The organism is Candidatus Nomurabacteria bacterium, assembly GCA_023898665.1.
Classification (GTDB): Bacteria; Patescibacteriota; Saccharimonadia; order Saccharimonadales; family HK-STAS-PATE-42; genus HK-STAS-PATE-42.
Genome location: CP060233.1, coordinates 114,411 through 229,753, shown reverse-complemented (window position 1 = coordinate 229,753; position 115,343 = coordinate 114,411). Strand labels below are relative to the sequence as shown.

Sequence of the window (115,343 nt, the reverse complement as noted above, 5' to 3'; positions counted from 1 at the left end):
TTCTTCGATGCTTTTCTGTAAAATCAAACTTATCGTAGTATTTACCGAGTAGTAATCTAGTTTGAGAATAAAAGCCTGTCGTCGCCCCATAGAATAGTCCAGTCAGAGGAGTTAAAACCCACTGAATCCATATAAATATTGACCTACTCTTCTTATACCTTTCTGGTCTTGGAGGTAGAATTTTATACGCAACATAAATACTGGTTAGGACTCCTAGCATTGTAAAAGTCTGGATCCATCTAGCTACAGCAGGAAGTTGGTGAGCTACAATACTCGCATCCGAGTCTCTAGCGAACATTATTGGAAGCCATGCTCCTACTGCTAGAATTACAGGGGCAGCTGCCCACGAAACATCGTTCTCAAAGTGCCTTAAAAATCTTGATAAAGTTGGCCAGAAGGGTACTCCATCAATCTTTTCTTTGCCAAACAAACCTCTTGTCCAAATATAAGGTATATCACTAACCCCATAGGCCCATCTTCTAAGTTGTACAAATTGGGATCTAAGAGTATCTTTATAGTTCACTCCGATAACTGCATCTTGATAATTTGGAACAAACATTGACTCTACCCTATACCTACCCTTAAAAGCCATGTAACTTCGCCAATACTGATGACCATCCTCTACAATCGTTCTTTTACTCCAAAAATTAGTCACCAAAAGTGAAGCTAAACTTTGAGAGTGAGAAGAAAAGTTTCTTTGCAAGTGTGGCCTAGATGCTTGCAACAGAGTATAAAAACTATTACCCACCGCTAAAATCCTCATCGGTGCCGGCGCATCCCAAATATTATTAGTATAAATAGCTAACGGCTGATAGCTGGCCTGATCGCGGTTAAAGTTAATTAAGTAGACATAAGAAAGATGACCTAAGTATTCTTTATGCATTATGCAATCACCATCCATCCCTGTTATCATAACTCTCTCAGGCACAATCTTCATTTTTTCTAATTCTAAAAGAAGTTTTCTAGCTCCCCAATCTATATTTCCTCCCTTACCTATTAACTCACCTGGCAAACCAGCCGGATGCTCAGTAACAATAATCCTTAAGAACCTATTCTTAAACTCTTCTACTATTTTAGCCACAGTTTCAGCATTTTTAGCTCTGGCTCTAGCTTCTGGGCAAATTTGTAAAATAACTTTACCCTTAACATCATAATTTTGAGAAGCAGCCGCTTCAATTGTATCCCTAACCACCTCATATGGTTCACTTACCAAGGGCACCATTACTACATGGATTAAGTCCTCCGGAGTCAGTACTTCATCAGTTGATACTATAAACTTACTCAACCACTGCTTTCTAAGCTGATCTAATCGAGTTATCTTTCTTCTTACCTCTAGCGAGTTTAAATTTTCTCGCGCATTATAATAATCGTCAACTAATAGCTTGCACCACTCTACTCCTTCAATCTGGTCAGTGGTTTTTAAAGTGCCAAGTGCTTTTATAGCCATAGCCACAGTCCTAAAAAACCAAACCATCATAAAAAGTAGAATTAAGAAACCAGCGATATCAGCCCTCCACATCCCAACTAGTATTGGCAAAATGATTACGAAATAACTTGTTAAGCCAGGTAGAATTTCAAAAAAACGATAATTTTTAGACTTTTTACCAAGCGGGATCTCTAGCTTTCTTAGATCTTCTTCGCTCAATCTTAAGTTATGACCGGCCATATTTTTAAATTCCCTTTAAATTAAGCTGCTTAACCCAGCAACTCTAAATAGAACTGCAAAAGCCAGAATCTGGAAACATATCCCTAAGATTAAAACTCCATTTCTATAAAGAGGATCTAGCTTTCTTAGCCTAGCAGAGTAAACAAACGCCATAACTAATAAGCCTAGAGTTATGAGTAATAATAAATAAGAATTCCACCATCTACCCTGTACTACTTCATTACCCGCAATTAATCTAATCGGAACTTTTACCTCAGATGTTTTAGTCCTAAAAAATACTATTACAGCGCTTAATAAGAAAACAAATACATTAGCGATACTTAAGCTATAAAACCACAGGTCAGAGTTTGTTCTTCTTACAGTCTTTTTTTCTTGTGGAGCCATTAGCAAAACCTCTTAACTTTAAGAGTCTATAAATATAAGCTTAATTATAGCAGTTTAATACAGCTTTTTTAGTTAAAATATCTTACTTTTTTGAAGAAGTCTTCTTAGCAGAAGATTTTGAGTTAGACTTTTTATCTAATTTCTTAGTCAAATCAGAAGTCTCTAAAGATTTACCACTGTATTTAGACTTGATTTGGAATAGCAACCAGAATCCGAAAGCTGATCCTACTAAGCCAAACAAGAAACTACCGAACCCTCTCCCAGTAATAAATAGACTAACAACTGAGTACCCAACATTAATTAATGCTGCCAAAAAGAGCATGTCCCACCCTCTTTTCTCTCTATCTTTCAAGCCACTATAAGCCATTAGCAAAACTAGTGCCTCAACTAACAGGACTAGTGCCCCGACATAGATCAAAAACTTATCTGTGCTAGAAAGACCATATACTCCACCTGTTAAAACTGAATAAGATTTAATAAATTGATCAACTTGTTCTGCAACGTGAGCTAACTTATATACCCAATACGCCGCTGCCAATTGAAATAAACCACCAATTAAAGCCAATAGGGGCATGACCTTTGCCACTGATTCTCTTGCTGATTCAGAGATATTTGGTAACCCACTTAGCATTTTCCCAACACTTACTTCTGCTTTTTGTAATTCTTTCATAAAAATCCTATAAATTTATCCTTAATATAGCCAAAAGTATACATTTATAAGATAAGAAAGGGCAAGTAAATAAAAGATGACTACCATTCAGATAATTTTGGCCAAGCTCCTATATTGTAGAGTAAATTAACCATTTTTCTATAAAACTCTAGTCTCAACTCTCTGTCCACAAAAGTAAACGGGCAACCTAAGGTAACGTCCACTTGCCCAGATAATCTTTCTTTAATTAACTGAGGTGACCAATCCGCATTCATAACCCATTCTGCGAAACCGGCATTAAGTACCACTCTCTTGAGTACAGGGTTATAACTTACGTATTTTGATAAGCTAAATTCATCTAATGTTGACTCACACACCCTTTCAATCATACTAGAAACTACAGGCAAATCTTTGAGGTGTGTAGATTGTCTGGCGATATAGAGCCCAGGAGACCTCAGTACCGTCTCTAATTGTTCTTCCTTCGTCATTAACCGACCTTCATCACTCTTTTGCAGTATTTTTAGTGCTACCCAAGCGGAGGTACATGCACTACTAACAGCATTCATTGATGCCGCCCTCAAGTTACCTGAGAAAGGGCAGACCATCGCTTTATACCTTTTCTCATACGCTGGTATAAATAAAGACCTTTTTTCAGATATCTCTTCCATAACTCCTAACCTCACAGGGTCAATGTTTATAAAAATAGCAGCATACAAATCCTCACCAACTACTGATCTAATTTGCTCAGCTAAGCCAGGGTTGTCCATAAGATCGGAGATTCCATCCCATTGTGAAAATAATACACTCTGAATACCCTTCTCTATAGGATCTACCAAAAGAGCATACTCAGCAATTTTCAAAGCAGCTAGATAGTTAGGATCAGACCTATAGCCAGGCTCTCTGCTAGCTCGATCTAGAAAATCTCCAGTCGCCAGTATCACATCGTCTGAGCCAACCAACTCCCTTACTAATTCTCTCCCCTCTCTAGTTTCCATATTCTTTGATTATTTTATTAAAGCCGCTTTAATACTAGAAGATACTAATAACATATTGACAGAGCATCCCAAAACTCACTCGGCAATTCAATACTCTTAATTGAACCATCTCCAAACCTTACAACAGATAAGCTGAAGCCATTTTTTGGGCTTTCTATCCCATCCGGTAGAGGCCAGATAGAAGAAGTTATTTCAATATCATCGCCCTCATTAAAAGCAGGGATTGCAAGATCATAAAGAACCAAGTCTTCATTACCAGTATTAATATAGGAGTAAGCATCTCCTGGCCTGATCTCTACTCGGTCTGTATCAAAGTCTATTTCTTCAACAACACCATTAGCTCGAGCAACTACCGCCTTGCCACTCCCACTAACAGAATCAACTTCAAATACCGCTACTTCATCGGGCTTAGTCACAACCACAGGCTCAGTCATACCACCGGGAGCAATTCTAAAGATAGCAGTATTACAGCCTTCCGGATAAGCTCTTCCCCCGCTATCTAACAAGTATCCAATAGTATATCCCCAAATCTGATATTTAGGTGAAACATCTTCATCTTGAATAAACGTTCCTTCAGCCTCCATAGGTTGCCCAGGAACATACACCTCAGAAGCAGGTTTCAGATCTTTCATATAAACAAATAATACCACAAAAGTGGTATGTAAGTCTATAGTGGCGGACCGTAACGTTGGAAGTCTGGAACTATTTTGTTAATAGCTCTATCCTACCCTTGGGTCCTGAGGCAAGGCTTCAAGTTCGCGGGTAACAGTTGGAGGATAGTGAAGTCTAACCCTTCCTTTACCATCCTTGCGCATCTCTCCAGGACCAACAGAACCTAAACGGTTATTTACCCATAACTTCGACTTCCCCATCTTTATAGCTATTTTAGAGGGAGTCAAGTAGTCACCAGCATCTGGGTATTCTTCAATAGAGTCTCGTTCTGCTTTTAGAGCCTCTACTACACTTTGTGGATAATGGACTCTATCTACACCTTGTGCATCTTGTCTCACCTTTGTCAGCTTAGCATAAGGTCCAAGGCGAGCCTTACACCAGTTATAGGACCGCCCGACCTGCCCAGGAATTGATTCTGCGGTAGACCAGCCAGCTTCAGCTTCAGGAGCCCTCTCGGCCTTAGCGATATCAATTAATCCATATGCCTCAGTTGGCCAGTGTTCGAGTAGTTTGCCTGTTAAAGCAGACCTTCTAATCTCTGGAGCAATACCTGCCTCAACAAGTCTTCTCACAACCCATTCTCTATCCTCACCAGAGACAGCAACAAGCTGATCAGTGTTAGGTAGCCCATCATCTAGAGCGAACTGCATAGATACCTCTCTGAGCCTCTTTAGGACACCTTTTCTGTACATCTTTGACTCTCGGCTTGATCTCATTTCAGTGGTAGTATGCTTAATCTCAAGTTCCCCTAATGTCTTATTAGTCCACCCCCAAGATCGCCCTATACCTTCGGCAAGCTGCCTTATAGTAAGTAAACTAGGCAAAGATTGCCACTCCCTCCTCCACTCGAGCTCATCTCTCAAAAGAGGTAGAGTAAAAGAGGGGTAGCAGGATATGGTCATGCCACCAATAACCTGTGGCTCAGGTGCTATCCCAAATTCCTTAACAGCCCGGTAGACCCATCTAACATTAGTTCCTATCTCCTCAGCAAGCATAGATGGCGGCAAAGGCCCTGCAGTCTCTTCGTGATAATCACCTAGATAGGTTAGCCTCCGAGCAATATCACCCATGGCACCGCATACATCTTCAGTAGTGCGTGAAAAGTGAATTTCTGGACTGTCTGTTCGAGTTTCATCAGTCATTATACCGAGGTATTATCCATTCCAACGGCAACGAAGCGCAAGCATAAGCTTCTCGCTACTGCAAATTAATAAATCTAGAAATCGCAAGTTTTTCTACAAAATATTTATCGTGACTAGCCAATATTATAGCCCCTCCAAAATCCTTAAGAGCATTTTCAATGGCCTCTTTTGTCTGCATATCTAGGTGGTTAGTTGGTTCATCTATAACCAGAACATCAGGCTGTGTGAGCATCAGTTTCACAAAACCAAGTTTAGCCTGCTGGCCCCTTGATAGCTCAGAAATTTTTTTATCGGCAGACTGCTTAGATAGACCAGCTTTTATGCAAAGCAGATAACATCTAGCCTTATCTTTTTCCAGGTTATTCAGCTCTTCCAAGGGTGTTTTAAATTGGTCTAATCCGTACACATCCTGACTAAAATATCCAAAAGTTAAGCCCTCACCTAACTCAACATCACCCGAGTCAGCACTTAGCTTACCAACTATAATACTCAGCAAAGTAGACTTACCCGATCCGTTCTGACCACTTACCAACAGCCTTTCCGGACCCCTCACTTCGAGACTAAAATCGGCAATTACACCCTTCTGAGCAAAACTTTTATTCAAGTCATTTAACCTCAAGACGATCTTTGATCGAGGTATAACTGCGTCCAGCCTCACATCCAATACCGGAACCTTATTTGGCTCTGCTACTTCATCTAGTTGATCCAGCTTAGAATGAGCCGCTTTAATCTTACGGCCCAACCCAGCCTCGGACCATGACCTCTTCGTATTAAAGCCCATCTTACCTTCATGCTTCGTTTTATCAAACTTTTCTGAAGATACCTTATTAACCCTTTGCTTGTTGGTTCCTATATAACTTTCCAGCTTTTTCTTCTCACTTAGGCTAGTTAAATACTCGTCCTCCTGAGCTTTCTGCTTAGCCTCAAGTTGCTCTCTGTAAGAAGAGTACCCTCCACCGTAGCTAGCCAGCTTCTTATCTTCAATAGCCACTATACTCTCAACCACATCATCCAAAAAGACTCTCTCATGGGAGGCAATTAAGACTCCACCTCTGTAATCTTCTAAAACCCTTTTTAACCATTCAAGCCCTTCAGAGTCTAAGTTATTGGTTGGCTCATCCAATAACAAACATTCTGGAATGTCTTCGCCCGCCAATATTAAACCTAGCCCCAGTCTAGTCTTCTGACCTCCACTCAAAGACTTCAGTTCAGAATCTATATTTAGGGCTGTTAGACCACTTATGTCCAAGGCTAGTTCACCACGCCACTCATCAGCACCGAATCTCGCTTCAAACAAATCTTTTAGGCTCTTATTTAAATTCCCTAAATCCACTTCTTGAGGAAGATAACCAGGAGTTTTTAGCCTAATCTGGCCAGCATTCGGACTAAGCTCACCAATAATGAGCTTCATTAGAGTACTTTTGCCGCTACCATTAGGACCTACCAACCCTACAATCTCACCACTGTTTAGGTTGAGATCGAGTTCCTCAAACAATTTATCTTCGCTGGATTCAAAAGAGAAATCCAGATTATCTATATCAATAACAAACATATTTAAAAGCAATGCTCCAAAACATTAAATTTACTTAAATTTTGGTTGCTAAAATATTCCCTTACTTACGAAGGGATTATCTCAGACTTTTATTGCTTTTGTCTCATGGTTTATTATTTAGATCCTCTGGATTTGGTTAACTTAAACTTAATTATACAATGTTAAACAAATTATAACAAGCTCCAAGAAGACACCGAGAGAGGTAACCTATTCGAGACTACCGATCTCAGTTATCGAGCTTAATCCACTACAATCTATTTACACTAGGTATCTTTTTTGATAACATTATAGTCATGAACCAAACATTCAAGGTAGAGGTCCACCACTGCACAAGCTCAAGTAAGGCCCCCTTCACGGAGGCTTTAGCTCAGTTCGAGGGGGTCTCAGTTGAGCTGAGGGATAAGGTTCTCAAAGGTTTAGAGAAACTCCAGTACAGGTTCAACTGGGGGAAATCTGGCTTTACAGAATACATAGCCAAGGGGGTCTATTGTATGAGAATAATACACAAGAATACTATAGCTAGAGTATTCTTCACGATGATAAAGGGCAAAATATATCTATTAAACGGATTTGTAAAAAAAACTCAACAAATGCCCAAACGGGAAATTGAAAAAGCCATATATCACATGAAGGAGGTACACTATGCTTAGCAAAGAAATACGCGACATAATAAAAGAGGTAGACAAACGTGACCCGGAATCAAAAAAGAGACGGGCTAGTTACGAAATCTTCTTCAATCTATCCTTAGATATAGCAAAACTCAGGCGCAGTAAGGGTCTGTCTCAAAGACAATTGGCAAAAATCCTAAAAACAAGTCACCCATCGATTGCCAGGTGGGAGAGCCCTGGATATGAGAGTTACAACCTCAAAAAGCTCGTCGAACTCGCAGACGTACTCGACCATAGCATCGAGATAAGGTTCTTTCCATCTCAAAGCTTTGCTACATCTACAGTAAACGCATTGCATACTTGGGCTAACAGCACCTTTAAATCAATAAAGGCAGAGTTAGTGCCCACTACACTCATGTCCACGAACATAGAATTAAAAGGAGGAACACAGTAATGATTGAACACATTTGGACTATTATATGCAAAGAGAGCAAGATAGATTCTGACACAAACTCTATCACTATTATTGACGCCCTTGAAAACTTAAACTTCGACATACCGGAAGCAGAAGTAAACTTTCAAAAAGGCAAAACTAACCTATTTAATGTACCCTTTGAAATAGTCTCGATGTTTTACAGAGATAAAAAAGGAAGAATAGAGACTCACGATTATTATGTAGATATAATTGACCCATCCAGCAAACAAATAGGGAAAGTTGAAGCAAAAATCAGATTCGAACCTCAGCACAATCGTATGAGGTCCAGGATTAAGTTTGACACCATAGGAGTGACTACAGAAGGAGTCTACAAGTTTAAGTTGTACTTAAAGAAAAAGGGCGAGAAGGACAAGCTACTAACGAGTATTCCTCTAGAGATTAATATAAACTTCAAATAGGCTTGTTGAGTTTAGCACTGTTCCAAAAACACTAACTTAAGAGAAGAAAAAAAAGGGGGGGTCCCTATGTACCCTTTCCCCGTTAAACGCCAAGCGCGGTGAGTGGGACTATTTTCGCGTATGGAAAAAAAGTAAAATAAGTAGATACTAATTGAGCTGAATTAACCCGTATGCCAATGGTATAATCCAAGGAGTCTAAATCTGCAACAGAAAAGAACGCTTTTAAAGCGAAGTTGAACCTGCTAATGGGCAGCTACGTAAAAAAGCAATTGGGTTCAACCCTGTTGTGGGTTTAGACAACTAGCGTGGCTGTCCTTTTTGTTATCTAAGAATAGCCTCCTAGAATTAACCAACAATTAATAACCAAGGAGGTTATATGAAAAAGAGAGATAAAGGGCTAAAACAGCCAGATGGCAGGAAAGAACATCCTGTACTAGGGTTTATCGTTATAGCTATCATCATATTCATAGTAGCAAGCGCTATCAGTGGGGGCAAGAAAGACTCCGACGATAAGTCTTCCAAAACTTCATCCAGCCAAGCAAGCACACAAGATAATTCCACTACTCCGGCTAAAGTAGAGAATACAGTATCTCAAGATGCTGCTGAGAAATACTGCCAAGATGCAGCACTTCTAGGGAAGTACATTGATCTAAATAAGATTAGCATTATCAAAGTCACTGCCTATGATCCTCAATTCAATGATAGTGGCACTAAAGCCTCCAATGGAGATACCATCTATGACTTCCAGTGGATTGGTCAGAATAAAGAAACTAAAGAAAACGTTCTATTTGTCTGCTCAGTAAGTGGTACTGATGACAACATCACTCTCCATAACCTAGCCATTAGTGGCCAGGTAGTCTACGGTCCTGTTGATCAGCAATAAAAAGATTGACAGTAAAGGCTGTGCTTTGCATAATGAAAAGTATTAACACCGAATGAAGTGTTAGAGTGTCATTCCCAAAGGGATAGCATGTACCTAATCAATATTAATCATTCGTAATCTTTTATTCTGTGCGGAACAGAACGTACCGCCTTAGCAGAATCGGTTGGAGAATATGGGATTGTAAGTAGAACGAGAGACGGACTCGGTTGTTTTAAAACGGGCTTACATGCGACTTAATTGGAGCTTAAACTCCAGAAGGTCATCCATAATGTCCAACTCAACCAATACTAGAAGGTGTGGCTCCATACCTTCACTAATAAAGAAAAATAACAGCTCAGTAAATAACTTCTCTACCGAAGCCCAGACGCTATTTAAATTTCTGGAGCTTATAGTAGATATAAAATACCGCAAAAAATACGGTCATTCTCTTGGCGAAAATGACACCAGATACGGAAGCCAAGAACAAAACAAGAAAGTCGTAGCAGACCAAATATCCTCCGTTGATAATATCGGTCTGCTACGACAGAATTCAACGGAGGATATTTGGTAATGGAAGAGCATCCTAAATCTAAGTGCTATGTCTACTTTCGTCGATCTCAAGATCGTGAAGACAGGCAGTATAACTCCTTAGAAAAACAAGATCGTAACACTCGCCAAGTAGTTAACGATAACGGTCTATCCCCCACTTTTTTACCACCGGAGGAAAGATCGGCATATAAGCCTGGCCGTCCCATATTCAACGATATGATCCAAGGCATTAGAGACCATAAAGCTCGCTATATAGCAGTTTGGCACCACAGCCGCCTGAGTCGCAATGCATATGACACAGGGCAAATCATTCAGCTGATGGATGACGGTGACTTGCTGGCGATATATACACCTGGACGAGTCTTTAGAAACACCTCCACAGACAAAGCATTCCTATCAATTGAGCTAACATTCGCAAAGAAAAATAATGACGACCTAAGTGACCAAGTAAGAGATAGCTTTGTTGAAAAACGCAATCATGGTGAATATCCTGGACCAGCTCCTCTTGGCTATATAAACTCAATCCTTGGGCCAAAAACACGTAATATTACTCCCGATCCAGAAAGAGGCTGGCGAGTACAAGAATGCTTTGAATTTGCAAGCACAGGTACCAATACACTAACCGATGTATGGAAACACGCCATAGATATAGGTTTGAAGTCTCGGAGAGATAAACAAATAAGTAAACCTACCCTAGCAGACATGCTAAAGCGCCGTGTTTATACGGGAGTGTTTAAGTATGGTGGCGATGAGTGGCATCAAGGGGCCTACAAGCCCCTTATATCTGTAGAAACCTATGACAAGGTACAAATTGCCATGGGATGGAGAAAAAGCTCAGGTAAACACCCCTCTACTACATCAGGTAGGCAATATACCTACAAAGGCTTAATGCTTTGCCAAACGTGCAAGTTCAATATCACGGCTTACACAAAGCCCAAAAAGCTAGCCAATGGCAGTGAAGCCGAATATATATTTTATACATGCACAAAAAAGAACAAGAGAATTAAGTGTAACGAGCCCCAACTAGCAGACCGACTCATAGAAACAGAGGTGCTGGCTCACATGCAAGAATATGAGATCAGTGAGAAGGATAGCAAGGAGTGCTCAAACTGGCTGGACCAACACTATAATGAATTCGTCAAAGAACGAGCGCGCTTTAAGCCGCTCTGGCTCAAAGACATGAGACAGGCTCAGGGAGCATTAGAGATATTGGACGATAAGCTGGAAAGTGGAGTAATGACTGACGAGCGCTATAAGCTTAGGGCTGCCAAGCACGAAGAAACTCTGGCTAGAACCAATAAACTCCTTAAAGAATCAGAAACAGACGCCAGCAGGTGGCTAGAGCTAGCAAAGGAAACTTTTTCAGGAGCAGTTAACCTTGGTGAAGTCTTCAAAGAGGCTAATGACCAAGAAAAACGCCAACTCATGATATTCCTAGGTTCGAACTGGTTTTTAGGCAATAAAAAAGTGACTCTAACAGCTAGGGAGCCACTTAACTTGTTGCATGTCAGCAACCGAAATACGGATTGGCGGGCCCGACCAGGATCGAACTGGCGATCTCCTCCGTGACAGGGAGGCATGTTAACCACTACACCACGAGCCCATAGCAGAAGAAAGTTAACTCTTCTCAACATACAATTATACCATCAACCCCTGAGAATAATAAAGACGCAAATATTTTAGGTTACTCTTGAGGAACCTCGTCTTGCTCTACAAATTTAATATGACGAGTTATCTTACCTTGATTCTGAAGATCTTGCAGATACTCATCTACTGTTTTAAACGGAATACGAATCATCTCAACCTCTTTTTCATCCTCAGAGTATGTCTTAGTATTTCTAAACAAATAGAAAGAGTCATTAGTAATCACCACTTCAGAGTTACTACCTTCTGGCAGATTCTTTAAAGTTTCTAGAATCGTATAGCTAAAGTTTGCATTATTAAGCTTTAAATTGATACGGCCAATCTTACCACCATTAAGCTTACTTGATTCATCTTGAGAAAGCTCTTTAGCAACATCACCAAATACAGCACCAGCAGCTAATTTATCCCGTGCAGCATTAATATTATTTTTGGCGCTCTGATCTAAACTAGCCAAGACCTTCTTTTTTAACAAAACATCTTTATAAAATCTCTCATAATCACTAACTTCCCAACCATAATGAGCTTTTAAAGTAGTCGCAAGCTCATCTCTGTCAGAGTTACCCCTGTAAGTTAGCAGCTCATCAATCGCATCTTCAACTTCTTTATCGCTAACATTAATGCCCAGCTCTTTTGCTTTTGCTCTAATAAAAGTATAGCCTTCTGCTTGAGCTAAGGCTTCGATCTTTTTTTGCTCAATTATCCTATTTCCATCTTCAGTGTTTACATCAATTTTCTCTGCCCCGACTCCATTGAACTCAACTAAATAATGTACATTTTGTTTTAATATAAATAGATACTCTTCATAAGAGACTTTATGTCCATCAACAACACTGGCGTCATAAGGAGCTAATCTCGCAAGACTATAAGCTAAATTACTGTAACTCTGTCTAACCTGTAGTAAGTAAAAACTGTATATAAAAAAAGAAACTACTAACCCAAAGATTACAGCTAGAGATCCCATCATCACATGGAATCTTGCCTTCTTCAGGGGTTTTTTAAGCTTTCTGCCCCGTTTAAGAGCCTCTTCTCGGTGTACCCTTAGGGCTTCTTGCAGCTGTGGATTATCGATTGGTGCCGCCACCTGAGTAGTTTTTGCGTATGACGGAGTACCGTTGCCGCGAGTAGTAGATTTTTTTCTAACTACCCTTTTACCCACCTCACTAATCTTATTCATCAAAACCTCTAAACTTATTATAGTTTGCAGTCACTAGAGTATGCACTTTAGCCGGTCTACTAACCTTCTCTAGTACTATATCCCCAGACTGTGTCTGTATAACAATTGTACCAAATCCTAAGACTGCTTGCACCAGTCCTTTTGTTGCATAATTTGTGTTCATTATACTCTCGTAGGGGATATCAACCACACCCCTTCTAAACAGACCTTTTTGGGAAATGATTTCAAGACCACTGTTACTCAAAATAGTTACACTAAACCACCAACTCACGAATTGGCCAAAAAATAATAGCCCAAATAAAGAGATAATAAGTACCATAATCTCAGACCTAGCTCCTAACTTCCCCCCTCCAAATACTGCGAGTGCTCCTATAATTAAAAAAAGTAAGCCCTTATCTAGCGCAACCCAGTGCCTTCTCAGTACTGCAAGCACTTCTTTAGATCCACGTTTTACATGAGCACCACCCTCAACCTGTTGACTTTCATCATCCATATTAAGCTTAAGTTTAGCACAAAATAAACTCTATAGATCCTTAAGCATGTATATGCAGTGATCTACAATCTCAAGTTTAGATCCATCATCTTGTTGCTCATACCAAATACTGTCAAACTCTCCAATTCCTGCATCTTTGTAGCCAAGCCTTTCATATAATTCTCTAGCCCTTTTATTTGATGTATCAACAGCAAGACCAACCTTTTTATAACCTAAGCTTTTACAAATCATCTCAGCCTCTTCTATTAGTTTTCGACCAATCCCTTTGGAACGCATTTCATCAGGATAAGTACCAATTGCATTCAATTCTGGAAGGAATCCAAGCCTCTCTTTCACATATTCTTCACCTGAACCAACTAATATAAGGTTTAAATGACCAACAGGTATATCATCTAGCCAAGCCACTAAATATTCAGAATCGCCCTTCTCTTGAGATTCAAAACGTTTATCATGGAACTCTGGTCGAGGAATAGTTCTCTTGAGAACATCGATATCCTTCTCTTTGCACTTCCTAATTTCAATATCCATAATTAATTTATTACTCGACAAAAACAACTTCTGCTTGAGGGAAGCTGTTATACCCTACAGTACTGAAGCCATAACAATATGCCCCGGCTTCTTCTACCACAAGATAATCTCCAATTTCTGGATCTTCTAATTCTCGAGGTTCAATCTCTTCTGGGTTGCCGGGTGCCATTGTTAAACAGTCACTACTCTCACAGCAATGACCCGCCACAACAAACTCCTTAATCCCACCGAGCTTTTTATTACCATTCGCCGAGACCGTGATTAATTTATGCTGAGCTCCATACATTGCTGGGCGCAGTATCTCGGTCATGCCAGTATTTACTCGAATAAAGTTATACCCATCACTTCCTGTATCGGTTTTATCAATGATTTTTGAAACTAAAGAGACCGCATGAACTACCATTAGTCTTCCCGGTTCAATCTCGAGTTTAAGTTCTCTATTATAGTCTTGATTAAACTTAACTAATTTATCAGACAAAACCTCAGCAATCTTGATCATATCTGCATCATGTTGACCGTGCATATAAGCTGCCTTGAAACCACCTCCAATAGAAACAAAGGTCACATCAGGTAACTTCTCGGCTAGGTCTAGAGTAGTTTCTAGAGCAGAAACCCACTCCATTGGATCCGTGCCCGTACCTATGTGAGTATGCAAAGTAGTAATTTTTGTACCTGCCTCTTTTGCTTTATTTAAAACTTCAGGAATATACTCATACCAAATACCAAAGCTAGCTGATACTCCACCGGTAGTAAGACGCTTGTTGTAGCCACTTCCTACTCCAGGATTAATTCTTACTCCAACATCTTTGCCTGGGAATAACTCTAAGTATTTATCTAATTGATGTAAGCTAGTCGCATTGAATCTCACACCTTCTTCAATAATTTCTCTAAACTCCTTATCGGATGGTGGGAGCTCCTGAGATGTTAGAGATATGTCTTTGCCATTAACTCCATTTTCAAGTGCAAGCTTTACTTCGTAGTAACTACTCGCATCAATACCAATTCCTTCACTACATAGAGTCTTGATAACCTCTGGGTGAGGATTTGCTTTTAAAGCATACTTAACCTCTCCACCATATGGGAGTCTCTTCGCTGAAGTAAGAAAAGTCTGAGCAGATTCTTTTAGTTTACTTTTAGAAACCACATATATCGGCAAGTAATGATCTGTCATTATTTCACGGACATCAGACTCAGTTAGAAAATTTAAAGTATCAATCATAAAATCTATTATTAATGGTGCCCCGGGTAAGAGTCGAACTTACAACCTCTTCCTTAGGACGGAATTGCTCTATCCATTGAGCTACCGGGGCTAAACTTAAGGAAGATTATACCAAATAATTAAACCTAGAGAATCATCATACGCTGATGAACTGTCTCATACTCATAAATCTCTTCTTCGCTGAACCAAAGGTTAACTTCAAACTCAGCCTCGTCTTTTTCACCAGAAGCATGTACTAGATTTCTAATAGGTCTCTTGCCCTCATTCCCAAGAGCAGAAGAATCAAAAGAGAAATCACCACGAATAGTGCCCGGAGCAGCATTAAGCGGAAGAGTTGAACCTATGAGTTTCCTTACAACTTCTATTGCATGAGGACCTTCAATAACAAACGCAAATACTGGTCCAGAAGTTAAGTTATCAACCAACCAGCCCTGAATCATTAGCCCAATCTCTTTAAGATCTTCTGTTCCAAGATCTTCCATAAGGTCTTTGCCCTGAGCCTTGTAGTTATCAACTGTTTTCTGGGCCATTCCCAAGATAAACTCTTCTCTATCTCTAGGATAATGCTTGTTTGCAAGATCCTCACTAGCCTTGATAAGTTTAGCCCCCACAATCTTTAAGCCCACTCTCTCAAAACGAGAAACAATCTCTCCCATTAGACCTCTCGAAACTGCATCAGGTTTTAAAATAACTAAAGTTCTCTCAATCATAACTTTCTCTCTTTCTTCTCCTCCATAGTTTATAGCGGCGTAGGAGTAATTTAAATTTTTATTTTGGGCTATTTCAGTCTCCAATAAAGATAACTATAGCAAAACAAACACAATAACAGCTAGACCTAGCATGACTCTATAGGCACCAAAAGGCCTCAAGCCTCTCTTTTTAACAACATCCATTAACAAATAAACTGCCCCTAAACCAATCAAAAAGCTCGCTAAGTTACCAGCTACAAACTGACTAAAATGATTGGCTACAAAATCCCGTCCTTCTGAGCTCACACTAAGCTTAAGTGTCGCGCCAAGAATTACAGGAAGCCCAATCAAAAAACTAAACGCAGCCGCGACCTCCACCTTCATGCCCGTCATTATTCCTACAAGGATCGTAATGCCAGATCTTGATGTCCCAGAAATCAAAGCAAAAGGCTGCACTAAACCTACAATTAAAGCTTGCTTAAAACTAACCTCTTGAACAATATTTGTGTTCAAGTTCTCTCTTGTAACATGATTAGACTTAGTAAAAACCATCAACATCCCAACCGTTAAAAGCATTATTGTTACAGTTATTGGCCCATGGAGATTGCGCTCGATAAAATCACCAAATACTATCCCTATAATTACTGCTGGAGCCACTCCAACAAAAAGTTTTAAAAGCACATCCCTCTTCTGATTTAAGCTTAAGGCCTTATCGAAAAGATCCGAGATAATCTTCCAGATCTGCTTTCTAAAAAAGATTAAGATGACCAAAATAGTCCCGAAGTTAAGTAAAGTCTCAGATGTAAAAGTACTCGGAATATTTAAAAAATCGGCCACTAGAACTAAATGCCCAGAACTACTCACAGGCAGGAACTCAGTAGCGCCCTGAACTCCACCCAAAATAATCGCCTGCAAAACTGTTATCGCATTCATTCCCCTAATTTTACCATTCTCTAATTTCATCGCAACAAACCTTAAGCCGCCATCAAAAAAATTGTCTGAGCAGAGGCTAGTTAAGCTTAAGCAACATCTCTGCTCTATCGAGACTCACCACAAAGCAAAACATGAGGACGACGACATAGGTCATGGGTGTATACTGAAACTAATGTCGCAAAATAAATCTCCATATCTTAGTGAACTAATAGTCGACTTTTTAGAGTATTTAGAAATTGAACAAAACCGCTCTCAGTACACTATTAGAAACTATCACTTATACCTAAATCGATTAGTCGAATTTTGGGGAGATGAGCCTATAAATAAACTTACCGCAAATACTGTACGAAAATATCGACTTTGGCTAAACAGACTAGAAACCCCAGATGGTGGCGACTTAAGCGTCGCTACAAGAAATTATCACCTAATTGCTCTGCGACATCTCTTAAAATACTGCGCCAAAGTCGATATCGAAGCTCTTGCTCCAGATAAGATTGAGCTAGCCCATTCCACTAGAAAAGAAGTTACCTTCTTAAGCCAAGATGAACTTGAGAGATTATTTGCCCAACCAGACTTATCCAAACCAGCCGGACTCCGCGACCGCGCTATCTTAGAATTACTCTACTCAACAGGTCTTCGTGTCTCTGAACTTACTAAGCTTAATAAAGAACACGTTAATTTAGAACTCGGCGAATTCACCGTCCGCGGAAAAAGGCAAAAAGATAGACCAGTTTTTGTAACAGATTCCGCCAAACAAACTGTAGAAGAATATTTAGCAACCAGAACCGACAACAGCCCACCTCTCTTTACTAGACTTTCAGGGATCAAAAAAGTCGACACCTCCGGAGATTTATTAAGATTAACTCCCCGCTCAATTCAGCGCATGATCCAAAAATACGCACTCTCTGCAGGAATTACCAAAAAGGTTACCCCACATACCTTAAGGCACAGTTTTGCTACCAGTTTGCTCATGAATGGAGCAGATTTAAGAAGTGTTCAAAGCTTACTTGGTCACAGCAACATCGCTACAACTCAAGTCTACACTCACATCACAGACCCCCACCTAAAATCAGTCCACAAAAAATTCCACTCCGGCAACAAGCACGAGCCGACTAAAGAGACTCATACATCTTCCGATAATTAGGTCGACCTTCCTCCTCCAGCTGATGAATCATAAGCTTAACTATTCTTATCAGATTGTCTACATCATCAACCTCATTAAGCTTAACAAGACAATCTCTTAATGAGCTTATATTATTACCTAAATACTCAATAGTAGCTTTTCTATACCAATAACTATCACCATCGTATGGTGGCTCAATTGATTTCTTAAAACAATATACTGCCCGCTTCTGACTCGTACTATCTTGGAGATAAGCCCAGCACTGTCCTGCGTGGAACCAGAGCCATCTATCCGAAACCCCATTTACCTCCATATATTCTTCGATTAGCTCTGCTGCCTCACGATCTTTACCTAAGTCCTCAGCCAATAGTCGCCAACCAATTCTTTCATCATCTTCATCAAAAGCATCAATACTAAGTTTTAGTAGTCTATTCTTATCAATTTGCATATCTCTATTGCTCCTTCTTAAGCTTAGATACAATCTCATATCCATGATCTTCAGATCTTTTTATCTTTCTAAAGGTAAGCCTGCCAACAAAATAAACTTCAACACCGTAATCAATCATTGCCCTAAAGCCAGAGTCATACAAATCCTTACCACTAGGCCTAATTTCACTTCTACTAGTCCACTCACTCCCTCCTACTCCCTTATCAGGATCAAACGTAAATGATTCTGAAGGTAAGTGATAGATTGCCCCACCATGGTCTCTTCTTTTGAATTTTCTTTTACCCTTAACGATTAAATGCCAGGGTGTGGTAACTCCATTGCTTGTCCATCTGCTAATCTTCGCCCATTTACCATTTGTTTTAACCAAGAATATGGAGGCGAATGCCTTATCTGGCGTAGCAAAGACAACAGGCCCCTCACTCATGTCTCTTACCCCATTAGCACGAGGCTCAAAGACTTCAATGTCCTTATTAGATGAAGCATGATATAAAACATTCGGCTTTTCCATACTCTAGAACCTTACTATCCAAAAGCTTAGCCAGAAGGCCACAATCAGCAAACTCCCAAACGGAACTCTCTTAATCTTAAACTGCCAAGCAACCAGCATACCTACAGCCGATGCTAAGCTTATTGCCGCTAAAAGCTGAACTACGTTTAGAAAAAGCGCCACAACGGTCAGCAGCCTTACATCACCCCCCCCAATATCTCCTTCAAACAGCTGGAACATCCCCCAACCAATAAAGAAGAAGATAACTCCTCTTAAAATTGACACATCAAAATGAGCACCGGCTACTGCCATCCCTATGCCACCAACTAATAATCCAGTTAAACTAAAGTGGCTGACTTTATATTCTTTAATATCATCTCTAAAAATCTCCCAAGAAAAATATGCCGAAATTGCCACGGCAGGGGATAAAAATAAGCCCCCCTTAAATAAAAGGGATACTGCAAGCGCTATCCCTGCTAAATAATAAGATTCTATTGAGAGTAATTTCTTTTTAAATTTCTTAGCTTTAGATTTATTCATTTTTTGAACAGGTTTGTTAAAACGATCAAAGTTTGGTTATAATTCTACTACACATTGAACCAATCTCCGTATTCTCCAACAAATAAATACGGAAAAATTAAAACAAATTACCTAAAAAATGAAAATATTACACGCCCTTTGGTGGTGCGCGACATTGACCCTCTCGGCTCTATTTTTAGCCGGAGCAAGCTCACTATCTATAAACAATCACACATACGCAAGCCCCACCGCTAGTGAGATTAAGCACAATATCAATACCAGTCCAAAATCTACTAAACTTCGTATCCTCGGTGCATCAATGTTTTCATTCTCAATCTTAACCACCATCATAGTACTATCTCGAGAAATAAAAACCTCTCGACCCGACAAAGAACAGATCTTAAGAAAATACTACCGCTCATAATATTCACCTAGATATTCTCCCCGTTGAACCTGTTATAATATGCATATATGTCACTCAAAATTGGAATAGTTGGTCTCCCAAATGTTGGTAAATCTACCCTTTTTAACGCTCTTACAAAAGCTGGGGCTCTCGCCGCTAATTACCCTTTTGCAACCATTGAGCCGAATACTGGTATTGTCGAAGTGCCTGATGATCGCTTAAAAGCACTTGCTGAGCTTTACAATTCTAAAAAGATAATTCCAGCTACAATCAATTTTGTCGATATCGCCGGACTCGTTGAAGGAGCTTCAAAAGGAGAAGGCTTAGGTAATAAATTCTTAAGCCACATTCGTGAATGTGATGCCATTGCCCAAGTTGTAAGAGACTTTAAAAACGATGATATTCTGCACGTTGCAGACAGAATCCACCCCGCTCAAGACATTGAGATTATTAAAACCGAGTTAATCTTAGCCGATTTAGCCACCCTAGAAAAACGCATTCAAAACTTTAAAAAAGAAGTTAAATCAAACCCTAAATTAAAGCCTTTGGATGATTTATACCATTTAGTTCTTGAGAGTCTTCAATCAGGAGAAATACCTGATTTAGATGAAGAACAAAAAGCTGACCTAAAAGATCTTAATCTCTTCTCGACCAAACCAACCATGTATATCTTTAACGTCTCAGAAGAAGACTTACAAAATGATGAAAACAAACAAAAACTCCAAGCTCTTGTGCCGAATAACCCAGCTCTTTTTGTAAACGCCAAACTAGAAGAAGAATTAAGTGAGCTTGATGAAGAAAGCTCTTCAGAATTACTTGCCGAATACGGCCAAACAGAAAGTGGACTTCAAAAAGTAATTTCTAGCGCATATAAACTTTTAGGCCTACAGAGTTATTTAACAGCCGGACCAGAAGAAGTTAGAGCCTGGACCATAAAAACTGGCGCAACCGCCCCGCAGGCTGCAGGCGTCATCCATGGAGACTTCGAACGAGGTTTTATAGCTGCTCAAGTCATTAATTACCAAGACCTCATTGAAGCTGGCTCCGAAAGCGCTGTCAAAGCCGCCGGAAAAATCCACACCGAAGGACGGAACTACATCATGCAACCTGACGACGTCGTCGAATTCCGCTTTAACGTTTAAGCCTATGGACCAAAAGATATTAGATGCCATCAACACTAAGCTTAAATCAGATTTCAAGTTAATAAAACAATTCGATTCAGGTATCGCTAACCTAAACTACCTACTCCAGAATTCCAAAAATGAGAAAATCGTTGCAAGAATACTTAAAGAACAGAAACCTGAGAATATAGCATTCGAAGCTCTAGTGCAGTCTAAGCTTAACAAGGCTAGAATTGGCTCTCCTCTCCTATTAAAGGACGATAATAAGCCAATTTTGCTAAAAGTCGACACTAATAAAATAACTTTTTCTAATTATATAGAAGCCGACCCAAACCCAAAAACATTCCCCAACTCTCTTCTCGAAGACCTAGGAGAGCTTATTGCTAGGTTTCAACTGGCTAACTCAACTATCCCAACCAAAGAAGTTCCAGAAAACTATCTCTCTGCGGGCTATCAAGATAATCTCAAATTTAGAGATAAGGATAAGAAAACTGCTAAAGAGATTAGGGTTCACATAGACAAACTATACACTGAGATCTCTAAACTCAATTTACCTCAATCTATTATTCACGGAGACCTCAATGAAGGCAATATTTTGATAAAAGATAAAAAAATAATTGCTATCTTAGACTTGGAAACAGTTGAATACAAACAAAGAATCCTTGATCTAGGTATTGTTATCTACTATAGACAACCAGAATCTGGTCTAACCTACCCAGAAGTGAGCAGGCTTATCATATCCGGCTTTGAGAAAAGAGAAAAGTTAACTCGAGAAGAGAAAAGCTCCATTCCATTAGCAGTTCGATACACCGCAGCCTGCTTTAGCCTTTGGTCATTAGCAAACGAAGAAACCAATGATAAATATGACTTTCTAGAAAGCTTTCAAGAGCTACAAAAAAGAATAGAAGAAGGATTTAAATAACCCTTAATAAATAAAACCTTTCTACATTACCTTTTGAGCCAGCGAGCCCAGAATCTTGCTTAGCTTCAATCTTAAAACCATTCTTGATTAACCATTGTTCAAATTCTTTAATAATCAAGCGCCTAGCTTTACTATTTTTAATAACTCCGTTGTTCAACTCATGGTCATAAGCTTCAAATTGAGGCTTGAACAACAAAACTACCTCTGATGAACGTCTTAAGATACTTGTTCGTAAATGTAACAAAATATCTTGAGATCCAGTAAAAGAAGCATCCATAACAGCACAGTCAGGAGTCTGAATAACTTTTTTATTCGACCTTAACTTCTCATCAGCATTTTCAGAAACTACGTTTAAAATATCAGTTTTTTCATATAGTTTTACTCGTTGGTCTAAAGCGAGTTCAGGAACCATCTGCCTGCTCCCAATCTCTACAGCGATAACTTTTTTAGCACCCTTTTCTAAAGCAAACTGAGTAAAACCACCCGTACTACTCCCAATATCCAAAACAACTCTACCATTCAAAATAGCGCCTAACTTAACTTGCTGATCAAAAAGGCGTATTTTTGTATACGCCCTTGAAAAATCACCTCCATTGTCATCCTGAGCGTAGTCGAAGGATCCAGGTCTAGAGCTTGGCATACTAAAATACCTTACTTCTTTCTCTCCCTATACTCACCAGTAGTTGTATCAACACTAACCTCATCGCCTGGCTTAATAAACGCCGGAGCCTTTAGCTTAAGACCAGTCTCAAGAACAATATCTTTAAGTAAAGCTCCTGATGTATCACCTTTTACAACTTCCGGAGCCTCAATAACTTTTAAGAAAAGATTTTTAGGAAGCTCTAAGTTAACTGGCTTACCGTCAAACAATTGGAGGCTCACCTCCACTCCCTCGAGCAAGAACTGAAGTTCGTGGGTTAGATCTTCAACTGGGAGCTCAAACTGTTCAAAAGTAGTGTTATCCATTAGGAAGGCGTTGATTCCGTCGTTGTACAGATACTGAACAGTTTTATTTTCAATATCTGCTGCCTCGATCTTATCAGCCCCCTTAAAAGTCTTAGGGATGACCTTGCCATCAAGCATATTCTTAAGCTTGGTGTTCACGATACTCCCACCCCGGCCCATCTGTTTTTGGTTATATTCAATAACCTTCCAAGGCTGACCGTCTAGCTTAATAAGAGTTCCTTTTTTTAAATCTGTAACTCCAAACATCAGTATTTACCTACCCATCTTAAGCATCTCTTCTTTCACGATATTCACCGCGAGGCTTTTGTGGGCGCCCAGAATCAACATACTCAGTAACATACGGGATTAATGCTAAATGCCGAGCACGCTTAATAGCCTTTGATAAAGCCGCTTGCTGCTTTTGGCTTAAGCCAGTTCTACTTCTTGGTTTGATCTTACCAAAGTAATTTAAATATCTTTTTAGTAAATCAGCATCTAAATAATCAAAATATGCTGGGATTACACTTGGTCTTTTTCCACTCATAATAGTCTATTTTCTCCTTAACCTTATTAAAATGGGATTGAATCTAGATCAATCTCCTCATCACTCACATCTTCTACTACTACGTCATTAGATGGAGAAGTTTGTACTCCCTCATCAGATCCACCACCGAAGCTAGAGTCTCCCTGATCGCCAGCTTGCTCAATTAAAGTCATATCGTTAATCACAACTTCCACCTTGCTACGCTTTTGACCATCTTGCTCCCAGCTTCTCTGGCTTAAACGACCGTTAACTAGTAGTCTTTGACCACGCTTAACCATCTTCTCTAGTCTTTCAGCCAAGGGGCCCCATGCGACGCAGTCAATAAAGTCTGTTTGCTCTTGCCACTCACCTGCAGAATCTTTATAACTTCTATTTAGTGCCATCGAGAAACTTGCTACACTAGCCCCATTAGGAGTCTGCCGTAGCTCAGGATCTCTAGTTAATCTACCTAAAAGTGTTACTTGGTTTAAACTTTTTGCCATATAAACTTCCTCGTATTAATTTATTTACTTGGCGTCTTCTTCTTTCTGGTCTTTTTTAGCCTTTGCCTGAATCTCAGTTCTAACAACTGCCATTTGCGCTCTAACTTTTTCAAGCTTTGGAGTCAACGCAATTGTTAAGTATCGAAGAACACCTTCTTCTAAGTTTAGTGCAAATTCTAGTTTTTTAACACCAGATCCATCACCCTCCAAGATTAACTTGTGATAAGCACCAGCTTCTTCTCCGTTAATTTTATAAGCAAGAGTCTTTACTCCAAGCTCTTCTTGCTCTGATATTTTAAATCCAGCCTCAGTGACTAAATCATCAACTTTCTTTTTTAGTTCTTTTTTTTCGGTAGAAAGAACGACTACCATCTCATATTTACTCATATTATCCTTTGGTTACCATCCTTTCATTTTATGGTAGAAGAGCCGTTTCAATAGACCAACTCCTCAAGATAAACTTTACGTAACTATTATTCTACCACACTCACCTCTGTTAGATCAAATGGCGGATAAGAAACAGCAACCACCTTCATACCTGCTACACCAAATCCTTTTGACATATATGGGAATCCTCTGAACGCGAAAAAGGTCTGACCGGGCCTATTTAACTCAACAGTTTTCCTAACACTCCCGTCCTCATTGAATACAGTATAGCTACCACTACCCTCCATAAGCATATATAAAGTGCTACAGCCCAGATCAAGAACCTTATCTGACTCACCTCTTATTTCTACCTGAGCAACAGTTTTAATATCATTCTCAAAGTAAGTCCTGGCCTCGTGAACCCTTTCCATACTTCCTACACTCTACTCCAAATCTGCCCATTCTTATCAAGCACGCAAATCGACCCTTAGTTCCTCGGCATCTAGTTCAATGGTACACCCGTCTCTTAGTAATTCCAGCTGGGGAGCAGATAAATCTAGCACCCTATGGCCAATTGTTTCTGCTTGGAACCGCATCTGCACACAAGGTTCTAATATGGGTGTAACGAATGATAAGGTTTTATATGAGACAGGAACATAGTCATACCAATAATCTTCCAGCTGATCCAGTGCAACAACAAGACTGCCCGGGCCAACATAGTCCCTGACTAATTCTGCTTCAACCCCACGTATAATAACCCCAGATGGAAGGGTAATTTCACCAGTTTCAATTAAAGAATCGTGTGATATCCTTCCTTGATCTCGACCGCACATTAAAAATAAACCACCAATCCTATCAGAACCCTTGTACTTACTCATACATTTGATGATACTCTCTCTTAGAAATGCCAGCAAGCACAAGCACTACACTCTACTCCAAATCTGCCCATTTTCAGTATCCCGAACATCTAGACCACTAAGCTTAAGTTGTTCTCGTAGTCTATCACTCTCTTCAAAATCCCTCTCATCCCGAGCTTTCTGCCTTAAGTTTAGCAGCTCCTTCTGCTCTTCAGAAATATCCGGCTTTAAAAGATCTATGCCTAAGATATCCTTTATGTTATTGACAAGATCCTTCATGTAGCTTTTTAGTTCCTCAGAATAAGCATATTTTTTAAATAGACTTAAAGTGCCGAAATTATCTTCATCTTCAATTTCGTCTCCGTCTATAGCTGATAGTGCCATGGGCGTATCAAGATCATCGCTCATATAACTTAGGAGAATATCTTTGCTATTAGCCAGACTTGAATCAATATGCTTCGGTAGATCGTGACTACCTCTTGAATACTCTTGTAGAAGTATTTCATCTACGATTGATTGCCAGTTCCTCAACCTATTCTTAGCCGCGTCTAAATTCTCCCAGCTAAAATTTATTGGAGACCGATAGTGAGATTGAAGCATGAATAACCGAATTACATTTGGATCGTAACCACGAGCTAAAACATCTCGGATTGTATAAAAGTTTCCCAGGCTCTTAGACATCTTCGCCCCTTCAGCATTCAAAAAACCAGTATGAACCCAGGTGCCCACAAAAGGAACTTTTCCAGAGGCCGCCTCCATCTGAGTAATTTCTGCCTCGTGGTGAGGAAAAATTAAGTCTAGCGCACCACCATGAATATCATACTGTGGGCCAAACTCAGTTTCTGTAATTGCAGTATCCTCAATGTGCCAGCCTGGCCTACCCTTTCCAAATGGAGCCTCCCAAACGGGTTCACCAGGCTTTGAAAACTTCCATAAACAAAAATCATTCCAACCACGCTTATTTTCACTACTATCTATTCTCGTTTGTGCATCATTTTCTTTTATTTCTTTTCTACCAGAAAGCTTACCGTAATCTTTAAATTTAGCAATCTCAAAATAAATTCCATCACCTTCAATTACGTAAGCAAAGTCTTTTCTTATTAGAGTCTCGACCTGTTTAATTATCGCATCAATATAGTCAGTTGCCTCAGCATATTTATCGACAGAATCAACCCCAAGAGTCTTCATATCCTCTAAATTACACTTCAAGAACTCATCCGCAAGATCCTTCCAGTCTCTGCCGGCCTCATTTGCACGGACAATAATCTTGTCATCAATATTTGTAATGTTCTGAAGGTAAAATACCTCTAAACCAGAAGCTCTCAGCATTCTAGCCAGAACATCCATCTGAATATAAGTTTTTGCGTGACCAATATGTGAATAGTCGTAAACAGTAGGTCCACAGACAAACATCTTCACTTTTCCGGGCTCCAAAGTCTTGAGCTCCTCCTTCTTTCTGGTAAGAGTATTGTAGAGCACTATCTTTGGTTCAACTTTATTAATTTTGTTCATATTCTTGTTCAAAATTTATCTTATTTATTCAGCTTTTGTTCAAATTATCACTTTCATTAAGCTTATCCAGCTCTTCCCTCGTATACTTAATAAGTTCAGCCTTAAATTCATCATAAGTATACATCCCTGGCTCAACTTTACAGCCAGCAGAGCCTGGATGCCCACCACAGTTAAATTTCTCAGCAACCGCTCCTGCAACCTCATACCCAGGATTAGTCCTAATCTTAGCCGTCATCTTACCATTTTTATAAGTTTTAACCGCCATCACTACTTGTACACCCTCAGTTAACCTCATATCTTCAAATACTAAAATTGGCGGATTATAAATGCCAGAGTATTTCTCAATCTCCTCCCATGGGATATGCACATACGCTAGTCTCCCATCTAGTAAATACTCCACTCTTTGCAACAGTTCACCTTTATATTGAGTAATGAACTGAGGACGCTTATTTAACTCTCTTCTAGCCTGATCAATTTTAGATACGTTCGCGCCTAAATCAATTAGCTCAGCAATTACCCTAAAATCATCCGCCTTTACAAAATCCAAAGTTAGGCCCATCGTATCACTTAAAATACTAGCCGTAATAAAAGTTGCCGTATCTTCACTAACTTCTAATTTATTTTCTTTAGCCAAATTAAACACAACAGACCCGGTAGATACTGCAGTTTCATCAATAAAATTAACTGTTTCAAAAGGTAGATTAATTACATCGTTATGATGATCGAGGATTAAAACAGGTAACTTCTTAAGCTTTCCTGATTCTGGCTGTTGCAAAGTTTTTGAAAGTAAAACTTCTTCGGCACAATCAACGACAATTGCTAGGTCAAAATCTCTTGGGAAGTCTTGCGATACTCTATCATAACCTTTTAGATATCTCAGGTGCGCCGGAACTGTCATATTACAGAACATTGTCACCTTTTTATTAGGATAATTATCTAAGATTAAACTTTCTAAAGCTAAAGAGGAAGCCACAGAGTCACCATCCGGATTCTCTGCCTGGATCACTAAAATGTGCTCAGACCCTTCAATATAACTTTTAAAACTATTCATACGTCATATATTATACCACCCCCGAATAATTTTGATTTTAGGCCTACCAAAATTAAAATGATCTTTTTGTCTCTTTTTCTATCCAAAGAGAAAAAGAATGATAATATAAAAATTAATGCCCAACACTACCTCTATTGGCCGGCTCGCAGAACAGCATGCCGCAACTTATTTAATAAATACATTTGAGTATAAATTACTTGCACAAAACTGGCGCACCAGAACCTGTGAGATCGACTTAGTTATGTATAAAAATCAAACAGTCTATTTTATAGAGGTAAAATACAGGCACCATTCAGATTCTGGAACTGGTCTTGAGGCTATTAACAAAAAGAAGTTAACCCAAATGAGACGAGCCTCATACGAATGGCTTAAGTTTAATCCAGAATACTCTCACTTTCAAAGAACCCTATCAGCAATCGAACTGGCCGGAAGCCAGTTCGATATTACTAATTTTGTTGAAAGTATAGTGGAGTATTAAGCTCGTTTAGTTCCTCTTAAGATATAAGCGTATACACCAGAACCAATCGCTAGAGCCACAACTGACATTAAGATTAACTCACCACCTCCAGTACTTGGGATTCCTTTTGGAGTCTCCGGAGTAACAGGTGGGACAACCTTACATAGATCACTATCTTTATCTAGATCCTCAAATCCAGGAATCGGACACTTCTCAGGTACTGGTGGAACTTTCACTTCTGCATCGTCACAGTCATCAACCTCTGGGTTATCGCCTTGATCTTTAACATCTGGAGCATCAACACAAGCAGTGTTTACGATCTGACCAGTTACTTGAGCAGTGACCTTAGCTTTGATCTCAAAGTTAACAACTTGACCAACTTTTAAGTTTTCAATTACTGCTTCAAAGTTTCTAGCACCAACTGTAATCTTAGTTCCAGTAACCGCAGGAGCACTAATAAAGTCGATATTTGCAGGAGCTGGGTCAGTTACTTTAACATTCTTTAGATCAACGTTACCAGTGTTAGTCACAGCCAAGAACCATGTAAATTCTTCACCAACTTGTACTTCTGATTTACTCACATCTTTTTCGATGTCAACACCAGGCTTATTAACCTTTGGAATTTCTTTACACTTAACTACTGCAGGGTCAGTCTTCTCAGGAAGAGTTCCTTCTGGATCTGCTTTAGCAACATTATTGTAGTATGTTCCTTCTTTAGCACACTTTTTCTCTACTTCACTCTCGTTAGCTTTAACAACAGCCTTCATAGTAAATGTAACAGACTTACCAAGATCAATTGACTTAATAATCACACCTTTTGATGCATTAAAGAAGTCAGAATCATTAGTTACCAATGTTCCATCTTGTTTAAGAGTATTGTCTACATAAGTTACACCAGTTGGTAGAACGTCCCATACTTTAACATTTGTAAGTTTAGTCTCACCAGTGTTAGTAACAACTACTTTGTATTCAAATTCTTGGTTAGCTTTTACAGATACCGCAGAAGCATTATCATTAGCATCCTTACCATCAACATACTTAATAATCTTAAAGTCAGGAGTCTTTGGCTCCTCTGGTGGTTTTTCGACAGTAACAGTAGCTGCACAAGTTGGACCAGCACCATAAATCTTTTTACCATCAAGCATTGCTACCGAAGCTGCCTGAATCTTATAAGTTCCTGGTTGAGCATAACTATGGCTAAATGTAACCTTATTTGCAGAGTTAACAACGCTTCCGTTATTTCCATCACCGTAACTAATTATATAACCATACTGTCTAGCAGACCCAGTTACACTAGCACTAACACCAAACTTAAATCGAGTTCTATCAAGCTTATCAACTCTTAGAGCGGTACAAAGAGCAGTACCAGTTGGTCTTGGTCTTGGAGGCTCAACCGGAGTACCAACAACAGGGTTGCCACACACTGTTAACACGGCATACATAAACCTTCCATTGGCGTCTAACTTAATCCAGGCTTGAATTGATCCCTGCCTAAAGATCCTACTGACATCTCTTTCGTATATATCCGCATAACCAGGGATCTTTATAGCAGTAGATCCAGAGACCCACTGTCTACCTGTAGATCGAGCACCGGTGGCCACCACCTTACCGTTAAGATAAACTTTGCCGTCACTATTAACAGTACCTAGTGGTAAAGATCCTAGTCTAGTGTCATCGATTCCATAGTGATCAAAAATCTTATCTACATTGCCAGCGTTATGATAAGTCGCTACATTTCTATTAAAGTTTGCCTGAGAGGGACCAGAGCCATTGCTAAATCCGCCACACTTAACAATTGAGTTGTCCGAACAATCACCACTAGCTGCACTGGCACCAATTAAGGTTACAGAGCTACCAGCAATTGCTAAAAGTGCTAAAAATAGAAGTGGTTTCTTTTTAAAGAAACTTACTGTTTTTTTAAATGCAGCAGAAACAACATTAGTTTTCTTTTTAGTAGATTTTTTCTCTGACATACTAAATCCTCTTAGCTTAAATTATTTCTAAATCTCAATTGATAGCTTTTTAGAAATCTGGACTCTCAATCTCTGTTTCTCGCTTATCTTAAATAACTATGCACAAATATACCAAAAGAGATCATAAAAAGTCAAGCCCTAAAATAAATGATTAACAGAGTAAACATAAGCTTAATCAATTCAATTTTAAGCTAAGGTTAAATTTCCTCTTCAATATCCATGTTAGACGTGCTCATCGTATTACTCATTTGAGTTCCAGAGACTAAAACATCTCGAGGTCTTGAGCCATCTGCCGGACCAATCACGCCCTGTTCTTCCATTTCTTCCATTAGCCTGGCCGCGCGAGCATACCCAACTCTTAACCTTCTTTGCAGGAGAGAAGCAGATGCTTTACCAGCTGCCATTACAGCCGCCACTGCATCGTTATACATGTCATCATCGCTATCGCCTCCCCCTCCACCATCGAATACTACACCACCCTTACCATTAAGTTGTACCGGCTGAGCTACAACCTCATCATTATATTCTGGAGGCCGCTGAGTCTTAATCTGGTTAATCACCTTTACCACCTCAGGGTCATCAATCCAAGCTGCTTGCACACGCCTAGGCTTAGGATTCTGCGCTGTAGTTATCAACATGTCACCTTTCCCTAATAGTTTCTCTGCCCCTGCCTGGTCAATAATTGTTCTAGAGTCAATCTGTGAAGCAACAGTAAACGCTATACGAGCCGGGATATTAGCCTTAATTAAACCTGTTATTACATCAACACTCGGCCTTTGAGTCGCTAAAACTAAATGGATACCAACTGCCCGCGCCTTTTGAGCTATTCTAACAATCAATCCTTCAACATCACGAGCTGCGACCATCATCAAATCTGCAAGCTCATCAATCACAATGACTATATAGGGCATACTCTCTTCAATTTTTTTATCACCGTTATAACCTTTAATGTTTCTATGTCCATTTTCTGCTAACAATGAGTACCTTCGTTCCATCTCATTAACTGCCCACTTCAGTGCAGAAAGAGTCTTCTCTGGCTCGACAATTACTGGAGTTAAAAGATGAGGAATACCATTATATGGAGCAAGCTCTACCTGTTTTGGATCAACTAAGATTAATTTGACTTCTGATGGACCATGCCTAAATAATAGTGAAGAAATCAAAGTATTAATCATTACTGACTTACCAGAACCAGTCTGACCAGCCACCAATAGATGAGGCATCCCGCCAAGATCCCCAATAACTGCATGTCCGGCTATATCTTTACCAACCGCAAAAGCTAGTGGATCATTTGCCGACTTCCACTCTTTACTCTCCAGTATGCTACGCATTGTCACCATCGCACTCTTTTTATTAGGCACTTCTACCCCAACTGCTCCTTTACCAGGAATCGGCGCCTCTAAACGTATTGAACTTGCACTCAAATTAAGGGCTAAATTTGTGTCAAGGGAGGTAATCTTATTAAGTTTAACCCCGGCAGCAGGCTTTAGAGTATACTGAGTCACTCTTGGCCCTACATTTGCCTCCTCCATCTCAACATCAATCTTAAAGTCAGACAAAGTGTCTTGAATTATTTTTGCATTTTTAGTGATATCACCTGCATCAGCTTTAAACGTCTTATTATCTAACAAGTCAACTGGTGGGAATTCCCAGCCTTCATCTTCTACGGCTGTTAAAGCAGACTTTGGTTCATCATTAACTTCCGTCTCTGGTCGTAAATTACCTTTAATAGAATTAAGCCTCTCTTTAAAGCTAGCTGCACTTTCGGGCTCCTTAACATCAACTTCCCCGAAGTTCTCTCCACTACCATCTTCTACCTCTACTCCACGATTAAGCTTGAGCTTTGACGGCTTATCAAGAGCAAAGCTAGATTCTTCGTTGTCATTGTGCTGTTTAACTTTTGTATTCTCTCTTGGTCTGAACAACTTCATTATTATCTCGATCAACTTTTTTGGTTGAATCTTAAAAATAAACATCAAGCTAATAATAGTTAAGCTTAAGAAAACAAAAAACGCAGCTACTGGATGCAAAAAGTTTAAAGTACTTTGAGATATAGTTTTTCCTACTTCCCCACCAGAATTTTGCACACGAGTCCCTTCACTTAAAGTTACTGCGACCATTGCACTAGAAGCAACGACGAAACTAACAAATCCAAAATGGACACTCACTGGCAACATATTACTCTCAGCGAACATCTTCTTTAGAGCCAAATAAATTATAATAAAAGGTATAACAAAAGCGATTAAGCCTATAAGGCTTCTAAAGGCTTTAAACATTTCATCTGGAGCTCCACCGCCTGCTCCAACAATCGCCAGTATTAAAACTAAAGCAAATACCAAAGCCATAAAAGCTATAACTTGTTGCCAAAAGCCACCAGGCACTCCGTGCTTAGCTGGCTTTTTACTAACTTTTCCTACAGACTTTTTAACAGATTTTTTCTTTGGCATATATAGCTTAAGTTTACACTATTACATCCCTATTGCTAAACCGTAGACAATGCTCATGTTAAAATATAGGGGTGAATCAAGACTCTAGAGAGAAAAAGTTTAAACTTAACTCCGCTTATAAGCCCACCGGAGATCAGCCAGAAGCAATAAAAAAACTCCTAGCCAGACTTAATAATGGCCAAAAAGAACAAGTCTTATTAGGCGTAACCGGATCAGGTAAGACTTTTACCATGGCTAATCTTATACAAGAAACTGGCAAACCAACACTCGTCATTTGCCACAACAAAACCCTCGCTGCCCAGCTATATTCAGAATTCAGATCTTTCTTCCCTAGCAACGCTGTCCATTATTTTGTTAGTTATTTTGATTACTACCAACCAGAGGCATATATTGCATCTTCAGATACTTTTATCGAAAAAGATTCTAAAATTAACGAAGAAATCGATAGATTAAGACACGCTGCAACTTCATCACTTCTTTCACGTCGTGATGTAATAATTGTTGCATCAGTTTCTTGCATCTATGGCATCGGATCAGTAGAAGATTACGGAGATATGGCCATTCGTCTTAAAGTTGGCGAACAAAGAAAATACGATAAATTCTTGCGTCATCTTACCGATATTCAATATGAAAGAAATGACTACGCCATGGAGCGCGGAACTTTCAGGGCAAAAGGCGACGTCGTTGATGTCATCCCAGCAGGTGAAGAAGTAGCTTATAGAATTGAATTCTTTGGAGACGAGATTGAACAACTTAAAGTCATCAACCCACTCACCGGCGAAGTTCTCGATAGCCCTAAAGAGGTTACAATCTACCCATCCTCACACTACGTAACACCTCGAGATAAGCTTAATGGAGCTCTCGGCAAGATTGAACAAGAATTAGTTTTACAGTCAGAAAAGTTCAAAAAAAATCAGCAATTTATCGAGCACCAACGCATCAAACAGCGCGTCGAACAAGACTTAGAAATGATGCGCGAAACCGGCTTTGTAAAAGGAATAGAGAACTATTCACGTTATCTCACTAACCGCGAACCAGGTGAACAACCAGCTACATTGCTTGATTACTTCCCTGATGATTACTTAATGATTGTCGATGAATCGCACATGACACTTCCCCAAATTAGGGGCATGTATAACGGAGATCGAGCCCGCAAAGAAGTTTTAGTAGAGCACGGTTTTAGACTCCCAAGTGCACTAGATAACAGACCTCTTACCTTTGCCGAGTTCGAAAATCACGTTAATCAAGCTATTTATGTCTCTGCTACACCTGGGCCTTACGAATTAGAAAAAGATCCAGATCCGGCCGAGCAAGTCATCCGCCCTACTGGTTTACTAGATCCAGAAATTGAGATCAGACCAACCGAGCACCAAGTTGATGATCTAATTGATGTCATTAGGGAGACTATCGAAAAGAACCAAAGAGTTCTTGCCACTACTCTAACCAAACGTATGGCCGAAGATCTCTCAGAACATCTCGAAGATTTAGGGATCAAAGCCGCATATCTACATAGCGAAGTCGACACAGTTGAGCGCACAGATATTTTAAGAGATTTAAGATTAGGAGTTTACGACGTATTAATAGGTATCAATCTTTTAAGAGAAGGTCTAGATCTACCAGAGGTAAGCTTAGTCGCGATACTAGACGCTGACAAAGAAGGCTTCTTGCGCTCAGAGCCAGCATTAGTCCAGACCATAGGTCGTGCCGCCAGACATGTCGAAGGAAGAGTCATCATGTACGCCGATAATATTACCGGAAGCATGCAACGTGCCATCGACGAGACTAAGCGGAGAAGAGAAATCCAAATTAAGTTTAATCAAGAACATGGGATTAAACCTACAGGTATAAACAAAAAGATCTCCGAAGGCCTCAGAGAAATTATTACCGCACCAGATAAAAAGAAGAAGCTCACTAAAGAAGAAATTAAAGCTCGAGAGACTGATCCACTCCGTTTAGTAGAAAGCGCCAAGGGCAAAATCGACGAAACCGAAAAAAAGATTTTACTAAAAGACCTACAAAGCCAAATGGAACTAGCCTCGGCCAACCTCCAATTCGAACTCGCTGCCGAACTCCGCGACGCCATCCGCTCTCTCCAAAAGTAATTTTCATTATTTTAATCAAATATTGACTTAATAGCTATACTTATGCTAGAGTTATAGGCAAATTACAGCATAATAATTTTTGCATGAAAAAACTCTTCAAAAAGAACTACCCAACTAAGTCTATTCATCAAGAATACGAAGAAATTAAAGTTCCTTCAAAGCTTAAGAACATAACTGTTGGAAAAAGACTTCTTATTGCCGGGCTAATAATCTTAGCCGGAGCCTTTACGCACACTCAATTTTTTAATAGTAGCGCCACGCCTATAAATGATAGAGATGTAAATAAAATTGTTAGCTGCTCTTACTCCACATTCTTAGGCAGAATCCCTCGTAATGAAACCGAATCTAGATACTGGAGAGAAAGATATGTCAGAACAAATTACAATATTAAAGATCTTGCCCGCGGACTAGCCTACAGTTCAGAAGGACAAAGACAATCAAGAAAAACTGGCTTTGGAGGCTTTACCAATAGAGCATACGAAGCCTGCCTACAAAGACCAATCACTTCTACTGAATATACTAACCTTCTAAACCAATACAGAAATGGCGTCAGTAAAGAAGATTTGTTTTTAGTAATCATTAAGACCGGAGACCGAAACGTTAAATTTCCAACATACACAAGATGTGCCAGGTATACCCAAGGTGGTTCTGTTACTCCGCTGTGTAATGTAGGCTCAGCTGGGACATCAGATAACGTAGTTACTACTACCGTTAGCGGGACAAACATAGTTGTAAACAGAGGAGCAATCACCAACTTTACCGAGTTTGTTAATTACGCCAAAAGCTTTAAATATAATTTAGGAGCTTACACTGACCCAAGTTTAGCTGCAAAAAAAGCAAAGTATTGTGAAAACGGAATCAACCTTCTTAAGTCGCCAGGATCATATCGTTCGTCAGCTGACCAAGCTTGCTTAACCTACCTTGGCTATCCAACTGCAAGAGGAGTAAGTATGCACCGCTGGGGTCTAGCTGTAGACTTAACCTGTAATGGATCACCACTTGCCAGCAGCGGAAACTGCTTAACTTGGGTCAGAAATAACGCTGGCAAATTTGGTATCTACAATAACTCCGGCGAAGCCTGGCACTTCAGCACCAACGGCCACTAAAATATCTCCTAGATATTGACTTAAGCATAATAACTATGCTATATTCTATATAAATAAGCTTGACATTAAACAAAAAATGCAAGATCCAAATGCTAATAACAAACCGCCCAAACAACATCCACTTATAGATGAAGTAGCAGGATGGGTTATTGACCTTACAGATGGAGCCGAAACTCCTCAAAAAAAATTCTTAGAGGACACCTCTTTACGCGGGCATACTTGGTTAGATGATGACGGACAATTACACACCCCAATCGGTTTAAATAAAAAAGAAGCTGATGGGACGACAAAAGTATTAACTGCCAAAAGTGCACCCGAGGGTGGCGAAGCAACCCTAACCTATGTCCCACTTGACCACGTCAAAAAAGCCGCATAAGTATTGACTTTACATAAGCTTAATGATAAGATTAATTTTAAGTAAATCTACGAATAAAACAAAAACATGACAGCACCAAATCAAGCACCACAAGCAGTACAACCTATGCCAGAACTAGGAGGAGAACCTGCTCCAATTCCAAGATTCGAAAGCCCAAAGCCTACAGCAGGCCAGAAAGTTACAATGAAATTAGCAGGGGTAGCGCTAGGCCTTGGGAGACAAGCTTCACCTAAACAAACTTTGGAAGAGCTCGTCGTTAGAACAGGAGGCTATAAGCCAAAGCTAAACGGCAAATATGAAACAACCTACACTCATGACGGCTCTAAACCAAAAATAAATCCAGCTGCTTATGATGAAACAGCCAAAGGAGCTACCGTAGCTCAATACAGAACACATGCAGACTTCGAAGAAGCATCTTCAGGTACTACGCTTTTAGGAGCAGTAAGAAGAACTGTAGATAAATCTCGAACAGCACCAAATAGAAAGCCTAACGCCAGAGAAAAAGTTGCATCAAAACTCGTTGCTAGGGCGACTAAAAGAGGTGCCGAAACACTTATTCGCTCTTAAGCTCAGCCAACTCTTCTTTATAGCTTGCTAATACTTCCCTGCTCTCGTTAACTAGTTTTTCGGGAGCTTTTTCTATATATGCCCTATTATTAAGTCTAGCTTCAATGTTTTTAATCTGAGCCTGCAGCTCATCAACTCTCCTACCAATTTCATTTCTATACCTTACTAAACTCTCATCAGATAAGATTAAACTCCAGCCCTCAAGACCTGGGATATTCAAACTAGAAGATAAATTACTTCCACTTTTTAGCCTGGCCAAATTCTTAGTAAGCTCAGCCAAATCATCATCCTCAGCAGAAACTTCCATCTCTGGCCCAACATAAGTCTTAACTTTACGTGCAAATTCAGTTGCCTTAATCACCAGATTAAACTTACCTGCTAAACTCTCGTTGAACTCTAACCGAGTTGGCCAAGTTTCAGTAACTAACATGCTATCCTCACCTCTAAAGCCAAGGCTTTGCCAAATTGCCTCTGTTACAAAAGGAGCAAACGGATGAGCAAGCTTAAGAGCCGTCTCTAAAGCCGCAGTTAAAACAGATAGATTTAAATCTCTTTTACTCGCTTCAATATACCAATCTGCAAACTTATTCCAGATAACATCATATACAGCATTAATTGCCTCACCAAAATTATCATTTTCTAATGCTCTATCAGCTTTATCTATAGCAATATCGAGCTCCCCTAAAATCCAATGATCGGCCGGAGACTTTGGAGCAGCAATATCCACCTCATTCGCCTTAAGCTTATGCTCGTCAAGCAGGTTCTCAATAAACCTCGCCACATTCCACAACTTATTAGTAAAATTACGCCCTAAAACCACTTTACTTGGGTCATATGCTTTGTCAGCACTTGGAGTCGTATCAATCATTAACATCCCCATCCGCATTGCATCAGAACCATATTCATCTAAGATTTCTTTAGCAGCAACATTATTACCAAGAGACTTACTCATCTTCTTGCCATCTTCTCCCCGAATATTCCCATTAACATACAGCGTTCTAAATGGCACTTCGCCTGTTATATAAAGCGACATCATAATCATCCTCAAACCCCACTGCGTAAAGATCTCTCGACCCAAATGGAGCCAGCTCGTCGGGAAGAACTCTTTAAAATTCTCACCGTCTGGCCAACCCAAAGCTAAGTAGGGGAACTGGGAGCTGCTCATCCAGGTATCAAAGGTATCCGTATCCCGAATATAAGTCTTACCATTCTCAGTTACCTCATCTTCGTTACTATCACTGTAAATCCATTCATCAATCTCCTCATTATAAAAAGCTGGGATCTGAATACCCCATGGACATTGCCTCGAAATATTCCAATCTTTAATATTCTTTAAATAATCCAGACCAATCTCTTTTCTCTTTGCAGGAACAAACTTAACTCTATCCGCTTCAATTCCTTCAATTGCCTTTTCTGCCAAGGGCTTCATACTAACAAACCATTGATCCATCATTAAAGGCTCAATAACAGTGTGGCACTTGTAACAAACTCCAACCCTATTTTGATAAGTCTCGTCAACTTTAATCACTAAACCTTTAGCCTTAAGATCATTAACTACAGCTTCACGTGCCTCTAAAACTGTCATGCCCTGATATTTACCAGCATTCTCATTCATCAAACCATCTTTACCAATCACTTCGATATACGGCAAATTATGCCTTTCAGCAATTTCGCTATCATCAAAGCTATGCGCCGGAGTAACTTTAACTACGCCTGTTCCAAACTCCTTATCAACCAGCTCATCAGCAACTGCTCTAACCTTAAATGATTTTTCAGGACCTTCAATCTCAATTTCTTGCCCCTCAAACTGTATGTATCTCTCATCATTCGGATGAAAAGCTACTCCAGTATCTCCCATAATTGTCTCCGGACGAGTAGTAACTAACTCAAAAGGACCATATTTAAGATGATAAAGAGGAGTATTTTTATCCTCGTGATCTACCTCAATATCACTAAAACTTGTTCCATGGAATGTACAGAAATTAACTAGTCTCTTCCCCCTATAAACCAGTCCTTCTTCCCACATCTTTTTAAAAACAACTTTTACATTTTTAGTAATTTTCTCATCAAGAGTAAACGTAAAGTTATCCCAGCTACAACTAAGTCCCATTTGTCTATACGAGGTTTTAGCAAGATGCATATTATCCTGCACAAAATCCCAGGTCATCTTATAAAGTTCATGATTTGTAAAATCAAATTTAGATTTACCAAGCTTAGCAAGTTCCTTTTCAAACACATACCAAGTTTCAAAACCAGCATGATCAGCTCCTGGCAAATAAAGAGTTCTCTTACCTTTTAATCTCTCGTATCTAACTTTTGCGTCTTGTTTTACAAAAGTTGCCGTACCAATATGTAGCGGTGCATTCGCATTTGGAGGTGGCATTATTAAAGCAAAATGCTCACCATCCCCTTTTGGCTCAAAAGCCCCAGTTCTCTCCCATAGTTCATATATTTCTCCCTCATAAGCTTGAGGTTCATAAGTCTTTGCCAAGTTCATAAATAGTAGATTTAAATTTAAGTTTGTATTTAGTTTAGTATTTTAAGTGATATAAAATTAAGCCCCACATGGGACGACACCACGAACACCGCCAAACATAAACCTAAAAAGTTTCATACTAAACATTATACCATTTACCCTGAGCATATCTAAGTTCTCACCTATTTTTGTATTAGCTCCAATATAATGCTTGACTTTAGCATAACCACTATGCTATGATCCTATTTAAATTAAAAATTTTAAAAAACAAAAATGAGCACTATAGAAAAGACAAAAACACCTGAGTACTCAGATGTTGATTTAGATTTAGCAAAACAAACAGCTGAGACTCTCGCTGGAGCAGTTAAAAGATCCATACACCCTTTAGAAAACGAAACCGTACAATACCCAGAGATCGAAACAACAGCAATACTGCCTTCTGAATCACCTCTAGTAGGTGAGGACGGCTGGAATTTAAAAGACGCACCAAGAAGGTATACGTTATCACGTGCATCAACTGACATAGAAAATCAACTACTAAACAGAAATCCAGCAGAACTCGATGAAAATATTAGAGATAGAGCAGAAGTAAGCGAACGTGAAACACAAAGAGATGCGTTTAGAAAGCGTGAGCTTATTGAACAAGAAGAAAAGAGACGAGAGGCTAAAGGTAAACTATATGAGCACCCAGAGCATATTGATCCTGGCTACGACACTAGATACGACAAGAGAGCCATGAAAATACGACTAGAGGCTGAAGTGCTTGCTAAACTTCCGCCTGAAGAAGCAGCAAACTACTTAAGGGTAGAGCGCATGTATAAAGAGGCCCTTGAAGAGCTAATGCTTGAAAAAACTATTGCTACAGGCGGTGCTTATCACCCCAAAGGTTACTACGATCACGAAGCAGTACCTTCAGACATCCTTGTACCAGAAGACCATGATATAGCGAATGGGGTCTCATCTACAGGAGAATCTTACGCTACCTATAGAACAAATATCCGAAACTCAAGAAAACCAGATGTTACAAGAATTGACTTAAATCCAAAAAATAGACCTGGTCAAGTCTACTACCATACATATAAAGATCCAGAAAAAGCCAGTAAAACTATCCAAGGTATGTCGTTTGCTCAAGAAAGAGCGTACAGAGAAGCAAAAGCTAAACAAAATGTAGACAACGCAAAGAATGCCCTAGAACAACTCAGGGGAACCGATACATTACCAGCTCTCTAAAACTTGAATAAACATTCTACGCTATAATCCATCTATAGATGGAGTCAAAAGAAGAGATTAAACAGCGTCTGCCGATCGAGGTAGTTATTGGCGAATACGTCGAATTAAAACGTGCGGGGAGAAATTATAAAGGTTTAAGCCCTTTTTCTGCTGAAAAGACTCCAAGCTTTATAGTTTCTCCCGAAAAAAACATTTGGCATGACTTTTCCAGCGGTAAAGGAGGAGATGTCTTTAGCTTTGTCATGGAGGTTGAAGGCTTAGAGTTCCCAGAAGCCCTTAAGCATTTAGCCCAAAAGGCTGGAATTGAATTGCAAGAGTATAACTCAAAAGATAGAAAAGAAGGTCAGCTAAAACAAAGAATAGTCAAAATAAACGAGCTAGCCACCAAATATTACCAAACCTCACTCCTAAAAAACCCGACAGCTCTCGAATATTTAAAACAAAGAGGGGTCACCAAACAGGGTATAAAAGATTTTAAGCTTGGATACGCCCCTAACTCACCAAACGGACTAGTAAATTTACTCCAAAAACATGGCTTCACATCTGAAGAAATACTAAAAGCCGGTATTGCTACAAAAAGAGGATCCAGACCCGGACAGCTTTATGACATTTTTAGAGAGCGCATAATGTTCCCGTTCGTCAGCCCAAACGGAGAGCATTTAGGCTTTACCGCTAGATTAATTAAGTCTAACGGCTTTGGACCAAAGTATATGAACACTCCTCAAACCATTGTCTATAATAAGTCCAACTTCTTATACGGGCTAAATATTGCAAAAGAAAGTGTAAGAAAAAAAGACCAGATCGTATTGCTAGAAGGTAATTTAGATGTCATTTCCTCATCTCAAGCTGGAGTAAAAGAGATAGTTGCCGCAAGCGGTACAGCCGTAACTCCACTCCAGCTCAGACAAGTCCAAAGACTCACAGAAAACCTAATCTTTTGTTTAGACACAGATAAAGCCGGCATAGACGCTACCATCAGATCACTCGAGATAGCCGCTAGTACAGATCTAAAAGTTACAGTTGCAAGCATCCCCATAGAGTACAAAGACCCCGATGAATTGATCAAAGCCGAAGGCGTCGAACGCTGGGAGCTCGCCCTTCAGAGCACACAAGACGCCTACATTTGGCTAATAGAAACTTTAAGCAGAGATTTAGATTTAAAATCCCCGACCCAAAAAGGAGCCTACGCCAAATCAGTAATAAAAATACTAAACTTAATAAAAAATCCCGTCTCCCAAGAATCATATAAAAAATACCTGAGCGATAAGTTAGAAGTCTCAATAGACTCTTTAGATAAACTAGCTGAAAACGCACCTCTAAAAAGATATAAAGAGATCAAAACAAACCCAAATATCAAAATCTCACCTACATACAATAGACTTAAGCTTGTCACAGACCGCTTCTTAAGCCTTTTATTAACATGTGAGGACAATTCCTCATTAAACACCTTAAAAAAGCACCTGAAGGCGTCTAGTATGCCCACAGAGCCATCCAAACAAGCCTATCGACTATTAATTGAGCCCTCCAAAGAGAATAAAGTAAACAAAACTGATCCTGAACTCATAGAATACCTTTCAAAATTAGAGCTTATAAACTCACAGCTACTCGAACTATCAGCTGAAGATACAAATCAAATAGATTTACTCGACGAACAGTACAAACAATTCCAACAAGCATCTAAAAACTATCAAATAGAAAAACTAAAACAGGAACTAAAAACAGCGGATCAAACTCAACAAGCAAAGTTACTAAAAAAAATACATCGGATCCAATCTGCCCCAGAGATTCAGCTTAAAAATCTAGAGTATAATTAAACATTCAAACTCCTGTGGATAAAGATTCCACCACTGTTAACATTAAACTCACCTGTGGAAACCGATGTTTTAAAAATATAGCAAAACCATTAAGCTTATGTTCCACGTGCATTTATACCTATGGTATTGAGCCAGTTTAAGCCTGAGGCCTGCCACCTTGTAGACATACAAAGTAAACAGAGGGGAGGCCTTATCAAATCAAAATGATGCTTTGTTCTTTCTAATTCAGAAAAAGATAAATATGAAACAAAATAAGTTAAACAGGTGTAATACTCTTAGTACAAAATAAACACGCCCAGCTATAAAAGGAGGTCAGCTGGGCTTCGCCCGTTGTCATATCTAACAATAACAGCTATACTAAGGAGTCTATGATAGGAAAAAACATCACTAAATCCCAGTCTGAAAAAATAACAGCAAAAATAATAAAAGATCTCAAAAAACATTCTGTTAAAGAAAATACTGTATCCCAAATCGATTTAGATCAAGCAATACTAAAGTTTGACCCAAAGAGCGTTCTAGTCAAAGACGATCTAAAAAAAATAAAAGACTCAATTAAATCAGATGGTATTAAATTTGCTAAGCAAGCAACTACAAAAAAGAAAGTAGTCGTAAAAAAGCAATTATCAAAAAAACCCGCTACCGAAGCAAAGAAGTTAGCTGAAACAGAAGTTAAAACAGCTACCAAAAAAACTGCTAGTAGCAAATCAACAGATAAACCAGTTACAAGAGCAAAAGCAGCGACACCAAAACCAAGAAAAAGCACTCCTACCCCAGAAGGATCAACCTCAATTGCCCAAAAAGAAATTATCATTGATGATGACGAGCCCGATGCAGATGACCTCGAAGACGAAGGATTGGAGATAGAAGAAGACGTAAACGTTTACCTAAAAGAGATCGCCGACGACAGCGTCCGTTTGTACTTACGAGAGATCGGTAACGTCCCTCTTTTAACCGGCCCAGAAGAGATTGAACTAGCCCTAAAAATTAGAGAAGGCGACATGGAAGCTAAAGCCAAAATGGCCGAAAGTAACATGCGTCTAGTCGTCTCTATTGCAAAAAGATACACCGGTCGAGGACTCGATTTCTTAGACTTAATCCAAGAAGGTAATAACGGCTTAATGCGAGCAGTAGAAAAGTTCGATCCAGATAAAGGCTTTAAGTTTAGCACCTACGCTACTTGGTGGATCCGTCAGGCCATCACTCGCGCCATTGCCGACCAATCGCGTGTTATCCGTATCCCAGTACACATGTTTGAAAACATCAATAAGCTTATGCGTACTCAGCGTCGGATGACTCAGGAGCTAAACCGAGAACCAACTATCGAAGAACTCGCTAAAGAATTGGAGATGGAGCCAGAAAAAGTAGAGTACATCTTTAAAATCAAGCAAGATGTCGGAAGTTTGGACTCCACCATCGGAGGAGGCGAAGACGGCGACGACAGCATCCTTGCCGACTTTATCGAAGATGATGAAGGGGAAAGCCCTGCAGAAGCCGCTACAAGAGCCTACATGCGCCAACAGATCGACGAAGTTCTAGGAGAACTTAGTGATAGAGAGGCAAAGATCTTAAAGCTTAGATTCGGTTTAGAGGACGGCAAACAACACACTCTAGAAGAGGTCGGTCACGAGTTCGACGTCACCAGAGAAAGAATCCGTCAAATCGAAGCCAAAGCTCTCAACAAACTCCGTAAAAACCAAAACGCCAAAAAACTAAAATCCTACCTCGAGGAGTAGCCCACTCTTACCCCCACGAACATTAAAAAGACCCCCGAACTGGGGTCTTTTTAATGAGATGTTTTAGCTCTTTGCTTTATCTGTTGTTAGGCAACAGCTAGAACACTAACATCATATCGGAACATTGCATCAGCAGCTGCCTGATTATCACCAGAAATGAACTTAGTGAACTCTGCACCGTGCTCAGTTACGTTAGCGTACTGTCCAGCCATGATCTGATCAGCAATTGAGTTGGCCTTAGCAGTGGACAATCCCGGTTGTAGCTCTTGGATTTTAGTTACCATCCCAGGCTTATTAGCAGCAGTGAATGTTTCAAGAGTAAATGATCCACCACCATTAGATCCAGGTACTGGGGTTGCAGGAGGGACAGTAGCAACTGTAGTACTAGTCCCATTACCACTTGGAGCAGCAGTAGTACTTACTACAGAGCTAGTAGATCCGTTACCCCCAGTGGTTGAAGGAGCTGCAGTAGTAGATGTTACCTGTTGAGTAGTTGAACTACCATTACCACTAGTTGTCGGAACCTTATCCGCATGCTCACTAGCTCCACCCTTGCCACCACCATGCCCGTGGCCACCAATCCATCCCTTATTCCAGGCGTAGGCACCAATCCCTAGAGTAGCTAGGCCAACAGCAGCTAAACCAACCTTGGTTATGACTGGGTGATATAAATTCCAATCACTAACCTTATCCTTGATCTTACCACCGAATACTACACCAGCACTCACTACTCCAGCGCTAAAGAAGGCACCAACATTGTTGAATCCGCCAAATGGCCAGTTAAGAGCGTTAGATGTCTCAGTAACAGCTAGAGTTCCTGCAAAAGCACCAAGCCCAGATACAACTTTCTTGTTTCTTGAGCTCAAGCCATTGAACTCACTCTTTACGGTATTCCAAGCACCAGAAATTTTACCAATTCTAGGAGTACTCGTTCCGCCAGCAGTTCGCCTGTTTTGATACCAGTTACGAGCAGAGAATCCAGTAGCTACAGCCGCAGCAAGAACTCCAGCGCCTATAGACCCCTCTTCAAGGTAGCCACCGGTAAACATATTACCAATAGCATAGCCGGCTACAGCAGCAGAACCAATACCTACGGCAGTAGGAGTAACCTCTCTACCCATTCTGTCACGTTCAACAGCTAGACCAAACATGCCAGCAGTACCCAATATAAGGCCAGAAACGGCTACTTTTGAGTTACTAGCATCACTTAACCCATCCAAAGGGGTAAGCCCAGCGACTGTGTTTATAGCGGTACCCGCCACAGCAATACCTGAGGCAACAATAGCAGTAGCCTTAGCAAAGTTTAAAGAACTTCCTCCCGAAGATGGTGCTGGAGGAGGCGGTAAGGTAGGTCCTCCCCTTAAAGGTCCGTGTGTTGATGTTGCTGTCATATATATTATTTGTAAAATCCTTAAATTATTTAATTTATAAAATCTGAATCAAACTCTCACAAATTTAATTTGATAAAGATTGTAACAAACATACATAAAAAAGTCAACACTTTTAAACTACTTTAGCAAACATAAGCAATAAGATATAATACTTACAGCTTAGAAACTATCCTCGCTAAATCTTCATCATCTAAATAATCAATTACTAAACGACCTCCCTTAGAGCGTGGTTTTAGCTCAACACTCGTGTTAAGTTTAGTCTTAAGCTTAGTTACAGCCTCTTCTCTAAACTTAAAAACATCCTCAGTTTTAGCAGCTTTTTTAAGCTTATCTTGAGATTTAACCACCACACTAAACTGCTCAGCCTGCCGGACACTCCAACCCTCACTTAAGATCTTACCCAGGAGCTCTTGCTGAGCCTCTGGAAAAGCATTCATCCCAGCTAGTACTCGAGCATGACCTTCGCTAATCTTTTTATCATAAAGAGCCTGTTTTGCCTCTGCTGGAAGATTTAATAAACGTATCGCATTAAGTACAGTCGAAAGAGCTTTACCAACTTTTTTAGCCACCTCTTCATAAGATAAACTAAACTGCTGATGAAGCTTAACATAAGCCGTTGCCGTCTCAAGTGGACCCAAATCTTCACGCTGAACATTCTCAACCAGAGCTAGCTCTAACTTCTGCTGATCATTCGGAGTCCTAACTATGGCCGGGATAGTTTTAAGGCCAATAAAATTACTTGCTCGCCAACGACGCTCCCCAGCAATCAAGTTATAACCACCACCCGACTTAGGAGACACAACTACTGGCTGAATCACTCCATGTACTCTGATAGATTCTACTAAATCTGCCATTGGACCTTCTTTAAAATTCATCCTTGGCTGATGCTCATTTGGCTCTATTTCACTAAGCTTAAGTTCTAAGTTCTTCCCACTATCATCACCACTTTTCACAGTGGGGTCAAACTGCTCCTCAATAATAAAATCAGTGGGGATTAAGCTCTCTAAACCTCGACCCAAAGCAGAACTAGACATGTTTTAAAACCTCCTTGGTCAGTGAGTCGTAAGCTTTTGCCCCAGATGAGCCAGGAGAATAAATCCCAATTGGCATGCCATGACTTGGAGCCTCCGCTAACTTAACATTTCTAGGTATAGTCGATCTAAACAAGAAGTTGCTAAAATGAGTTTTTAATTGCTCCTCTACTTGTCTACTCAAACTTGTTCGACCATCATACATCGTAATCAAAATTCCCATCACACCCAATGTTTTGTTTAAACCAGTTCTAACAATCTGCATTGTCTCAAGTAATTGACCCAGCCCCTCAAGAGCATAATATTCAGCCTGTACCGGTAAGATAACAGAATCTGAAGCCACCAGAGCATTAACAGTAAGCAACCCCAGCGATGGGGGTGCATCAATTAAAACCACATCAGCATCAATATTCTCTAAAGTCTTTTTAAGTCTTAAAACTCTATCCCTTTGTGTAGCAGGTAGTTCACTGTCAACAGTTGCCAGTTTGGTGCTCGCTGGTAACAAAAATAAATTAACCCAAGAAGTCTTAATAATAGCTTTGTCTGGTTCTTCATTTGAAACTAAACAATCGTATAAGCTCTTCTCTAAAGTCTTAATAGAAACACCTAGACCCGAAGAAGCATTCCCTTGCGGATCTAAATCTACCAGCAAAACTTTTTTGCCTTTTTTAGCTAAGTTATAAGCAAGATTAACAGTAGTAGTCGTTTTACCAACTCCACCTTTTTGATTAATCACTGACCAAACCTTCGGCTTATTCAAAAAGACATCTCCTCACTTAATTTCTAACCCAAATTTTACCACAATAATCTCTCCCCAATTAACTTGCAATTATCCCTGTTTTATGCTAGTATCAATAGCAAATAGATTATAAAAACAAAAACAGCCAAATAAACAATAATACATAGGATAAGCCATGCAACCCGGACTTCAAGATCACAAACAAGATATTATCAACCGCTTAAATCAAGTCAATAATATCCTTGTGACTGTTAAGTCTAACCCAACAGTAGATGAACTTTCTGCAGCACTAGGCTTAACAATGGCACTTAATAATTACGGTAAGCACGCCACAGCAGTCTTTAGTGGACAGATTCCAAATGCTATGAGCTTTTTAAAGCCCCAAAAGACTTTCGAGAATAATGTCCATAGTCTACGTGACTTCATAATCTCTCTTAATAAAGAAAAAGCGGATAAACTTCGGTTTGCAAAAGACGGCGAAATCGTCAAAATCTATATCACCCCATATAAATCTACAATCACCCCTACGGACTTAGAATACAGCGAAGGGGATTTCAATGTAGAAATGGTCATAGCAGTGGGTATTAACGTCAAAGAAGAACTCGATGCCGTGATCGCAGCTCACGGTAGAATCCTTCACGAAGCAACCGTAGCAACAGTCATGCCAGGACAAACTCCAAGTCAGTTGGGCTCAATCAACTGGTCAGACCCAACCGTCACATCTTCTAGTGCCATGGCAGTACAATTAATACAGAACTTAAATGTGCCTAATCTACTTTCACCAGAAGTAGCAACAGCCCTTCTTACCGGTATAGTCGCTGACACAGATAGATTCTCTAACAGCAAAACAAGCCCTAGAGTTATGGAAATTTCAGCTCAGCTTATGAATGCAGGAGCAAACCACCTTTTAGTGACCTCGAGTATTGCTGCCTCCACACATACTGTTACCCCTAACCAAGCAGCACCAGTTCCTCAAACTCAAACAGAGACAGATCAACAAAATCAAGAATTAATCTTAGATCTTCACTCGAGCAATCCTATTTCAACCTCAACTTCAACACCAACTCCACTAGCCTCTAGCCCACTAGAACCTACTAGTGGATCTACAACAAATCCTCCAGCGACCAATACCTCCCCTATGGTTTCTTCTGCACCTGTTGAAAGCCCTAATACACAAGATTCTCAACCACCTTTAGCTGTGCCTTCTCCAAGCCCTGCTGTTGCTGACCTTCTACCAAAACCAGCTGATGCTAGCCAAACTGTAGTCCCAGCAGATTTACTTCCACCACAACCATCTTCTACTTCAACACCACAAGTAGAACCAACACCAGCCCAACCTCTTCCACCAAGCTCACAAATAAATACTCCACCCCAAAGTAGTAAACATTCAGTACCCGAAGCTCAAGCGCCTCTAGCAGCCCAAGATAATACTAAAGATAAAAGTATAAATAATTCTGGAGCAGATCAGATTCGCTCAGAAATAGACAAAATTTATGGTGCCGAACCATTTGATCCGGCTAATAATCCACGTCAAGATGTTGCCACAAACATAGCTATAACTGACGAGCCAGCGCAAGATCAAGCACTCAAAGATCCACAAATAACTGATTCTTCAAACCTCTTTGTTGATACATCTGTACAAAGCGCACAATCAGCTTCACAACTAAGGCCAATTGAAGCCACAAAAGACGAGAAAGTAGATGTAAATTCAATCCTTGGTGAAAGTCCGACACAAGAAGTATCATCGACTAAACCTGATCAAACTGCCAACTCTACTGGTAATCTACCAGAGATCCCTGGGCTAGAAATGCCACCAGAGATAACACCACCACCTCCCCCACCAAATCCGTTACTTAACACTCCAAAAACCTCATCAATTGATAACGAACCATTTGGCAACACTTTGAACTTCGATCCTACCAAACCAACTGAAAATGCCAAGTAACTCTTCTAATACAAGCTCTAAGCTCCCTCGACCAGTTCTATTTAGCCCTAATTTAAATTCTGCAGATGAGCTACTAGTAGATGGAGTATACCTTTTTGATAAGCCGGCTGGAATGAGCTCATTTGGAGCAGTATACAAATTAAGAGCTAGGCTTAAAGAAGTTCATGGAAAAAAGATAAAAGTAGGTCACTGCGGAACCTTAGATCCGTTAGCTACAGGATTATTAATTCTAGTTAGCGGAAGAATGACCAAAAAAGCAGGGGAGTTAACTAAATTAGATAAAGTCTATATAGCCGAAGCCCAGCTTGGCGCATCTTCTAGCACTTATGACTCAGAGGGAGAGTTAAACCCTGTTTCAACTAGAAAACCCAGCCTATCAGAAATAAAAACTCAACTTAATAAATTTATTGGAGAGATCGAACAAATTCCTCCCATTTATAGCGCAATTAAAATAAACGGTCAAAGAGCCTACAAGCTAGCCAGAGAAGGTAAAGAAGTTAAAATAGATCCTAGAAAAATAAAAATTAATACTATTAGGCTTAACCAATATAATTATCCTATCGTGACTTTTACGGTCCATGTCTCAAGCGGGACATATATCAGAAGCCTAATAGACGACCTTGGTAAAAACCTAGAAGTCGGTGCTCATATGATTGCTCTCCGTCGCACCAAAATCGGCCCTTATAAACTACCGTAGTCTGCCACTCTTGTCTAGCGGAAAATACCGAAGAGAGGCATTGCCAACAATCTCCGAAATAGGTACAAAACCAAGCTGATTACGACTATCCAAACTTTGTCCAGGAGCCCTATTGTCACCACTTACAAACACGTGTCCCTCAGGTATAATCTCTTCATCAAAAGTAGTTTCGTCACTTTTTGGCAGAATGTCCTCATAGCTTGCATCAGGGTTAAAACCACTAGGATACTGCTCATTCTTCACAGTGAACTTACCTTTATTCATACTAATTTTCTCACCAGGCAGACCTATGACACGCTTAATCAAAGACTTACCCTCTAGCTTACTGTTAAAAACAATAATTTGACCTCTTTGTGGCACAAAATTATCCCTTTGTTTTGTTTTGGTAAGCTTATTAACCACTACTCTGTCACCATTCGTAAGAGTTGGCCTCATACTACTCCCATTTACGTTATAGGTCCTAAAAACAAACGTTAACATCACGAACGATAGAGCGAGTGAAGTAGCTAAAATAGTTAGTAGAGATTTAAACTGCTCAAAACCCTCACCTCGCTTTTTGTTGGAATTATTAGAACTTGCTTGATGCTCCAAGCTATCTGGTGAAAATCCCTCATTTTTGTTTATTAAACCTGGTTCACTCATAAAGAAATATTTAAAATTTGCTTTGCATTTAACTACATAAAACTAGTATACTGGTGAGTACTATTTAAAGATTAAAGTCACTCTAAATTTAATGTATCTTAATATAGAGTTTACTTTAGTATTACCGAAGATTACTATAGATTAAGTTCAAAAATACATATTATATCTATAAAAAGTATTTAAAAGATAATTCATTACAACAATAAAGCGAGTTAAAAAGGTGGGCGACAAGCTTTAGAAATACAAAATGAGTAACAAAAATATTCTAGATGGCTTTGTCCCGAGGAGATCTAAGGACAGCTCAAATAGCTATCAGGCGCCACTTACAGGAGCACCCTCAGAACTAAATGACTTTAAATCAAGTCAAAATTCACCCACTACCCGTAAAGAAAAGCATGCAGCCAAAAATTCTAGAGGAGCATCTGACACTAGCTGGCAAGATAGTACATTAAAGAATTCAGTTCTTTCTGGCGCAAGATCTAGCTCATCTCTTAACGATAACTCTCCAGATCTATCAGATAAAAATAGGAAAAGAAACAAAAGAACTGGCGGTCCCAGAACAAAAAAACAAAAAATTAAAAGAGTTATTAAGTTTGCACTTATCCCATTGTTACTAGTCGGTGGGTACTATCTTTACAACTTAATGAATCTCTCTGGTAAAGTCTTTGACGGCAACCCCCTTGGATTCTTAAAGAGCACCAAACTCAGAGGAGAAGACAAGGGAAGAGTGAACGTGTTATTAGTAGGAACCTCAGAAGGAGATCCCGGTCACCCTGGTGAAGACTTAACTGACTCAATTATGGTCATCAGCTACACGGTAGCAACAAAAAAAACAGCTATAATCTCTATCCCTAGAGATTTATGGGTAAAAACACCTTATGCCTCCACAAAAATAAACGCTTTATATCATTATGGAGAAGATGCAGAGTTTGACGAAGAAGGTTACTACCCAGGAGGAATAGGTTTGCTACAAAAAGAGATTCAAAAGATCACAGGCCTCGACATCAACTATTACGCCAAAATTAACTACAATGCCTTTAAAGAGTCAGTTGATGCAGTAGGAGGAATCCAGGTGGACATCCAAGGATCTGACTCGAGAGGAATTTACGATCCAAACTTCGACGGACAATACGGGAAAAACGCGCTTAAGCTTAAAAACGGAGTACAAACCCTAAACGGCACCCAAGCACTCTTACTAGCGCGGGCCAGAAATGCCAATGGCGGTTACGGTTTAGCAAGTAGCGATTACGATAGAGCAGAGAATCAGAGAAAAATGCTTATTGCTCTTAAAGAAAAAGCCCTAGGAGTCGGAATATTCGCCAACCCACTTAAGCTTAATCAACTCACAGATGCCATCGGCAATAATATAAAAACTGATTTTTCTACAGGAGAAGCCAGAAGAATATACGATCTAGCAGGAGATCCAGCGGTCCAAATTGAGTCAGCTGGGCTAACATCAGAGAATGTCTTAAAAAATTATTCATCAGCAGGTACCGGAGCTGCATTAATACCAATAAACGGTATTGGTAATTACAGCGGCATCCAAGACTTTGTAAAAGAAAAAGTCGGACCGTTAACTGCTCCGTCCTCAAGTACAAATTCTGACGCCCACACATCTGCCGGAATAGAGCAGTCAAGCGTAGTCGTTTTAAATGCAGGGGGCACCAGCGGCTCTGCACAAACTGTTGCTAATAAACTACCCACAGAAGTTAAGACTCTTGAAGTTAGTAATGCCTCCGAAAAAGTCTCTGGAACAAGGTTAGTAGTTCTAAATACACAAAAGCAAAACTCTAAAAGCAACCTAATGTCGCTATTATCAGCACTTGAATATGATACAAAAAAAACAACTTACTCAAAGCTCTACCCAAATGCAGATTTTGTTATACTAGTCGGCAAGAACACATAAAGAAAAAGCCATGAAAAAAATCCCTAAAATTTCCAAGCCAAATCTTAAAGGAAGAATAAAAAGATCAAAAGATAATGATGGAGATAAGGTCGTCTCTTCTCAGAATAATATAGTAGTAGCAGGACAAGGGTTCGAAAATACAGAAATAACAACTAAAAAACGGATTAAAATTCCATCCCCTCGCTATTCCCATAGGGAGATTAGCGGACGCTTTACTCATCACATTTTAAGCATAGCTTTACCTTTAGCCGTTTACAGCCTCGTCGCTGTTTTTTATCTACCATGGGTAGCATTAAGCTTAATCATCTTGAGTAAATGGCAGATATTTATAGTTAAGCCAAGGTTTTGGTGGGCTAACTTAAAATTTAGCGCAGTAGATCTTATATTTAAACTTAGCATTTTGACTCTCCTTGTCATGGCTCAATTCAAAATTGACGCACTAGTTACAAAAAGCACTTTGATCTTAACTCTTCTTCAGATATCTCTTGTAGGACTATACTTATACTGGAATGTTCACCTCAGGAAACAGACCAGCCCAAAAGGGATGCGGCTACAAGCTCTTTTAGCCCAAGGCCTAGCATTAACCGCCATAGCTTGGGCTTCTGGCTTTTCTGGACCAAATACACCACTACCCTTAGCGCTAATGACCATCTGGATCGTCTGTTATAGCACTGCTCAACACTGCCTATTTGCATACGAAGAATCTGCTATCCCACAACTAGCCAGCCTCTGGGCATTATTCGGATCATCAATTATGTTCTTACAGCTCATTTGGGCTCAGAACTTCTTGTTTTTTAACCAACTTCTATATCTTCCTTTAATGACATTTGTTGTCTCTGGTTTTGGATATTTTGCCGCCAAATCTCATGCCTTTATTGAGGATAAACAATCAGAACAAGATGTGCCGAAAGTCCAAATCGAAAGAGAGAAACAAGAACTTAACAAACAAGCTGTCATTGCCGTTGGCATTACAACCTTCTTAGCTCTACTTATTGCTTTGCGTTAGGCTAAGCTGTTGCTCCACTGTAAACAATCTGTTATACTATTAAAGATAATAAGAGTAAACAAATGATCGAGCAGAAGAAAAAACAAGACATAATCAAAAAACACGCTGTTTCTAAAAACGACGTTGGCTCCATCCAAACTCAGGTGGCAGTTCTTACCGAAAGAATTAAAGAAGTAACCGCCCATCTAGATGCAAACAAAAAAGACAATCACGCCCGTCGTGGACTACTCCAAATGGTAGGGCAGAGAAAAAGATTCCTGGCTCACCTCAAAAAGACCGACTTCGAATCCTACGCTGGCCTTATTAAAGACCTCGGCCTAAGAAAGTAGCTATACTAGCTCTAGTCTTTCCAACCCCAGCCTTATCAACTCCTCTAATTTATCCAATCTAGACTTTGCGAACTTAGGTGAAAGACCTAATATTTTTTCAATATCTGCACGCCTATGAGTCGTTAATATTGTGTCTTTTTTATAGTTTCTTCCTAGGTAATCCGATATTGAAGCCCTGATCTCTTGGGTAGACTCATCATATGCTTTGGCAATACCCACAAAGTCTCTTTTTCCCGAACCAGGGATTAGTAGTTCGAATAAACCCTTACCCACAACTGCTGGAGCAGGAAAATGGTCTATGCCTATATCGTGCCAATGTATACTGAAATCTGCGACAACCGATACTGGGTGGGCCTCGTCTTCCACAATAACCCGCCCATAAGTGTTAGCGGGGATTTCTGGATCAAGGACTCTTCCCATTTGAACAAACTTCGCTTCATTAACTAGCATTACTGGGGTTGCAGACTCTCTGCAGGCGTTTAGAAGTCTTTCCAAATCTGGAATTGCCGCATACATATCACCCTCATTATTAATATAAGTTAACCAACCTGCACAAGGACCTAAAATATCAATCAGGCCAGATTCCGCTCTACTATAAGCAAGACAAAGTGCTCTGCCGCTAAAGACATCACCATATGGCAAGCTAGCTTCATAAGAGCCTTTTCTGAACTCCTCGTCAAAAACATCCTCGATACCATACCTGGTCTCGACTAATTGATCCATCATATACGGAGGATACTATACCATATAAAGTATGGTATATCAATATGTGGCCCCTATTCTGCTATAATTAAAAAAGTGCTAAATCGGGTGAATCCGGCTAGATAAAAAAAAGTTTATCTATCTCAATTCCTCGATTAACTCACTCAAATTAAATCATTAAATAAATAAGAAAATCAGCACATTAAATCCATACAACAAAGAAATTATAAAACTAGAAACAGAGTTTTGTGGCCGAAAACTAAGCCTAGAAATAAACCGCTTAGCATTCCAATCTAAAGGCGCAGTAACCGTAACTTATGGAGACACCGTCGTTTTAGGAATAGCTAACGTTAAAGATGAAGTTGCCGAAGGCTTCGATTATTTCCCGCTCTCAGTAGATTACGAAGAGCGCATGTACGCCGCCGGAAAAATCTCTGGCTCAAAATACCTAAAAAGAGAAGGAAGACCGACTGACGAAGCAATCTTAACCGGAAGACTAATAGATAGACCAATCAGACCATTATTCCCTAAAGGCTTTAGGAACGAAACACAAGTTGTCGTAACCGTCTTAAGCCTAGATCCAGAACTCGGAGCTGAGACTCCAGCTTTAATCGCTGCTTCAGCTGCATTAATGCTAACCGGAGCCCCATTCGAAGGTCCAGTTGCAGGAGTTAGATACGGCCTCGACCAAAACGGCAACTTCATCCAATATCCAACCAAATCCCAATCAAAAGAATCATTTTTAGATTTATTCGTAGCCGGAACAGAAAATGCCATCATGATGGTCGAAGCCGGAGCTAAAGAAGTCTCAGAAGAGCACATGACCGAGGCTCTGATTGCAGCACAAGAAGCAATACAACCAGCTATTCAGATCCAAAAAGATCTCGCCGCTAAGCTTAATATTCAACCAATGGAATATCAGCTAGTCTTACCCCCAGAAGAAGTTACCCAGCAAGTTAATGATTACTTAAGCGATAAACTTGGCCAAAACGTAATTTCTAAAAACAACGAAGATCGTATCGCAGCTACTGCAGACTTGCGCAAAAATTTTATAGCTTGGATGGATGAACAAGAAATTGAACATCCAGACCGAACAAATTATTGGGATGCTTATGACTCAGCGATCAAAAAAGATATCCGAAAAAGCATTTTAGACAACGGAGCTCGCCCCGACGGTAGAACCTCTACCGAGATCCGACCAATTACCGCAGAAGTAGGGATTTTACCAAGAACACACGGCTCAGCCGTCTTTACAAGAGGTGAGACCCAAGCGCTAAACATAACAACTCTAGCCCCACTTAGTTATTCACAAACCATCGATGGCATGACCGGAGAGCGCGAAGATCGCTTCTTCCATCACTACAACATGCCGGGCTACGCATCGGGAGAGATAAAAAGAATGGGCGGGACTAACAGAAGAGAAACTGGTCACGGTCACCTCGCTCAAAGAGCTAATGAGGCCGTACTCCCAACAGAGCAAGAGTTCCCATACGCTATCAGAGTCGTAACAGAAATTACCTCATCAAATGGCTCAACCTCAATGGCCGCAACCTGCTCTACTTGCTTAAGCTTAATGGATGCCGGAGTCCCAATAAAGGCTCCTGTCAGCGGAATTGCCATGGGCTTAATGATGGATGAGCCCACCGGTAAATACGTAATTTTAAGCGATATCATGGGTCCTGAAGATTTTTCTGGAGATATGGATTTCAAAGTCGCCGGAACCCCAAAAGGCATCACGGCTTTACAAATGGATATTAAGCTTAAAGGTTTAACACCACAAATCTTGAGTGAAGCTCTACAGCAAGCAAAAGCAGGAAGACTACACATCTTACAAAAAATGCTCGAAGTTATACCTACACCAAAAAAAGACCTCAGCCCATACGCCCCGAGAGTAGTCTCAATCCAAATCAACCCAGAAAAAATTGGGGCTGTGATTGGTAAAGGCGGAGAAAACATCCAAGCCCTCACCAAAGAGACTGAAACAGAGATCGACATCAACGACGAGGGAATAGTGACAATAGCATCACCAAACCTAGAGAATATAGAGTTAGCCAAAAAAAGAATCGAACAACTAACCGAAGAGCCTGAAATCGGCAAAACCTACAATGGTAAAGTAGTTAAAATTATGGAGTTCGGCGCCTTCGTCAACATCTTACCCGGAATCGACGGCTTAGTGCACATCTCAAACTTAAGCTTAGATGGAAGCAGAGTAGAAAAAGTCGAAGACGTAGTAAAAGAAGACCAAGAAGTAACCGTCAAAATCATCGATATCGATCAAAAATCCCACAAAATCTCCCTCAAACTAATCGGCTAAATAAGCACTAGCAATTTACTTACACAAAATATGGTGCTAATATCACCATATGAACAGACCAAGTTACAAATTCGCAGTTATAGATGAATCTCAAAAAAACGAGGAGAAAGGAAAAATAAGCTGGACACATAAATGCGGTACCCAATTAATAGGACAGACAGCACATCTAACGGTCAGAGACGGGCTCTTTCCACTATCTGGTAGTGGTGAAGTCGAGAGTATCACAGTGCCATATTGCCCAAATTGTGAAGACGTCCCAAGGACTCACGGAGTAATTTACCCAGATGGAAGAGTAGAACATCCGAGCTTTGTTTTGGATACAGGCACCGACCAATCAGTTCCTTCATGACCCTCACCTCTGTTATAATTGAACTTAATGAACAGTAATCACCCAAAAACAATCCAAGAGCTGTTAGCTCTCCCAGAAGAATTCGATGAAAGACTACAGATCAAAACTCGGGGTTATCTTTACCATGGGTCACCCGACCCTAACATAACTGAACTCGAGCCTCGACAAGCGATACATCATGGAATGCCTGATGGAGAACCAGTGGTATGCGCAGGAAAAAATCTACAAGATTCAATATTTATATCACTATTTAATAGATCTAGACTAGAAGACCCCAGTTCAGGTGCAAGCGGATGGAGCCGAGACAATAGCGGACCAACCACATATACAGCTACAAGAGATGTTATAGTAATAGCAAAAAAATCTAAAGGTTATCTATATCTACTAGATCCGGATAATTTTGACTGGGTAGTCTTAGAAGATCCAATCCATAAAAGCAAACGAGAGCTCCGTTCACTTGAAGCCGTAAAACCACTAGCAAAGATTGAGGTAACAATATCAGACTTTGACCATGAAGTTAAGGAGATAAGACTAGAAGATCTATGAAAATCCTCGGCATAGAAACATCTTGCGACGAAACTTCTGCTGGCATTGTAGAAGACGGACACAAGTTGCTAGCAAATGTAGTTAAAACTCAAATCGATATCCACAAAGAGTACGGTGGAGTAGTACCAGAGGTCGCCGCCCGAAACCACATCGAGGTCATTATGCCAGTAGTCAATAGATCCATGCAAATCGCTAAGCTTAACTGGAAGGAGATCGACGGAATTGCCGTAACCAACGGTCCAGGTCTGCTTGGAAGCCTAATGATCGGAACCCTCACGGCCCGCATACTAGCCTTAATCCACCGCAAACCAATCTACCCAGTTCATCACGTTTTAGGTCACATCTACGCTAACTGGCTTTTAGAAGAACAGCCCGAATTCCCAGTTTTAGCACTAATTGTCAGCGGAGGCCACACCCATCTCTTTTATTTAGAAAGTCACCTCAAAGTTAAATTAATAGGAAAGACTACCGATGATGCCGTTGGTGAGGCTTATGACAAAGTCGCTAAACTTATTGGTCTAAATTATCCTGGCGGACCCGCAATTGATCAAGCATTTCATAAAGGAGATCCAAACTTTTTAGATTTACCAACCCCAAAGGTCTCTGGCAAATACGATTTCAGCTTCTCAGGCCTAAAAACAGCAGTTTTAAGAAGATCACAAGAGCTTATTGAAGAAGATTTCAGATTCCCAAGTTGGCAAATTGCCGAAAGACTTACAGAAGAGCAAATCAATAACATTGCGGCCAGCTTCCAGAAAAAAGCTGTAGAGATCCTAGTTAACACCACCAAAAGAGCATATGAAGAATTTAACCCAAAAAGCGTAATTATCGGTGGAGGAGTAGCTGCAAATCAATATTTAAGACAGGAGCTGCAAGAAGCCCTACCTATTAAGCTTAATTACGCCCCAATCGACCTCTGCACCGATAACGGAGCCATGATCGCCGCCTTAGGCTGCTTTATGGCGGAATACTCCAAACCAGTCAACCCACGAGAAATAAAAACCGAGCCCTCCCTCAAAATAAACTACCAAGAATAAAAATTGACTTCGATAATAAGTTTTGCTATAATCTTAAGTGCTAACAAACAATTCTCTCCTTAAATAACCGTACAAAAATAATCGCGATCCGTCCTTATTTAAGCTTAAATAACGATCAATTACGATTATTAACTCTTAACAAAAAAAATAGAGTCAAGAACGCAAAAAAATTAGTAATCGTTTAAAAGCGTTAGACTCCTTATAAATATTAATTAAAAATGGAACAAGATCAAATAAATCACATAAAACAAAATACAAACAATAGACCACAGAGAGATCGACAATTAAATAACCGAAAGAATAATCGTCCTGCCACTTCAGGCCCACTAAAAAGCTCTCGTTCTCGGGCAATTCAAGCCTCAAGACGCTCTCAAGACGATGCCAATAAAGCTATTACTAACTTTAACGTTGTCGAAGGTAAGCTCAAAAACGATTCTGCCGGACCGATCAAAAAAGATACCCTAAGAATTCTCTTTTTAGGAGGAATGAACGGTATCGGTACTCACAACTTTACGGTTATAGAATACAACGACGATGCCATCGTAATCGACTGCGGAATGGACCTTACACTAGGAGCCCTACCAGGAGTCAACTTCGGAGTAAGCGACATCGATTATTTACTTAAAATTAAAAACAAAGTAAGAGGTTACGTCTTTACGCACGCACATTTAGATCATGTTGGTGCAGTCCCTCACGTGTTACCAAAAGTACCTGCTAAAGTTTATGGATCTGCCTTTACCTGTGGCTTCATCGAAGAAAGATTCAAAGACGACCACTTCCACCTCCGTGACCAAGAATACATCCCAGAATGTGTCCCAATGAACATGGATAACCACGAAAGACTTATTGTAGGACCTTTTACAATTGAGCTAATCCGCGTAACTCACTCAACTCCAGATTCATCAATGGTTGTTATCGACACCCCAGTTGGTAGGCTAATCCACACCGGAGACTTCCGTCTAGACCCAGAACCACTCGATAAACGCCCAACAGACATGGAGCGTCTACGCAGCCTAGCTAATGACGATAAAAAAGTCCTAGTTTTAATGGAAGAGGCGACTTATGCTCAGGCCCCAGGTAGAGTCCCAACAGAGAGTACCCTACAAACCAGCTTCTCAGAAATCATGGACAAAACTCACGGAAGAATTTATGCAGCAAGCTTCTCTTCTAACATGAACCGAGTTCAGATGATCGTTGAAGAGGCATACAAACATGGTCGTAAAGTCTGTATTACTGGACGCAGCATGCTTAATTACCTAGAACTTTCTGTAAAACTTGGTCTAGTTAAAATACCAGCCGGCTCAATAATACCTGTACGAGAAGCCCTTAATGTTCCTGATGACCAATTAGTGATTATCACTACCGGAGGCCAGGGAGAAGCTAACGCTGGGTTAACAAGAATGAGTACAGGGGAGCACCGTGACTTTAAGCTTAAGGCTGGTGATACCGTAATCTTAAGTTCAACTCCAGTGCCTGGTAACGAGGTCAGTATGGAGAAACTCGAAGACGACTTAACCAGAATGGGTGTTAAGCTCTTCACAGCAAGAAATCACGAGGTTGACGGGTCTGGACCACTTCACGTCTCAGGTCACGCACGTCGTGATGAGCTTGCCGAAGTAATCGAGCTTCTAAAGCCAAAATATCTAATCCCAATGTACGCTGGACCTCGCCACCGTAAGTACCTAGCAGAACTCGCTTTAGAGAACGGAATGCCTGCATCCAACATCTTCTTAATAGAAGATGGAGAAGTACTCGAGTTTACTGAAGATGAAGCTGCCAAACGTAGCGGCAAAGTCCACTCAGGTACAGTACTTATAGATGAAACCGGAATGATCGTCCCAAGCCTAGTTGTTAAAGACAGATTAATCATGAAGCAAGATGGCATCGTCAGTATCGTTTTAACAATTGATAAGCGCTCACGAAGACTAATCTCAAGCCCAGACATCATCACTCGTGGTTTCATCTACATAAAAGAGAATGAGGATCTCATGAACGGACTAAGAGATCATTTACGCAAAATGACTGCTGAGCGATACGGCAGAAGCACGCTAGATGAGTTTAAATACGAGTTAAAAGACTTCGTCACACACTATCTATACGAGCATACCAACCGCTCACCAATCGTCATCCCGGTAGTTAACGTCATCGGCGGTAACTCAAACGACCCAAAAAAGAAACCCGCCCCAAAACCCGACTGCGACCACTAAACCTTCTGATCTCTATACTTACAACCATAGTATTGACTTTATAGTTATAATTTGATAAAATAATATATAAATATAATTAAAATAAATTATGGCTGAAATACGAGACAGAATAGAAGTAAAAGATGGAACTATATATATGAGTAGACCAGGCTACTATTTTGGCTACGGAATACACTCAGACATAGACATAGTTGAGGCTATAGTCGGACATCCGGTGGTCGCAGAACTAGGAGTGCACGCGTCAGGCTTGAACCTAGTTGTTCAAGAGCTTGACCAAATTCCCGAGATCGTCTCGGACGAGCTAGGTGGTAAAAGCGCGCAACAAGTTATCGCTGAGTCCAACTTTCCAAGCTTTTCATCTTACGGCTTAAGAGGCTCCGAGAATAGAAGTGACCTAGTAGAGGGGACTCTCTATGAAATTGGTATGTACGATGCGCTTGCACTCGCGCACTTTGATATCGCGGGACCACAACTTGGTGATGCAGCATGGAGATACTGGTATCATGGGATAGAGCTTAGCGATGGAAGGAAGGTAATGACTCTAAACATAGGCAATGACCAGCCCGTAGACAGAGTAGTTAGCGGAGAAGGCTATAATCCTTTCTTAAATGGTAAAGAGGCAACATTAAGTGTAGTCCAGTCAGCAATGGACCAATACTGGGAAGGTTTTGACCAAGAATCTTAAAACTCTTCGCTAATTGCGTAAACTTCGGCGGCATCAGGGTGATAAGTTGCTAGCGCGTTTTTAGTTAAACGCTTTAGATCACGACTAGTCATCGCGCTGTAACGCCCGACACTCTTAGAGATTTTACCTTCGACTTCGCTAGCGAACTTTTCTGCAGCACCTAGAGGAGTCATAACTGCTCTGCAGGCATGAATTACTCCAGACTTTAATTTATCAGCACTGTAGGGCTCAACATGGCCACTTTGCTTATGAATTCTTAACATATTTATTACTTTTTAAGTTTTTATTTTGAATTTTTATAACTATTACTAAAAGATTGTAATCAGTTTAAACATAAGCGTCAAGCTTTCATCATTATAAATTTAAGGTTAAATTAAGCCCATGCTTTTAGCGAGCACTAACCACGATCCGAATACTCCTAAAAAACCAATTACAAAGCTCACTTTAGCACCGTGAGCTTTTCTAAATCTTTCAGCAACACTTAAGTTAGCCCCATATAATAAACTCATATAAATTGCCCAAATTGCGGAAGTTGCCGCTAGTATAACCACTCCAAGCTCTGCAAAACCAAAGCCTCCAGCCGTCTGGATTAGCCAAATACCACCAATAAAGATTCCTAACTCCGAAGCAATAACACTAAAACCATTAAACATACCAAAGATAAAATCTTGAGTTATCGTACCAGTGTTCCTGCTAAGATTAATAATCTTACTTCGTAGACGTCCTTCAGAGTCTCTCCTAGGTCCAACTTTATAGACATAAAGATTAAACAAACCCCAAACAATCAAGAGAGTAGAGACACTGTAGGCTGACAAACGATAACTTAAGCCCCCTAAGCTAACCAAAGCAGAAGATACTTGCCAGCACAAAACTAACGCCGGACCAACGATTAAAGTAGTTCCTAACCAAAATACCAAAGAGTTTATACCCATCCTACGCATATCCGCATGCTTACCAAGTACACTAACAGAAAAAATTAGACTATTTCCTAAAGATCTAAGATTAACCCCAGCTAAAACAACCGCCAAAACACCAAGAACAAGCAAAAACAAGTCTGTCATACTTTAACTCCGCACCTCCTTATATAAACATTTAGATTTATCAATCTCTGGACACCTCTTAAAATCTTTTTTTAAAATATCGGCACATCTATATTCTGGTGTCTCTTTAGATATATCAAAGTCCATTACTAAACAATCTGCCAAATCATCACCATCAGAGGCCCTAGATTTAACTGCGGGCAAGTCCGCTAAGCTTAACTTTTGCCAAGAGTAAGTCTTTTTTACATTATCGACTCTCGCTAAGAACAAATTCCAAACCCCCAAGTCACCGCTCGGACAAACTAGTTTTTCATTATTTATCACTAAAGAAGGTTGTTTTGAGCTAGTGGGATATTTGAGGGCATCATTTAACCACTCTAAATTACTGTCACCAGAAACTTTGAGCTCAAAACTATTAGATATTGGAAGAGTCACTGAGTTGTTTGAATAATTCAGCCCAGCAGCCTTAAGCTCAGTCCCAAGCCTAATCAGATCATTGTCACTATTTAAGTTTAGCTTTTTGTCAGAGAAATATCCTCCGTCTCTAAAAATTCTTCCAGTTGGTGAGTTATCAGCCAATTCAACCTGTTTACCACACACCCAAACTTCAAAGCTTACTCTCTTTAAACTAGCTGCAGAGTCGTTAAGCCCTAAGCTTATTAACATCAAAGAGTGGACAAATACTATCAGTCCCGCCGAAAAATTAAAAGCTTTCTTTTTATTTTTTCCATCTGATATTAATTTAAAAAAAATAGCCAATATAATTACATGGGCTGTTAATCCAATCCACATTACTAAACTTAAGTTAGTATAGCCCCACCTCATAGAATTACGCTCACTTTATAGGTCTTCCTTCTTTTGTATAAAAAGCCACTTATTAAGCTTAAGTTTATCACATTTTAAACAGAAATAATTAAGAGAACCCCAGTTGAGATCCTCTCATGATCTTTGAGCCAATCAATAAATTTATCCGACTAATTAACTAGTTGCTGTGATGTTAGATAATTAATCTCATTAATGACATCAAGTAAAGCCTGAGCCTTAAGTTTCTCACTACTAATCATTTGAGCTGCTTCGTACGTAGGCTGAATTAAATCCTGATCATCACTAGCACGAAGCATCATCAAATACTTCTCAAACTTTTCTTCTGGAGTAAGCTCAATATGCTGCATCAGAGGTCTAAGTTGCTGCAATGCAGAAATCTTTATCTGCTCGATACTATCGGCGCTACTTCCAGCTGAAGCCGAACCATAATCTTGAGTATGATCAATACTCGCCGGTGGAGTAGAGTACTCAACTTCTTGGTTACTTGAGTCTACTGTTGGAGTGTAGGTTGGCATTGGAGATACGGGCGCAACTGGCGCAACAGGAGGAGCACTCATCACAGGAGCTCCACTCATGACAGGTTCGCCAACTGTCTCAAAATTCATCTCTTGACCAGTAGAATCGTCAGCTGGTTGAGTAGAGCTCTGCGAGCTAGCTTGAACGCTAGCCAAAGCTTTTGCTAAATCATCGTTTACATCAGCTTGCGCTGTAGTTGTTTGCGCTGTAGAATCATCACTTACAGGAGTCATATGCCCACCCTTTTCTTTTTAAACTTAATTTTATATTAAGCTATTTAATCAAAAGTATACATAAGCTCTTTGTCTTTTTTCAAGTGTTATTTATCAAATGAGTAAAAAATTAGTACATACCTCAAAAAAAGATTCTAATAATATCCCAAAGTCGGCACTTCTAGCTGTTTCTGGAGGAGTAGATTCTATTGTTTTATTAGATCTAATTTCTAAATTTTATAGAAGAAACAATCAGGAAAATCAACAACTTCTTAAAATTGAAAACAAAATAATAAATTTTTTAGATGATAACCCAATCAAAAAACTAGAGGCTATATATATCGACCATTCTCAAAGAGAAGATACCGATCAAGATATTCTTCATATTAAAGATCTAACCGAAAAATATAAACTACCACTTAACCTAATTAAGCTTAGTGTTGATAAAGATAGCTCAGAGAACACTCTCAGAGAGCTCAGATATAAAAACTTTAACAAGGTCTTAGAAACTAACAACCTTGACCATATAGTGACTGCCCACCACGCGGATGATGTTCTAGAAACTGCACTAATTAATATCAAAAGAGGCACAAGCCCTAAAGGTCTCACATCCCTCAAGCATCACACATTAGGAGTATGGCGACCTTATTTATATAAAGATCTAGACATCACTAAACAAGATATTTTAAATTACGCAAAAAAGTATAAACTAACCTGGCACGAGGACTCTACCAACCACAATACCAAATATTTGAGAAATCAAATTAGAGAAGATCTTAAATCTATACACGAACAGAAAAAGAAAAAAATTATATCAATTTTAGAAAAGAATCAAACTGACACTAAAAAACTTTCAGAATTAACTAAAAAACTTATTACTAATCTTAATGTAAATAAAGACACATATTCACGAACAGTTTATCTAAATATTAAAGATCAAAAAGTAAGATACGAAATTCTTCACAATATCTTGTCTAAATATGGCTACGAAATCTCAAAAGAGGCAGTAGTAAGATCAGATCAATTTTTGAAAGAGAAAGATCCAAAAAAGGTTTTACAGCTCCGAGGGTGTAGCTTAATAATTGATTCAAAAGAAGAATTTAAGATTTCGTCTACTGGGAAGAAAAGTGCTATAATTAGCACTTAACACATTAGAGTGCTTGATAAGAACAATAGAGGATTTTAAATGAAACCAAAAAAACCACAATTACCAATGAGGGGGGGCAAAAGCCCTAAAAGATCAAATCGAATTAGAACATTTCTAACAGTTACTCTTGTAATTTTAGTTGGTCTCGCACTAGTTGGTGGCAATATCAATAAAGACGGACTAAAAAAAGAAGATGAGATCCCGTTTAGCACCCTTGTAGATGACGTAAACAACAATCGGGTTTCTAAAATAAAAGAAGATGGTCAAAAACTCTTAATAACTCAAAAAAATGAAGACAAGCCAAGCAAATTTGCAATACTTCCCACTGGAGCTAGTGCCAAAGAGCAAGGACTGGATATAAGCAAGGTCGAATATACTGCCAAGAATCAGTCGAATAGTAATTCAACAGCAATAGACTTAATAATAAACATTGCCCTACCAGTTCTTATTTTTGTAGGATTCTTCTACTTTATCGCTCGTCAAGCAGGTAACCAGGGCAATCAGGCGGCCATGTTCGGTAAAAGCAAGGCCAAACTGTATGGAGCAGACAAAAAGAAAGTTAAGTTTGATGATATTGCCGGAAACGATAACGCTAAGCAGGATCTATCAGAAGTTGTTGAGTTCCTTAAGTTCCCAAAAAGGTTCAAACAACTTGGCGCTAAAATCCCTAAAGGAGTTTTATTGGTGGGAGACCCAGGTACTGGTAAAACCATGCTCGCTAAAGCAGTCGCTGGCGAAGCTGATGTCCCATTCTTTTCAATTTCAGGCTCAGAGTTTGTTGAAATGTTCGTAGGTGTTGGTGCAAGCCGCGTTAGAGATCTCTTTGCCAAAGCCAAAAAGAATGCACCATGTATTATCTTTATCGACGAAATTGATGCCGTAGGACGACGTCGTGGCTCAGGTACTGGAGGAGGTCACGACGAACGTGAACAGACCCTCAACCAAATCTTAGTAGAAATGGATGGCTTTGAAGGAGGCGAAAATGTCATCGTACTTGCCGCAACCAACAGAGCCGATGTGCTTGACCCAGCACTCCTAAGGCCAGGACGTTTTGATAGAAGAGTCCACATCCCATTGCCAGAAAGACCAGATCGTCAAGCCATCTTAAACGTCCACTTTGAGGGCAAACCTCTAGACTCAAATGTCGATCTAGCAGCACTAAGCAAAAAAACTGCCGGTATGAGCGGAGCAGACCTCGCCAACCTCGCTAATGAATCTGCAATAATTGCCGCAAGAAGAAAATCAAAAACAATTCAAAACAACGACGTAACAGAAGCATTTGAACGTGTTGCCATAGGACCAGAACGCAAGAACTCTCCAATGACCGATAAAGACAAAGAGATCACCGCTTATCACGAAGGTGGCCACGCACTTGTTGGACACGTTCTTCCTAATTCTGATCCTATCCACAAAATTACCATACTACCTAGAGGGGGGGCAGCCGGGATAACCTGGAGCCTTCCTCAAGACGACAAACATCACCAAAGCGCTAAGGACATTAAAGACCTCCTAGCTCAAGCACTTGGCGGAAGAGTCGCTGAAGAAGTTATATACGGAGAAAGCAATATTAATACTGGAGCGAGTAACGATCTAATGAAGGTTACCAGCATAGCCCGAAGCTATGTAGTGGAGTACGGCATGAGTAAAAAGCTAAAGAACCTAGCCTTTAAAGAGGAAGCTCATCCATATGATACTTCCGGGATGATGGCCGGAGGTCACACACAATACTCTGGAAAAACTGCAGAAATAATTGATGAAGAAGTCCAAAAACTAGTTGATGAAGCTACGGAAAGAGCTAGAAAAGTAATTGTTGCAAACCATAAATATCTTGACACCTTAAAGGATGAGCTAATCAAAAAAGAGACCTTAGACGAAGACGAAGTCAATAAAATACTACAAGATGCCAAAGCCCCTAAAGAAGTCCTACTGAACTAAATTCATACTTTTTTCTATGTACTTAGAAAAGGCAAACTACGCTCATCCAGAATGGCCAGTACAAGCAGCTCCACTTTTACTTGACGTCCACGGCGGAATCGGCATCGGAGCAATCGACCCGCCTAGGACCCTCCAATTGCACGATAACAGACTATCACAGCGAAGATTCATGTACTACGCCAATGATACGTCAATACCTGCATCCATCAGAGGCATAACTAGTTATGGCATCACCGTTGACCAGCCTTCAGCAACGTTTGTTAGAGAGGTCTTTATACCGAGAAAACTAAGAGGTGCCGGATTAGGCCGACATCTTATGGAGCTCATCGAGGAAGAATCTAGAAGAGAAGGGAAGATAAAGCTATTTTTAGAATCGCTCCCAGATACAGTAGACTTCTATAGAAAACTCGGCTTCACCCAAAAAGAAAGGTCCGACAATAGAAGGATTATGGAAAAACTCTTTAGCTGATCTCTAAGCCCTTCATCATTATTTTGAAATCTGTCAAAAGTTTAATTCCCTCAGCAGAATTAAAGTCCATGTCACGTACAAACTGATCACCTTCTTTTATGGCATGGGCTAAAACAAAGACATACTTTCCATCATCCCCTCTATAAGAGCATGCCGATCCAGTCTCCGGATTACAGAAGCTAACGCTTAAGTAACCCTTGTTTTCTGAACTGACTTGTATAAAGACTAAAAATGCCGTTTGCCCAGATCTAGTCTGAAAAGACTCAATAGTTCTAGTTGCTTTATAGTTAGGCACACTAAACAAATCGATACTTTCCGACTGAGCAGAAACAGTGGACTCTCCAGACTTTAACCTATTTTGACCAACTAGCTCCCACCCCTCTGGCGTATCAACCGTCAACTGAGTATCTCCCGGAACTGCTGTCAAACCAATTCTATTCAACACAAGACCTGGTTCAGTACTAGCAGTATCAGAATTTTTACTAGACAGACCAGAGAGTCTCTCGCCAATATCTTTAAGATCACCCTGCAAGCTAACTACCTTATCGCCTAACTGAGTATTCTCAGATCTTAACTTTAAACCAGTGGACCTCAAAATTAAAAAAGCAAGACTAACTAACAATAATAACGAAGTAAGAAAAGCAATTATACATACCAAAATTAACTCTCTTTTGGTTAACTTGTTTCTAGGCTTAACAAATGACTTCATAAAAAATAATATCTTGCTTAAGTTTAACACTGTTCTTAGAAAAAAGCTTTTACAATAAACTTTTACTAATAAATATCCCAGAAGCAGAAACTCTTAGGATCATCCCTATCCACATAAAGCCAAACTCAGCCGGAATATCTACGGCAGAACCAAACAGGACAGTAAAAAGATTCGAGACTAGCACTCTGCTTGCTTAAACGCCAATTATATCTGTATAATAAACAGGTATCATGACACCCCGTCAAGAGCAAATTCTTACCAGTATTGTAGAACAATATGCGGAGATAGCATCCCCTGTAGGATCAATTACCCTTGCCAAACTTTTTGGCGTATCCCCGGCAACTATTCGAGCCGATATGGCCGAACTCGAAGACCTCGGCTACCTAACTCAGACCCACACCTCTTCAGGTAGAATACCAACTGACAAAGGATATAGATTTTACGTCAATACAGTTCAAGGCGAAGAAGGGGACAATATCCAGAAACAGCTAGGTCCTCACACAAAGAGAGCTCTAGAAGGGAGGATCCATTCTAAAAGCCTACCAGAAACTACCATTAAAAACGCCGTTGATACACTCGTTGAACTAACCCAAAACTTAGGTTTAGCAACTATTGGTGACAATCTGTACTTAAGTGGTCTCTCCAATCTCTTCGCTCAACCAGAATTTGCCCGTGGGGAAGGAGTGCGGGAAGTGGCCAAACTTCTAGATAACCTAGAACCCTGGATGCGTGAAGCCGCACCCGGCGAGCCACTTAGTGTCTATATCGGCTCCGAAAACCCCATTGGAGGAGCGAGTGGATGCAGTCTGATAATATCTAAATTTAACAGCCCTTATTCTAAAAACAGCTATATTGGAGTTCTTGGCCCAACTCGACAAAGCTACGCTCAAGTAATGAGGCTCGTCAAAACCACTGGCGAACTACTAGAAAGAGCCCTCTAGAAAAAACATACATCATACCCTAGACTTATAAAAAGCCTATGTTTAAAAAAATCTCTAACCTGAGACCCAAAAGAAAACTAGTCCAAAAGTCACAGACTGAGGTCACCAAAAAAGACCAACTCCAAATTGAACAAGACAGCAAACAAGAGTTAAACTGGCATAAACAAACTCCACGTTACCAAACCAATCAAGACATTCAAGTCGCTTTCCAAAAAAGAGAACTAGTAAAGATAGGAGAGACAAAAGACTATAGACCAATTACTAGACTCCTAAACCCTGATACAGACCTACAATATCCACCCTACTTAAGACCTGAGGCAAAAAAGGTTCTCGATGAACTCGCTTCGATTTGGCGTTCCAAAGTAAGAAGCAAGTATAAAAACGGGTATTCGAACGTACTATTGCCACTAACTTTTTTGGTGTGCTCCGAAGACTATAAGAAAGAGTTATTAAAAACTCCAGGCAAGATCTTGAACTCAGAAGGCACCCATGCAACCGGCTATACCTTCGATATTGATGCAAGCTCCTACTACATAAAAGAGGGCGACAACTTTTTTTCAGTAGCTGATCCAAGAAGAAACCCCGATATTATCCAACAAAATACCGAAAATCTAATCAAAATTGGCGGAAGCAAAATGCATACCCTTAGGACATCGAAGCCTTACAACAAACAACTTACCGATCTACTTGTAGAAACTGCCCAAGAGCTACACGCAAGCGGGAAGGCGAATGTCATCTTAGAGTACGCCGGCAGTCAAAACCAATGCCTACATATTTGCGTAAAACCTTAAACTAAACTTAATAGCTCAACTTTAGAGTTCGCATTTAGATTTATATTAACTAACGACTTCTCAACTTTTTCAGCCAGACTAGACCACCTTAAAGCTTCTTTAGCGTCCTTCTTTGAGGCAAGCTCCAAAACAACCAGCAAACTTTTTAAAAAACTAACCGCTTCATCTCGCTTACCTGCATTCTGATAATTCTTCAGTAGCACTAGTCTATCATAGCTGTTTTGAATTAAAAATTTTTTGGCTAAACTAAGCTCTTCTAAACTTTTTTTTCTAGCAAAATCGTCGCTGACTAACCTTAAAATCTCTGCCGGATTTCCTCCAGCCTGCAAATAGAGCATTTTTGCCTCAGGTTCATTAAGGCCCGCTTCTTTAATTAAATATTCAAGCACCTCTTCTTCGTTTGGTCCATTCAACCTAATGATCTGAGATCTAGATGAAATAGTTGGCAAAAAAGAATCCGGACCACTTGCTAATAACAGAAAATATACCCCTACTGGAGGCTCTTCTAAAATTTTTAAAAAGGTATTTTGTGCTTGTACTCCAAAGGCATGTCTATCACTGACTATTACAAGCCGTCTCTCTCCACTTCTAGATAAAGTACTTAAAGCAGCTGCCAGCTTACGCACCTGCTCAATGCCAACGCCTTTTTTGCCATCTTCTAAACTTAAGAGGTACAGATTACCCTTCTGCTTGTCTAAAAATATATCAGCAAGCAACTCTTCTTCATTCCTACTAAAACCACCTTGACGCACGACTAAAGTCCCCTGAGCAGGAGTATTAAAAAAACCCTCTAGCAGCCTCTTGTCCCGCTCTCCAAACAACATCATACCTCTAATTCTATCACCCAAAGCTAAACGTCCGAACTCTAAAGTTAAGTCAAACAAGATGTCTTCTGAGGTCTTAATGCGTGCGAAGCTCTGTAAGGACCTGATTCTTTTTGCCACCTTTCCTCGTCAAGGAGAGGGTGATGGAAGTACTAATTCAAATCAGGTAATTTAAGGTTAAGTTCAACAAGCTTATCCAAAAAGTAAGAGGGAATAGGAGCACTAAACACTCGCCATTCCTTATCACTAGTCTGGATAGTCAAACTATTCGCATGCAGCATCAACTCCTGACCGTCCTTAAAAACTTCATTATAAAAAGGATCACCTAAGATCGGCCAGCCATTAGCCCACATATGTACCCTAAGTTGATGAGTCCGTCCAGTTTTTGGAGAGAGTAATACCAGACTCTCTTTTCCATTTGTACTCAAAACCTCAACATCTGTCTTAGCCTCCCGTCCACTCTCCGTCACATAGAAAGTAGTTAGCTTTTTAGGGTTTCTGCCAATTGGCATGTCAATTCTAAACTTCTTCTGATCTGGCACACCTTCGATAATAGCCAAGTACTTTTTGTGTACATTCCTATCACTAAATTGCCTCATCAGCCAGCTTTTAGACTCCGGATTCTTAGCCAAGATCATCACCCCACTTGTAGCTCTATCCAAACGATGAACAATCCCACTTCTCTGAACATTAAGATCAGTGGTCTTGGGCTGTAACCAGTCCGCCACATTAACTTCACCACTAATCGGACCCTTGGCGTGAGAGAGCATACCGGCCGGTTTACTGATAACGATCTCATCATCGCTCTCATACAAAATCCTTAGATCTTCATCCGCAACTGGATCTTGATAATATACCTCAACCACATCTCCATTCGTCAACTTTAGAGCCTTAGATTTTACAACTTCGCCATTTAATTTAACCCTCCCCTGAGATATTAGCTTCCCAACAGAAGACCGACTAAACTTACCATCACAATTTTGAGCTACAAAAGTATCCACCCTTTCAAAAGTAGGTTCTTCACCTTCAATATTTTTTTTGATTATCTTCATGATTCTATACTTAATTATAGCTTTTTTGACCTTGAAATAACAGCGAAAAGTAGGTAGAATATAAAGGCATACGGGCCAGTAGCTCAGCTGGTTAGAGCGTCTGCCTCTTAAGCAGAATGTCGCGGGTTCGAGTCCCGCCTGGCCCTCCAAAAGTATTTATCAGATCAAAATTGGTTCGCACCTAACACCTTTCAATTACTGAAGGTGTTTTTGTATCTGTTAGTCTAGTTAGAGTCTCGTTTGCCCTAATCAATCTACCTCTTTTTTGGTATGATAATACTATGTTTGATCAAGATACCTACATTGTTTTGGAGCTTCCCGAGCCAATAGCGAGCACAATACGTAAAGTTAGAGCTGAGCAGGGGGATAATTTTCAAGCATCTATGCCTACCGAGATAACTATTGTTGGTTCAAGCGGCGTTGGTTGCATTGCCCAAGACCAGGACCCAGACGAATTATTTAAAACAATCGACGAAATAGCAGCTAGCACGCCACCAATAACCGTCTCTTTTGATAAAGTGCATAGGTTCCCAGGCACAGACATAGTTGTTATGAAATTAAAAGATGAGACATCAGTACGATCATTGCATCAAAGATTTGTTGAATCGGGAATAAAGTTCCAGGATAGCAACTTCGCATACATGCCACATTGCACACTGAGAAGTAAGTCACCATTAGCAGATCAAGAGATGGAAGAATTATCTAAGCTAAAGATCGAAGGTGATTTTGCTCTGCATACATTATCGGTTTTTACCATGCCGCCTCCTGGGAAGTTAATTTACACTGCTAAGCTCTAGTTCAATAAGTAATACAATGGTCCTCCAATTTGAATATCGGATACGTTTTCTGCGACGCGAATGCTTCTCAATCTGAGGAGCATTTTCAATCTGTTAAAAAGTTCTAGTCTCGCATGCTCTAAGTGATTCACTTCTGTTTTGGTATCATGTGTTTATGGCAGAATTTGATATTGTTCTCGATGTGGTAGATGAAAGAAGTGTGAGGCTACGTCACGAACATGCTAATGCTCTGCTCACTTTTTCTTTGGATGGTGAAAGAATGTCGGTATCGAGTGTTTTTGTAAGCAGTGTTATACGCAGGAATGGCATTGGCCAGGCTGTGCTTCAAAAAGCAAGGGAAGTGGCCGTGGAGAGAAGAATTCAACGCATAACTGCTTCCATCATAAGTAGAGAAAGCCTCGATTTATTTACAAAGGTCTTCGGAGAAGCATCTATAAAAACTGAACACGTTGGACTATATGAAATGGACATCACGGAGGTCTCAGGCATGGAACAGTATACAAATGCAAGATTAGATTTTATATTACATGGTGAAGCGACTCGGAGTGCCGAGTCTCAGTCGCTATAATGTAGACGATGGCCCTCCAATATGCTTATGTTTAAAAGACGCGAAAGCGTCTTTTTGTTATAATCTCGTACATGAGCGAATATACAATCAAGCTCACAAACGATGAGTTAAGGATTCTTTGCAATTGTCTCCTAAATATAGATAACGAACTTGATGATAATGAGTTCAATGCACTTATTGGAGCCGAAAGAGAAGAGGTTAGGGAGCTTTTTGAGAAGCTGAGGGCATTACATAAGCCTGAGGAATCTTAGTTGCAACTAGCTCCACAATGGCCCTCCACCTAACGTAAACGGCGTAAGACCCGGGAGGGTCTTTTGTTATTATTAAATGATGAACAAAAGCAACATAAAATCTCAAATAGTTAGTTTCTGCCAAAATGATGAGAGCAAGATTACGATTGCTCAACTCCCAAACATCCCCTTAACCGGTTGGCTACTAGTCGAACTCTTTTCATTATTTATAAAAGATATTCAACTTAAGAATAATATTCAAGATCTTGCCACAGCTCTCCTATTTACATGGGCGTACCTTGAGCTCACACGAGGCTCAAGCAATTTTAGAAAAACCCTTGGTGGAGTAGCTATGATATTAATTGTAATCAGTTTTTTTAGATAACATTAATATGCCAAAACAACAAGAAATAACACCTCGCTTTACTACTAAACAACTAACCTTTAAGGACATTAGCCTGGGGGCTTTAGTTTACGCTTCAGTATTAGGATTCTTTAATGACTACACAAATATCGTCGTGGCCAAAAGCTTTTCAACCATCTTTTTAGGGTCACTTGTTTTAAGTATCTTAACTTTTTTAGTGCTTAAAATTAAAAAGAGATTAATAAAAGATTTAAAGAAGTCAGAAGATATTAAGGTAAAACTTTTTTACGGTTTTATCACTTGGTTTGTTATGTTTAGCTCTAAGTTTGTTTTCGTTGGACTGATTGATTTAATCTTTGGCAACAATCTTAATATCCATGGCTTTTTTGGCATCCTAGCAGTAGTACTAATTGCAACTGTTCTACAAAAGTCACTTGAATTCGCTTTTGCAAAACTAGATTGATAAGATTGCACTATGAATAAAGATAAAAGAGCCGCATCAGTTGATGAATATCTAAAGTATTTAGATAATGAAGAAAGAAATGAGCTCCAAAGACTGCGCGAGATCGTTAGAAAAGAAGTGCCAGAAGCAGAAGAATCAATATCTTATGGCATGCCGGCATTTAAATATAAGGGTAAGCCACTGATCTACTTTGGAGCTTTTAAAGATCACTTAAGCATCTTCCCAACTCCAGGTCCAATAGAAAATTTAAAAGAAATATTAAAGCCCTACGAATCAGGCAAAGGCACCCTAAAGTATAAACTTAACGAGCCATTTCCAGAACAACTCCTAAAAGAAATCCTTCAGACAAGATTAAGTCAGCTCAGATAGCCTCATGTATACTCTTTATGCTAATCTTATCTTAGATGAGCAGCCCAGTTGTACTAGATATTAATAACGTCACTAAGTTTTTTGGCAAGCAAAAAGCATTAGAGGATGTCTCTTTAAAAATTAGTAAGGGTGAGATCTTCGGTTTCTTAGGCCCAAACGGTGCTGGCAAGTCAACAACTATCCGCTGTATAACGGACACAATTCGTCCAAACAAGGGGAGTGTAACCATTTTTGGTAAAGACGCGAATAAAGAAGCCTCCAGCACAGAACTCAAAAATCTAATCGGCTATGTGCCAGCAGAACCAAATCTATACCCAAACTGGACCGTCGATCGGCACATCAAATTTGCAGAACATATATTTAAAGTTGATTCCAAAAGGTCTACAGAACTAAAGAAATTACTTTCAATTGATGGAGACAGAAAAGTTGGCGCACTTTCAACTGGCAATCATCAAAAACTGGCAATAATACTTGCCCTAATCCACAATCCAATGCTACTTATTCTAGATGAGCCCACAAGAGGACTAGACCCACTCTTTAGATCAACTCTTCATCAACTTCTGCGTGACTATCAAGCCCGGGGAGGGACGATTCTACTTTCTTCTCATGATTTATACGAAGTCGAAGAGCTATGCAGTAAAGTCGCAATCATAAAAGATGGAAAAATTATCGACGACACCGACCTTTCAAAACTTAAAAAAGTGGGCTCTCACTCAATTAAAGTAACCTTCAAAAAGTCAGTGCCCAAAGAATTAAACAGTTTACATATAGAGGATTTAACCACTACCATAAATAGTGCTAGTTTTTTACTCAGAGGAGATCTAAACAAACTCTTAGAAATTCTTGTTAAATACAACGTCCAACAGCTCAGTATCTCTAGCCCAACTTTAGAAGATATTTTTAAGGAGATATACTCATGAGACTAAACCTACAACTTCTAAAAGAATCTATCAAAGATCACCGCGTGCGCTGGGCAACTTTCTGCTTAATTGGTTTTGGATTTCTTGTTCTTTATATTGCCACCTTTCCAGCTATCCAAAAATCTTCAGCTGATTACGATAAGTTGATAAGTACCTTACCTAAAGGCGTTATATCGGCCTTTAATATAACCACCGGACCACAGACCTTAATAGGCTATCTGGCTTCAAAGCACTTTGGCTTTACTTGGCCATTAATGCTAATAATGCTGGCAGTATCTTATAGCAGTTACGCCATCGCCCAAGGAGTTCAAGACAAAACTATTACCCATCTTTTAGCTATGCCCATCTCTAGAAAAGAACTGTACCTAACTAGACTAGTATCTGGAACAATTGGAATAATATTTTTCGTAATAATTTCCCAAGTCTTAGTTATCCCGTTAGCGGCCCTCTTTAAGTACAACCTTAGCAATTCAGATGCTGTTATGATTGCAATCTTAGGGCTATTATTTGGATTGGCGGTGTTAGGCCTTGGTATGCTCTCCTCCGCAATAGCAAACGATGCCAGAAAATCTACTGCGGCTATTAGTGGGGTCCTGCTTATATCATACGTCTTATACTTAATAGCAAGTTTAGAGACTAACTTAGATAAACTTAAATACTTCTCAGTCTTCCATTATTTTAACCCAGGAAGAGTAGTTACTACGGGCAGCCTTGAGTCTTCAAGCCTCCTCTTTTTGTTAGGTACATTCATTATAAGTACCCTTATTGGTCTTTTCTATTTTAGAAAAAAAGATATCCCAATATAGGCTACTGAAGTAATATATTATTTTTCTTTTTTCTTATCGAGACGATTCAACTTTAGCCCCATAACTACGAAGTATATAACTAGACCAGTCGCCAATAGGGTAACTACGGCATTTGCAGCAGACCCCCATGCAATAACAAGCTCTTTGCCACCACGCTCTAAGCCAGTATTCCAAACTTTATTAGCAAGAGTTGACCCACCTAAGATAAATCCAATAACCGGACTTACAAAGCCGTCTACAATAGCTTTAACTGCCGCTCCAGCCGCTGCACCCATAGCAAGGCCTACCGCCAAACCAACCACACCTTGCTCGCGAATAAAATCAACAAAACCAACAGTTAATTTAGTCGCCCTGGCCTCCTTAAGCTTGGTCAATCTAGCCGCTCTCTGCACAGCAGTTTCAGATTTAGTAGTAGTCTTAGACTTAATTCTTCTTGCCATATCGGTGAATCTCCTTATTAAATTCTGTCTTACATGGCGTATTGTAACGCTTTCTCTGTTAAAATAACAGATACATGAAGTTTTTAAAAGGCAGTGAACTAGTAGAATACATCTCCGAAAGGCAGGCTAAACAAATTAGAGGCTTAGTCCAAAGCAAAAGCATCCAACCAAAGCTTGCCATCATCAATACAAACCCAAATCATAAACCTAGCCAAAAATATTTAGAGCTAAAAAAAGCTAGAGGAGAAGAGTTAGGAATAACAGTTGATATACACCAGATTGTTGAGAGTGTAGCAGAAGAGAAGATAAAAGAGCTCGCAAAAAACAAATCAGTGCACGGGATTATCCTGCAACTGCCACTCGAAGACCCAACTTTAACTGACGAGCTGACTAACTTGATTCCACCAGAAAAAGACGTTGACGGTTTAAACAAAAACAGTTTAGTGGAGCCCGCTACAGTCGGGGCAATCTTATGGCTTCTGGCCGGCTACAATATCGATCTAAAAGATAAAGATATCTTAATCATTGGCCAAGGTAAACTAGTTGGCCTACCTTTATTAAAAACCCTAAAAGATCAAAACCTATCAGTTAAGACTCTAGATGAGACAAATTCACCAGAAGAACTAAAAGAATTTATACAGAATTCAGACATAATCATTACAGCTACCGGCTCACCTGGGCTCATAAAATCCGAAATGATAAAAGATAACCAAGTCATCATCGATGCCGGGACTTCAGAAGATGGGGGAGTCTTAAAAGGAGATCTAGATCCAGAAGTATATAATTCCAAATTAGACATAAAAATAACTCCAAGTATTGGCGGAGTTGGACCTCTAACCATAAGCTATCTATACGAGAACCTCTTGCATCTCATTGACAAAAACAGCTAGAGTATGATACAATACTCGGCATATGGAAGAAGTTAAGTCACAAAAACCAATTTCATGTCAGGAGGCAATGCTATTAGCGTTTAGCAAATTATCAACTCCGGTTATAATTGGCTCTAGTAAGCTTGAATCAATTACTAAGGGTGAGTCAAGAACTGCCCAAGAGTTAGCAAAAGCTGCCGACTGTGAGGGGTGTATTGGCTGTAACCTTAAAAAACCAGGTCAAATGGAGCCGATGACTGAAGCCTATAACACAGCAGTATCATCAGGGGAGCTTGAACAACAGAAAGAAAAGTTAGCATCTAGACTACCCGAGGAAAAAGTAGTTATAGACAACCCAGAAATAGCCGCTTAAACTTGACTTATAAGCCCATCAACAGGTACAATCCACCCCATGATTGGAGAGCAGAGGCAATCGCCACCACCTCCAGAAAGTGGAGATTTAGTCGAGCCCACTAATCCATCCTGTGCAAAGTCCTTTGAGACTGCATTTGATACTGAAGATCCGGATACTATTAATGATAGGCTACAAAAAGCCAGTGATGCAGCTATACTTACAAACCCATTATCGGACTGCAGAAACTGCCTTGAGCCTGACGGGCTACTAAGATGCCCTCTAAAATTTAGAGAAGATATATTAAGTTTAGAAGAGGTATCAGTTTCAATAACCAAAACTACAGTAAAGGCCATAACTGTTGCCGACATCACCATGCTCCAACTTCCAGAAATGTCAGCCGTGAAAGAAAGACTACTTAGAAGACTTAGATATTATGGAGTAACCCTAATACATGTTGCGGATGAAATACTACGTGAAGGCTTTGACGAAATCGGTTTTGCCCAACCAGAAGAACCAATCACCGAAACCCTAGAGTCTGTTATACCACAAGAAGAACTTACATTAAAAATAGAAGAGGTGCCAGACCCTAGACCTGCCGAAGGCAAAGAGATAGATATTCTTAATGAGTCAAAAGAGACAAGACCACGATGTGCTCGGACTCTCAGTAAATTCTTAGTTTTAAGATATGAGGCAGAGAAGGCATGGAAGAAAAGAAATAACGGTAAACATCCAGATGAGATAAAGCCGTTCAAACATCAACCCACGCTCGAGCTATATAATACTGCTTTATTTGAGGCAGAAGATGCCGAACCTGAAGAAGACTGTATAACATGTCTCCAAGAATACTGCCCAATAAAAAACAAAGCAAGTGGAGGAGAGTTCTATGAAGTTTCTATACAAAAAGTTGAAATATCTGGCACTAAAGTACGAACGAGAACTAGGTATATAAACAGGCTAGATGGACTACCGCCAGAGAAGATGGCCGGACCACCTGACCCGCAACTAGTTAGAATCCTAATGGATGAGCAGATGAGGGGACTAATAGGAAATCTAGAGGCCTAAACAGCACCTTGAGCAGTTAACTCTCCAGGGAGTTCAACTCTTGCAAATACTGGACCTTGAGGCGGATTTAGGACACTGCCACCAAACACAGAGTTAATCATCTCTGCAGTTTGAGGCATAAATGGAGCCAATAAAGCAGATACTTCTCGTAAATCTGCAACGCAGGTTAATAGAATCTCTCTAACATGCTCTTTATTAGATTCATCCTTAGCAAGCATCCATGGCTTAGTCTGCTCTAAATATTTATTAACCCCATCAACTATCCCAAAAACCCATTCTAATGCCTTATCAAAGCGGTAATCGCTCAAAGCTTCGTGATACACAGTATGATCGTGTCTAGATCCCGGAACTTTATCTCCAATCTCTCCATTCAAATACTTGCCAATCATCATCGACGTCCTTTGGATGACATTGCCTAGACCATTAATAAGATCATTGTTATAAACATTTAACATCTTTTGCCAGGTAAAATCTCCGTCACTATAACTAGGTATAGAAGAGAGCAAGAAGTACCTTGCCCCGTCAGTCCCAAATAACTTTGCCAGATATAGAGGATCCACACTATTGCCTAAAGATTTACTCATCTTTTTGCCGTTCACACTAACGTAACCGTGTACAAAAAGATTTTTAGGAAGTGGCAAACCAAGGCCCATTAATATCGCCGGCCATATCGCCGCATGTTGCCTTAAAACTCCTTTACCCAAAACCTGCAAATCAGCTGGCCAAAACTTTTTAAAATCTTCATGCTCTGGGTAACCAATTAGAGTAATGTAGTTAAGAAGTGCCTCAAACCAGATATAAATAGTATGCTCAGGGTCATCAGGAACCTCAACACCCCAAGCAAGCTTTGACTTTGGCCTAGAGACACTCAAATCATCCAACCCCGATTTAATTAAGCTTAAGATCTCATTCTTTTTAGAATCAGGAACTACCCTCATTTCTTCTGAGTTAATCGCCTCAGTAATTCTTTCGCCAAAGTCGCTCAATTTAAAGAAGTAATTTTCTTCTTCTCTCATTTCGTACTTTCGGTTATGATCCGGGCAAACACCATTGTTCTCTTTAAAGTCAGTCTCTGTCTTAAACTCCTCACACCCCACACAGTAGTAACCAATATATTTAGACTTAAAAATATAAGGCTTTAATTTAGTCCAAGCAATCTGAACTCGCGCATGGTGAGCCTCATCACTAGTCCTTATAAATCTATCGGCAGAAATATTGTAAGCTTTATGTACAGCAAGAACATTCGGAAGCATTGAATCGACATATTGTTGAGGAGTAATCCCAGATTTTTGGGCAACCTCAAAATTCTTCTCTCCATTTTCATCTGTTCCGGCGCTAAATAAGACTTCATCGCCTTTTGATCTGTAATATCTAGCAAGGGTATCAGCCTCAGCAAATTCTTGAGCATGGCCCAAGTGAAGATCCCCATTTACGTAGGGGATTGTTGTCGTTATATAAAATTTTGTCATTTGTAGTTTTAAGTTATCAAGTTGGTTATTTAGTTTATTATAAAATTCAGCAGATTTGGACTGCCTATAGAGAATTATCTAAAAGCAGCCCGATAGCATTATCTCATTTAAACTAAATGCACTTGTCATATAAAATCTATTATAACACCGTAATAAATTTATAAAAAAAGAGCTCATATTAGAGCTCTTTTTGATTAACACTTTTTATCTTAATATTACTGAGCAGTAGATCCACCACCTAGACCTTGCAACATAGCCGGGTTAATCCCTAAGCCCTCAAGTAAAGTCAAAATATTCACCGTATCGCTTGGAGCCTCTAGCTTTACCGCAGGTTCTTTAGCGTCCATAGTCATCTTCATCCCCATATTCTTCTGACCATCTTTTGTAAAGTTATCGCCAGTCGCTTCAAGCTTAACAAGCTCTTTCTTACCTCGATCAACCCAAACAGTTAGTTTACCGTTCTTTAGTTCTGATCCATCATCAGAGCTATTATCATTACCATCTGATGATAAACCGCAGTCATCAATAGCTTTCTTAGCTACATCAGACTTAGAAAGTTCTGTAGCAAACTCATTAAACTTATTTTGATCTAAGCCTACCTCAACTTTTAGGAGCTCCTTATCGCCAACTTTCTCTTCAACAGCATTCTTAGCTATTATAAATCTGTGCTTTTTATAAAGTTTATCAACAGAGCCACCTAGCTCATCGTTATCAAGTGCCGCATAAAGTGCATTCGTACATTTATCAAGGGCGCTTTCTTCAGATTCCTTGCCAGTCAACTTCTCTATGTCTTTAGGCTTTATCTCAATCCATTTTTTATCAAGAGATGAAAGCTGGGTAGCCATTTCAGCAGGCAGACCAGAAGCCTGCAAGGCAGAAGAAGACAAGAGAGCAGGGATATCCTCAATCTTTACATAAAGATTACCATTTTCATTAGACTGTATAGATCCTCTTAGTGTAATTATTGAGGCATTAATAGTTAGGTCAATTTGGGTAGTTTTACCAGACATCTGTACATTTGCACCCAGGTCAACATTCTTAACTCCCATCAAAGCCTCTTCCATATCAAGAGAGATTTTTGTATCAAAGTTCTTATCCTCACCATCTAGTAGGTAGTTACCGAGTGCCGTAGCCACAACATTCTCTGGTTTGTTATAAATACTCCTAACTACTAAAGCAGCCGTCACACCTCCCAAGACTAAAACTACCCCAACGACTATGGCAATAATTTTAAGCTTCTTCTTTTTTGAACTTTTAGTACTATTATCCTCAGATTTAGTCATTTCTTCTGGAGCCATAATGTCAATCTAACCTCAATAAATTTAACTATAAGCTTAATCATACCACTACCCGTCAATATATGAGAGCGCTGTCTCTGTTATACTAATATCAAATGACTACATATTTTTTAGATAGATTCTCAGAAGAACTGAAAGTTAATCTACAGAAGCTACTTAAAACTCCACATAATTTTGAGGTCATCCCAGCTCACCCAAAAACTGGGGCTCACATTGCCGTCCCACTTTTTTCCGTCGCCAAAGAACTAAGCTTAAATCCAAACGAGCTTGCACAAAAGCTTTCACAAGAAGTTAATATCAGCGAGATAAAAAAACTAGAACCGGCAGGAGGCTTCCTAAACATTTGGCTCGACCCAAGATTGCTTGCAGAAAACTTAAGTTTAGATCTCAAAGAAAACCAACTTTACGGATCTAACGATTCTGGTTCTGGAGAGCTGGCCATAGTAGATTACGTTGGGCTTAACATGGCTAAACCATTTAGCATTGGACATCTAAGGCCGACCCTACAGGGCCAAGCAATAATAAACCTACTTAAGCTTAGTGGATATCAAACGGTTGGAGATACGCATATTGGTGATAGCGGTACACCATTTGGTATTTGGGTTGTTGGCTTCAAGTTATTGAGTTGCGATGAAAAATTAAAAGAAGGAGGAGCGTATGAACTTGGTAGAGTATATGCAGAAACAAAAGCTCTACTTAAAAAAGAGGAAGAAGCCGGAAACACTAAACTAAAAGAGCAGGTAGCAGGCTGGCTGAAAAAGTTAGAAGCAGGGGATCCAGAGGCTCTGATGTACCAGGCTAAGTTCAATGATGTCACAATCGCTCACATGTTCGGAGTTCTAGAAGAACTTGGAGTGCATCCAGATGAGAACCTTGGCGAATCATTCTTCTTAAAAAGAGGAAAACAAATCGTCCAAGAACTAATAAAAGATGGTGTCGCGACAAAGCAATCAGACGGATCCGTCATAGTCAATCTCGAAGAATACGACATAAAAACTCCAATACTGATAGAGAAAAGCGACGGAACGTCTCTCTACGCCACTACTGACATTGCAACAATCGAGCATAGACTCAAAAACTATCCAAAAACTCCAAAGAAGATAATCTACTCGGTAGATATCCAACAAAGATTTCACTTTCAACAAGTCTTCGCTCTAGCAAAAAAACTGGGCTGGCTAGAATCAACCGAACTCTTCCACGCTTGGTTTGGGCAGATTCAAGAAACTAACGAGGACGGCAAAAGAGAAAAGATGAGTTCCCGTAAAGGCGCCATGCATATTAGAGACCTGATTGATCGCGCGCTAGAATATGCCACAAAGACGGTCGAGGACAGGGATCTTAAATTCGAAGACATTCACAAGATTGCTCTCGGAGCAATTAAGTTTAACGACTTCGCCCAAGACAGAAAAACAAATATTTTATTCGATTGGGATCGTATGTTCAGCCTCCAAGGTTTTTCTGGACCATTCGTTCAATATGCAGGAGTAAGAATTAAATCCATCCTACAAAAATTGGCTGAAGACGCAGACAACCAAAAAGAACTTAAATCAGATTACAATTTCGAAGAAGAATCAGAACTTTTACTTAAGCTTAGTAAATATCCAGAACTAGTAAGAACTTCTGCCGAAAAGTACGAGCCCCATCATCTAGCAACCTATGCGTTTGAACTCGCCAAAGAGCTAAATAGATACTACGAAGAAGTTAATATTATGAATTCCGCTCCAGAAGAAAAAGAAGCCCGAGTTTGGCTCCTTAAGTTTACCTATAGTATCCTTGAGTCATCATTAGGAATTCTCGGCATAGAGATCCCGTCTAAGATGTAAGGATATAATCTAAACAGATTGTCCTGACACCAATTCGAGAAATTCTATTACAGCAAGTTCAGGATTTGCGTTTATATAACGAGGTACACTGGGGTCTATAACAGCTGGGACATACAGCCCAGTCTCTTCGCCAAGCTTCGAGATACAAGCAAAAGCCTCGGTCCATGTAGCTGTGGGAGTATCGCCACAAGGGACCCGACAATCAAAGTATACGGCACTAAAAGCCCCATCTGTTAAATAGTCCTGGACCATCTTAGCTCTCACGAGGGTTCCATAGCCAGGACCTACAGCCGCGTGCCTTATATTTTTAGACGAAAAAAGACCCTTGAGGTCCTCAGCATTTACACATAATGAAGTGCGTGCAATCTTTAACATAGCAAACCAAAGTGGTGGGCGAGGAGGGACTTGAACCCTCACGAGATTGCTCTCAACGGATTTTAAGTCCGTCGCGTATACCAATTCCGCCACTCGCCCTAATTTTTAAATGATTTAACCTACAAAGCTTTAAAAAAGCGAGGCATGGTGCGCGGAAGAGGACTTGAACCTCCACGGCCTAAATCGGCCACAGGCCCCTCAAGCCTGCGTGTCTACCAATTCCACCACCCGCGCTAAATAAATTTTTAACTGTTTATATGCAAAACAAAAGAAGATTAATAAATCCATACCCTTTGTATCTAAAAGCTTATTATAACACCGCTGATAAATGAGATAAAGGTCTATCTATCAAATATTACCTTGATTCATTAAGCCGTGTAATTATAGTCTGATTATTTAATATAAGTTTATCTGTCAAGACCGATAGACTAGCTTTATTTGAATTTTCTTTCTTAATCTTCTGAATAGCATTCTCTATCAACTGAAGCTCACTCAATACCACTGATTTAATCTCAGAATCAAGATTATTAGAGATTTTCGCCTGATCGAGCCTAGTGATAAGGTCTTTTTTAGGCTTCGTACTTACAGTTGACTTAACTTTTCTACTCTCCTTACTTAACCCAGAGAAGTAAGTATCCAGATCATTCTTATTCGCTATTAGGATTATTGAAACTTGAGATATATTAGACTTAAGATTCGCACTTTTTACGCTCCTCGAATATCCATCAATTAAATTGACAAGAGCTTGGTGCTGATTACTTAAGTTTTTAACTGATTTAGCAGTAGGATCTTCACCACCTCCTCCTCCAAAAAAAATCATGAACAACAATATCAAGATAATAATGACACCCCCAATCATAACAATTGGCTTCTTAACAAAGGCACTTAAATCAAAACTACTCATCAATAAAATAATACCAAATAAAAGCTTTTTAAATCATTACATGTACACTTATGCAACTTTCTTCTTTAAGTCTTTTCCACATTAATTATCACTTATACACATCTTTAACAGAGTAGAGAATACTGATGTGCATAAGTCTTAACAAAAACTTAATAATAGTTAATCTGCTAGAATTAAGCTTAATTATGTCGCCCAAAAAAAGAATAGTACACATGACGCTTAACCTGCTAAGAAGGCTCCTGCCAAGTTGGGTCTTTCAGCTACAGCACTACATAGAGGCCAGAGTTGCTCAAGTTATATACAAAAATCCAAGCAGATCATTGCTGGTAATTGGTATTGTAGGCTCAAAAGGGAAGACCACCACAGCAAACATCTTATGGGGAATACTAAATGACAAAAAAAAACCTGCCGGCTTAATCGGTACGGCGGACATCCAAATAGGTAACAGGAGAGTAAAGAACCATTGGCACAAAACTATGCCTGGACGTTGGCACACCCAAAAGTTACTTTCACAAATGAAAAAAAGTGGATGCAAATATGCCATACTAGAAGTCCCGAGTGAAGCTCAGCAAAACTGGCGCCATATCGGCATCAACTTCGACATCATTATTTTTACAAATGTCACGAACGAGATCTTAGCCGTTCATAAAAACAGCCTAGAACTATTACACAAACACAACAAGAGACTATTATCTATCTTCCACAGGTTAAAGAAAAAGAAAATAAATGGAAGTAAATTCCCAAAGACAATTCTTGCCAATAAAGATTCCGAATTCTATGGAGAATATACAAAATTCAAAGCAGATCAAAAATTCTCCTATTCGGTAAAAGAAGAAAGTGACTTTAAGCCTGCCCATATAGAGTCTGGTATTGAAGACAGCACATTTAAACTTAAAAACACTAGATTTAAGCTTAATATACCCGGCAAAATAAACATATCAAATGCCACAGCAGCTATAGCAACCGCACAGATTATTGGACTAAACCCAAAAACTATTTCAAAAAGATTAGAAAGTTATGGTGGCGTACCTGGGAGAATGAACCTAATAAAGCAGGGACAGCCCTTTACGGTAGTAATCGACTATGCCCACGAGGAAAGCGGCTTACAACAATTAGTAGAGTGGGCTAAAGAATCACTCCCTAAAGGAGGAAAGATAATTAGTCTTATCTGCGGACAAGGAGGGGGCAGAGACATTAAAAAGCGCCCTATCATGGGAGAGATAGCCGCTAGATATTGTGACTCAGTAGTCATTAGTAACGACGACGTATACGACGATGACCCTCAAGATATTATTAATGACATCGTAAAAGGCTGCAAAAAAGTCAGGCCAGAACTAAAAGGAATTTATCAGATCCAAGACAGAAAAGAAGGAATCTCCAAAGCCTTGAGCTTAGCAAAAAAGAATGACATTGTTTTAATAACCGGAAAAGGAACAGACCCAAGTAGCATCATAGCCGGAGTAAAGATCCCCTGGGATGAATACGCAATAGTAAAAGAAGAACTTACTAAACTAGGGTACAGCAAGAAATATTAACAATTCTGGCGGAGAGAACAGGATTCGAACCTGCGATACGTTTGCACGCATACACGCTTTCCAAGCGTGCGCCTTCAACCACTCGGCCACCTCTCCTCTTCTAAAGTATTATATCAGAGCTTACCCCTTGGAAGAGAAGTGATACTTATGTTAGAATTACTAATCAGCTCAACTAATTTTAATATCAAAAGGAGAAAATAAAATGAGCCTTACATCAAAACTAAAAAGTGTTTTTAAAAAGACAGAAAAAGTAGCTGAATCAACAGCTAAAAAAGCTGTAAAGGCTGCTGATGTTAACAAAGATGGCAAAGTAAACGCCAAGGATGTTAAAGCTGCTGGAGCAAAAGTTTCAAAGACCGCTTCAAAAGCTACTAGTACAGCAAAGAAGAAAGTCGCCTCAAAAAAGAAGTAATAATCTTTCTTACTAAATTAAAATAACCACCAGATTTTGGTGGTTATTTGTTAAAATGATTATTCAGAATAACTTATTATTCTGATCCTCCATTGTTTAAGCTTAGTGCCTTACTAAATACAAACTTAACGATAGTCTGAGAAATCAACACAATAATTAAACCGACTAATGCATAAAGAATTGTGTTCTTCGCAGACTTAGTTGCATCATCACTCCCTCCGCTCGTTATGTACTTGAATCCACCATAAATTATCATAATTACAGATACTGCACCTACGATAATTGAGAAAAGGTTAATTAGATTATTAACAAGTTGTGCAAGCTGGTCGTTTCCGTCTCCCTCAGCGCAATTAGTATCTGTGCTGATTGTTCCACCAGTATCGTTCAATACCGTATTAACACCTCTACAAACACCGTCGTTAAACGATTCTGCACTCGAAGGCGCTGGTACTAAAGCGACTGAACTTAGCACAAAAGCAAAAGCTACAGTTAAACTTAATAATTTTTTAATTAATTTCATAGTATTTATTATTACCTTCTTTAAATTAGGGTAGTTTAGCAGAGTACCACCTTTATAATCTTTAGCTTATAGTACCAGGGTTCCTATTGTCAATAATCAAAACAGCCGCAGGGTCTTCTGTAGACTCCGGAATGTTCTGCAATGTTTTAGCTTGTCTAAATACAAAGTAGACAATACTTTGCGCGATCAGCACGACCACCAATCCAATCGCCGCATAAATAATAGTATTTCGAGCGGCCTTAGTACTATCGGCATCTCCACCGCTCGTTACAAATTTAAATCCACCATAAATTATCATTATCACAGCAACTGCACCAAGAATAATAGAAAAAGTATTTATAAGAGATTTTATCGGCTGCTTTGCAATCTCCTCTGCCGTTCTGCCATCCGCATTACAATCAACTCCCAAGCTCTCTAGTCCTGCACAAGCCTGATTACCAGCATCATTACTCGCACTAACAACTGGTACTACTACTAACGTAGAAAATATAATTATTAAGCTTAACGCTAAACTTTTTAATCTCTTCATTTATTTACTTGCATTATTAACTAATCCTATTACAAAGTTTATAATCAAATTGCTAGAAATTACAACTACAATACCCACAAGCGCATAAATAATCATCTTTCTACCGGACGTGACAGAATCACTGTTACCACCGCTTGTAATAATCTTAGCTCCTCCAATAATAAGATAGACTGCTGCCAACAAACCTGTTAGCCATGAGAGAAGGTTAAGAACCTTCTTAATAATCCCGTTTTTACCCAGCAAAGTCTCGTCAGATGTTGGACTCTGCTCAACATCTTTCAGGTCACAGATAGACTTTTGTTCATCAGTTGCCTCTGGTAGATCATCCTTGATGTTCTCACAGAAACATTTTAGAGGATCAGCGGGGTTAGGATCACAATCTACTAGAGCAGATGACTGCGCACCAAATCCGAAAAACATTACTATAAATAAATAGCTCAGCATTAACCCTGCTCGTAATAATCTTGCTATCCTCTTCATATTTTTTATTTTATTTTGCTGTACCTATCTTAAATACCCAGGTGATAATCGTATAGCTCATTAATATTAGAAATAGACCTAAAGATGCAAAAATTATAGTTTGTGTCGCTTTCTTGGCTTTTTCTGCATTACCAGATGAGGTCACATAGTTCATCCCTGCAATTACTAAGAAGTAGAGAGCAACTACAGCAGCTGCCACAAAGACTAGATTCTTAACATTAGTTACCAAATTACTAGTATTCGCATTAGGTAGGCCTGCATCTTCGTATATATTAGAAAGCTTAAATAATAGGGTAGCAAACATAACCCTAGTTTAACACAAAAAAACTCATTAGGGGATAAGCAATGGAGTTTACTTTTGGGCTAATCTTCCTGCGAAAAAACTAATAAATGCAGTTGCTGAGATTGCAATACCTAGACCAATAGCCGCATTCAAAAGAGTGGTACCTGCTTTGCTAATATTTTCAGAGTTCCCACCAGACGTTAGATACATAAACCCCCCATATATTAAGTAAATAAATGCCGCAAGACCAGCGATCCTAATCAATATCTCAGTTATAGCAGCAACAATTAGCAAAATATTATTTATTGGGATCTTCTCATCATCGATTGTTTTTAAAGTAGGCTGACAAACAACTTTCTCTTCATAGCCCCCCGCCTTCAGTGGCACAATCTGTAAAGATCCTTCAGCAGGGAGATATTTGTACCAAGTTGGCACCCCCAACAGCGAGTTGTCCTCAACATCACAAGATTCACCGACACTCAGTGCACTAGCATTTTTTGCACCAATTAAGCTTAGTGAAAGTGCAGTAAAAATAAAAACTAAAATTATTCTTTTATAAAATCTCATAAAGCTTAACCTGGTAATATCCAATTTAATACCGCCGCAGAAAACAGATATATAGCCAAAACCATAACATTACTTGCCAATCTCGCTTTAGCTTTTTCTACCTTCTCACTTGAACCGCCTGCGGTAGTGTACTGAATTCCAGCGACAATAGTACTTATAATTAAGACCGCACCAATTAAAAGAGTCAAAAGCTGAGTAAAGTCAGCAAGATAACCATATATCTCAGAGAGCTCCCTCGTTTCAGTAACTGCAATTAAACTTAATCCAGCGATCATATCAAAAATTATACACCACTTATATAAGCTGGAAATTAAGCAGTTTTGTTGTTAACATTATTATATAAGTAAAATCAAAAATGACCCCTCAAAAAAATCAACGAAATAAAATCTACATAGTTGGTGGAATCGCTGTTTTGAGCGCTATTCTTATAGTAGGTATGCTACTTCAAGGTAACAGCAAAGATAAGAATATTGACAATACATTATATTCTTTAGATGGACGATATTTCTCATATAGCATACCTAAAGACTTTGAGGTTACCTCATCTACACCAGAGTCCATTACCTCAACATATGTTGGAGATAGTGAAAACTTAAAAAATAGCTCAATAGAAATTACACGCTTTATAAAAAAAGATAGCTCAAGCGACGACATAAGCAAGTTAAAGGGTCTCCTGGAGCTGAGTAATTTGCCTAAAGACGACCTTAAGGTAGTAGTGCTTTCAGACGGAACAAGGCTTCTACTTGACTCAATAAATGGAACAATGTCTAAAATTTATGGAATAAAACAAAACTATATATGGCTCATAACAATCAATGCTACGAATAAAGAATCCTTAGACTATATTACTGAAACCTCAAAGTTTTTAGTGGGGGAAATTGAAGAAAAATAAGTATGATCAAAAAAAGATTAAACAGGATCTTGTGTTTATTGTTTTTACTGCCACTACTTACTGCATTAGTAACTGTTAGTAGTGGTCAAGCAGATGCCTCCACACCAACCAACTCCCCTATACCGGCACAATATCTTACCGCTCGCTGGGTTAACGCAATTGCAAGATGCACACTAGCCACAGACGATGGGGGTAGTCCAGCACTTAAAGAGAGCTTAGACTCTTCAGAGTATGCAAGAATGGACATCTTTAGAACAGGTGAAGGCAATAAAGGGAGATTAACCGTAGGGCATGACCTCGAATACTCTGGAGGAGTCAGTGGAGACGATGGAGTTGTGGCCTGTGAGGAGTTAGTAGTACCAGGAAAAAGCAGAATTTCTGAGGCTTTCGGGAGTACCTCAGATTTTATAGATCTTTTTTATGACAAGGTAGGTTCGCAATATAACCGTAAAGACGAAACCGAAAGAATAAAAGCCTCTGAGAAACTTCTTGCCAGCCTTTTTGTTGGGGCAGCCGACACTGGTGATATTGAAAAAATAAGATATTCGATAGCATTTGCGGAATGTTTTAAAGAGTCAACAGACGGCACAAGCGATATATCAGGACTCTCCAAAGACTATAAGTATGTGAACGGAAAGGACGATGGTTCAAACATCCCTGTGGGCATTGGAGACATCGAAAAAGTAACCTGTTCGCGTCTCGCGTCTCGTGCTCAATCGGGCAATCTTGACCTTATAACCTTCATGTCTGAAAACAACGTCACCACAAGTATACTCCGCAACAACCCTCAAAACCTATATGCAAATATACGTGCCTCTAATTTAAGTGAAGTTGTAGATAGTGCTGTTAGAGGACCCATGCTTTCACTCTTAAATTCGAATCCAGACATCATTAAATTCTGTACTGCCGCAGCGTCCCTACCAGTAATAGGCACAGATTCTATTGCAGAATGGTTAATTTCAGGAGAAATTAAAGACAACCTCGTTTACACTGGAGCAGGCTCTAGTACTATTGAAGCAACAAGCGAACAAGCTAACACACTAAAAACTTGCCTACTTTCTGACCCGGCCTTTGGGACCAGCCTCAAGTCAATGTTAAGCCAACTTGGTATCGCAACCGAAGGCATAGCAGACGACCTTACAAACAACACGGGCACCTCATCTTCTAGCAGTAGTGCCTCAGAAGCTGACGCATGTCTTAGCTCTGATGATTTCTTAGGCTGGTTTGTCTGTCCAGTGATAGACAAAATAATAAGTTTTACGGAAGTACTCCAAGGAACTATAGAAACTGCTCTGAAGTTTAAGGTTGACGAAATCGGTACAAGCACCGAAGGCGCTCAATCTATAAAGGATAGTTGGAATATTTTCAGAAGTCTAGGAACAATACTCTTAATAATTGGATTCTTAATTGCATTACTTGTTAAAGCTATAAAAGGATAAAATAAAGAAAGATGTTTAGCGCATACGACATAAAAAAGATCATACCAAGGGCTGTTATGGCTTTAGTGGGCATAAATCTTTCTTGGGCACTAATGGATATTTTTATTAGAGCCGTTAACGCGCTGGGTGAATCTGCGTATGGTCTTATTCTTGCTCCATTCTCAGGCACACTCACAACAATTGATTTTAGCGGTACTGGCAACACTTTTAGTGCCGTCTTAGCAGTTGCCCTAGGCCTCGCAATCGGCTCAGTAGGGCTTGGTCTTATACCAATCTTAGGGGTAGCAGTCGCGGGCGCCACCGGCATATTACTGGCCTTCGCAGTAGTTATGATTCGGAGGGTTGCCTTAATCGGCTTAATAATAGTGGCCCCCCTAGCCATAGCGGCAGGGATTTTACCTCAAACAGAAAGTTGGTTTAAGAAGTGGTGGGACTGGTTCAGCAAGTTAATGCTAATGTACCCGTTTGTCATGGCATTTTTTGCTCTTAGTCGTGTTGCATCAGGAATAATTAGTCAAGGAGGAGATAGTGGCGCAGCGGGAATGCTTTATCAACTCGGGGCAGTCGCCATACTAATAGCTCCGTACTTCCTGATAGGTAAGGCCTTTAGTCTAGCGGGCGGAGCAATAGGTAAAGTTGCAGGCATAGTCAACAATAAGGACAAAGGACTCATCGACAAAACCAAAAAATGGGAAGCTGGCCGTGTTGCAGAACGACGAACTGATGCCAGGGCAGGTAGTAGATATGGCGGTAGAAACTTCGTTACAAGGGGGATTAATACAGCACTTAGAAGCGCTGCAAACCCTCGCACAGTCATTGGTACACAAGAAGAGAGAGATGCAAGAGTGCTCGCAGCGATACAGCAAAATGCCGGATCAATGGAGGCAAGGATGGCCAGGTTTGAAGAGCAACGCACAGCAGTTAAAGAGCCTAACCAAAGACGAGCTCAGAATTGGTATGGTTTCGCCTAACAAAAGCAGCCAAGGCAGCAGTCGAGAGGTTTATTCAAGAAGAGGTTGCCAAAGGGGTAATGCTGATGAGGCCAGGGCTAAATGGAATGCGGCTCTTGCCGGCTGGAACAGCAAAGCAGGTACCCTGGACTCAGAGGCATCAACTTGGGCGCTCAACAAGGGAGCTGAACTTGGGGTGGGCACCGCAGACGACATCTCGGCGGGCACATCTCTAATCAGCCAGAACCTTGGTGCCCCAGGGATTATTGGAGGAGGAGCACAGCCCGGCAACATTGGCGGAGCCCTCTATGGGCGCTGGCTTCAGAACCAACTTGGCGTGCAGCCGGTAACGCTCTAGGCTACCGCACCAACCGCTCAAGATGCTGCGGGAGTTTGCTAGCCTGAGCCCCACTGACCAGGCTAGCACAATCGGAAGTGTAGATGGTATATTCTCAGGAGACAAGGCTTTACCGTATGATGGACTAGGAAAGGTTAAATTGGAGCAAGCTAAAACCATTAGAGTTGTTAAGGGTCAGCAAGTGCAGACTATCCTCGCAAGAGCCGCAGCAGGCACTATTACTCAAGAACAAGCTGAAGCTCAACTTAAGAGCACACCCAACATGCCCTAACAATGGCCCAAGCAGCCGGTGAACAAAATAACACCGGAGCAGCAGAAGAGGCGGCGGGCATAATCGAGGACATGCGAACGGCTATAGATGCCCATAACAGAAGTCTGCCACCTCTGCCTCTTGGAGCAGCCCCAAGGAGCATTAATGCAACTGGTGTAGAAAACACTGCCTGGGATCAAGCCAAAGCTGATAGGTAAAAGTCCATTAAAAAGTAGTAACTCATGACCAAACATCTATCTACAATAAGAGAAGAGCGCATTCATCCGGCACCGGCACCAAGAGGCATAGTGAACTACCTGGCTGAAAATGGATAGACCCGACACTTCCTCCAGATGTCATAAGAGCTCAAGCCGGATCTATAGCAATAGGTAATATCGCAGTATCTTTAAGCACGGACTTTAGCGAAGCAGTTAGCTCAATCCCATACAGCGAGTTAAGGACAGAAGATACTTTAGATACTGTTTCTGCGGCAGTAAAAAGCGCTCAAGAGCAAGCAGAGCAATTAGCATTAAGAGACGCAGCAGGCCGCTAGGTATGTCGTTACGCGACGTAGCCCAGAAAAGACTTTAGACGGGAGAACTCCAAACAATGCGCAAAACACACCATTTTATAGCCAAAGCCCGCACAGAACTTCGCCAATTGGAGGATTAAGGCCAAACGAGGGTACCATGACCTTGGCCGACAAACAGACGCATAGCCGTACTAAGAGGAGACATAAAAGAGCAGAAAAGCCGACAGCAAGTTCAGAAAGAAGGAAAACCCGCAAAAGAGAACGCAGAGACGCCAGACGCCAGAGCAAGATGGTTGAAGCCGGCTATACCGAAGAAAGAATATCCGCCACTATGGATACTAGAGGAGAAGTTACCTCGGTTTTACAAAGGCAAACAAGAGAGGCAAGGAGAGAAGGAGCAAATCCGAAGACGAGGAGACAAGGAATCAAGTAGGAAGAATAGGGAAGGTCGTAGTCGGTCCTGATGGCAGGAGGTACATTGTAAAAGATTTGAGTCTCAACCTGCCCAAGGCTTTAAAGTTATTGGATATAAACCACCCAAGCCAGGCGCTAAACCACACGAGATTGGCGACCCAATTTACGAGCCTGGACTAGACGGACTAGGCCAGCAACTTCCAGAAACCCTACATGAGCTCTACATAAAAGTTGGGGACGAATATAAGCTTGTACCAAGAGATGATACCTACTTAAGCGGCCGAGTTAGGCAGGGAGGCGATGACGGCAGATTCTACTTCATGGATGACAGAGGCAATCCTATTCCTGCCGATCCAAACGGCATGGAAAGATGACTCCTTTAACCCAATCGATGACATAGTCGTACTACAGAAGCGTTTTACACAGGTGCAGAAGCCATCGAGATGATCACAGAAGGGAACGGAATAGATTTATCCGACTGGACTATACGAATCGGCGATCTCGCACAGCATATCGATGATAAGACGTTTAGTTTTGCTAGATGATGCTAAACGCAAACTTGATGAACACCTGGTATTTGTACCGTCCGATGAAGTTATTGATCCCGACTACGAAACAACCCATCCAGGGAGACACATTAATGACCCTGAGAACATGCAACCAATACCCACCCTTGAGCCGGGCATATTGCCGCCATACGATCTTTCTCAAGACCCAGATCACACACAGGAGAGCCTAGAAAAAAGGCTTAGCGGCCACTTTAGGCGTTTTGATATAGCTGAAAGAAAACACTCATGACGCTCATGGGTCATTTTGAAAGGTTCTACTATGTTGATCCAGTCACTACTCGTACTAGAAAGATATTAGAACATCAGCAGATATACGGAGGTGAGAGAGTTAAGGAGGGTAGAAAGAAAGGACTAAGAGCTAGGGCAGATAGACTTTCAAGTTAAAAACATTATTGGATTAAACTTGCTATAATCTTTAACTGAAAAGATACTATGGCAAGACACACCGTACCACAAGATGTAGAAACAGCCGATAAGTTAATTGGCTTCTTGAGCTTAAAGCAGTTTTTATTTGTTTTGGCAGGTTTTGGCGGACTATTTTTAGCCTACACCTTTGCTAGAGTAAATATCCTACTTGCTCTACCATTCTTACCATTTGTTTTTGTCACCTTTGTACTAGGTTTATACCAGCGTCATGACCAACCAGTGGAAGTATTTTTAGCTTCGTGGCTTAAGTTTAAGTTCGCACCCAAAACTCGCGTCTGGGACCAAGAAGGCTATGAGCAACATGTTATTGTAACTGCACCAAAAAAAGTAGAAATAGACTATACAAAAGGTCTTAGCAGAGAAGATGTCTATAGCAACTTTAGCGGGCTTGGCTCTAAGCTTGATACAAGAGGATGGTCAACGCGAGGAGTAATGTCAGCCAACGCTCAAGACTTAGGAACAGGAGAAAGCGAAAGATTAATTAGTCTTAAAGAAGTAGAGGCTCTTAAGCAAAAGTACAAACCTAAAGAATCTAACATAATAGACGTATTCGATGCGAACAATTCTCCAATAGCAACGCGAGTAGAAGTAGATGTAGACAAGGCTGCACAAATAGCAAACAGTACCGCTAGCCAAATCCTCTCTTCTCAGCCACTTAACTTAATTAATGATGATGGTGACAACCAGTCTCATATAATAAACTCCCCAGAAGTAGCTCAAAAAGTACAAGACCTAGCTCAGTCAGATGCACCACTATCCACCATATCGGAGCAAGCAGAAGCAACAATAAGTAAAGATCAGCTAGAACAGGGTGCCGAATTCAGCTTACGCTAAATTAAGGCCCAAAGCTTTTCTTCTTCTTTTCTATCCAGGCTTTTGATTGCCTAACAAGTAGAGAAGAGTCCTTAGGGTCTTGTAGAAGAGGTTTGATTGCTTCTTCACTATAGATACCATTTTGAGACCCTTTAACCAAGACAACCATCCCTGCGACTAGCTTATTCTGAAGATAGTTACCTGCTTTATATGGTGTAGAAAACCATTTAAATGGTATCTGAGAGGTTGCTAAGATTGGCTTATAATATTTCTTAGCTAAAGCTCCAATTAAAACGACCTCCTGAAGCTTCTTTTCTTTTAGATAAACAGCGACCTCCGTGTGAGTCTCCTGTTCAATATCAGTGCTAAGTTCATTAATTCCGCCCAAAACAGCTATTCGTCTCGGTGTATTAAATTCATATAAGAGATCCAGCGAAGCAATACTCACATTAGCACCAACATTGTTGTAACTATCATCGATTATTATCGAGCCTCTCTTACCTGCAATTAATCTTCCTCTCCCTGGGGCAGGCAATATACTTTCTAGTACTCTTGCCGAGGCCGTAGTACTTAAGTTTAGGCTTTTAGCAACCAAAAGAGCGGCAGCTATAACAAAACCAGAGTGTAGATGCAAAAGAGAAGTCCTAATCTTATTATCATAACCATCAATCTTCACAAAAATCTCACGCTTAGTCTTAAGTCCAATATCAACCAAGCTTCCCACTCTCACAACCGCACTATTAGACTTCTCTGTACCAAACCACATAATACTAAGTCCCGATAAAATAATATCTTTTTGGTACTTCTTAGGTATCAAATCGCTATTAGCAACTATCATTTTAGAATATTTAAGAACTTCCAGCTCTTCTCGTACGACTTCATCAAAAGATCTAAAGTTAACCATATGCTCAGGAGTAATAGCGCTTATTACGCAGAGATCAAGGACCCCAAATCTTCCGAACTGCCTCATCTCTCCAGGTGTATCAGTACCGATCTCAATTACAGCATAGTCATAATCAATATCTATTTTACTAGCTCTTTTAAGCTTAAAAAAAGCTTTTAAAACTGATACTGGACTTTGTACATTTGGGTAATCTACACCCAACAAAACAAACATAGAGGCAAACGGATCATTATAGGCACCCTCGTGCACAAGTACCTTTTTGCCAGAGGACCTCAATATCTCTACTACAGCAAATTTCGTAGAAGTCTTTCCTACGCTTCCTGAGATCCCGATCAACTTCATCTGGCTATTAAGCTTAAGGAACCTCCTTACGTAATGACCGTACAGACCAATCAGAAATCTCTTTGTTTGCTTCTTAAGAATTACACTTATATTTAAAGACATTTATACGTTAAGTATACCCTAACAAAAAATAGTTTAGATAATTAATCTTCTATCTTAATGGATAAATAGGTACTTGCCGAACTCACTAGTAGGGACAGTTCTATAGGTAACTCTTCCCCATGTAGGGTAATTCATATCACTAACTAGCAAACTGCCGTCACTATTAACTCCCTCTACAAAGGCCACGTGGCCAGCTCCACCAATATTTCTGTGCCACAATACATCACCTGCTCTCGGATTACCATCAACAGCATAACCTAGAGAAGATGCAACTGATGCCCATCTAATTGCATTCCCCATTCTATTAGGGATTGGTCGTCCTATACCCGCTCTTCTATTGGCTGCATGCCAAGTACAATAGCCACGACTATAAGTGTTACCTCCACCAAAAACAGGGTTAGCAGCGTAACCATAACTAGTTGCAGCAGAAGACGCTCTTCGAGAACTCCTTGCAACTACAGTAGTTCTTGGACTTCCGTTAGGGACAATAATTTGCCTGCCAGCAGGAATCTGAGCATTGATATCAATATCATTAAAGAGAGCAATCTCCTCTGCCGATGAGCTTGTGCTATCAGCAATGCTCTTAGGTGTATCGCCTGATTTAGCAACTACCAATACACCAGTTATTGGTAATATCTTAAGTGTAGTACCTGGCGCAACAGAATCGCCAATTAGGTTATTCGCCCATCTCACTGTATCCGGCGTAATAGAGAATTTATCAGCAACTCCCGGAACCGTGTCTCCGTTAACTGTTACATATTCAGTGACTTCTCTAACAGAATCACTAGCAATAGTAGTTTGAGGCTTATCAACAATATCAGCCTGAATTGGCGCAACAACCTTTTGTAGAACTAATGTATCCCTATATTCATTTACATTGCTTTCAACTAACATGTTCGACTCTTGTCCAACGACAGCAGCTAAATCGGCCGATTGAATATCAGATGTTGAAGCATTTATCTCATCTTTAGAAGTATTCAACACGCTCAGTGGAGAGTTTTTTGACTCACTAATTCTGGCACTAATAAAAGTTTCAGATGCAGGTCTTGAACTCAAACTTTGAGGCTTTGCTCCAAGAACAAAGAGCGCTACAACAGAGGTAATAACAACACCTGTTAAGACCGTAAATAACTTTTTTCTATTAACTAAACTTAATCTCGCCCTTAAGGGTTTTATTAAATTTAGTTTTTTAAATTTCTGTTCCCTAATCAGGGTTTTTCTTCTAATACGAATACTTCCTCCTTACGCTATCATCTCAAATTAAAATATTTTTTATACTTAATAAATTAGATTACTAATAAGATTTAGCGTAAACCACCCCTAGACTGTATAAATTAAATACTCAGCTAGTGTACAACATTATACTTCAATTATTTGCACAAATCAATGTTTTCACACCATAAATCCACACCCTCTAACAGGTTAAACCTTACTGTATGTGTATAACTTATAGTTATTTTAAAGACTCTTACTACGTATACCACACAACACCTGTGGAAAACTCATTTAATTTAACTTATACTTAAGACTTATAAGAAAAGTTACTGGGAGAGGGTACAATGGATCAAGCCGACTATTCACTTGTATGGCAAAGCGTCTTAGAAGACGTTAAAAAGGAGCTAAGTGAAGCTAACTTCAAAACGTGGTTTCTATCAACTCGTCTTGACAGTATAGATGATAAGACTGCCTCGGCAGTTATAACTACACCTAATAATTTTGTTAGTAAGAATCTTCAGGATCGTTATATAAACCGAATATTAACTCTTCTTAAAAAGCATTACCCAATAACCGAAGTGACACGGATTGATTTTAAAGTTGCTGGCTCAAAAAGAAGTAGCGCGCGTAAAACAACAGCGTCAGAACTAGATCAATCAAGTAAAACTACTTCTCAAAGAAATTCTTACAGTACTACATCGTTTAATACAAAAAAAGACCGTAGAGGTATTATTCTGCCTATTAATCCAAAATACAGTTTTAATAATTTCATCGTGGGTGGTAGTAACGAGTTAGCATACACAGTAGCTCAAGCAATAGCGAAAGAACCAGGACAAAGATTTAATCCTCTTTTTTTATATGGCGGAGTAGGTCTTGGTAAGACACACCTTATGCAAGCAGTTGCCAATGCAATTATAGAAAACTTTCCCGAGAAGAATGTCGTTTACACTTCCACTCAAACATACATAAACGATTTTCTCGACAGCATACGAAATAAAACGGCCAGTAGTTTCTCTGAAGTCTACAATAATGCAGATGTGTTAGTAATTGATGATATTCAATTTATAGCCGGAAAAGACAAAACGATGGAAGAATTCTTTCATACTTTTAATATCCTCCATCAAAATAACAAACAGATCATTTTGTCAGCAGATCAACCTCCAAGATCCATACCAACACTGCCAGATAGACTTAGATCGAGATTTGAATGGGGAATGACCGTAGATATACAATCTCCAGACTTCGAAACAAGGTGTGCAATTGTTCAGTCTAAGGCTAAATCACAAGATATAGAGCTCGAATATGAAGTAGTAGAGTTTATAGCCTCTAATATTAAAAATAATATACGAGAGTTAGAAGGGGCTATAAATCAAATAATTGTCTTATGTCAAGTTCAAAATATTAAACCAGATTTAGACCTAGTTAAGAATATTCTTAAGTCTAGTACAAAAACTCCTACGAGATTCACATCACGACAAATTATTACAGTCTGTTGCGATCACTTCGGTATAGAAGAGTCAGACGTACTTAGCTCGCGTCGAGACAAGGAGATCGCTTTAACACGTCAAATAGCAATGTATCTAATGCGTACAGAACTTAAGATGTCCTTGCCAAAAATTTCTTCTGCAGTTGGCAGAAAGGACCACACTACTGCTATGCACTCTATTGGTAAGATTACAAAAAATCTAGATGATGATTTCAATCTAAGACGACATGTTGGAGCAATTAGACAAAAACTTTATGAGTAACATGAAGGGTTTAATTTTATGAGAGTATTAAATTTAATTATGTGTAAACTTATGTTCATAACGAGTGGATTGAATGTGTATATCTTACAACTTGTTCACATTTTTTATATAGTCCCTGTTGCTAAAAAAGTAACACTTTTAAGAAAACCTCACACTTCTTACACACGCAATCCACAATCAAAGTTTAACAGCTCTATAGCTGTAACTTACCACCCTGTTATAAACCTTTTTAACACTCTTTCCACAAATACTACTACTACTACTTTTAATATAAGTAATACTAAAAACATTAATCAAAAAAAGTATTCACTAACATTTGGGCTAATAAACATCTACAATTAAACCTACCTTTAAGGAGCAAGAGAAATTATATGTTAAAAATTGAAGTCAACCGTCAAACCTTACTAAATATACTTCAGTTAGAGTCTCGTGGTGCACACCAAAATGCTGAGTTACCAATCTTAAGTTCAGTGCTTATTTCAGCCGACAAAGATCAATCTTCTTTAAACTTAACTTCTACAAACTTAAACCAGGCAATATTATCCAAACTAAATGCTAGAGTGATTAATGACGGGAAGATTGCTGTGCCAGCTCGTATTACTACAGAGTTTCTCTCATCGATAAATGATGAAACAGTTACTCTAGAAGAATGCAAAAATCTTAAACTTAAGCTTAGTACTAAAAACCATCAATCAACAATTTATTTATTAAACCCAGAAGATTTTCCAGCGATCCCGTCAATTGCTAATGAAAACAAGATAGAGGTTACTACTACCTACTTTAAAGAAGCAGTGAATAACGTCTCTTTCACCTCTAGTAAAGACGACACAAGACCAGTCTTAGGGGGAACATTGTTTTATACACCAACCAATGACACTCTATGCTTAGTTGCAACGGATAGCTACAGACTTGCAGAGCAAACCATTCAAATAGATGCCGTAAAAAATACCATAGAAAATATAATTGTACCAAACCAAACCATTCAAGATGTACAAAAAGTCATTCAATCTCAAAACCCAGATAGAGTACATATTATAGCTGAGGATGATCAAATAAGTTTTGTTATGGATAATACTACTATTATTAGTCGTTTGGTTGCTGGGGATTACCCTGCTTATAAAAACTTAATTCCAGCAACTAGTGACATTAACTTCTCTGTAGATAAAGACGAGCTTTTACAAACCGTGAAAGTTGCCTCACTTTTTGCAAGAGAATCAGCGGGCACTATATCACTTCAGGTTGATAAAGACGATCAACTTTTGACAATTAACTCTATCGCAAATCAAGTAGGAGAAAACCATTCTCAAATTTCTATCTCCACAGATGAAACTGGATCAATTAATCTTAATTCAAGATATTTACTAGAAGCATTAAACTCATTTAAAGAAGATATACTTGATATTCGTTTTTCTCAAGGTATAACACCTCTTATTATCTCACCAAACGGCTCAAAAGAATCTAAAACAACTATAACCCATATCCATCTTATAATGCCTCTAAACACTTAAGCTTTTATTTATTTAAAAGTATACTTTGATTGATTAGTCACTTCTGTTATATAATAGAGACTATAAGAAGAGATCTGTATTTTGCACTATTAGTTTCCTATAAAATATATCTTTTCAGGTGGTGGAATAGAAATTTATGATTAATAAGAACAGTTTGAAAGCCAGTAAAGATAAGCTTTCTAAATCCGTTAAAAACGGCATCAATAACGTTACAAAAAAAAATAGCCGAGTTAAATCTAACTCATCACTCGCCTATAAAAACCTTTCCAGTCCTGGTTCAAAAACTCCAACTAAAAGGGGGTTACTGAACTCTCGTGAAATAACTGGGTCAAGATCGACAGTAGCTGGTTTAGGCAAACCACCTGTAGGAAAGATTAAGAAAGCACTCTGGTACGCCCACCCAAAAAGATTCTTTAAATTTCTTTTTTCTCGAGAAGGAGCAATTTTTAGCCTTAAAGCATTTGGTATCGGTATCCTACTTTTCGGGCTTTTTGTTTTTGGGTTGTTTGCATACTACCGCAAAGACTTAAATAAACTTAAACCAGAAGAGATAGCTAATAGGATTAACAATAGTGGAGTTAAATACTACGACAGGACAGGACAGGTTCTACTGTGGGAACAAAAAGGCCAAAAAGACAGAACAGTTATTGAAAGTGACAAAATATCAGACAACATTAAACATGCCACAATCGCGCTTGAGGATAGAAACTTCAATAGTCATAGAGGATTTGACCCTAAAGGCCTCCTTAGGGCAGTGCTACGAAATAGTTCGAGTGGAAATGCCACTAGCCAAGGTGGATCCACAATTACACAACAGTTGGTAAAGAATGAGTTATTAACAACCGAAAAAAGTATTTCAAGAAAACTTAAAGAGCTTATTCTCGCCATTGAGGTTGAAAGGACTTATTCAAAAGATCAAATTCTAACTCTCTACCTAAATTCAAATAACTATGGTGGTACAGCTACTGGAGTTGAAAGAGCCTCACAGCGTTATTTTGGAGATTCAAAACATGCTAAAGACTTAACAATTGGAGAGTCAGTCTTCTTAGCGTCAATTCCTCAAAGCCCATCACGATACGACCCTTATAGAGATTCATTTAGACCAGAATTATTAGAAGCTAGGATGAATGCGGCTCTTAAGGGTATGGTAGAGCTCAAGTATATTTCCCAAGAAGATGCAGATAATGTAGATGTAACAGCTGTTCTTGATGAGATACAGCCTAAGGAGCTCGCCCTAAAAGGACAATATGATGACATAAAAGCACCTCACTTTGTACTAGACGTACAAAAAGAACTTGAAGATAAGTTTGGTAACAAGGCTCTACAAACAGGAGGATACAAAGTTATAACTACCCTTGACTGGGACATGCAACAAATTGCTGAGGATGCAGTAGCAAGAGGTATGAGGACAATAGATAATGGCGGAGGTGATAATGCTGCATTAGTGTCCGAAGACCCATCAACCGGACAAGTTATGGCGTATGTAGGTAGCAGAGACTTTAAATATGAAGGTTTTGGGCAGTATAACGAAGCCACAGAACCTCGTCAACCAGGAAGTAGTATTAAGCCATTCGCTTACGCGAAGTTAATGCAAAGCTCAGACTGGGGTCCAGGTAGCACAATACTTGATACTCCAAAAACCTGGAAAGGCTTAGGTGGTGACGGAAATGACTACTCTCCAAACAATTTCGATAATAAATTTAAAGGACCAATGCCTATAAGAAAAGCTTTGCCAGAGTCTAGGAATTTGCCAGCACTTCGTGCAATTGAGATAGCAGGGGTAGAGCCTACTGTGCAGCTTGCTAAATCGATGGGAGATAAAGACTTGTGTGAGTTGACAAAAGCAGCTGGCAAAAGCTATAACATAGCTGTTGTTCTTGGTGGATGCGAAGTTAAGCTCGAAGAGCATGTGAATGCTTACTCAACTTTTGTTAGAGCTGGAAAATATAAACCACAAGCAAAGGTCTTAAGAATACAAACAGGTAGCGGAGAAATATTAGAAGAATGGAAGGATACTCCAGGAGAGCAAGCATTGAATGCAGAAATCGCATGGCTATTAACCGATATATTAAGCGATGACGAAGCCAGGTCCGGTACCTTTGGAAGAAACAGTCGAGACTTAACTATACCCGGTATAAAAAACGGAGTTAAAACTGGTACAACAAACAGAAACGCAGAAGGTTGGCAAATGGGATTTACTCCTAAACTAGTAACAGGAGTTCTTGTAGATAGAAGTGACCGTGGAGGTATGCATGCTATCACAAGCCGTATGACAGGTCCGATTTGGACCAACTATATGAAAGGTGTTTACCAACTAAAAGGCTGGAAGTCAGAAGACTTCTTTGAGCGCCCTGCTGGTATCCAAAAGTTAACAGTAGACGGTCGTACAGATTGGTTCCAGAGTTGGTTCAAAGCCCCAAAGCCACTACCAGGAAAAGAGTTCCTAGTGGATAGGGTTTCTAAAAAGCTTGCAACCGAGTGTACTCCAGAAGCTGCTAAAGAAAGGGTCCAAGCTATTGGAGTAAGGGGATCAGGTCCAAATGATGTCGAATACCAAGCCGAAGGATACGACCTTAAGAATAATGACGATTTCCACCAATGTTCAGATGTCAAACCAACAGTAAGTCTTTCTGCAGTAGGCACATCAGGTAAGTATTCAATTACAGTTAACTTAGGGCAAGGGACCCACGCTCTACAGACTGCCTCGTTATATGTAGATGGCAACCTAACACAGAATCTAACTGCTTCACCAGGAGTGAAGGTGTATCCCCAAAACTTAACTAACGGAACGCACACGCTAAAAGTAGTCGTGCAGGATGCGGGCTACTATATCGGTGAATCCTCAATAACTGTTACGGTAAACAATAACCAGCCCTAAGAAACCTGAATTAACTTAAGCTTAAATTAAAATAACGATAAGACTAAAGATCTTCTTCAATCGGTTCGTTATTTATCTCTTCCGAAAAGTAAGTCTCTAGATGTTGTAAATGTTTCTCTCTAAACTTTTTAAACTCAGATTTACTAAGACCACTCTTCTGTAAGAAATTACCAATCTTCTCCGATCCAATAAAATGGGGCATCATTACATATGCTGCACCTCTAGAGTATAACTCAGCCGCATCATTTGCTGTCTCAGCGCCACATATGAATACTGCCCCTGGATTATGATTTGTGAGCCAGTGAGCCAAGTACTCATTGGTATTAAAGTCAGAAATTGTCGAGACAATTAACTTGGCAGAATCAAGCTGTAGCTCCTCGGTCATCTCAGGGTCTGTTACATCCCCATAAATTAAGTTTAGTTTTTGTCTCTCAAGTAGTTCTATCACTTCAGGATCATAATCTACTACGACAAATCTCTTCTTCATTTTTACAAAAGTTCTGATAAACTCTGCCCCACCTTTTCTATAGCCCAGTAGTACAACTGGGTATCTTTGCATCGCTGTTTTTTGCTCTAACTTAGTCACCTTTCTCTCAAATAATCTTAAGTGCTTCTCTAACTTATTAAACAATTCATCATCATACTTCATCATATAAGTAGAAGTTGCAAAAGTTATTAAAGCAACAAGAGTTACTGTAGATTTTGCTTTGTCACTTGCCAACCCATAACCAACAGCAGAGAATAGGAAAACTAAAGAAAACTCACTGACTTGTCCAAGTGCGACAGCGGCTTTAAAACTTGCCCTTTTTGTATAGCCCGAGAATCCCATACTCGACATTACGACCACTGGCTTGATCATAACAACTATTAAGCTTAATATAATCGCCGGGAATAATACCTCAAAAAGCTGTCCCGGTACGATTCCATAACCAAGTGTTATAAAGAAGATAACAATAAAGAAGTCTCTTAGTGGTTTCAATCTAGCCCCGACTTCATGACTATATGGCAAGGTAGCCATACTGACTCCAGCAAAGAGAGCCCCGATTTCTGTAGAAAACCCTACCTTCTCAAATAGAACAGCAAAACCTAACCCCCAACCCATTGCAAACAAAAGTAGTAATTCTTTAGATCCTTCTAGCTCCTTAGTTAATCTAGGTAGTAGCTCTTTGCTCGCCCAATAGAGTACCCCAGCAACCGCAGCTCCTCTTACGAGCAAAAACAAAATACTAAAAAAAGATCCGGCATCCCCAGATTGGGCAGAGATAAAGATCTTTCCAGCTGTTGCAACAAGATCCTGTAAAATTAAGACTCCAATCGCCACTTGAGCATAAAGCCTGGTAGTCTCTTTCTTATCATTTAAGATCTTAATAATAATTATCGTGCTACTAAGCGCCAAAGCTAAACCGATAATAAAAGATTCCATACTCCCAAAACCTAACAGCTTACTAGCCAACACTCCTATAATTGTTATACTTCCAACCTGTACAGCAGTAGTAGTAACAACGATATTACCGAGTCTTTGAAATACTTTTATATTGAGTTCTAAACCAATAATAAATAAAAGCAGAGATACTCCAATCGTCCCAAAAACCCCGAAAGCTGATTCTTCGTGAATTAAATTTAAAAAAGCCGGACCAACTAATAAACCAGTTAAAATATGCCCAATAACCAGAGGTTGTCTAAATCTATGCATAAGCCCAGCTACAAAAGCCCCAATAGCAACTACTAGGCTTAATTCTGTGAATAAACTCGCACTATTACTCATTAAGGTTAAGTTTAGCACGATTTTCTTATTGAACTAAACTCACTTAAGGAGTAGAATACCCTCCATGGCAGATCCACTCGAAAAAAAGATAGCAAGAAGAAAAGAAAAAAAGAAAAGAAAAAAACAACAAGAAGTACTAAACAACGTAAGTGAAGGTAGGTGGCGCAGGATGGGCTCGTTCGCAGCATGGGTAGGGTATAGAGTAAGTATAGATGGTGAAACAGAGGTTGTGCCAGTCAGAAAGAACGCCAATAGATTCAGTTTATTAAACTCAGCCAACAACCTAAAAAGATATATTAAAAAAAGAAAAACCCTCGAAAAAAAGCGCAAAAAAAGAAAAAGTAATAACGAGTAGTAAAGTGCTTATATTTGTACTGTGGTGTGGCAACAGTTAGAATATAGAAATGGACTCAGCTCTCGACAAAAAAAGTGCCCCGACATTTTACCTATACGATTATGTCCATGACTGGGGCCCGATGGGGGAAATAAACGAATTAATAAAAGAAGGTAAAATTCCATTTGACACTTGTTTTAGGCTTACTTCTATAGGAAGAAAAGTAGATGCCTCTACTAGATCAACTTTTCTTAACTATACTATGATGCAAGAAATAGTAGATTACGTAGATGACGCATCAAGAATGAGAGAAGAAACATACAAACTGCTGTATGGTAAATTACCTGATGCTGTTGTTGACCTCAATTCTAGGAGTAATTATAAATTTTACCCATATTTAGAACCAATGTATTACAGGATGATGGATTTAGTAAGAGTTATCCATAGCAGGCGTGCACTTAGTGGTGATTCTCTTCCCGACATACCTTATCCAGGCACTACTAAAGTTAGGGTTCCCAATGAAGAGTGGGCGAGATGTAAGGCAATTGCTAGGCCGATTTGGAGGCTAATTGTTGAAAGAACTCACCCAGAATGGTTTGAAGACCTAGATACCTTTTTTGTTCATGGATATATTGGAGGCTGGGGTTCATATTATGAATATAAAGAAAGAACAAAAAGAAGAGGTATAGTAAGTCATGCCATATTGTCAGATCCTTTAGTTATGTCTTTTTATCAAGAAGCGGTGGCAACCGGTATAAATGGAATCGGGCCAATGGGTAGAGAAGATCTTCGATTACTACTAATAGAGGAAAACCCTGAGTTAATGGAGGGGAATGAAATCCCAAGTCATTAGTAACAAAAAATCCTCCGTAGTCTTATTTATAACTATGAAGGATGGGTTTACTTTGAGCTTTTCGAATGGTGCTCCGGATAGGACTCGAACCTATGACCTGGCGGGTAGAAGCCGCCCGCTCTAATCCAACTGAGCTACCGGAGCAAATCTAAAAACGATTATACCGCAAAATTAATCAAAAAGCCATATATTTACCCCGTAAGTCGATTGCCCTACCCACCACGCTTATGCTAAACTACTAGTACAAATTTTCTGCTAAAACTACTCATGAATATTCGCCAAAAAATGAAACTTAAAGAATCAATCGATAAAAGACTCGGTGGAGTAAAAGCCTCTAGCCACAAACTACAAGACTTAAAAAAATCTTTCTTTACCAAAAAAGAGAAAAATACCGAAGAGCCAGAGAACCAAAATAACAGTAGTCGTAGTGTTATCTCTGGCTTAGATATTGGTACGGAATATGTAAAAGCTCTGGTGGCAGAAATCGAAGGAGATAATATCAATGTCATTGGCGTTAGCAAAAAACACCAGAATCTAACTGATATGCACGCTGGAGCAATTGCTGATATCGCCGGAGTAGTCGACAACTGTGAACAAGCATTGGCAGAGGCCGAAAGTATGGCAGGAGCTGGGGTGTCAAAAGCAGTTCTAGGTATTGCTGGAGAATTAGTGAGAGGCATAACCTATACTATTACCTATAAAAGATCCAACCCAGAGGCTCAAATTACAGCAGAGGAGATGCAGTTTGTCATAGAAAAAGCCCAAAACCAAAGCAGATCAAAAGCCTCACGGCAACTCTCTGAAGAGACCGGAGAAGACGATATAGACGTTAAGCTTATTAACTCCGCTATTGTCGCTATGTTTGTAGATGGGTATAAAATATCTAACCCAATTGGCTTTCAGGGTTCTAAGCTCTCAATTAGACTTTATTCGGCGTTTGCGCCAATGGTCCATATTGGAGCTCTTCAACAGGTCGCTCATCAATTAGAGCTTGATCTTATGGCTATCGCTGCGGAGCCTTTTGCAGTATCACGAACAGTTATTGGCACAGATCCATCCAGCTCAGTCTCGGCAATATTAATTGATGTAGGAGGCGGCACTACCGATATAGCCTTTGTAGAGGAGGGTGGAGTACAGGGCACTCGGTCATTCGGTATCGGTGGTAGAAGCTTCACTAAGGCCATATCAGAAGATCTTGGTATTAGTTTTGCTGCCGCAGAAAAGCTCAAAGTAAACTTAGGCTCATCAGAGTATTCTGCATCTCAAAGAGCGGCTGCTACAAAATCACTTCAAAAAACTGCCGAAGTTTGGACGGCTGGGGTTGAACTTAGTATCTCTGAGTTTATAGAAGAACAAGGAGAAAAGTACGGGGCCCTGCCTAGTGTCATAATGCTTTGTGGGGGTGGATCTTCGCTTGAGATCCTACCAAAATCTCTCAATACCGAGGGCTGGTTTAAAGATCTTCCATTCGCCCATAAACCACGAGTTGGTCTAATTCGTGCAGACGCCGCCAAAGGCATTAAAGATCTAACCGAAAAAGTGTCCGACCATACCTTCATTACTGCTCTAGGACTATTGAGGGTAGGACAAGATACCATGATCGCCATCGAACCAGAGTCCAAGCTAAAGGAATCCTTCAAAAAGGTCCTAAGAACTTAAGCTCAAATAAAAAATAGTCTAGACCAAAGTATATGTCTAGACTATTTTTTATGGCGGAGAGAGGGGGATTCGAACCCCCGCGAGGACTTAACATCCCCCTACAGCTTTAGCAAAGCCGCCCCTTCAGCCACTTGGGTACCTCTCCATCAAATCAAGCTGAACTGGATATTATTATAACATTTACACCTTGGATTTATAAGTGGCTCCCTGAGCCGTCATCCTGAGTGCAAGCGAAGGATCTAGTAATTGAGTTTTACTTAAGAAATAGACCCGAGGTTTTTTCTCTCGGGTCTAATATCTCAAAAAATAGTGTTTTATAGCTACTTCTTTTTCTTCACAGCAACTTTCTTTTTAGGAAGAGTCAACTTCAAAGAGTTTGGATCTTGAAGTAAGTTATATACAGCCACTCCTAGAGTCGCACCAACAAGCGGTCCAAACACTGGCCCTAAACTTAAGTCAGCAAGAGATTCACGTACAGTAGCCATAAAGACTGCTGGATTTAAGAATCCTGGATCTCCTGTTGCAACTGCAGTAAAAGCTAAGCCCAAGAAGAGTGATGCACCAACCATGAATCCTGCTTCAAATGTAGAGCGCTCTTCACTCACAGCGGCACTAACTCCAAAGGCAAACACAAACATACCTAGAGCTTCAGCCGCAAAGATCTTCCAAGCCTCAGCATTACTAAATGTCAAAGCTGTAACTTCTGGTACAAATAACTGCATTACTCCAAAAGCTGCAAAAGCTCCGAGCAACTGGACTAGAATGTAAGCAACTGCAGGCGCTGTTCTAATCTTTTTAGCAGTCCACATCCCAAAGCTGATGCCTGGGTTAAAGTGACCACCACTAAATTTACCTAAAGTCATTACTCCTAATCCGACAGTAAATGCCGCAATTAGTGGTACAGATATAAAGTAGACTGGTACAGACTCCAGTCCGCCAGCAAGTGGGTTTTGTTGCACTAATTGTGCTCCACCAGCCGCAAACTTAGCAGCTACTAAAACTGCAAAAGTCAGCATGAATGTTCCCAGCATCTCTGCAACCAGAGCAACGGGATTCACGTCTTTTAACATTGATTTTAAATCAGCCATATTTTAATACCCTCCTGAGGTATAAGTATTAACTAAGCTTAATATACACCACCCCTCAATCACTACTCAACTTACCCCTCCCCAGCCATAGCAAATCTCACAACTTCAGGCAAAATTCTTTTTATGTATAATTAGTTTAAAATGCGAGCAAAATCCAAAATAAAAACACCTCAGATCGTAGTTGTTTCAGGGCCAATGGCAGGAGGCAAGTCTAGTGTACTCCCGGTTATTCTAGAAACCCTAGCTGAGTTAGATAGGCTAGCTTGGGGAAAAGAAAGAGCACTGGATATATCTGATACAACAAGAGCCTGTAGGGTAGATCACGGTGAAGATCCATTAGCATACAATTTCAATACACCTAGAGAACTCATGGAAGACAACATCTCAAAAGGTGTATATATTCAATATTCTCCGCATTCAGGCGAGCTATATGGTTCTAAGGTGCCTCCGTATAACCAGCCAATAGTTATGGATATAGAGGTAAGCGGGGTGAGGCAGATTGTTGAGTCTAAAAATCCTGACATTATTAAGGCCAGAGTCGATATGAAGGCCGTATATCTTTTGCAGTCTAGTATGGAGGATCTTTCTAGCCAGATGATGAATCGGCCGGATGGTATGAAAGAGTCAAGGAAAATGCAGCGTATTGCTCGATATCCTGCAGAGATAAGATATATCTTAGAACATAATCTTCCTTATAACTTCATCTTGAACGAAGCCGGTCATGTGGATATTACTAAAAAGCATGTTGCACAATTCATATTAGGCGAGTTGGGCCCAGACATCGTACAAAGTGCTGATGTAGCCCTGTCTAAAGCAATTGAGGCAGAAGAATGGTTAGAGAAGAGAGGCATTAAGACTGCAGAGATAATAGATCCACTTCTGTTAAACTTATAGCTAGATGGCTAAGAAAAGAGAGACTAAATTCGTCTGCACTAACTGTGGAGAGGATTATCCTAAATGGACAGGCAAGTGTGAGAATTGCGGTGCTTGGAATACTCTTGTCGAGTTTGTCGAATCTAACTTATCAAAAAATCCTAAATCTGGGCAGGGGAGTGAACTTAAGTTTAAGTCAATTAAAGACATCGCTAAAAATGGTGACGGAACTGGAACATCTTCTCGTCTTAAAACAAATATCTCTGATGTAGATGACGTCTTAGGTGGCGGGATAGTCGAAGCAAGTGTCAATTTGATCGCTGGTGAGCCCGGCATCGGTAAATCAACATTAATTATGCAAATAGCAGCCTCGGTTTCTCAAAGCTCAGGGCAAGTCCTCTATGTATCCGGAGAAGAATCGGCCGAGCAAGTTGCCCATCGTGCCTCGCGTCTCGATCTTTCCTCAGACAATTTAGGGATAGTCTCTTCAACTTCGACCGATGACATTGCCGAAACTATCTTAAAAATAAAACCCAAACTAGTCATTATCGACTCGATCCAGACTATGGCTTGCTCAGAGGTCTCATCTGCAACTGGCTCTGTATCTCAGGTAACGAACTCAACACACATCTTAACTCAAGCAGCAAAATCCGCCGGCACAGCATTAATAATTGTCGGACATGTCACCAAAGAGGGCTCATTAGCTGGACCAAAGATGCTCGAGCATCTAGTCGATGTCGTTTTAAATCTAGAGGGAGACCGATACGGCGGTTTTAAAATACTCCGAGCAGTAAAAAACAGATACGGTTCTACTTCTGAAGCCGGAATATTCAATATGACCGAAAAAGGTCTAGAACAAGTTGATAATCCTTCCAAATCTCTCCTCGCCGAAAGGCAGGTAACAGACGGTTCCATCGTCTTTGCTGCCATAGAAGGAACTCGCCCAATTTTAGTGGAGGTCCAAGCTCTAGTTAATAAAACAAGTTTTGGCTATCCCAAAAGAACTGCCTCTGGCTTTGACTTAAATAGACTTAACCTTTTAGTCGCAGTTTTAACTCGGCGCACTAAGCTTAATCTCTCAGAACATGACATCTATATAAATGTCGTAGGTGGAGTAAAGCTCACAGAACCTGCCGCAGACCTTGCCGTTGCCATGGCAATTGCTTCAGCTGCAAAAGGTCTAAGCTTAAAGCAAGATCTAGCCGTCGCAGGAGAGCTCGGACTTTCTGGAGAAATCCGTAGAATACCGAATCTAGAAAAAAGATTAAACGAGGCAAAAAAACTTGGCTTTGTGGGTTTATTGGCACCAAGTTCCGGTTCAAAATCCAACTTTATAAATGACGCTACAAACCTGCGCGAAGTCCTAAATAACTGGTTCATCGCCAGATAACATCAAGCTTACGCTTGCAATTACATAGCTTCAAGAATATGATTGAATCAAAATAATAGAATCAAAGGAGACATTTATGGCATACAGAATTGAGGATGGTGCTATCGCCCTAAGTGATGACGAGCTTGTTGGATCTATTGATAAAATGAGAGATGACGGCGTGTCCATGGCTGTACTAACTCATGCAGGAAAGATGGTTGGACTACTTATCCCTATGACAGCAGGAGAATGGATTTCTGGGTATTTCCAAGCAAATCCTGAAGCAATCAAAAGGTTAGCTGACTTGGCAGAAGGAGCTAGAAATGGTTCCGTACCAACTTTTGGACCAGAAGAACTTCAGAGAAGAGTACGTGGGGCTGATATTGAATCGAGCCCAGGGGCTTAAATATGTGGATCGAAACGTCTAGACGACCCTACGGTGATGCACCTGTTAGAGTCTTCGAAGCTACCCAAAAAGAAACGGGGGAAGTATTAGGGTACATAGCCTCAAACTTAGGTGATATAGTCTTTGATGAAAAAGCATTTTCTTTATAAGTGGACGTCTCTTCGGGGAGGACAAAACTTAGCAGCCGCCAGTCTTTTGCTATGGAACTACAAGTGAGGATGGCAGATTTGAGCCTGTAGTACCCCCGGCCGGAGCCTGTACTTATGGGGCTGCAGATGAGATTGCTTTGACAATTCAACACGAGCAGATTCATCTTTGATATCTCCTCAAGGGTGCTATACTTTATTTAAATGACAACTCAAAATACTGATTTGATCTTAGCTATCTTAGCTATTTTTCAGCTAGCCACTTTATTGCTGGTACTAGTGCAGCACAAACCAATTTTAAGTGATAAAAAGAGTAGTAAAAAAAGAATTGTTCTAGACACCTCTGCTGTGATTGATGGGCGCATCTTGGCTTTGGCAGAGGCTGGTTTTTTAAGTAGCACCGAGCTAATTAGTACAAATATAATTCTCGACGAGCTCCAGTATTTAGCCGATGAAGGGGATAGCTTCAAGCGATCTCGTGCCCGCTATGGTTTAGACATTTTAAATAAACTCTCAGGACTAGCTGGAGTGAGTGTAGTAACTAGAAACCTTTCAAAATCAGAGTTTGAGGTAGATCAACAACTTTTAAATTTAGCAAAATCTTTAAGGGCCCAATTGTTTACGGCAGACTTTAATCTAGCCCAGCGAGCTAAAGTAGAGGGGGTCAGTATCTTGAGTCCTAATGACTTGGCAGAGTCTCTTAAGCCACAGATTCTTCCTGGAGAAAACTTTACTATTAAACTAATCCAAAAAGGAGACGACAAAGGTCAGGCTATTGGCTATTTACCAGACGGAACCATGGTGGTTGCAGAAAACTCTCAAAACAAAATCGGGCAGAATATAGAGCTTAAGTCTAGTAAAATAATCCAAACTGCTGGAGGTCGCATCGTATTTGCCCAACAAGTTAAACAATCTACACAAGCTTACAATACCAATACCAACAGACAAAAAAGACCTCGAACACAGCAGCAAAATATGGCTAATTCTCAAACACAAAAAACTCAGAATTTAAAAAATAAGTCTAAATCAAAAGAAGATTCACTCATTGACGCTATTAACAGCTCAAAGTAACAGTGGTATAATAGAGTAAGCGCGCCCGTAGCTCAGCTGGATAGAGCACTGGTCTTCGGAACCAGGTGTCGGGAGTTCGAATCTCTCCGGGCGCACCAAATCATTATTGACATGTGTATAACGCATCTTGTATAATATATAAGATGGAATTTGATATAAGAAAAAACGGGTATGGGCTAGCTTATGGAGTATTAGAAAACGATGAGACTCCGTCTAGTTATGATCCCTGGTTCCATAATTGGAGAGATCACTCAGGAGCACTATCCTCTTTTGGAGGATTAGTTCTTGGGGGTGCCCCTGGAGCCGGGAAAAGCCATATAACTCAAGATGTCTATAGAGGGCACTACGTAGAGGGCTCCCCAGTAGCCATGATCTCATGTCATATTAACTCAGGAAGTATATCCGGTAGGAGCTTCACAGAAACATTAATAAAGGAGCTGGGTGATGTAGCCGGAGCGATGCTAGTAGTAGATAATCTTGACTTCATGGTTTACACAGGTGGTGCTAAAAGGCGTAGATCAGACAAAAAAACTTGTGAGTATGCGCAGTTTATGGATACTTTAGTCAGGAGGGCAATGGCGAACGGTTGTTGCGTCTTAGCTACGGTCCATTCAGAACTATGGCGGCAAAATCATTCTGAGGCACCCCAAGATATCTGGGATATGTACGAAGAGTTAATAATGGACCTAGGAGGGGAAAAGGTATTTAGAGGGGAGATCGATTTCTATAATGCAGTGGACACTCTACTAAGAAGAGGTGTTCCTTTTGCTCTGGCCAGAGATATAGCAGAAGCTCTCGAAGATAAGGAAAGGCTAGTTTTTAGGCAGGCTCATCACATAAAACCCGATACATTCGTTAATCTCGGTATTGAGGAGGCCATTAAAGAGGTTAATGATCTTAGGGATAAGAAGATTAAGGGAGGATACTAACATACTTAAAAAAGCCCTGCAATGTTTCCTGGTTTAAAACCAAGTGGGTGTTCTCATAGAATCCGCACGAGGGCTTCATCAGAATATTGAACTCCCTGAACATATAAATATTCAGAAAAAGCAGGGCCATTTTCTATTTTAGCACTTTACTTATCATCACAAATCACTTAAGCTTAAGTGTAAGTAATCTCCTAAATTTTCCAGAAAGTATTGCCGTATGACCAAATCAAGAATTCTACTCGTCCCGTTTTTAGTTCTATTATTAAGCTTAGTCAGCGACCCATCAGTCTTTGCTGAATCTACCCCAGATCTCAATATATTTATCTCCGAAGAGGTTGGAGCTTGGGGTACAACGCCAGCCCAAAAGAGAA

The 115,343-nt window shown here is 39.9% G+C and carries 126 protein-coding genes and 9 tRNA genes (2 of these 135 cut by a window edge); 73 read left to right on the top strand and 62 right to left on the bottom strand.

Annotated features, from left to right (window positions below; genetic code table 11):
* The 7 genes from H6799_01320 to H6799_01290 form a co-directional block, all read right to left on the bottom strand.
* Positions 1–1,666, bottom strand: the 5' portion of a protein-coding gene (locus tag H6799_01320; protein USN97719.1) for a hypothetical protein. The gene continues 8 nt to the left of window position 1, outside the view; only the first 1,666 of its 1,674 coding nucleotides appear in the window; it begins with the start codon at positions 1,664–1,666; its stop codon lies off the left edge, out of view.
* Positions 1,667–1,681: 15 nt separating this feature from the next.
* Positions 1,682–2,050 (bottom strand): hypothetical protein, encoded by a 369-nt coding sequence (locus tag H6799_01315; protein ID USN97718.1) that lies wholly within the window; start codon positions 2,048–2,050, stop codon positions 1,682–1,684.
* Positions 2,051–2,132: 82 nt separating this feature from the next.
* A complete protein-coding gene (locus H6799_01310; GenBank protein ID USN97717.1) occupies positions 2,133–2,720 on the bottom strand; it encodes a hypothetical protein in 588 nt (195 codons plus the stop codon).
* A gap of 80 nt (positions 2,721–2,800) precedes the next feature.
* The gene (locus tag H6799_01305) at positions 2,801–3,694 is read right to left on the bottom strand and encodes a hypothetical protein (protein USN97716.1); all 894 of its coding nucleotides are present in this window, start codon (positions 3,692–3,694) and stop codon (positions 2,801–2,803) included.
* A 44-nt stretch (positions 3,695–3,738) separates the two neighbouring features.
* Positions 3,739–4,326 carry a hypothetical protein gene (locus tag H6799_01300; protein ID USN97715.1) on the bottom strand — a complete coding sequence of 196 codons (588 nt, stop codon included), beginning with the start codon at positions 4,324–4,326 and terminating at the stop codon, positions 3,739–3,741.
* 87 nt (positions 4,327–4,413) lie between these two features.
* Positions 4,414–5,508 carry a hypothetical protein gene (locus H6799_01295; GenBank protein USN97714.1) on the bottom strand — a complete coding sequence of 365 codons (1,095 nt, stop codon included), beginning with the start codon at positions 5,506–5,508 and terminating at the stop codon, positions 4,414–4,416.
* Between the two features lie 55 nt (positions 5,509–5,563).
* On the bottom strand, positions 5,564–7,060 hold the full coding sequence (locus tag H6799_01290; protein USN97713.1) for an ABC-F family ATP-binding cassette domain-containing protein: 1,497 nt from the start codon (positions 7,058–7,060) through the stop codon (positions 5,564–5,566).
* Positions 7,061–7,353: 293 nt separating this feature from the next.
* On the opposite strand from H6799_01290, the gene H6799_01285 reads away from it, so the two are divergent.
* The 6 genes from H6799_01285 to H6799_01260 all read left to right on the top strand — a co-directional run bounded on the left by H6799_01285 (position 7,354) and on the right by H6799_01260 (position 11,542).
* Positions 7,354–7,710: a type II toxin-antitoxin system RelE/ParE family toxin gene (locus H6799_01285; GenBank protein USN97712.1), complete on the top strand. Its 357-nt coding sequence runs from the start codon at positions 7,354–7,356 to the stop codon at positions 7,708–7,710.
* The gene (locus H6799_01280) at positions 7,703–8,122 is read left to right on the top strand and encodes an XRE family transcriptional regulator (GenBank protein USN97711.1); all 420 of its coding nucleotides are present in this window, start codon (positions 7,703–7,705) and stop codon (positions 8,120–8,122) included. Before H6799_01285 ends, H6799_01280 begins: the two co-directional genes overlap by 8 nt.
* Positions 8,122–8,562, top strand: coding sequence for a hypothetical protein (locus H6799_01275; GenBank protein USN97710.1), 441 nt, complete (start codon positions 8,122–8,124; stop codon positions 8,560–8,562). Before H6799_01280 ends, H6799_01275 begins: the two co-directional genes overlap by 1 nt.
* 376 nt (positions 8,563–8,938) lie before the next feature.
* Positions 8,939–9,445 (top strand): hypothetical protein, encoded by a 507-nt coding sequence (locus H6799_01270; protein ID USN97709.1) that lies wholly within the window; start codon positions 8,939–8,941, stop codon positions 9,443–9,445.
* 268 nt (positions 9,446–9,713) lie between these two features.
* Positions 9,714–9,995: a hypothetical protein gene (locus tag H6799_01265; GenBank protein USN97708.1), complete on the top strand. Its 282-nt coding sequence runs from the start codon at positions 9,714–9,716 to the stop codon at positions 9,993–9,995.
* Between the two features lie 377 nt (positions 9,996–10,372).
* On the top strand, positions 10,373–11,542 hold the full coding sequence (locus H6799_01260; protein ID USN97844.1) for a recombinase family protein: 1,170 nt from the start codon (positions 10,373–10,375) through the stop codon (positions 11,540–11,542).
* On the opposite strand, the gene H6799_01255 is transcribed toward H6799_01260, so the two are convergent.
* The 8 genes from H6799_01255 to H6799_01220 form a co-directional block, all read right to left on the bottom strand.
* A tRNA-Asp gene (locus tag H6799_01255) sits at positions 11,501–11,576 on the bottom strand. The two genes, H6799_01260 and H6799_01255, sit on opposite strands and share 42 nt — an antisense overlap.
* A gap of 81 nt (positions 11,577–11,657) precedes the next feature.
* Complete coding sequence (locus H6799_01250; protein ID USN97707.1) at positions 11,658–12,791, bottom strand: peptidylprolyl isomerase; 1,134 nt, start codon at positions 12,789–12,791, stop codon at positions 11,658–11,660.
* A complete protein-coding gene (locus H6799_01245; GenBank protein USN97706.1) occupies positions 12,784–13,284 on the bottom strand; it encodes a PH domain-containing protein in 501 nt (166 codons plus the stop codon). Before H6799_01245 ends, H6799_01250 begins: the two co-directional genes overlap by 8 nt.
* 30 nt (positions 13,285–13,314) lie before the next feature.
* Entirely contained in the window at positions 13,315–13,812 is a 498-nt protein-coding gene (locus H6799_01240) for a GNAT family N-acetyltransferase (GenBank protein USN97705.1), read from the bottom strand.
* Positions 13,813–13,822: 10 nt separating this feature from the next.
* The gene (locus H6799_01235) at positions 13,823–15,031 is read right to left on the bottom strand and encodes a diaminopimelate decarboxylase (GenBank protein USN97704.1); all 1,209 of its coding nucleotides are present in this window, start codon (positions 15,029–15,031) and stop codon (positions 13,823–13,825) included.
* A gap of 15 nt (positions 15,032–15,046) precedes the next feature.
* Positions 15,047–15,122 (bottom strand) — tRNA-Arg (locus tag H6799_01230).
* Between the two features lie 34 nt (positions 15,123–15,156).
* Positions 15,157–15,741, bottom strand: coding sequence for a nucleoside-diphosphate kinase (locus H6799_01225; protein USN97843.1), 585 nt, complete (start codon positions 15,739–15,741; stop codon positions 15,157–15,159).
* Between the two features lie 93 nt (positions 15,742–15,834).
* The gene (locus tag H6799_01220) at positions 15,835–16,683 is read right to left on the bottom strand and encodes an undecaprenyl-diphosphate phosphatase (GenBank protein USN97703.1); all 849 of its coding nucleotides are present in this window, start codon (positions 16,681–16,683) and stop codon (positions 15,835–15,837) included.
* Positions 16,684–16,825: 142 nt separating this feature from the next.
* Between H6799_01220 and H6799_01215 the strand changes: the two genes are divergently transcribed.
* Complete coding sequence (locus tag H6799_01215; GenBank protein ID USN97702.1) at positions 16,826–17,797, top strand: tyrosine-type recombinase/integrase; 972 nt, start codon at positions 16,826–16,828, stop codon at positions 17,795–17,797.
* Here H6799_01215 and H6799_01210 read toward each other — a convergent pair.
* From H6799_01210 to H6799_01200, 3 genes are read right to left on the bottom strand one after another with little or no spacing between them, the layout of a single operon-like run.
* Positions 17,766–18,224 carry a hypothetical protein gene (locus H6799_01210; GenBank protein USN97701.1) on the bottom strand — a complete coding sequence of 153 codons (459 nt, stop codon included), beginning with the start codon at positions 18,222–18,224 and terminating at the stop codon, positions 17,766–17,768. The genes H6799_01215 and H6799_01210 overlap by 32 nt on opposite strands.
* Positions 18,225–18,228: 4 nt before the next feature.
* Complete coding sequence (locus H6799_01205; protein ID USN97700.1) at positions 18,229–18,732, bottom strand: hypothetical protein; 504 nt, start codon at positions 18,730–18,732, stop codon at positions 18,229–18,231.
* 3 nt (positions 18,733–18,735) lie between these two features.
* Positions 18,736–19,251, bottom strand: coding sequence for a hypothetical protein (locus tag H6799_01200; protein ID USN97699.1), 516 nt, complete (start codon positions 19,249–19,251; stop codon positions 18,736–18,738).
* Between the two features lie 118 nt (positions 19,252–19,369).
* Here H6799_01200 and H6799_01195 point away from each other — a divergent pair, with 118 nt between their 5' ends.
* Genes H6799_01195 through H6799_01185 form a run of 3 tightly spaced genes read left to right on the top strand, consistent with a single transcriptional unit; the run spans position 19,370 to position 21,676 of the window.
* On the top strand, positions 19,370–19,654 hold the full coding sequence (locus H6799_01195) for a hypothetical protein (protein ID USN97698.1): 285 nt from the start codon (positions 19,370–19,372) through the stop codon (positions 19,652–19,654).
* A gap of 47 nt (positions 19,655–19,701) precedes the next feature.
* Positions 19,702–20,775 (top strand): redox-regulated ATPase YchF, encoded by a 1,074-nt coding sequence (gene ychF, locus H6799_01190; protein USN97697.1) that lies wholly within the window; start codon positions 19,702–19,704, stop codon positions 20,773–20,775.
* 4 nt (positions 20,776–20,779) lie between these two features.
* Complete coding sequence (locus tag H6799_01185; GenBank protein ID USN97696.1) at positions 20,780–21,676, top strand: phosphotransferase; 897 nt, start codon at positions 20,780–20,782, stop codon at positions 21,674–21,676.
* Here the strand turns inward: H6799_01185 and H6799_01180 are convergent.
* The 9 genes from H6799_01180 to H6799_01140 form a co-directional block, all read right to left on the bottom strand.
* On the bottom strand, positions 21,669–22,316 hold the full coding sequence (locus H6799_01180; GenBank protein ID USN97695.1) for a hypothetical protein: 648 nt from the start codon (positions 22,314–22,316) through the stop codon (positions 21,669–21,671). The genes H6799_01185 and H6799_01180 overlap by 8 nt on opposite strands.
* Before the next feature lie 11 nt (positions 22,317–22,327).
* Complete coding sequence (gene efp / locus H6799_01175) at positions 22,328–22,888, bottom strand: elongation factor P (GenBank protein USN97694.1); 561 nt, start codon at positions 22,886–22,888, stop codon at positions 22,328–22,330.
* 19 nt (positions 22,889–22,907) lie between these two features.
* Positions 22,908–23,165 carry a 30S ribosomal protein S18 gene (gene rpsR, locus H6799_01170; protein USN97693.1) on the bottom strand — a complete coding sequence of 86 codons (258 nt, stop codon included), beginning with the start codon at positions 23,163–23,165 and terminating at the stop codon, positions 22,908–22,910.
* Positions 23,166–23,191: 26 nt separating this feature from the next.
* A complete protein-coding gene (ssb, locus tag H6799_01165) occupies positions 23,192–23,647 on the bottom strand; it encodes a single-stranded DNA-binding protein (protein USN97692.1) in 456 nt (151 codons plus the stop codon).
* Between the two features lie 24 nt (positions 23,648–23,671).
* Positions 23,672–24,034: a 30S ribosomal protein S6 gene (locus H6799_01160; GenBank protein ID USN97691.1), complete on the bottom strand. Its 363-nt coding sequence runs from the start codon at positions 24,032–24,034 to the stop codon at positions 23,672–23,674.
* An 86-nt stretch (positions 24,035–24,120) separates the two neighbouring features.
* Positions 24,121–24,444, bottom strand: coding sequence for a hypothetical protein (locus tag H6799_01155; GenBank protein ID USN97690.1), 324 nt, complete (start codon positions 24,442–24,444; stop codon positions 24,121–24,123).
* Positions 24,445–24,480: 36 nt separating this feature from the next.
* Complete coding sequence (locus H6799_01150) at positions 24,481–24,891, bottom strand: hypothetical protein (GenBank protein USN97689.1); 411 nt, start codon at positions 24,889–24,891, stop codon at positions 24,481–24,483.
* A 45-nt stretch (positions 24,892–24,936) separates the two neighbouring features.
* A complete protein-coding gene (locus H6799_01145; GenBank protein USN97688.1) occupies positions 24,937–26,382 on the bottom strand; it encodes a cysteine--tRNA ligase in 1,446 nt (481 codons plus the stop codon).
* 28 nt (positions 26,383–26,410) lie between these two features.
* Positions 26,411–27,433: a DHH family phosphoesterase gene (locus H6799_01140; GenBank protein USN97687.1), complete on the bottom strand. Its 1,023-nt coding sequence runs from the start codon at positions 27,431–27,433 to the stop codon at positions 26,411–26,413.
* Positions 27,434–27,548: 115 nt separating this feature from the next.
* Here H6799_01140 and H6799_01135 point away from each other — a divergent pair, with 115 nt between their 5' ends.
* Entirely contained in the window at positions 27,549–27,911 is a 363-nt protein-coding gene (locus H6799_01135) for a YraN family protein (protein USN97686.1), read from the top strand.
* Here the strand turns inward: H6799_01135 and H6799_01130 are convergent.
* Both H6799_01130 and H6799_01125 read right to left on the bottom strand, forming a co-directional pair.
* Positions 27,908–29,863 (bottom strand): DUF11 domain-containing protein, encoded by a 1,956-nt coding sequence (locus tag H6799_01130; GenBank protein ID USN97685.1) that lies wholly within the window; start codon positions 29,861–29,863, stop codon positions 27,908–27,910. The genes H6799_01135 and H6799_01130 overlap by 4 nt on opposite strands.
* Positions 29,864–30,060: 197 nt before the next feature.
* On the bottom strand, positions 30,061–32,310 hold the full coding sequence (locus H6799_01125) for a DNA translocase FtsK 4TM domain-containing protein (GenBank protein USN97684.1): 2,250 nt from the start codon (positions 32,308–32,310) through the stop codon (positions 30,061–30,063).
* Between the two features lie 71 nt (positions 32,311–32,381).
* Between H6799_01125 and uvrB the strand changes: the two genes are divergently transcribed.
* From uvrB to H6799_01105, 4 genes are all read left to right on the top strand, one after another.
* On the top strand, positions 32,382–34,412 hold the full coding sequence (gene uvrB / locus H6799_01120) for an excinuclease ABC subunit UvrB (protein USN97683.1): 2,031 nt from the start codon (positions 32,382–32,384) through the stop codon (positions 34,410–34,412).
* 83 nt (positions 34,413–34,495) lie between these two features.
* Complete coding sequence (locus tag H6799_01115; GenBank protein USN97682.1) at positions 34,496–35,518, top strand: hypothetical protein; 1,023 nt, start codon at positions 34,496–34,498, stop codon at positions 35,516–35,518.
* A 76-nt stretch (positions 35,519–35,594) separates the two neighbouring features.
* Entirely contained in the window at positions 35,595–35,894 is a 300-nt protein-coding gene (locus H6799_01110; protein ID USN97681.1) for a hypothetical protein, read from the top strand.
* 66 nt (positions 35,895–35,960) lie between these two features.
* Complete coding sequence (locus H6799_01105) at positions 35,961–36,461, top strand: hypothetical protein (protein ID USN97680.1); 501 nt, start codon at positions 35,961–35,963, stop codon at positions 36,459–36,461.
* On the opposite strand, the gene H6799_01100 is transcribed toward H6799_01105, so the two are convergent.
* Entirely contained in the window at positions 36,448–38,958 is a 2,511-nt protein-coding gene (locus H6799_01100; GenBank protein ID USN97679.1) for a valine--tRNA ligase, read from the bottom strand. The two genes, H6799_01105 and H6799_01100, sit on opposite strands and share 14 nt — an antisense overlap.
* Before the next feature lie 252 nt (positions 38,959–39,210).
* Here H6799_01100 and H6799_01095 point away from each other — a divergent pair, with 252 nt between their 5' ends.
* The 3 genes from H6799_01095 to rpoD all read left to right on the top strand — a co-directional run bounded on the left by H6799_01095 (position 39,211) and on the right by rpoD (position 43,714).
* Positions 39,211–40,167, top strand: coding sequence for a hypothetical protein (locus tag H6799_01095; GenBank protein USN97678.1), 957 nt, complete (start codon positions 39,211–39,213; stop codon positions 40,165–40,167).
* A gap of 38 nt (positions 40,168–40,205) precedes the next feature.
* Positions 40,206–41,981 (top strand): DNA primase, encoded by a 1,776-nt coding sequence (locus H6799_01090; protein ID USN97677.1) that lies wholly within the window; start codon positions 40,206–40,208, stop codon positions 41,979–41,981.
* 368 nt (positions 41,982–42,349) lie between these two features.
* Positions 42,350–43,714: an RNA polymerase sigma factor RpoD gene (rpoD, locus tag H6799_01085; GenBank protein ID USN97676.1), complete on the top strand. Its 1,365-nt coding sequence runs from the start codon at positions 42,350–42,352 to the stop codon at positions 43,712–43,714.
* Between the two features lie 86 nt (positions 43,715–43,800).
* On the opposite strand, the gene H6799_01080 is transcribed toward rpoD, so the two are convergent.
* From H6799_01080 to H6799_01070, 3 genes are all read right to left on the bottom strand, one after another.
* Positions 43,801–45,105 carry a hypothetical protein gene (locus tag H6799_01080; protein USN97675.1) on the bottom strand — a complete coding sequence of 435 codons (1,305 nt, stop codon included), beginning with the start codon at positions 45,103–45,105 and terminating at the stop codon, positions 43,801–43,803.
* Positions 45,106–45,257: 152 nt separating this feature from the next.
* Positions 45,258–46,139: a ParB/RepB/Spo0J family partition protein gene (locus H6799_01075; protein ID USN97674.1), complete on the bottom strand. Its 882-nt coding sequence runs from the start codon at positions 46,137–46,139 to the stop codon at positions 45,258–45,260.
* On the bottom strand, positions 46,132–46,896 hold the full coding sequence (locus H6799_01070) for a ParA family protein (protein USN97673.1): 765 nt from the start codon (positions 46,894–46,896) through the stop codon (positions 46,132–46,134). The genes H6799_01075 and H6799_01070 overlap by 8 nt, the downstream gene beginning before the upstream one ends.
* Positions 46,897–47,050: 154 nt before the next feature.
* On the opposite strand from H6799_01070, the gene H6799_01065 reads away from it, so the two are divergent.
* Complete coding sequence (locus H6799_01065) at positions 47,051–48,820, top strand: hypothetical protein (GenBank protein USN97672.1); 1,770 nt, start codon at positions 47,051–47,053, stop codon at positions 48,818–48,820.
* Complete coding sequence (gene truB / locus H6799_01060) at positions 48,810–49,517, top strand: tRNA pseudouridine(55) synthase TruB (GenBank protein USN97671.1); 708 nt, start codon at positions 48,810–48,812, stop codon at positions 49,515–49,517. The genes H6799_01065 and truB overlap by 11 nt, the downstream gene beginning before the upstream one ends.
* Here the strand turns inward: truB and lepB are convergent.
* Positions 49,509–50,159, bottom strand: coding sequence for a signal peptidase I (gene lepB / locus H6799_01055; GenBank protein ID USN97670.1), 651 nt, complete (start codon positions 50,157–50,159; stop codon positions 49,509–49,511). The two genes, truB and lepB, sit on opposite strands and share 9 nt — an antisense overlap.
* Positions 50,160–50,406: 247 nt before the next feature.
* Here lepB and H6799_01050 point away from each other — a divergent pair, with 247 nt between their 5' ends.
* From H6799_01050 to rpsO, 3 genes are all read left to right on the top strand, one after another.
* Positions 50,407–52,065: an LCP family protein gene (locus tag H6799_01050; protein USN97669.1), complete on the top strand. Its 1,659-nt coding sequence runs from the start codon at positions 50,407–50,409 to the stop codon at positions 52,063–52,065.
* Positions 52,066–52,075: 10 nt separating this feature from the next.
* On the top strand, positions 52,076–53,071 hold the full coding sequence (locus H6799_01045) for a hypothetical protein (GenBank protein ID USN97668.1): 996 nt from the start codon (positions 52,076–52,078) through the stop codon (positions 53,069–53,071).
* Between the two features lie 62 nt (positions 53,072–53,133).
* Positions 53,134–53,400, top strand: a complete 267-nt coding sequence (gene rpsO, locus H6799_01040; protein USN97667.1) for a 30S ribosomal protein S15 — start codon at positions 53,134–53,136, stop codon at positions 53,398–53,400.
* On the opposite strand, the gene H6799_01035 is transcribed toward rpsO, so the two are convergent.
* A complete protein-coding gene (locus H6799_01035) occupies positions 53,401–54,126 on the bottom strand; it encodes a hypothetical protein (GenBank protein USN97666.1) in 726 nt (241 codons plus the stop codon).
* A 199-nt stretch (positions 54,127–54,325) separates the two neighbouring features.
* Here H6799_01035 and H6799_01030 point away from each other — a divergent pair, with 199 nt between their 5' ends.
* The 6 genes from H6799_01030 to H6799_01005 all read left to right on the top strand — a co-directional run bounded on the left by H6799_01030 (position 54,326) and on the right by H6799_01005 (position 61,240).
* A complete protein-coding gene (locus tag H6799_01030) occupies positions 54,326–56,416 on the top strand; it encodes a polyribonucleotide nucleotidyltransferase (GenBank protein ID USN97842.1) in 2,091 nt (696 codons plus the stop codon).
* Between the two features lie 49 nt (positions 56,417–56,465).
* Positions 56,466–56,765, top strand: a complete 300-nt coding sequence (locus H6799_01025; GenBank protein USN97665.1) for a hypothetical protein — start codon at positions 56,466–56,468, stop codon at positions 56,763–56,765.
* 27 nt (positions 56,766–56,792) lie between these two features.
* The gene (locus H6799_01020; protein USN97664.1) at positions 56,793–57,311 is read left to right on the top strand and encodes a hypothetical protein; all 519 of its coding nucleotides are present in this window, start codon (positions 56,793–56,795) and stop codon (positions 57,309–57,311) included.
* Positions 57,308–58,348, top strand: a complete 1,041-nt coding sequence (gene tsaD, locus H6799_01015) for a tRNA (adenosine(37)-N6)-threonylcarbamoyltransferase complex transferase subunit TsaD (GenBank protein USN97663.1) — start codon at positions 57,308–57,310, stop codon at positions 58,346–58,348. The genes H6799_01020 and tsaD overlap by 4 nt, the downstream gene beginning before the upstream one ends.
* Positions 58,349–58,566: 218 nt before the next feature.
* On the top strand, positions 58,567–60,555 hold the full coding sequence (locus H6799_01010) for a ribonuclease J (protein USN97662.1): 1,989 nt from the start codon (positions 58,567–58,569) through the stop codon (positions 60,553–60,555).
* 88 nt (positions 60,556–60,643) lie between these two features.
* Positions 60,644–61,240 (top strand): hypothetical protein, encoded by a 597-nt coding sequence (locus H6799_01005; protein ID USN97661.1) that lies wholly within the window; start codon positions 60,644–60,646, stop codon positions 61,238–61,240.
* Here H6799_01005 and H6799_01000 read toward each other — a convergent pair.
* The 4 genes from H6799_01000 to H6799_00985 all read right to left on the bottom strand — a co-directional run bounded on the left by H6799_01000 (position 61,237) and on the right by H6799_00985 (position 63,854).
* Positions 61,237–61,503 (bottom strand): hypothetical protein, encoded by a 267-nt coding sequence (locus H6799_01000; protein ID USN97660.1) that lies wholly within the window; start codon positions 61,501–61,503, stop codon positions 61,237–61,239. The two genes, H6799_01005 and H6799_01000, sit on opposite strands and share 4 nt — an antisense overlap.
* Before the next feature lie 105 nt (positions 61,504–61,608).
* Entirely contained in the window at positions 61,609–62,301 is a 693-nt protein-coding gene (locus tag H6799_00995) for a hypothetical protein (protein ID USN97659.1), read from the bottom strand.
* Between the two features lie 3 nt (positions 62,302–62,304).
* Positions 62,305–63,072, bottom strand: a complete 768-nt coding sequence (locus H6799_00990; GenBank protein USN97658.1) for a hypothetical protein — start codon at positions 63,070–63,072, stop codon at positions 62,305–62,307.
* Positions 63,073–63,254: 182 nt separating this feature from the next.
* Positions 63,255–63,854: a hypothetical protein gene (locus tag H6799_00985; GenBank protein USN97657.1), complete on the bottom strand. Its 600-nt coding sequence runs from the start codon at positions 63,852–63,854 to the stop codon at positions 63,255–63,257.
* Between the two features lie 97 nt (positions 63,855–63,951).
* Between H6799_00985 and tilS the strand changes: the two genes are divergently transcribed.
* From tilS to H6799_00970, 3 genes are all read left to right on the top strand, one after another.
* The gene (gene tilS, locus H6799_00980; GenBank protein ID USN97656.1) at positions 63,952–64,980 is read left to right on the top strand and encodes a tRNA lysidine(34) synthetase TilS; all 1,029 of its coding nucleotides are present in this window, start codon (positions 63,952–63,954) and stop codon (positions 64,978–64,980) included.
* A 66-nt stretch (positions 64,981–65,046) separates the two neighbouring features.
* Positions 65,047–66,915: an ATP-dependent zinc metalloprotease FtsH gene (gene hflB, locus H6799_00975; GenBank protein USN97841.1), complete on the top strand. Its 1,869-nt coding sequence runs from the start codon at positions 65,047–65,049 to the stop codon at positions 66,913–66,915.
* Positions 66,916–66,931: 16 nt separating this feature from the next.
* On the top strand, positions 66,932–67,384 hold the full coding sequence (locus H6799_00970; protein USN97655.1) for a GNAT family N-acetyltransferase: 453 nt from the start codon (positions 66,932–66,934) through the stop codon (positions 67,382–67,384).
* Here H6799_00970 and H6799_00965 read toward each other — a convergent pair.
* A complete protein-coding gene (locus H6799_00965) occupies positions 67,377–68,093 on the bottom strand; it encodes a hypothetical protein (GenBank protein ID USN97654.1) in 717 nt (238 codons plus the stop codon). The two genes, H6799_00970 and H6799_00965, sit on opposite strands and share 8 nt — an antisense overlap.
* A 230-nt stretch (positions 68,094–68,323) precedes the next feature.
* Between H6799_00965 and H6799_00960 the strand changes: the two genes are divergently transcribed.
* Both H6799_00960 and H6799_00955 read left to right on the top strand, forming a co-directional pair.
* A complete protein-coding gene (locus H6799_00960) occupies positions 68,324–69,034 on the top strand; it encodes a DeoR family transcriptional regulator (GenBank protein USN97653.1) in 711 nt (236 codons plus the stop codon).
* Between the two features lie 38 nt (positions 69,035–69,072).
* Positions 69,073–69,825 (top strand): hypothetical protein, encoded by a 753-nt coding sequence (locus H6799_00955; protein USN97652.1) that lies wholly within the window; start codon positions 69,073–69,075, stop codon positions 69,823–69,825.
* Here the strand turns inward: H6799_00955 and H6799_00950 are convergent.
* Together H6799_00950 and H6799_00945 are read right to left on the bottom strand one after the other, a co-directional pair.
* On the bottom strand, positions 69,822–70,769 hold the full coding sequence (locus H6799_00950; GenBank protein ID USN97651.1) for a hypothetical protein: 948 nt from the start codon (positions 70,767–70,769) through the stop codon (positions 69,822–69,824). The two genes, H6799_00955 and H6799_00950, sit on opposite strands and share 4 nt — an antisense overlap.
* Before the next feature lie 32 nt (positions 70,770–70,801).
* Positions 70,802–71,701, bottom strand: a complete 900-nt coding sequence (locus H6799_00945; protein ID USN97650.1) for an RluA family pseudouridine synthase — start codon at positions 71,699–71,701, stop codon at positions 70,802–70,804.
* A gap of 72 nt (positions 71,702–71,773) precedes the next feature.
* Between H6799_00945 and H6799_00940 the strand changes: the two genes are divergently transcribed.
* The 9 genes from H6799_00940 (at position 71,774) to H6799_00900 (ending at position 76,218) form a co-directional block, all read left to right on the top strand.
* Positions 71,774–71,850 (top strand) — tRNA-Lys (locus H6799_00940).
* 132 nt (positions 71,851–71,982) lie between these two features.
* Complete coding sequence (locus H6799_00935; GenBank protein ID USN97649.1) at positions 71,983–72,498, top strand: 2'-5' RNA ligase family protein; 516 nt, start codon at positions 71,983–71,985, stop codon at positions 72,496–72,498.
* 148 nt (positions 72,499–72,646) lie between these two features.
* A complete protein-coding gene (locus H6799_00930) occupies positions 72,647–73,066 on the top strand; it encodes a GNAT family N-acetyltransferase (protein USN97648.1) in 420 nt (139 codons plus the stop codon).
* Between the two features lie 71 nt (positions 73,067–73,137).
* Entirely contained in the window at positions 73,138–73,317 is a 180-nt protein-coding gene (locus H6799_00925) for a hypothetical protein (protein ID USN97647.1), read from the top strand.
* Positions 73,318–73,393: 76 nt separating this feature from the next.
* Positions 73,394–73,681 (top strand): hypothetical protein, encoded by a 288-nt coding sequence (locus tag H6799_00920; protein ID USN97646.1) that lies wholly within the window; start codon positions 73,394–73,396, stop codon positions 73,679–73,681.
* A gap of 7 nt (positions 73,682–73,688) precedes the next feature.
* Positions 73,689–74,123 (top strand): hypothetical protein, encoded by a 435-nt coding sequence (locus H6799_00915; protein USN97645.1) that lies wholly within the window; start codon positions 73,689–73,691, stop codon positions 74,121–74,123.
* 12 nt (positions 74,124–74,135) lie between these two features.
* Positions 74,136–74,492, top strand: coding sequence for a DUF1801 domain-containing protein (locus H6799_00910; GenBank protein ID USN97644.1), 357 nt, complete (start codon positions 74,136–74,138; stop codon positions 74,490–74,492).
* 35 nt (positions 74,493–74,527) lie between these two features.
* Positions 74,528–75,412: an ABC transporter ATP-binding protein gene (locus tag H6799_00905; GenBank protein ID USN97643.1), complete on the top strand. Its 885-nt coding sequence runs from the start codon at positions 74,528–74,530 to the stop codon at positions 75,410–75,412.
* Positions 75,409–76,218 (top strand): ABC transporter permease subunit, encoded by an 810-nt coding sequence (locus H6799_00900; GenBank protein USN97642.1) that lies wholly within the window; start codon positions 75,409–75,411, stop codon positions 76,216–76,218. The genes H6799_00905 and H6799_00900 overlap by 4 nt, the downstream gene beginning before the upstream one ends.
* A gap of 17 nt (positions 76,219–76,235) precedes the next feature.
* Here H6799_00900 and H6799_00895 read toward each other — a convergent pair whose 3' ends face one another.
* Positions 76,236–76,658 carry an MscL family protein gene (locus tag H6799_00895; GenBank protein USN97641.1) on the bottom strand — a complete coding sequence of 141 codons (423 nt, stop codon included), beginning with the start codon at positions 76,656–76,658 and terminating at the stop codon, positions 76,236–76,238.
* A gap of 74 nt (positions 76,659–76,732) precedes the next feature.
* On the opposite strand from H6799_00895, the gene H6799_00890 reads away from it, so the two are divergent.
* Genes H6799_00890 through H6799_00880 form a run of 3 tightly spaced genes read left to right on the top strand, consistent with a single transcriptional unit; the run spans position 76,733 to position 78,944 of the window.
* Complete coding sequence (locus tag H6799_00890) at positions 76,733–77,548, top strand: bifunctional 5,10-methylenetetrahydrofolate dehydrogenase/5,10-methenyltetrahydrofolate cyclohydrolase (GenBank protein USN97640.1); 816 nt, start codon at positions 76,733–76,735, stop codon at positions 77,546–77,548.
* Between the two features lie 22 nt (positions 77,549–77,570).
* Positions 77,571–77,900: a hypothetical protein gene (locus H6799_00885; protein ID USN97639.1), complete on the top strand. Its 330-nt coding sequence runs from the start codon at positions 77,571–77,573 to the stop codon at positions 77,898–77,900.
* Positions 77,901–77,939: 39 nt separating this feature from the next.
* Entirely contained in the window at positions 77,940–78,944 is a 1,005-nt protein-coding gene (locus H6799_00880; protein USN97638.1) for a hypothetical protein, read from the top strand.
* Here the strand turns inward: H6799_00880 and H6799_00875 are convergent.
* Entirely contained in the window at positions 78,941–80,413 is a 1,473-nt protein-coding gene (locus H6799_00875) for a methionine--tRNA ligase (GenBank protein USN97637.1), read from the bottom strand. The two genes, H6799_00880 and H6799_00875, sit on opposite strands and share 4 nt — an antisense overlap.
* A gap of 215 nt (positions 80,414–80,628) precedes the next feature.
* Positions 80,629–81,711 carry a hypothetical protein gene (locus H6799_00870; protein ID USN97636.1) on the bottom strand — a complete coding sequence of 361 codons (1,083 nt, stop codon included), beginning with the start codon at positions 81,709–81,711 and terminating at the stop codon, positions 80,629–80,631.
* Between the two features lie 95 nt (positions 81,712–81,806).
* Here H6799_00870 and argS point away from each other — a divergent pair, with 95 nt between their 5' ends.
* Positions 81,807–83,534, top strand: a complete 1,728-nt coding sequence (gene argS, locus H6799_00865; GenBank protein ID USN97635.1) for an arginine--tRNA ligase — start codon at positions 81,807–81,809, stop codon at positions 83,532–83,534.
* 9 nt (positions 83,535–83,543) lie between these two features.
* On the opposite strand, the gene H6799_00860 is transcribed toward argS, so the two are convergent.
* From H6799_00860 to H6799_00845, 4 genes are all read right to left on the bottom strand, one after another.
* Complete coding sequence (locus tag H6799_00860; protein USN97634.1) at positions 83,544–83,909, bottom strand: hypothetical protein; 366 nt, start codon at positions 83,907–83,909, stop codon at positions 83,544–83,546.
* Between the two features lie 12 nt (positions 83,910–83,921).
* Positions 83,922–84,008 (bottom strand) — tRNA-Leu (locus H6799_00855).
* Between the two features lie 46 nt (positions 84,009–84,054).
* Positions 84,055–84,143: transfer RNA gene (locus tag H6799_00850), tRNA-Leu, on the bottom strand.
* 121 nt (positions 84,144–84,264) lie between these two features.
* Entirely contained in the window at positions 84,265–84,813 is a 549-nt protein-coding gene (locus H6799_00845; protein USN97633.1) for a hypothetical protein, read from the bottom strand.
* A 185-nt stretch (positions 84,814–84,998) separates the two neighbouring features.
* Between H6799_00845 and murE the strand changes: the two genes are divergently transcribed.
* Entirely contained in the window at positions 84,999–86,348 is a 1,350-nt protein-coding gene (gene murE / locus H6799_00840) for a UDP-N-acetylmuramyl-tripeptide synthetase (protein USN97632.1), read from the top strand.
* Between the two features lie 6 nt (positions 86,349–86,354).
* On the opposite strand, the gene H6799_00835 is transcribed toward murE, so the two are convergent.
* Positions 86,355–86,444: transfer RNA gene (locus H6799_00835), tRNA-Ser, on the bottom strand.
* A gap of 106 nt (positions 86,445–86,550) precedes the next feature.
* Between H6799_00835 and H6799_00830 the strand changes: the two genes are divergently transcribed.
* On the top strand, positions 86,551–86,760 hold the full coding sequence (locus H6799_00830) for a hypothetical protein (protein ID USN97631.1): 210 nt from the start codon (positions 86,551–86,553) through the stop codon (positions 86,758–86,760).
* A 76-nt stretch (positions 86,761–86,836) separates the two neighbouring features.
* Here H6799_00830 and H6799_00825 read toward each other — a convergent pair whose 3' ends face one another.
* From H6799_00825 to H6799_00800, 6 genes are all read right to left on the bottom strand, one after another.
* Complete coding sequence (locus tag H6799_00825; GenBank protein USN97630.1) at positions 86,837–87,280, bottom strand: hypothetical protein; 444 nt, start codon at positions 87,278–87,280, stop codon at positions 86,837–86,839.
* 61 nt (positions 87,281–87,341) lie between these two features.
* On the bottom strand, positions 87,342–87,809 hold the full coding sequence (locus H6799_00820; protein ID USN97629.1) for a hypothetical protein: 468 nt from the start codon (positions 87,807–87,809) through the stop codon (positions 87,342–87,344).
* Positions 87,810–88,229 (bottom strand): hypothetical protein, encoded by a 420-nt coding sequence (locus tag H6799_00815; protein ID USN97628.1) that lies wholly within the window; start codon positions 88,227–88,229, stop codon positions 87,810–87,812.
* A 70-nt stretch (positions 88,230–88,299) separates the two neighbouring features.
* Positions 88,300–88,593, bottom strand: a complete 294-nt coding sequence (locus H6799_00810) for a hypothetical protein (protein USN97627.1) — start codon at positions 88,591–88,593, stop codon at positions 88,300–88,302.
* 48 nt (positions 88,594–88,641) lie between these two features.
* Positions 88,642–89,139: a hypothetical protein gene (locus H6799_00805; GenBank protein USN97626.1), complete on the bottom strand. Its 498-nt coding sequence runs from the start codon at positions 89,137–89,139 to the stop codon at positions 88,642–88,644.
* Between the two features lie 5 nt (positions 89,140–89,144).
* Positions 89,145–89,414: a hypothetical protein gene (locus H6799_00800; GenBank protein USN97625.1), complete on the bottom strand. Its 270-nt coding sequence runs from the start codon at positions 89,412–89,414 to the stop codon at positions 89,145–89,147.
* 80 nt (positions 89,415–89,494) lie between these two features.
* On the opposite strand from H6799_00800, the gene H6799_00795 reads away from it, so the two are divergent.
* From H6799_00795 to H6799_00750, 10 genes are all read left to right on the top strand, one after another.
* Positions 89,495–90,031 (top strand): hypothetical protein, encoded by a 537-nt coding sequence (locus tag H6799_00795; protein ID USN97624.1) that lies wholly within the window; start codon positions 89,495–89,497, stop codon positions 90,029–90,031.
* 2 nt (positions 90,032–90,033) lie between these two features.
* Entirely contained in the window at positions 90,034–91,470 is a 1,437-nt protein-coding gene (locus tag H6799_00790) for a hypothetical protein (protein USN97623.1), read from the top strand.
* Between the two features lie 11 nt (positions 91,471–91,481).
* Positions 91,482–92,441, top strand: coding sequence for a type IV secretion system protein (locus tag H6799_00785; protein ID USN97622.1), 960 nt, complete (start codon positions 91,482–91,484; stop codon positions 92,439–92,441).
* On the top strand, positions 92,428–92,778 hold the full coding sequence (locus H6799_00780; GenBank protein ID USN97621.1) for a hypothetical protein: 351 nt from the start codon (positions 92,428–92,430) through the stop codon (positions 92,776–92,778). The genes H6799_00785 and H6799_00780 overlap by 14 nt, the downstream gene beginning before the upstream one ends.
* Before the next feature lie 22 nt (positions 92,779–92,800).
* Positions 92,801–93,049, top strand: coding sequence for a hypothetical protein (locus H6799_00775; protein ID USN97620.1), 249 nt, complete (start codon positions 92,801–92,803; stop codon positions 93,047–93,049).
* 2 nt (positions 93,050–93,051) lie between these two features.
* Complete coding sequence (locus H6799_00770) at positions 93,052–93,246, top strand: hypothetical protein (protein ID USN97619.1); 195 nt, start codon at positions 93,052–93,054, stop codon at positions 93,244–93,246.
* A 471-nt stretch (positions 93,247–93,717) separates the two neighbouring features.
* The gene (locus tag H6799_00765; protein USN97618.1) at positions 93,718–93,993 is read left to right on the top strand and encodes a hypothetical protein; all 276 of its coding nucleotides are present in this window, start codon (positions 93,718–93,720) and stop codon (positions 93,991–93,993) included.
* A 497-nt stretch (positions 93,994–94,490) separates the two neighbouring features.
* Positions 94,491–94,772 (top strand): hypothetical protein, encoded by a 282-nt coding sequence (locus tag H6799_00760; GenBank protein ID USN97617.1) that lies wholly within the window; start codon positions 94,491–94,493, stop codon positions 94,770–94,772.
* A complete protein-coding gene (locus tag H6799_00755) occupies positions 94,769–94,927 on the top strand; it encodes a hypothetical protein (protein USN97616.1) in 159 nt (52 codons plus the stop codon). Before H6799_00760 ends, H6799_00755 begins: the two co-directional genes overlap by 4 nt.
* Before the next feature lie 48 nt (positions 94,928–94,975).
* Positions 94,976–95,803 carry a PrgI family protein gene (locus H6799_00750; GenBank protein ID USN97615.1) on the top strand — a complete coding sequence of 276 codons (828 nt, stop codon included), beginning with the start codon at positions 94,976–94,978 and terminating at the stop codon, positions 95,801–95,803.
* A gap of 1 nt (position 95,804) precedes the next feature.
* Here H6799_00750 and H6799_00745 read toward each other — a convergent pair whose 3' ends face one another.
* The gene (locus tag H6799_00745; protein ID USN97614.1) at positions 95,805–97,028 is read right to left on the bottom strand and encodes a hypothetical protein; all 1,224 of its coding nucleotides are present in this window, start codon (positions 97,026–97,028) and stop codon (positions 95,805–95,807) included.
* Positions 97,029–97,184: 156 nt separating this feature from the next.
* The gene (locus H6799_00740; protein ID USN97613.1) at positions 97,185–98,186 is read right to left on the bottom strand and encodes a LysM peptidoglycan-binding domain-containing protein; all 1,002 of its coding nucleotides are present in this window, start codon (positions 98,184–98,186) and stop codon (positions 97,185–97,187) included.
* Positions 98,187–98,689: 503 nt separating this feature from the next.
* Between H6799_00740 and dnaA the strand changes: the two genes are divergently transcribed.
* The 3 genes from dnaA (at position 98,690) to H6799_00725 (ending at position 104,479) form a co-directional block, all read left to right on the top strand.
* Positions 98,690–100,093, top strand: a complete 1,404-nt coding sequence (dnaA, locus tag H6799_00735) for a chromosomal replication initiator protein DnaA (protein USN97612.1) — start codon at positions 98,690–98,692, stop codon at positions 100,091–100,093.
* 371 nt (positions 100,094–100,464) lie between these two features.
* On the top strand, positions 100,465–101,601 hold the full coding sequence (gene dnaN / locus H6799_00730; GenBank protein USN97611.1) for a DNA polymerase III subunit beta: 1,137 nt from the start codon (positions 100,465–100,467) through the stop codon (positions 101,599–101,601).
* Positions 101,602–101,737: 136 nt separating this feature from the next.
* A complete protein-coding gene (locus H6799_00725) occupies positions 101,738–104,479 on the top strand; it encodes a penicillin-binding protein (protein ID USN97610.1) in 2,742 nt (913 codons plus the stop codon).
* A gap of 43 nt (positions 104,480–104,522) precedes the next feature.
* On the opposite strand, the gene H6799_00720 is transcribed toward H6799_00725, so the two are convergent.
* Positions 104,523–106,244: a cation:proton antiporter gene (locus tag H6799_00720; GenBank protein USN97609.1), complete on the bottom strand. Its 1,722-nt coding sequence runs from the start codon at positions 106,242–106,244 to the stop codon at positions 104,523–104,525.
* A 64-nt stretch (positions 106,245–106,308) separates the two neighbouring features.
* Between H6799_00720 and H6799_00715 the strand changes: the two genes are divergently transcribed.
* Positions 106,309–106,599: a hypothetical protein gene (locus H6799_00715; protein USN97608.1), complete on the top strand. Its 291-nt coding sequence runs from the start codon at positions 106,309–106,311 to the stop codon at positions 106,597–106,599.
* Between the two features lie 49 nt (positions 106,600–106,648).
* On the top strand, positions 106,649–107,431 hold the full coding sequence (locus H6799_00710) for a hypothetical protein (GenBank protein ID USN97607.1): 783 nt from the start codon (positions 106,649–106,651) through the stop codon (positions 107,429–107,431).
* Positions 107,432–107,497: 66 nt separating this feature from the next.
* Here the strand turns inward: H6799_00710 and H6799_00705 are convergent.
* Positions 107,498–107,575, bottom strand: a tRNA-Arg gene (locus H6799_00705).
* A 141-nt stretch (positions 107,576–107,716) separates the two neighbouring features.
* Here H6799_00705 and H6799_00700 point away from each other — a divergent pair.
* On the top strand, positions 107,717–109,090 hold the full coding sequence (locus H6799_00700; protein ID USN97840.1) for a rod shape-determining protein: 1,374 nt from the start codon (positions 107,717–107,719) through the stop codon (positions 109,088–109,090).
* Positions 109,091–109,141: 51 nt separating this feature from the next.
* On the opposite strand, the gene H6799_00695 is transcribed toward H6799_00700, so the two are convergent.
* Both H6799_00695 and H6799_00690 read right to left on the bottom strand, forming a co-directional pair.
* Positions 109,142–109,235 (bottom strand) — tRNA-Ser (locus H6799_00695).
* A gap of 175 nt (positions 109,236–109,410) precedes the next feature.
* Positions 109,411–110,178, bottom strand: coding sequence for an aquaporin (locus H6799_00690; GenBank protein ID USN97606.1), 768 nt, complete (start codon positions 110,176–110,178; stop codon positions 109,411–109,413).
* A 141-nt stretch (positions 110,179–110,319) separates the two neighbouring features.
* On the opposite strand from H6799_00690, the gene H6799_00685 reads away from it, so the two are divergent.
* From H6799_00685 to H6799_00650, 8 genes are all read left to right on the top strand, one after another.
* On the top strand, positions 110,320–111,072 hold the full coding sequence (locus H6799_00685) for a hypothetical protein (GenBank protein ID USN97605.1): 753 nt from the start codon (positions 110,320–110,322) through the stop codon (positions 111,070–111,072).
* 4 nt (positions 111,073–111,076) lie between these two features.
* Positions 111,077–112,441 (top strand): DNA repair protein RadA, encoded by a 1,365-nt coding sequence (gene radA / locus H6799_00680; GenBank protein ID USN97604.1) that lies wholly within the window; start codon positions 111,077–111,079, stop codon positions 112,439–112,441.
* 76 nt (positions 112,442–112,517) lie between these two features.
* Positions 112,518–112,826 carry a hypothetical protein gene (locus H6799_00675; protein USN97603.1) on the top strand — a complete coding sequence of 103 codons (309 nt, stop codon included), beginning with the start codon at positions 112,518–112,520 and terminating at the stop codon, positions 112,824–112,826.
* A 2-nt stretch (positions 112,827–112,828) separates the two neighbouring features.
* On the top strand, positions 112,829–112,975 hold the full coding sequence (locus H6799_00670; GenBank protein ID USN97602.1) for a hypothetical protein: 147 nt from the start codon (positions 112,829–112,831) through the stop codon (positions 112,973–112,975).
* A 201-nt stretch (positions 112,976–113,176) separates the two neighbouring features.
* On the top strand, positions 113,177–114,043 hold the full coding sequence (locus H6799_00665) for a hypothetical protein (GenBank protein USN97601.1): 867 nt from the start codon (positions 113,177–113,179) through the stop codon (positions 114,041–114,043).
* 21 nt (positions 114,044–114,064) lie between these two features.
* A tRNA-Arg gene (locus tag H6799_00660) sits at positions 114,065–114,141 on the top strand.
* A gap of 45 nt (positions 114,142–114,186) precedes the next feature.
* On the top strand, positions 114,187–114,972 hold the full coding sequence (locus tag H6799_00655; protein USN97600.1) for a hypothetical protein: 786 nt from the start codon (positions 114,187–114,189) through the stop codon (positions 114,970–114,972).
* Between the two features lie 217 nt (positions 114,973–115,189).
* Positions 115,190–115,343, top strand: partial view of a hypothetical protein gene (locus H6799_00650; GenBank protein USN97599.1) — the beginning only. 1,076 nt of this gene lie beyond the right edge of the window; only the first 154 of its 1,230 coding nucleotides appear in the window; the start codon lies at positions 115,190–115,192; its stop codon lies off the right edge, out of view.

Excerpts from the sequence above, each read along its gene's own strand:
- H6799_01315 (USN97718.1), bottom strand. The coding sequence starts at position 2,050 with ATGGCTCCACAAGAAAAAAAGACTGTAAGAAGAACAAACTCTGACCTG.
- H6799_01310 (USN97717.1), bottom strand. The coding sequence starts at position 2,720 with ATGAAAGAATTACAAAAAGCAGAAGTAAGTGTTGGGAAAATGCTAAGT.
- H6799_01305 (USN97716.1), bottom strand. The coding sequence starts at position 3,694 with ATGGAAACTAGAGAGGGGAGAGAATTAGTAAGGGAGTTGGTTGGCTCA.
- H6799_01300 (USN97715.1), bottom strand. The coding sequence starts at position 4,326 with ATGAAAGATCTGAAACCTGCTTCTGAGGTGTATGTTCCTGGGCAACCT.
- H6799_01295 (USN97714.1), bottom strand. The coding sequence starts at position 5,508 with ATGACTGATGAAACTCGAACAGACAGTCCAGAAATTCACTTTTCACGC.
- H6799_01290 (USN97713.1), bottom strand. The coding sequence starts at position 7,060 with ATGTTTGTTATTGATATAGATAATCTGGATTTCTCTTTTGAATCCAGC.
- H6799_01285 (USN97712.1), top strand. The coding sequence starts at position 7,354 with ATGAACCAAACATTCAAGGTAGAGGTCCACCACTGCACAAGCTCAAGT.
- H6799_01280 (USN97711.1), top strand. The coding sequence starts at position 7,703 with ATGCTTAGCAAAGAAATACGCGACATAATAAAAGAGGTAGACAAACGT.
- H6799_01275 (USN97710.1), top strand. The coding sequence starts at position 8,122 with ATGATTGAACACATTTGGACTATTATATGCAAAGAGAGCAAGATAGAT.
- H6799_01270 (USN97709.1), top strand. The coding sequence starts at position 8,939 with ATGAAAAAGAGAGATAAAGGGCTAAAACAGCCAGATGGCAGGAAAGAA.
- H6799_01265 (USN97708.1), top strand. The coding sequence starts at position 9,714 with ATGTCCAACTCAACCAATACTAGAAGGTGTGGCTCCATACCTTCACTA.
- H6799_01250 (USN97707.1), bottom strand. The coding sequence starts at position 12,791 with ATGAATAAGATTAGTGAGGTGGGTAAAAGGGTAGTTAGAAAAAAATCT.
- H6799_01245 (USN97706.1), bottom strand. The coding sequence starts at position 13,284 with ATGGATGATGAAAGTCAACAGGTTGAGGGTGGTGCTCATGTAAAACGT.
- H6799_01240 (USN97705.1), bottom strand. The coding sequence starts at position 13,812 with ATGGATATTGAAATTAGGAAGTGCAAAGAGAAGGATATCGATGTTCTC.
- H6799_01235 (USN97704.1), bottom strand. The coding sequence starts at position 15,031 with ATGATTGATACTTTAAATTTTCTAACTGAGTCTGATGTCCGTGAAATA.
- H6799_01225 (USN97843.1), bottom strand. The coding sequence starts at position 15,741 with ATGATTGAGAGAACTTTAGTTATTTTAAAACCTGATGCAGTTTCGAGA.
- H6799_01220 (USN97703.1), bottom strand. The coding sequence starts at position 16,683 with ATGAAATTAGAGAATGGTAAAATTAGGGGAATGAATGCGATAACAGTT.
- H6799_01215 (USN97702.1), top strand. The coding sequence starts at position 16,826 with ATGTCGCAAAATAAATCTCCATATCTTAGTGAACTAATAGTCGACTTT.
- H6799_01210 (USN97701.1), bottom strand. The coding sequence starts at position 18,224 with ATGCAAATTGATAAGAATAGACTACTAAAACTTAGTATTGATGCTTTT.
- H6799_01205 (USN97700.1), bottom strand. The coding sequence starts at position 18,732 with ATGGAAAAGCCGAATGTTTTATATCATGCTTCATCTAATAAGGACATT.
- H6799_01200 (USN97699.1), bottom strand. The coding sequence starts at position 19,251 with ATGAATAAATCTAAAGCTAAGAAATTTAAAAAGAAATTACTCTCAATA.
- H6799_01195 (USN97698.1), top strand. The coding sequence starts at position 19,370 with ATGAAAATATTACACGCCCTTTGGTGGTGCGCGACATTGACCCTCTCG.
- ychF (USN97697.1), top strand. The coding sequence starts at position 19,702 with ATGTCACTCAAAATTGGAATAGTTGGTCTCCCAAATGTTGGTAAATCT.
- H6799_01185 (USN97696.1), top strand. The coding sequence starts at position 20,780 with ATGGACCAAAAGATATTAGATGCCATCAACACTAAGCTTAAATCAGAT.
- H6799_01180 (USN97695.1), bottom strand. The coding sequence starts at position 22,316 with ATGCCAAGCTCTAGACCTGGATCCTTCGACTACGCTCAGGATGACAAT.
- efp (USN97694.1), bottom strand. The coding sequence starts at position 22,888 with ATGTTTGGAGTTACAGATTTAAAAAAAGGAACTCTTATTAAGCTAGAC.
- rpsR (USN97693.1), bottom strand. The coding sequence starts at position 23,165 with ATGAGTGGAAAAAGACCAAGTGTAATCCCAGCATATTTTGATTATTTA.
- ssb (USN97692.1), bottom strand. The coding sequence starts at position 23,647 with ATGGCAAAAAGTTTAAACCAAGTAACACTTTTAGGTAGATTAACTAGA.
- H6799_01160 (USN97691.1), bottom strand. The coding sequence starts at position 24,034 with ATGAGTAAATATGAGATGGTAGTCGTTCTTTCTACCGAAAAAAAAGAA.
- H6799_01155 (USN97690.1), bottom strand. The coding sequence starts at position 24,444 with ATGGAAAGGGTTCACGAGGCCAGGACTTACTTTGAGAATGATATTAAA.
- H6799_01150 (USN97689.1), bottom strand. The coding sequence starts at position 24,891 with ATGAGTAAGTACAAGGGTTCTGATAGGATTGGTGGTTTATTTTTAATG.
- H6799_01145 (USN97688.1), bottom strand. The coding sequence starts at position 26,382 with ATGAACAAAATTAATAAAGTTGAACCAAAGATAGTGCTCTACAATACT.
- H6799_01140 (USN97687.1), bottom strand. The coding sequence starts at position 27,433 with ATGAATAGTTTTAAAAGTTATATTGAAGGGTCTGAGCACATTTTAGTG.
- H6799_01135 (USN97686.1), top strand. The coding sequence starts at position 27,549 with ATGCCCAACACTACCTCTATTGGCCGGCTCGCAGAACAGCATGCCGCA.
- H6799_01130 (USN97685.1), bottom strand. The coding sequence starts at position 29,863 with ATGTCAGAGAAAAAATCTACTAAAAAGAAAACTAATGTTGTTTCTGCT.
- H6799_01125 (USN97684.1), bottom strand. The coding sequence starts at position 32,310 with ATGCCAAAGAAAAAATCTGTTAAAAAGTCTGTAGGAAAAGTTAGTAAA.
- H6799_01115 (USN97682.1), top strand. The coding sequence starts at position 34,496 with ATGAAAAAACTCTTCAAAAAGAACTACCCAACTAAGTCTATTCATCAA.
- H6799_01110 (USN97681.1), top strand. The coding sequence starts at position 35,595 with ATGCAAGATCCAAATGCTAATAACAAACCGCCCAAACAACATCCACTT.
- H6799_01105 (USN97680.1), top strand. The coding sequence starts at position 35,961 with ATGACAGCACCAAATCAAGCACCACAAGCAGTACAACCTATGCCAGAA.
- H6799_01100 (USN97679.1), bottom strand. The coding sequence starts at position 38,958 with ATGAACTTGGCAAAGACTTATGAACCTCAAGCTTATGAGGGAGAAATA.
- H6799_01095 (USN97678.1), top strand. The coding sequence starts at position 39,211 with ATGAGCACTATAGAAAAGACAAAAACACCTGAGTACTCAGATGTTGAT.
- H6799_01090 (USN97677.1), top strand. The coding sequence starts at position 40,206 with ATGGAGTCAAAAGAAGAGATTAAACAGCGTCTGCCGATCGAGGTAGTT.
- rpoD (USN97676.1), top strand. The coding sequence starts at position 42,350 with ATGATAGGAAAAAACATCACTAAATCCCAGTCTGAAAAAATAACAGCA.
- H6799_01080 (USN97675.1), bottom strand. The coding sequence starts at position 45,105 with ATGACAGCAACATCAACACACGGACCTTTAAGGGGAGGACCTACCTTA.
- H6799_01075 (USN97674.1), bottom strand. The coding sequence starts at position 46,139 with ATGTCTAGTTCTGCTTTGGGTCGAGGTTTAGAGAGCTTAATCCCCACT.
- H6799_01065 (USN97672.1), top strand. The coding sequence starts at position 47,051 with ATGCAACCCGGACTTCAAGATCACAAACAAGATATTATCAACCGCTTA.
- truB (USN97671.1), top strand. The coding sequence starts at position 48,810 with ATGCCAAGTAACTCTTCTAATACAAGCTCTAAGCTCCCTCGACCAGTT.
- lepB (USN97670.1), bottom strand. The coding sequence starts at position 50,159 with ATGAGTGAACCAGGTTTAATAAACAAAAATGAGGGATTTTCACCAGAT.
- H6799_01050 (USN97669.1), top strand. The coding sequence starts at position 50,407 with ATGAGTAACAAAAATATTCTAGATGGCTTTGTCCCGAGGAGATCTAAG.
- H6799_01045 (USN97668.1), top strand. The coding sequence starts at position 52,076 with ATGAAAAAAATCCCTAAAATTTCCAAGCCAAATCTTAAAGGAAGAATA.
- rpsO (USN97667.1), top strand. The coding sequence starts at position 53,134 with ATGATCGAGCAGAAGAAAAAACAAGACATAATCAAAAAACACGCTGTT.
- H6799_01035 (USN97666.1), bottom strand. The coding sequence starts at position 54,126 with ATGATGGATCAATTAGTCGAGACCAGGTATGGTATCGAGGATGTTTTT.
- H6799_01025 (USN97665.1), top strand. The coding sequence starts at position 56,466 with ATGAACAGACCAAGTTACAAATTCGCAGTTATAGATGAATCTCAAAAA.
- H6799_01020 (USN97664.1), top strand. The coding sequence starts at position 56,793 with ATGAACAGTAATCACCCAAAAACAATCCAAGAGCTGTTAGCTCTCCCA.
- tsaD (USN97663.1), top strand. The coding sequence starts at position 57,308 with ATGAAAATCCTCGGCATAGAAACATCTTGCGACGAAACTTCTGCTGGC.
- H6799_01010 (USN97662.1), top strand. The coding sequence starts at position 58,567 with ATGGAACAAGATCAAATAAATCACATAAAACAAAATACAAACAATAGA.
- H6799_01005 (USN97661.1), top strand. The coding sequence starts at position 60,644 with ATGGCTGAAATACGAGACAGAATAGAAGTAAAAGATGGAACTATATAT.
- H6799_01000 (USN97660.1), bottom strand. The coding sequence starts at position 61,503 with ATGTTAAGAATTCATAAGCAAAGTGGCCATGTTGAGCCCTACAGTGCT.
- H6799_00995 (USN97659.1), bottom strand. The coding sequence starts at position 62,301 with ATGACAGACTTGTTTTTGCTTGTTCTTGGTGTTTTGGCGGTTGTTTTA.
- H6799_00990 (USN97658.1), bottom strand. The coding sequence starts at position 63,072 with ATGTGGATTGGATTAACAGCCCATGTAATTATATTGGCTATTTTTTTT.
- H6799_00985 (USN97657.1), bottom strand. The coding sequence starts at position 63,854 with ATGACTCCTGTAAGTGATGATTCTACAGCGCAAACAACTACAGCGCAA.
- tilS (USN97656.1), top strand. The coding sequence starts at position 63,952 with ATGAGTAAAAAATTAGTACATACCTCAAAAAAAGATTCTAATAATATC.
- hflB (USN97841.1), top strand. The coding sequence starts at position 65,047 with ATGAGGGGGGGCAAAAGCCCTAAAAGATCAAATCGAATTAGAACATTT.
- H6799_00970 (USN97655.1), top strand. The coding sequence starts at position 66,932 with ATGTACTTAGAAAAGGCAAACTACGCTCATCCAGAATGGCCAGTACAA.
- H6799_00965 (USN97654.1), bottom strand. The coding sequence starts at position 68,093 with ATGAAGTCATTTGTTAAGCCTAGAAACAAGTTAACCAAAAGAGAGTTA.
- H6799_00960 (USN97653.1), top strand. The coding sequence starts at position 68,324 with ATGACACCCCGTCAAGAGCAAATTCTTACCAGTATTGTAGAACAATAT.
- H6799_00955 (USN97652.1), top strand. The coding sequence starts at position 69,073 with ATGTTTAAAAAAATCTCTAACCTGAGACCCAAAAGAAAACTAGTCCAA.
- H6799_00945 (USN97650.1), bottom strand. The coding sequence starts at position 71,701 with ATGAAGATAATCAAAAAAAATATTGAAGGTGAAGAACCTACTTTTGAA.
- H6799_00935 (USN97649.1), top strand. The coding sequence starts at position 71,983 with ATGTTTGATCAAGATACCTACATTGTTTTGGAGCTTCCCGAGCCAATA.
- H6799_00925 (USN97647.1), top strand. The coding sequence starts at position 73,138 with ATGAGCGAATATACAATCAAGCTCACAAACGATGAGTTAAGGATTCTT.
- H6799_00920 (USN97646.1), top strand. The coding sequence starts at position 73,394 with ATGATGAACAAAAGCAACATAAAATCTCAAATAGTTAGTTTCTGCCAA.
- H6799_00915 (USN97645.1), top strand. The coding sequence starts at position 73,689 with ATGCCAAAACAACAAGAAATAACACCTCGCTTTACTACTAAACAACTA.
- H6799_00910 (USN97644.1), top strand. The coding sequence starts at position 74,136 with ATGAATAAAGATAAAAGAGCCGCATCAGTTGATGAATATCTAAAGTAT.
- H6799_00905 (USN97643.1), top strand. The coding sequence starts at position 74,528 with ATGAGCAGCCCAGTTGTACTAGATATTAATAACGTCACTAAGTTTTTT.
- H6799_00900 (USN97642.1), top strand. The coding sequence starts at position 75,409 with ATGAGACTAAACCTACAACTTCTAAAAGAATCTATCAAAGATCACCGC.
- H6799_00895 (USN97641.1), bottom strand. The coding sequence starts at position 76,658 with ATGGCAAGAAGAATTAAGTCTAAGACTACTACTAAATCTGAAACTGCT.
- H6799_00890 (USN97640.1), top strand. The coding sequence starts at position 76,733 with ATGAAGTTTTTAAAAGGCAGTGAACTAGTAGAATACATCTCCGAAAGG.
- H6799_00885 (USN97639.1), top strand. The coding sequence starts at position 77,571 with ATGGAAGAAGTTAAGTCACAAAAACCAATTTCATGTCAGGAGGCAATG.
- H6799_00880 (USN97638.1), top strand. The coding sequence starts at position 77,940 with ATGATTGGAGAGCAGAGGCAATCGCCACCACCTCCAGAAAGTGGAGAT.
- H6799_00875 (USN97637.1), bottom strand. The coding sequence starts at position 80,413 with ATGACAAAATTTTATATAACGACAACAATCCCCTACGTAAATGGGGAT.
- H6799_00870 (USN97636.1), bottom strand. The coding sequence starts at position 81,711 with ATGGCTCCAGAAGAAATGACTAAATCTGAGGATAATAGTACTAAAAGT.
- argS (USN97635.1), top strand. The coding sequence starts at position 81,807 with ATGACTACATATTTTTTAGATAGATTCTCAGAAGAACTGAAAGTTAAT.
- H6799_00860 (USN97634.1), bottom strand. The coding sequence starts at position 83,909 with ATGTTAAAGATTGCACGCACTTCATTATGTGTAAATGCTGAGGACCTC.
- H6799_00845 (USN97633.1), bottom strand. The coding sequence starts at position 84,813 with ATGAGTAGTTTTGATTTAAGTGCCTTTGTTAAGAAGCCAATTGTTATG.
- murE (USN97632.1), top strand. The coding sequence starts at position 84,999 with ATGTCGCCCAAAAAAAGAATAGTACACATGACGCTTAACCTGCTAAGA.
- H6799_00830 (USN97631.1), top strand. The coding sequence starts at position 86,551 with ATGAGCCTTACATCAAAACTAAAAAGTGTTTTTAAAAAGACAGAAAAA.
- H6799_00825 (USN97630.1), bottom strand. The coding sequence starts at position 87,280 with ATGAAATTAATTAAAAAATTATTAAGTTTAACTGTAGCTTTTGCTTTT.
- H6799_00820 (USN97629.1), bottom strand. The coding sequence starts at position 87,809 with ATGAAGAGATTAAAAAGTTTAGCGTTAAGCTTAATAATTATATTTTCT.
- H6799_00815 (USN97628.1), bottom strand. The coding sequence starts at position 88,229 with ATGTTTTTCGGATTTGGTGCGCAGTCATCTGCTCTAGTAGATTGTGAT.
- H6799_00810 (USN97627.1), bottom strand. The coding sequence starts at position 88,593 with ATGTTTGCTACCCTATTATTTAAGCTTTCTAATATATACGAAGATGCA.
- H6799_00805 (USN97626.1), bottom strand. The coding sequence starts at position 89,139 with ATGAGATTTTATAAAAGAATAATTTTAGTTTTTATTTTTACTGCACTT.
- H6799_00800 (USN97625.1), bottom strand. The coding sequence starts at position 89,414 with ATGATCGCTGGATTAAGTTTAATTGCAGTTACTGAAACGAGGGAGCTC.
- H6799_00795 (USN97624.1), top strand. The coding sequence starts at position 89,495 with ATGACCCCTCAAAAAAATCAACGAAATAAAATCTACATAGTTGGTGGA.
- H6799_00790 (USN97623.1), top strand. The coding sequence starts at position 90,034 with ATGATCAAAAAAAGATTAAACAGGATCTTGTGTTTATTGTTTTTACTG.
- H6799_00785 (USN97622.1), top strand. The coding sequence starts at position 91,482 with ATGTTTAGCGCATACGACATAAAAAAGATCATACCAAGGGCTGTTATG.
- H6799_00780 (USN97621.1), top strand. The coding sequence starts at position 92,428 with ATGGTTTCGCCTAACAAAAGCAGCCAAGGCAGCAGTCGAGAGGTTTAT.
- H6799_00775 (USN97620.1), top strand. The coding sequence starts at position 92,801 with ATGCTGCGGGAGTTTGCTAGCCTGAGCCCCACTGACCAGGCTAGCACA.
- H6799_00770 (USN97619.1), top strand. The coding sequence starts at position 93,052 with ATGGCCCAAGCAGCCGGTGAACAAAATAACACCGGAGCAGCAGAAGAG.
- H6799_00765 (USN97618.1), top strand. The coding sequence starts at position 93,718 with ATGACCTTGGCCGACAAACAGACGCATAGCCGTACTAAGAGGAGACAT.
- H6799_00760 (USN97617.1), top strand. The coding sequence starts at position 94,491 with ATGATAAGACGTTTAGTTTTGCTAGATGATGCTAAACGCAAACTTGAT.
- H6799_00755 (USN97616.1), top strand. The coding sequence starts at position 94,769 with ATGACGCTCATGGGTCATTTTGAAAGGTTCTACTATGTTGATCCAGTC.
- H6799_00750 (USN97615.1), top strand. The coding sequence starts at position 94,976 with ATGGCAAGACACACCGTACCACAAGATGTAGAAACAGCCGATAAGTTA.
- H6799_00745 (USN97614.1), bottom strand. The coding sequence starts at position 97,028 with ATGAAGTTGATCGGGATCTCAGGAAGCGTAGGAAAGACTTCTACGAAA.
- dnaA (USN97612.1), top strand. The coding sequence starts at position 98,690 with ATGGATCAAGCCGACTATTCACTTGTATGGCAAAGCGTCTTAGAAGAC.
- dnaN (USN97611.1), top strand. The coding sequence starts at position 100,465 with ATGTTAAAAATTGAAGTCAACCGTCAAACCTTACTAAATATACTTCAG.
- H6799_00725 (USN97610.1), top strand. The coding sequence starts at position 101,738 with ATGATTAATAAGAACAGTTTGAAAGCCAGTAAAGATAAGCTTTCTAAA.
- H6799_00720 (USN97609.1), bottom strand. The coding sequence starts at position 106,244 with ATGAGTAATAGTGCGAGTTTATTCACAGAATTAAGCCTAGTAGTTGCT.
- H6799_00715 (USN97608.1), top strand. The coding sequence starts at position 106,309 with ATGGCAGATCCACTCGAAAAAAAGATAGCAAGAAGAAAAGAAAAAAAG.
- H6799_00710 (USN97607.1), top strand. The coding sequence starts at position 106,649 with ATGGACTCAGCTCTCGACAAAAAAAGTGCCCCGACATTTTACCTATAC.
- H6799_00700 (USN97840.1), top strand. The coding sequence starts at position 107,717 with ATGAAACTTAAAGAATCAATCGATAAAAGACTCGGTGGAGTAAAAGCC.
- H6799_00690 (USN97606.1), bottom strand. The coding sequence starts at position 110,178 with ATGGCTGATTTAAAATCAATGTTAAAAGACGTGAATCCCGTTGCTCTG.
- H6799_00685 (USN97605.1), top strand. The coding sequence starts at position 110,320 with ATGCGAGCAAAATCCAAAATAAAAACACCTCAGATCGTAGTTGTTTCA.
- radA (USN97604.1), top strand. The coding sequence starts at position 111,077 with ATGGCTAAGAAAAGAGAGACTAAATTCGTCTGCACTAACTGTGGAGAG.
- H6799_00675 (USN97603.1), top strand. The coding sequence starts at position 112,518 with ATGGCATACAGAATTGAGGATGGTGCTATCGCCCTAAGTGATGACGAG.
- H6799_00670 (USN97602.1), top strand. The coding sequence starts at position 112,829 with ATGTGGATCGAAACGTCTAGACGACCCTACGGTGATGCACCTGTTAGA.
- H6799_00665 (USN97601.1), top strand. The coding sequence starts at position 113,177 with ATGACAACTCAAAATACTGATTTGATCTTAGCTATCTTAGCTATTTTT.
- H6799_00655 (USN97600.1), top strand. The coding sequence starts at position 114,187 with ATGGAATTTGATATAAGAAAAAACGGGTATGGGCTAGCTTATGGAGTA.